The organism is Brevundimonas sp. LF-1 (genome assembly GCF_037055305.1).
Classification (GTDB): domain Bacteria; phylum Pseudomonadota; class Alphaproteobacteria; order Caulobacterales; family Caulobacteraceae; genus Brevundimonas; species Brevundimonas sanguinis.
The window spans coordinates 1067501-1179302 of the sequence record NZ_CP146349.1 but is presented as its reverse complement, the minus strand read 5'-3'; the positions used below and the strand labels follow the sequence as shown (position 1 = coordinate 1179302).

The 111802-nt window shown below is 68.6% G+C and carries 102 protein-coding genes, 2 tRNA genes, 2 rRNA genes and 15 pseudogenes (2 of these 121 cut by a window edge); 44 read left to right on the top strand and 77 right to left on the bottom strand.

Annotation, left to right across the window (positions count from 1 at the left end; translation table 11 throughout):
- Positions 1-52: the final stretch of a hypothetical protein gene (locus V8F63_RS06270; protein ID WP_025976100.1), read on the top strand. Its footprint begins 290 nt before the window's first position; 52 of the gene's 342 nt are visible here — the last part of the coding sequence; its start codon lies beyond the left edge, outside the window; the stop codon is at positions 50-52.
- On the opposite strand, the gene V8F63_RS06265 is transcribed toward V8F63_RS06270, so the two are convergent.
- Both V8F63_RS06265 and V8F63_RS06260 read right to left on the bottom strand, forming a co-directional pair.
- Positions 49-654 carry a cob(I)yrinic acid a,c-diamide adenosyltransferase gene (locus V8F63_RS06265; protein WP_392354802.1) on the bottom strand — a complete coding sequence of 202 codons (606 nt, stop codon included), beginning with the start codon at positions 652-654 and terminating at the stop codon, positions 49-51. The two genes, V8F63_RS06270 and V8F63_RS06265, sit on opposite strands and share 4 nt — an antisense overlap.
- A 34-nt stretch (positions 655-688) precedes the next feature.
- Positions 689-892, bottom strand: a complete 204-nt coding sequence (locus tag V8F63_RS06260) for a twin transmembrane helix small protein (protein ID WP_025976098.1) — start codon at positions 890-892, stop codon at positions 689-691.
- Between the two features lie 142 nt (positions 893-1034).
- Here V8F63_RS06260 and V8F63_RS06255 point away from each other — a divergent pair, with 142 nt between their 5' ends.
- Together V8F63_RS06255 and V8F63_RS06250 are read left to right on the top strand one after the other, a co-directional pair.
- Complete coding sequence (locus V8F63_RS06255; RefSeq protein WP_392354801.1) at positions 1035-3191, top strand: TonB-dependent receptor; 2157 nt, start codon at positions 1035-1037, stop codon at positions 3189-3191.
- A gap of 113 nt (positions 3192-3304) precedes the next feature.
- Positions 3305-4429, top strand: a complete 1125-nt coding sequence (locus V8F63_RS06250) for a hypothetical protein (RefSeq protein WP_392354800.1) — start codon at positions 3305-3307, stop codon at positions 4427-4429.
- A 218-nt stretch (positions 4430-4647) separates the two neighbouring features.
- Here the strand turns inward: V8F63_RS06250 and ahcY are convergent, their stop codons facing one another.
- Positions 4648-6039, bottom strand: a complete 1392-nt coding sequence (ahcY, locus tag V8F63_RS06245; protein WP_313634112.1) for an adenosylhomocysteinase — start codon at positions 6037-6039, stop codon at positions 4648-4650.
- A gap of 253 nt (positions 6040-6292) precedes the next feature.
- Between ahcY and V8F63_RS06240 the strand changes: the two genes are divergently transcribed.
- Entirely contained in the window at positions 6293-7777 is a 1485-nt protein-coding gene (locus V8F63_RS06240; protein ID WP_025976094.1) for a globin-coupled sensor protein, read from the top strand.
- Positions 7778-7852: 75 nt separating this feature from the next.
- On the top strand, positions 7853-8869 hold the full coding sequence (bioB, locus tag V8F63_RS06235; RefSeq protein ID WP_253122895.1) for a biotin synthase BioB: 1017 nt from the start codon (positions 7853-7855) through the stop codon (positions 8867-8869).
- A gap of 51 nt (positions 8870-8920) precedes the next feature.
- Here bioB and V8F63_RS06230 read toward each other — a convergent pair whose 3' ends face one another.
- From V8F63_RS06230 to V8F63_RS06170, 13 genes are all read right to left on the bottom strand, one after another.
- A complete protein-coding gene (locus tag V8F63_RS06230) occupies positions 8921-9118 on the bottom strand; it encodes a hypothetical protein (protein ID WP_025976092.1) in 198 nt (65 codons plus the stop codon).
- A 51-nt stretch (positions 9119-9169) separates the two neighbouring features.
- Positions 9170-9619 carry a hypothetical protein gene (locus V8F63_RS06225; protein ID WP_392354799.1) on the bottom strand — a complete coding sequence of 150 codons (450 nt, stop codon included), beginning with the start codon at positions 9617-9619 and terminating at the stop codon, positions 9170-9172.
- A 41-nt stretch (positions 9620-9660) separates the two neighbouring features.
- Positions 9661-10143 carry a hypothetical protein gene (locus tag V8F63_RS06220; protein ID WP_392354798.1) on the bottom strand — a complete coding sequence of 161 codons (483 nt, stop codon included), beginning with the start codon at positions 10141-10143 and terminating at the stop codon, positions 9661-9663.
- A gap of 82 nt (positions 10144-10225) precedes the next feature.
- Positions 10226-11431 (bottom strand): divergent polysaccharide deacetylase family protein, encoded by a 1206-nt coding sequence (locus V8F63_RS06215; RefSeq protein ID WP_392355049.1) that lies wholly within the window; start codon positions 11429-11431, stop codon positions 10226-10228.
- Between the two features lie 60 nt (positions 11432-11491).
- Positions 11492-12991, bottom strand: a complete 1500-nt coding sequence (locus V8F63_RS06210) for a S41 family peptidase (RefSeq protein ID WP_392354797.1) — start codon at positions 12989-12991, stop codon at positions 11492-11494.
- 362 nt (positions 12992-13353) lie between these two features.
- Positions 13354-14448 (bottom strand): peptidoglycan DD-metalloendopeptidase family protein, encoded by a 1095-nt coding sequence (locus V8F63_RS06205; RefSeq protein ID WP_392354796.1) that lies wholly within the window; start codon positions 14446-14448, stop codon positions 13354-13356.
- Positions 14448-14912, bottom strand: coding sequence for a 23S rRNA (pseudouridine(1915)-N(3))-methyltransferase RlmH (gene rlmH, locus V8F63_RS06200; protein WP_025976872.1), 465 nt, complete (start codon positions 14910-14912; stop codon positions 14448-14450). Before rlmH ends, V8F63_RS06205 begins: the two co-directional genes overlap by 1 nt.
- A 24-nt stretch (positions 14913-14936) precedes the next feature.
- Positions 14937-15383 (bottom strand): ribosome silencing factor, encoded by a 447-nt coding sequence (gene rsfS, locus V8F63_RS06195; protein WP_134582192.1) that lies wholly within the window; start codon positions 15381-15383, stop codon positions 14937-14939.
- Between the two features lie 114 nt (positions 15384-15497).
- Complete coding sequence (locus V8F63_RS06190; protein ID WP_227157874.1) at positions 15498-16184, bottom strand: nicotinate-nucleotide adenylyltransferase; 687 nt, start codon at positions 16182-16184, stop codon at positions 15498-15500.
- A gap of 136 nt (positions 16185-16320) precedes the next feature.
- Positions 16321-16938, bottom strand: coding sequence for a DUF6655 family protein (locus tag V8F63_RS06185; RefSeq protein WP_035302177.1), 618 nt, complete (start codon positions 16936-16938; stop codon positions 16321-16323).
- Positions 16935-17375, bottom strand: coding sequence for a lactoylglutathione lyase (locus V8F63_RS06180; protein ID WP_392354795.1), 441 nt, complete (start codon positions 17373-17375; stop codon positions 16935-16937). Before V8F63_RS06180 ends, V8F63_RS06185 begins: the two co-directional genes overlap by 4 nt.
- 9 nt (positions 17376-17384) lie before the next feature.
- Positions 17385-17519 (bottom strand): zinc-finger domain-containing protein, encoded by a 135-nt coding sequence (locus V8F63_RS06175; protein WP_392355048.1) that lies wholly within the window; start codon positions 17517-17519, stop codon positions 17385-17387.
- 161 nt (positions 17520-17680) lie between these two features.
- Positions 17681-17971 carry a hypothetical protein gene (locus V8F63_RS06170; RefSeq protein ID WP_253122881.1) on the bottom strand — a complete coding sequence of 97 codons (291 nt, stop codon included), beginning with the start codon at positions 17969-17971 and terminating at the stop codon, positions 17681-17683.
- A 189-nt stretch (positions 17972-18160) separates the two neighbouring features.
- On the opposite strand from V8F63_RS06170, the pseudogene V8F63_RS06165 reads away from it, so the two are divergent.
- A pseudogene (locus tag V8F63_RS06165) lies at positions 18161-19133 on the top strand (ABC transporter ATP-binding protein).
- A gap of 49 nt (positions 19134-19182) precedes the next feature.
- Here V8F63_RS06165 and V8F63_RS06160 read toward each other — a convergent pair.
- Entirely contained in the window at positions 19183-19578 is a 396-nt protein-coding gene (locus V8F63_RS06160) for a hypothetical protein (RefSeq protein WP_227157878.1), read from the bottom strand.
- Between the two features lie 77 nt (positions 19579-19655).
- On the opposite strand from V8F63_RS06160, the gene V8F63_RS06155 reads away from it, so the two are divergent.
- Positions 19656-20132: an RNA pyrophosphohydrolase gene (locus tag V8F63_RS06155; protein ID WP_392354794.1), complete on the top strand. Its 477-nt coding sequence runs from the start codon at positions 19656-19658 to the stop codon at positions 20130-20132.
- Between the two features lie 239 nt (positions 20133-20371).
- On the opposite strand, the gene V8F63_RS06150 is transcribed toward V8F63_RS06155, so the two are convergent.
- The 5 genes from V8F63_RS06150 to V8F63_RS06130 form a co-directional block, all read right to left on the bottom strand.
- Positions 20372-20641, bottom strand: a complete 270-nt coding sequence (locus V8F63_RS06150; RefSeq protein WP_003167474.1) for an ATP synthase F1 subunit epsilon — start codon at positions 20639-20641, stop codon at positions 20372-20374.
- 3 nt (positions 20642-20644) lie between these two features.
- Positions 20645-22162, bottom strand: coding sequence for a F0F1 ATP synthase subunit beta (gene atpD, locus V8F63_RS06145; RefSeq protein ID WP_392354793.1), 1518 nt, complete (start codon positions 22160-22162; stop codon positions 20645-20647).
- Positions 22163-22199: 37 nt separating this feature from the next.
- Complete coding sequence (locus tag V8F63_RS06140) at positions 22200-23069, bottom strand: F0F1 ATP synthase subunit gamma (protein ID WP_134582187.1); 870 nt, start codon at positions 23067-23069, stop codon at positions 22200-22202.
- A gap of 37 nt (positions 23070-23106) precedes the next feature.
- Positions 23107-24639, bottom strand: coding sequence for a F0F1 ATP synthase subunit alpha (gene atpA / locus V8F63_RS06135; RefSeq protein ID WP_392354792.1), 1533 nt, complete (start codon positions 24637-24639; stop codon positions 23107-23109).
- Between the two features lie 67 nt (positions 24640-24706).
- The gene (locus V8F63_RS06130) at positions 24707-25261 is read right to left on the bottom strand and encodes a F0F1 ATP synthase subunit delta (RefSeq protein ID WP_392354791.1); all 555 of its coding nucleotides are present in this window, start codon (positions 25259-25261) and stop codon (positions 24707-24709) included.
- Positions 25262-25487: 226 nt separating this feature from the next.
- Between V8F63_RS06130 and V8F63_RS06125 the strand changes: the two genes are divergently transcribed.
- Genes V8F63_RS06125 through V8F63_RS06115 form a run of 3 tightly spaced genes read left to right on the top strand, consistent with a single transcriptional unit; the run spans position 25488 to position 28191 of the window.
- A complete protein-coding gene (locus V8F63_RS06125) occupies positions 25488-26567 on the top strand; it encodes a cation diffusion facilitator family transporter (RefSeq protein WP_392354790.1) in 1080 nt (359 codons plus the stop codon).
- Entirely contained in the window at positions 26552-27379 is an 828-nt protein-coding gene (locus V8F63_RS06120; protein ID WP_134582184.1) for a TerC family protein, read from the top strand. Before V8F63_RS06125 ends, V8F63_RS06120 begins: the two co-directional genes overlap by 16 nt.
- A gap of 44 nt (positions 27380-27423) precedes the next feature.
- Positions 27424-28191, top strand: a complete 768-nt coding sequence (locus tag V8F63_RS06115) for a glutaminyl-peptide cyclotransferase (protein WP_392354789.1) — start codon at positions 27424-27426, stop codon at positions 28189-28191.
- 158 nt (positions 28192-28349) lie between these two features.
- Here V8F63_RS06115 and V8F63_RS06110 read toward each other — a convergent pair whose 3' ends face one another.
- The gene (locus V8F63_RS06110) at positions 28350-30512 is read right to left on the bottom strand and encodes a primosomal protein N' (RefSeq protein ID WP_392354788.1); all 2163 of its coding nucleotides are present in this window, start codon (positions 30510-30512) and stop codon (positions 28350-28352) included.
- 169 nt (positions 30513-30681) lie between these two features.
- On the opposite strand from V8F63_RS06110, the gene fsa reads away from it, so the two are divergent.
- The 3 genes and pseudogenes from fsa to V8F63_RS06095 all read left to right on the top strand — a co-directional run bounded on the left by fsa (position 30682) and on the right by V8F63_RS06095 (position 32985).
- The gene (gene fsa / locus V8F63_RS06105) at positions 30682-31335 is read left to right on the top strand and encodes a fructose-6-phosphate aldolase (RefSeq protein WP_392354787.1); all 654 of its coding nucleotides are present in this window, start codon (positions 30682-30684) and stop codon (positions 31333-31335) included.
- Positions 31336-31358: 23 nt separating this feature from the next.
- On the top strand, positions 31359-32060 hold the full coding sequence (locus tag V8F63_RS06100) for a DUF484 family protein (RefSeq protein ID WP_392354786.1): 702 nt from the start codon (positions 31359-31361) through the stop codon (positions 32058-32060).
- An 11-nt stretch (positions 32061-32071) separates the two neighbouring features.
- Positions 32072-32985, top strand: a pseudogene (locus tag V8F63_RS06095) (tyrosine recombinase XerC).
- 107 nt (positions 32986-33092) lie between these two features.
- On the opposite strand, the pseudogene lpdA reads toward V8F63_RS06095, so the two are convergent.
- The 3 genes and pseudogenes from lpdA to V8F63_RS06080 form a co-directional block, all read right to left on the bottom strand.
- A pseudogene (lpdA, locus tag V8F63_RS06090) lies at positions 33093-34502 on the bottom strand (dihydrolipoyl dehydrogenase).
- A gap of 205 nt (positions 34503-34707) precedes the next feature.
- Positions 34708-34782 (bottom strand) — tRNA-Gly (locus tag V8F63_RS06085).
- A gap of 265 nt (positions 34783-35047) precedes the next feature.
- A complete protein-coding gene (locus tag V8F63_RS06080) occupies positions 35048-35830 on the bottom strand; it encodes an SDR family oxidoreductase (protein ID WP_392354785.1) in 783 nt (260 codons plus the stop codon).
- Between the two features lie 54 nt (positions 35831-35884).
- Here V8F63_RS06080 and V8F63_RS06075 point away from each other — a divergent pair, with 54 nt between their 5' ends.
- Positions 35885-36289 (top strand): YkvA family protein, encoded by a 405-nt coding sequence (locus tag V8F63_RS06075; protein ID WP_392354784.1) that lies wholly within the window; start codon positions 35885-35887, stop codon positions 36287-36289.
- Positions 36290-36455: 166 nt separating this feature from the next.
- Here V8F63_RS06075 and V8F63_RS06070 read toward each other — a convergent pair.
- Positions 36456-37455 (bottom strand): annotated as a pseudogene (locus tag V8F63_RS06070) (NADPH:quinone oxidoreductase family protein).
- A 109-nt stretch (positions 37456-37564) separates the two neighbouring features.
- On the opposite strand from V8F63_RS06070, the pseudogene V8F63_RS06065 reads away from it, so the two are divergent.
- The 4 genes and pseudogenes from V8F63_RS06065 to V8F63_RS06050 all read left to right on the top strand — a co-directional run bounded on the left by V8F63_RS06065 (position 37565) and on the right by V8F63_RS06050 (position 42246).
- Positions 37565-38439, top strand: a pseudogene (locus V8F63_RS06065) (isoaspartyl peptidase/L-asparaginase).
- A gap of 253 nt (positions 38440-38692) precedes the next feature.
- Positions 38693-40525: a BCCT family transporter gene (locus tag V8F63_RS06060; RefSeq protein WP_392354783.1), complete on the top strand. Its 1833-nt coding sequence runs from the start codon at positions 38693-38695 to the stop codon at positions 40523-40525.
- 69 nt (positions 40526-40594) lie between these two features.
- Positions 40595-41701: pseudogene (locus V8F63_RS06055) on the top strand (serine hydrolase domain-containing protein); the annotation flags it as partial.
- A gap of 122 nt (positions 41702-41823) precedes the next feature.
- On the top strand, positions 41824-42246 hold the full coding sequence (locus tag V8F63_RS06050) for a DUF3471 domain-containing protein (RefSeq protein WP_392355047.1): 423 nt from the start codon (positions 41824-41826) through the stop codon (positions 42244-42246).
- 176 nt (positions 42247-42422) lie between these two features.
- Here the strand turns inward: V8F63_RS06050 and V8F63_RS06045 are convergent, their stop codons facing one another.
- The 5 genes from V8F63_RS06045 to prmC all read right to left on the bottom strand — a co-directional run bounded on the left by V8F63_RS06045 (position 42423) and on the right by prmC (position 47241).
- The gene (locus tag V8F63_RS06045; RefSeq protein WP_025976900.1) at positions 42423-42824 is read right to left on the bottom strand and encodes a hypothetical protein; all 402 of its coding nucleotides are present in this window, start codon (positions 42822-42824) and stop codon (positions 42423-42425) included.
- An 84-nt stretch (positions 42825-42908) separates the two neighbouring features.
- Positions 42909-43643: a DUF4893 domain-containing protein gene (locus tag V8F63_RS06040; RefSeq protein WP_392354782.1), complete on the bottom strand. Its 735-nt coding sequence runs from the start codon at positions 43641-43643 to the stop codon at positions 42909-42911.
- 85 nt (positions 43644-43728) lie between these two features.
- Positions 43729-45075, bottom strand: coding sequence for a HAMP domain-containing sensor histidine kinase (locus V8F63_RS06035; RefSeq protein ID WP_392354781.1), 1347 nt, complete (start codon positions 45073-45075; stop codon positions 43729-43731).
- 82 nt (positions 45076-45157) lie between these two features.
- The gene (locus V8F63_RS06030) at positions 45158-46075 is read right to left on the bottom strand and encodes a DUF4167 domain-containing protein (RefSeq protein WP_392354780.1); all 918 of its coding nucleotides are present in this window, start codon (positions 46073-46075) and stop codon (positions 45158-45160) included.
- A gap of 137 nt (positions 46076-46212) precedes the next feature.
- Positions 46213-47241: a peptide chain release factor N(5)-glutamine methyltransferase gene (gene prmC / locus V8F63_RS06025; RefSeq protein WP_392354779.1), complete on the bottom strand. Its 1029-nt coding sequence runs from the start codon at positions 47239-47241 to the stop codon at positions 46213-46215.
- A 72-nt stretch (positions 47242-47313) separates the two neighbouring features.
- On the opposite strand from prmC, the gene V8F63_RS06020 reads away from it, so the two are divergent.
- Positions 47314-48573, top strand: a complete 1260-nt coding sequence (locus tag V8F63_RS06020) for a YihY/virulence factor BrkB family protein (RefSeq protein ID WP_392354778.1) — start codon at positions 47314-47316, stop codon at positions 48571-48573.
- A gap of 213 nt (positions 48574-48786) precedes the next feature.
- On the opposite strand, the gene prfA is transcribed toward V8F63_RS06020, so the two are convergent.
- Positions 48787-49854 (bottom strand): peptide chain release factor 1, encoded by a 1068-nt coding sequence (gene prfA, locus V8F63_RS06015; protein ID WP_025976906.1) that lies wholly within the window; start codon positions 49852-49854, stop codon positions 48787-48789.
- 198 nt (positions 49855-50052) lie between these two features.
- Here prfA and V8F63_RS06010 point away from each other — a divergent pair, with 198 nt between their 5' ends.
- From V8F63_RS06010 to V8F63_RS06000, 3 genes are all read left to right on the top strand, one after another.
- On the top strand, positions 50053-50670 hold the full coding sequence (locus V8F63_RS06010) for a response regulator (protein ID WP_392354777.1): 618 nt from the start codon (positions 50053-50055) through the stop codon (positions 50668-50670).
- 86 nt (positions 50671-50756) lie between these two features.
- Positions 50757-51527 (top strand): sulfite exporter TauE/SafE family protein, encoded by a 771-nt coding sequence (locus tag V8F63_RS06005; protein ID WP_025976908.1) that lies wholly within the window; start codon positions 50757-50759, stop codon positions 51525-51527.
- Between the two features lie 65 nt (positions 51528-51592).
- Complete coding sequence (locus V8F63_RS06000; protein ID WP_392354776.1) at positions 51593-52285, top strand: hypothetical protein; 693 nt, start codon at positions 51593-51595, stop codon at positions 52283-52285.
- Positions 52286-52288: 3 nt separating this feature from the next.
- Here V8F63_RS06000 and V8F63_RS05995 read toward each other — a convergent pair whose 3' ends face one another.
- The 5 genes and pseudogenes from V8F63_RS05995 to V8F63_RS05975 all read right to left on the bottom strand — a co-directional run bounded on the left by V8F63_RS05995 (position 52289) and on the right by V8F63_RS05975 (position 58968).
- On the bottom strand, positions 52289-52885 hold the full coding sequence (locus V8F63_RS05995; protein WP_392354775.1) for a glutathione S-transferase N-terminal domain-containing protein: 597 nt from the start codon (positions 52883-52885) through the stop codon (positions 52289-52291).
- Between the two features lie 2 nt (positions 52886-52887).
- A pseudogene (gene ispG / locus V8F63_RS05990) lies at positions 52888-54039 on the bottom strand (flavodoxin-dependent (E)-4-hydroxy-3-methylbut-2-enyl-diphosphate synthase).
- An 80-nt stretch (positions 54040-54119) separates the two neighbouring features.
- Positions 54120-54647 (bottom strand): hypothetical protein, encoded by a 528-nt coding sequence (locus V8F63_RS05985; protein ID WP_392354774.1) that lies wholly within the window; start codon positions 54645-54647, stop codon positions 54120-54122.
- Positions 54648-55344: 697 nt separating this feature from the next.
- A pseudogene (gene ptsP / locus V8F63_RS05980) lies at positions 55345-57623 on the bottom strand (phosphoenolpyruvate--protein phosphotransferase).
- Between the two features lie 55 nt (positions 57624-57678).
- Positions 57679-58968: an aspartate kinase gene (locus V8F63_RS05975; RefSeq protein WP_392354773.1), complete on the bottom strand. Its 1290-nt coding sequence runs from the start codon at positions 58966-58968 to the stop codon at positions 57679-57681.
- A 57-nt stretch (positions 58969-59025) separates the two neighbouring features.
- On the opposite strand from V8F63_RS05975, the gene ubiG reads away from it, so the two are divergent.
- A complete protein-coding gene (gene ubiG, locus V8F63_RS05970) occupies positions 59026-59844 on the top strand; it encodes a bifunctional 2-polyprenyl-6-hydroxyphenol methylase/3-demethylubiquinol 3-O-methyltransferase UbiG (RefSeq protein ID WP_392354772.1) in 819 nt (272 codons plus the stop codon).
- 4 nt (positions 59845-59848) lie between these two features.
- Here the strand turns inward: ubiG and V8F63_RS05965 are convergent, their stop codons facing one another.
- The 5 genes and pseudogenes from V8F63_RS05965 to V8F63_RS05945 form a co-directional block, all read right to left on the bottom strand.
- On the bottom strand, positions 59849-60382 hold the full coding sequence (locus V8F63_RS05965) for a GNAT family N-acetyltransferase (RefSeq protein WP_392354771.1): 534 nt from the start codon (positions 60380-60382) through the stop codon (positions 59849-59851).
- A pseudogene (locus V8F63_RS05960) lies at positions 60337-60917 on the bottom strand (DUF1178 family protein). Before V8F63_RS05960 ends, V8F63_RS05965 begins: the two are co-directional and overlap by 46 nt.
- Positions 60914-61753, bottom strand: coding sequence for a carbon-nitrogen hydrolase family protein (locus V8F63_RS05955; RefSeq protein ID WP_392354770.1), 840 nt, complete (start codon positions 61751-61753; stop codon positions 60914-60916). The pseudogene V8F63_RS05960 and the gene V8F63_RS05955 overlap by 4 nt, the downstream one beginning before the upstream one ends.
- A complete protein-coding gene (grxC, locus tag V8F63_RS05950; RefSeq protein WP_025976919.1) occupies positions 61754-62011 on the bottom strand; it encodes a glutaredoxin 3 in 258 nt (85 codons plus the stop codon).
- Between the two features lie 35 nt (positions 62012-62046).
- Positions 62047-62852, bottom strand: a pseudogene (locus tag V8F63_RS05945) (ComF family protein).
- Between V8F63_RS05945 and V8F63_RS05940 the strand changes: the two are divergent.
- On the top strand, positions 62851-63747 hold the full coding sequence (locus V8F63_RS05940; protein ID WP_392354769.1) for a methyltransferase domain-containing protein: 897 nt from the start codon (positions 62851-62853) through the stop codon (positions 63745-63747). The pseudogene V8F63_RS05945 and the gene V8F63_RS05940 sit on opposite strands and share 2 nt — an antisense overlap.
- Positions 63748-63750: 3 nt before the next feature.
- On the opposite strand, the gene V8F63_RS05935 is transcribed toward V8F63_RS05940, so the two are convergent.
- The 4 genes and pseudogenes from V8F63_RS05935 to V8F63_RS05920 all read right to left on the bottom strand — a co-directional run bounded on the left by V8F63_RS05935 (position 63751) and on the right by V8F63_RS05920 (position 66674).
- Positions 63751-63927 (bottom strand): Flp family type IVb pilin, encoded by a 177-nt coding sequence (locus tag V8F63_RS05935; RefSeq protein ID WP_125901940.1) that lies wholly within the window; start codon positions 63925-63927, stop codon positions 63751-63753.
- A 26-nt stretch (positions 63928-63953) separates the two neighbouring features.
- Positions 63954-64370, bottom strand: coding sequence for a (deoxy)nucleoside triphosphate pyrophosphohydrolase (locus tag V8F63_RS05930; protein ID WP_087139129.1), 417 nt, complete (start codon positions 64368-64370; stop codon positions 63954-63956).
- Positions 64367-65751 (bottom strand): annotated as a pseudogene (argJ, locus tag V8F63_RS05925) (bifunctional glutamate N-acetyltransferase/amino-acid acetyltransferase ArgJ). Before argJ ends, V8F63_RS05930 begins: the two are co-directional and overlap by 4 nt.
- A complete protein-coding gene (locus V8F63_RS05920; protein WP_134582156.1) occupies positions 65748-66674 on the bottom strand; it encodes a peptidylprolyl isomerase in 927 nt (308 codons plus the stop codon). Before V8F63_RS05920 ends, argJ begins: the two are co-directional and overlap by 4 nt.
- A 275-nt stretch (positions 66675-66949) precedes the next feature.
- Between V8F63_RS05920 and secA the strand changes: the two genes are divergently transcribed.
- Entirely contained in the window at positions 66950-69802 is a 2853-nt protein-coding gene (gene secA / locus V8F63_RS05915) for a preprotein translocase subunit SecA (RefSeq protein ID WP_392354768.1), read from the top strand.
- A 150-nt stretch (positions 69803-69952) separates the two neighbouring features.
- The gene (locus tag V8F63_RS05910; protein ID WP_313634161.1) at positions 69953-71116 is read left to right on the top strand and encodes a class V aminotransferase; all 1164 of its coding nucleotides are present in this window, start codon (positions 69953-69955) and stop codon (positions 71114-71116) included.
- 4 nt (positions 71117-71120) lie between these two features.
- Here V8F63_RS05910 and V8F63_RS05905 read toward each other — a convergent pair whose 3' ends face one another.
- Genes V8F63_RS05905 through V8F63_RS05895 form a run of 3 tightly spaced genes read right to left on the bottom strand, consistent with a single transcriptional unit; the run spans position 71121 to position 73352 of the window.
- A complete protein-coding gene (locus tag V8F63_RS05905) occupies positions 71121-71930 on the bottom strand; it encodes a hypothetical protein (protein WP_392354767.1) in 810 nt (269 codons plus the stop codon).
- 34 nt (positions 71931-71964) lie between these two features.
- Positions 71965-72852 (bottom strand): alpha/beta fold hydrolase, encoded by an 888-nt coding sequence (locus tag V8F63_RS05900; RefSeq protein WP_025976928.1) that lies wholly within the window; start codon positions 72850-72852, stop codon positions 71965-71967.
- 5 nt (positions 72853-72857) lie between these two features.
- Positions 72858-73352: a Fur family transcriptional regulator gene (locus V8F63_RS05895; protein WP_025976929.1), complete on the bottom strand. Its 495-nt coding sequence runs from the start codon at positions 73350-73352 to the stop codon at positions 72858-72860.
- Positions 73353-73501: 149 nt separating this feature from the next.
- Between V8F63_RS05895 and V8F63_RS05890 the strand changes: the two genes are divergently transcribed.
- Entirely contained in the window at positions 73502-74290 is a 789-nt protein-coding gene (locus V8F63_RS05890) for a SapC family protein (protein WP_278070238.1), read from the top strand.
- 101 nt (positions 74291-74391) lie between these two features.
- Here V8F63_RS05890 and V8F63_RS05885 read toward each other — a convergent pair whose 3' ends face one another.
- The 3 genes and pseudogenes from V8F63_RS05885 to V8F63_RS05875 all read right to left on the bottom strand — a co-directional run.
- A complete protein-coding gene (locus V8F63_RS05885) occupies positions 74392-74799 on the bottom strand; it encodes an acyl dehydratase (protein ID WP_025976931.1) in 408 nt (135 codons plus the stop codon).
- 17 nt (positions 74800-74816) lie between these two features.
- Positions 74817-75212 (bottom strand): zinc-binding dehydrogenase, encoded by a 396-nt coding sequence (locus tag V8F63_RS05880; protein ID WP_392355046.1) that lies wholly within the window; start codon positions 75210-75212, stop codon positions 74817-74819.
- 346 nt (positions 75213-75558) lie between these two features.
- Positions 75559-75840, bottom strand: a pseudogene (locus V8F63_RS05875) (NADP-dependent oxidoreductase); the annotation flags it as partial.
- A gap of 324 nt (positions 75841-76164) precedes the next feature.
- Here V8F63_RS05875 and V8F63_RS05870 point away from each other — a divergent pair.
- Positions 76165-76470 (top strand): hypothetical protein, encoded by a 306-nt coding sequence (locus V8F63_RS05870; RefSeq protein ID WP_025976933.1) that lies wholly within the window; start codon positions 76165-76167, stop codon positions 76468-76470.
- Between the two features lie 69 nt (positions 76471-76539).
- Here V8F63_RS05870 and V8F63_RS05865 read toward each other — a convergent pair whose 3' ends face one another.
- The gene (locus tag V8F63_RS05865; RefSeq protein ID WP_134582151.1) at positions 76540-77331 is read right to left on the bottom strand and encodes a response regulator; all 792 of its coding nucleotides are present in this window, start codon (positions 77329-77331) and stop codon (positions 76540-76542) included.
- Between the two features lie 198 nt (positions 77332-77529).
- Here V8F63_RS05865 and V8F63_RS05860 point away from each other — a divergent pair, with 198 nt between their 5' ends.
- From V8F63_RS05860 to V8F63_RS05815, 10 genes are all read left to right on the top strand, one after another.
- Positions 77530-77736 carry a NepR family anti-sigma factor gene (locus V8F63_RS05860; protein WP_025976935.1) on the top strand — a complete coding sequence of 69 codons (207 nt, stop codon included), beginning with the start codon at positions 77530-77532 and terminating at the stop codon, positions 77734-77736.
- Positions 77733-78341 carry a sigma-70 family RNA polymerase sigma factor gene (locus V8F63_RS05855; protein WP_003169827.1) on the top strand — a complete coding sequence of 203 codons (609 nt, stop codon included), beginning with the start codon at positions 77733-77735 and terminating at the stop codon, positions 78339-78341. The genes V8F63_RS05860 and V8F63_RS05855 overlap by 4 nt, the downstream gene beginning before the upstream one ends.
- 80 nt (positions 78342-78421) lie before the next feature.
- The gene (locus tag V8F63_RS05850) at positions 78422-80107 is read left to right on the top strand and encodes a sensor histidine kinase (RefSeq protein WP_262922611.1); all 1686 of its coding nucleotides are present in this window, start codon (positions 78422-78424) and stop codon (positions 80105-80107) included.
- A gap of 47 nt (positions 80108-80154) precedes the next feature.
- Positions 80155-80292, top strand: coding sequence for an entericidin A/B family lipoprotein (locus V8F63_RS05845; RefSeq protein ID WP_025976938.1), 138 nt, complete (start codon positions 80155-80157; stop codon positions 80290-80292).
- Positions 80293-80481: 189 nt separating this feature from the next.
- Positions 80482-81549, top strand: a complete 1068-nt coding sequence (gene ald / locus V8F63_RS05840; protein ID WP_392355045.1) for an alanine dehydrogenase — start codon at positions 80482-80484, stop codon at positions 81547-81549.
- Positions 81550-81596: 47 nt separating this feature from the next.
- Complete coding sequence (gene obgE, locus V8F63_RS05835) at positions 81597-82652, top strand: GTPase ObgE (RefSeq protein ID WP_134582148.1); 1056 nt, start codon at positions 81597-81599, stop codon at positions 82650-82652.
- A gap of 184 nt (positions 82653-82836) precedes the next feature.
- Entirely contained in the window at positions 82837-85731 is a 2895-nt protein-coding gene (polA, locus tag V8F63_RS05830; protein WP_392354766.1) for a DNA polymerase I, read from the top strand.
- 31 nt (positions 85732-85762) lie between these two features.
- Positions 85763-86071: a GNAT family N-acetyltransferase gene (locus V8F63_RS05825; protein WP_253122811.1), complete on the top strand. Its 309-nt coding sequence runs from the start codon at positions 85763-85765 to the stop codon at positions 86069-86071.
- Between the two features lie 38 nt (positions 86072-86109).
- Complete coding sequence (locus V8F63_RS05820) at positions 86110-87333, top strand: NAD(P)/FAD-dependent oxidoreductase (protein WP_392354765.1); 1224 nt, start codon at positions 86110-86112, stop codon at positions 87331-87333.
- Between the two features lie 145 nt (positions 87334-87478).
- Positions 87479-87829, top strand: coding sequence for a zf-TFIIB domain-containing protein (locus V8F63_RS05815; RefSeq protein ID WP_253122807.1), 351 nt, complete (start codon positions 87479-87481; stop codon positions 87827-87829).
- A 9-nt stretch (positions 87830-87838) separates the two neighbouring features.
- On the opposite strand, the gene V8F63_RS05810 is transcribed toward V8F63_RS05815, so the two are convergent.
- On the bottom strand, positions 87839-89245 hold the full coding sequence (locus tag V8F63_RS05810) for a hypothetical protein (RefSeq protein WP_392354764.1): 1407 nt from the start codon (positions 89243-89245) through the stop codon (positions 87839-87841).
- Positions 89227-89562 carry a hypothetical protein gene (locus V8F63_RS05805; RefSeq protein WP_392354763.1) on the bottom strand — a complete coding sequence of 112 codons (336 nt, stop codon included), beginning with the start codon at positions 89560-89562 and terminating at the stop codon, positions 89227-89229. The genes V8F63_RS05810 and V8F63_RS05805 overlap by 19 nt, the downstream gene beginning before the upstream one ends.
- 209 nt (positions 89563-89771) lie before the next feature.
- Between V8F63_RS05805 and V8F63_RS05800 the strand changes: the two genes are divergently transcribed.
- From V8F63_RS05800 to V8F63_RS05780, 5 genes are all read left to right on the top strand, one after another.
- Entirely contained in the window at positions 89772-90479 is a 708-nt protein-coding gene (locus V8F63_RS05800; RefSeq protein ID WP_134582144.1) for a response regulator transcription factor, read from the top strand.
- On the top strand, positions 90448-92058 hold the full coding sequence (locus tag V8F63_RS05795; protein ID WP_392354762.1) for an ATP-binding protein: 1611 nt from the start codon (positions 90448-90450) through the stop codon (positions 92056-92058). Before V8F63_RS05800 ends, V8F63_RS05795 begins: the two co-directional genes overlap by 32 nt.
- On the top strand, positions 92055-92510 hold the full coding sequence (locus tag V8F63_RS05790; protein WP_392354761.1) for an HPr kinase/phosphatase C-terminal domain-containing protein: 456 nt from the start codon (positions 92055-92057) through the stop codon (positions 92508-92510). The genes V8F63_RS05795 and V8F63_RS05790 overlap by 4 nt, the downstream gene beginning before the upstream one ends.
- A 77-nt stretch (positions 92511-92587) precedes the next feature.
- A complete protein-coding gene (locus V8F63_RS05785) occupies positions 92588-92992 on the top strand; it encodes a PTS sugar transporter subunit IIA (protein WP_025976949.1) in 405 nt (134 codons plus the stop codon).
- The gene (locus tag V8F63_RS05780) at positions 92989-93285 is read left to right on the top strand and encodes an HPr family phosphocarrier protein (protein WP_029972442.1); all 297 of its coding nucleotides are present in this window, start codon (positions 92989-92991) and stop codon (positions 93283-93285) included. Before V8F63_RS05785 ends, V8F63_RS05780 begins: the two co-directional genes overlap by 4 nt.
- Here V8F63_RS05780 and mnhG read toward each other — a convergent pair.
- The 10 genes and pseudogenes from mnhG to V8F63_RS05730 all read right to left on the bottom strand — a co-directional run bounded on the left by mnhG (position 93245) and on the right by V8F63_RS05730 (position 102050).
- Positions 93245-93676 carry a monovalent cation/H(+) antiporter subunit G gene (gene mnhG / locus V8F63_RS05775; RefSeq protein ID WP_392354760.1) on the bottom strand — a complete coding sequence of 144 codons (432 nt, stop codon included), beginning with the start codon at positions 93674-93676 and terminating at the stop codon, positions 93245-93247. The genes V8F63_RS05780 and mnhG overlap by 41 nt on opposite strands.
- A 19-nt stretch (positions 93677-93695) precedes the next feature.
- Positions 93696-93953 (bottom strand): monovalent cation/H+ antiporter complex subunit F, encoded by a 258-nt coding sequence (locus V8F63_RS05770; RefSeq protein WP_392354759.1) that lies wholly within the window; start codon positions 93951-93953, stop codon positions 93696-93698.
- Positions 93950-94447, bottom strand: a complete 498-nt coding sequence (locus V8F63_RS05765) for a Na+/H+ antiporter subunit E (protein ID WP_392354758.1) — start codon at positions 94445-94447, stop codon at positions 93950-93952. Before V8F63_RS05765 ends, V8F63_RS05770 begins: the two co-directional genes overlap by 4 nt.
- A pseudogene (locus V8F63_RS05760) lies at positions 94444-95973 on the bottom strand (monovalent cation/H+ antiporter subunit D); the annotation flags it as partial. The pseudogene V8F63_RS05760 and the gene V8F63_RS05765, both read right to left, overlap by 4 nt.
- Before the next feature lie 62 nt (positions 95974-96035).
- Positions 96036-96380 (bottom strand): Na+/H+ antiporter subunit C, encoded by a 345-nt coding sequence (locus V8F63_RS05755; RefSeq protein WP_025976955.1) that lies wholly within the window; start codon positions 96378-96380, stop codon positions 96036-96038.
- 154 nt (positions 96381-96534) lie between these two features.
- Positions 96535-97389: pseudogene (gene mbhE, locus V8F63_RS05750) on the bottom strand (hydrogen gas-evolving membrane-bound hydrogenase subunit E); the annotation flags it as partial.
- Positions 97389-98819, bottom strand: coding sequence for a proton-conducting transporter membrane subunit (locus V8F63_RS05745; protein ID WP_392354757.1), 1431 nt, complete (start codon positions 98817-98819; stop codon positions 97389-97391). The gene V8F63_RS05745 and the pseudogene mbhE, both read right to left, overlap by 1 nt.
- Positions 98810-99328: a hypothetical protein gene (locus V8F63_RS05740; RefSeq protein ID WP_392354756.1), complete on the bottom strand. Its 519-nt coding sequence runs from the start codon at positions 99326-99328 to the stop codon at positions 98810-98812. The genes V8F63_RS05745 and V8F63_RS05740 overlap by 10 nt, the downstream gene beginning before the upstream one ends.
- 295 nt (positions 99329-99623) lie before the next feature.
- Positions 99624-100844 carry an FAD-binding oxidoreductase gene (locus V8F63_RS05735; RefSeq protein WP_392354755.1) on the bottom strand — a complete coding sequence of 407 codons (1221 nt, stop codon included), beginning with the start codon at positions 100842-100844 and terminating at the stop codon, positions 99624-99626.
- A gap of 37 nt (positions 100845-100881) precedes the next feature.
- A pseudogene (locus tag V8F63_RS05730) lies at positions 100882-102050 on the bottom strand (Xaa-Pro peptidase family protein).
- Between the two features lie 97 nt (positions 102051-102147).
- Here V8F63_RS05730 and V8F63_RS05725 point away from each other — a divergent pair.
- The gene (locus V8F63_RS05725) at positions 102148-103026 is read left to right on the top strand and encodes a sulfite exporter TauE/SafE family protein (protein WP_392354754.1); all 879 of its coding nucleotides are present in this window, start codon (positions 102148-102150) and stop codon (positions 103024-103026) included.
- 24 nt (positions 103027-103050) lie between these two features.
- On the opposite strand, the gene V8F63_RS05720 is transcribed toward V8F63_RS05725, so the two are convergent.
- The 11 genes from V8F63_RS05720 to V8F63_RS05670 all read right to left on the bottom strand — a co-directional run.
- Positions 103051-103344 (bottom strand): FCD domain-containing protein, encoded by a 294-nt coding sequence (locus tag V8F63_RS05720; protein WP_392354753.1) that lies wholly within the window; start codon positions 103342-103344, stop codon positions 103051-103053.
- Positions 103323-103493 (bottom strand): hypothetical protein, encoded by a 171-nt coding sequence (locus V8F63_RS05715; protein ID WP_392354752.1) that lies wholly within the window; start codon positions 103491-103493, stop codon positions 103323-103325. Before V8F63_RS05715 ends, V8F63_RS05720 begins: the two co-directional genes overlap by 22 nt.
- Complete coding sequence (locus V8F63_RS05710; RefSeq protein ID WP_392354751.1) at positions 103490-103717, bottom strand: GntR family transcriptional regulator; 228 nt, start codon at positions 103715-103717, stop codon at positions 103490-103492. The genes V8F63_RS05715 and V8F63_RS05710 overlap by 4 nt, the downstream gene beginning before the upstream one ends.
- Before the next feature lie 84 nt (positions 103718-103801).
- Entirely contained in the window at positions 103802-104707 is a 906-nt protein-coding gene (locus V8F63_RS05705; protein WP_392354750.1) for a 4-hydroxyproline epimerase, read from the bottom strand.
- 104 nt (positions 104708-104811) lie between these two features.
- The gene (locus tag V8F63_RS05700) at positions 104812-105741 is read right to left on the bottom strand and encodes a dihydrodipicolinate synthase family protein (protein ID WP_303705540.1); all 930 of its coding nucleotides are present in this window, start codon (positions 105739-105741) and stop codon (positions 104812-104814) included.
- Between the two features lie 132 nt (positions 105742-105873).
- Positions 105874-106902, bottom strand: coding sequence for an Ldh family oxidoreductase (locus V8F63_RS05695; protein ID WP_392354749.1), 1029 nt, complete (start codon positions 106900-106902; stop codon positions 105874-105876).
- 50 nt (positions 106903-106952) lie between these two features.
- Positions 106953-108404: a UdgX family uracil-DNA binding protein gene (locus V8F63_RS05690; RefSeq protein WP_392354748.1), complete on the bottom strand. Its 1452-nt coding sequence runs from the start codon at positions 108402-108404 to the stop codon at positions 106953-106955.
- Positions 108404-109645, bottom strand: a complete 1242-nt coding sequence (locus tag V8F63_RS05685; protein ID WP_278070216.1) for a putative DNA modification/repair radical SAM protein — start codon at positions 109643-109645, stop codon at positions 108404-108406. The genes V8F63_RS05690 and V8F63_RS05685 overlap by 1 nt, the downstream gene beginning before the upstream one ends.
- Positions 109646-110130: 485 nt before the next feature.
- Positions 110131-110207, bottom strand: a tRNA-Met gene (locus V8F63_RS05680).
- Positions 110208-110264: 57 nt separating this feature from the next.
- A 5S ribosomal RNA gene (gene rrf / locus V8F63_RS05675) occupies positions 110265-110379 on the bottom strand.
- Positions 110380-110461: 82 nt separating this feature from the next.
- Positions 110462-111802, bottom strand: a 23S ribosomal RNA gene (locus tag V8F63_RS05670); it runs 1439 nt beyond the window's last position.

The following is a 111802-nucleotide window of genomic DNA, read 5'->3' as shown; positions in this document are numbered from 1 at the left end:
CGCCGCCACCGAAGCCGAGCGCGAACGGGTCAAGGCGCTTCAGGGGCGCTAAGGCCTGCGGCTTTTCAGTCTGTGCTCAGCCTCAGCGCGTCGCGCCGGGCGCCACAGCACGTCGCCCGCGCCGTTGGCGTTGGCGCGGCGGGCGGCGACGAAGAGGTGGTCCGACAGGCGGTTCAGATAGCGGACCGCCTCGGGGTTCACCGTCTCGCCGCTTTCCACCAGGCGCACGGCGTCGCGCTCGGCCCGACGGCACACGGTGCGCGCCAGATGCAGATGCGCCGACAGCGGCGAACCGCCTGACAGGATGAAGCTGTCCAGCGGCTTGAGACAGCCGTTCATCCAGTCGATCTCGCTTTCCAGACGCTCGACCTGAGAGGCGATGATGCGCAGGGCCTCCCACTTGGGCGCAGGCTCCAGCGGGGTGGCCAGGTCGGCGCCCAGGTCAAACAGCTCGTTCTGGATGCGGCCCAGCATGGCGTCGATGCGGTCGTTCTGGCCGCTGTTCAGGCGCGCCACGCCGATGACGGCGTTGAGTTCGTCCACCGTCCCATAGGCCTCGACCCGCAGATCAGTCTTGGACACCGGCGCGCCCGAGGCCAGTCGCGTCTGACCGGCGTCGCCGGTGCGGGTGTAAATCTTGTTCAGCGTCACCATGGCGCGCCCTCCCCTGTTTTCGTCGGCGCCGGCCTCAGCCCGCGTGCGTGCGTTTCAGCCACATTCCGATCATCAGCAGCAGCACCGCCACCGCCTGCAGGGCCACGCGCCACCGCATCAGCTTGTTGGACCGGACGCCGGCGCCCTCGCCCCCGCGCTGCAGGTTGTACAGGCCCAGGCCAAGGGTGATCGCGACGGCGGCCACGGCGATGAGGATCAGGATGTCGATGATGTCCATGACCGCCTCTTTAGGCCCACCCGCATTGGCGCGCCAGTCGGGTCCGAAACAAGCGCAAATGCGACCTATTCGCACACCCCGGTTGCCAGACAGATGCGAACGCTGTTGAGAAGCGTTCTCATTTCTTAAGGCCCTTCCCACCATGTCCTGCTTCCGCATCTCCCGCTGCTCGTCCCTGCTGACCGCCGCCGCCCTGATGACCGTCGCGGGTCCCGCGCCGGCCCTGGCCAGGGACAGCGGCGACGGGATGGATCAGGCGCACAAGGTCGCCGATGTCGTCGTCACCGCATCCGGCTTCGAACAGAGGATCACTCAGGCGCCCGCTTCGATCAGCGTGCTGCCGCGCCAGGAGATCGAAGAGATTCGCGCAACATCGATCGCCGAAATCCTCAACAACATCGAGGGCGTGGACACCGGCTCGGGCGTCGGCAAGTCGGGCGGCCAGACCATCAACATCCGCGGCATGGGCCCGGACTACACCCTGATCCTGATCGACGGCCGCCGCCAGAACACCGCCGGCAGCGTCACGCCCAACGGCTTCAACGAAACCGCCAACAGCTTCCTGCCGCCGGTGTCGGCCATCGAGCGGGTCGAGGTGGTGCGCGGGCCGGTCGCCACCCTCTATGGTTCCGACGCCATGGGCGGCGTCATCAATCTGATCACCCGCAAGGTCGGGCAGGTTTGGACCGGCTCGGCCTCGGCCAACTATACGCTGCAGGGCGACAGCGAGTTCGGCGACTTCTGGGGTGTGAACGGCTACGCCTCGGGTCCGCTGATCGCCGACCGCCTCGGCCTGGCCTTGCGCGGCTCCTGGGCCGAGCGCGAGCAGTCCAACCTGAAGTACCGCGACGTGAACGGCGACGAGGTCGAGGTCGCCGGCTTCGGCCGCAGCGCCACCGCCTATGAGATCTGGACCTTGGGCGCCCGCCTCAGCCTGACGCCGAACACAGACCACGACCTGTGGCTGGACGTCGACGCCGCCAGCCAGTGGTACGACAACGCCAGGGGTCAGATGGGGACCAACACCGTCGCCGGCGGCTACAAGGACTTCCTGGAGTTCAACCGCGAGCAATACCTGCTGGCCCACAACTGGCGCTTCAGCTTCGGCACGCTGGAATCCACCCTGTCGCACAACAAGACCGAGACGCTGGGCCGTCTGATCCCGCGCGGCGTTTCCGGCGCCGGCGGCGACCGCACGCTGGAGACGACGACCACCCTGTTCGACACCAAGCTGAACAGCCAGTGGCGCAACCACACCTTCACCGTCGGCGGTCAATATATGGACGCTGAAATGACCGACGGCGTGGCCAGCGGCAATTTCGTCTTCGAGCAGTGGGCCCTGTTCGCCGAGGACGAATGGCGGCTGCGCGATGATCTGGCCCTGACCGTCGGCCTTCGTTACGACGACCACTCCAGCTTCGGCGACCACGTCAGCCCGCGCGCGTATCTGGTGTGGAACGCCAATGAGCAGTGGACGCTGAAGGGCGGCGTCAGCGGCGGCTACAAGACCCCGCGCCTGGAGCAGCTGACCCCCGGCATCAACGGGTTCGGCCGCCAGGGCGCCCTGCCGTTGATCGGCAGCCCGGGACTGAAGCCCGAGACCAGCACCGCCTATGAGTTCGGCGTCTATTTCGACAACGCCTCGACCTTCCGCGCCAACGCCACGATCTTCCGCAACGACTTCGAGGACAAGATCGCCTCGGGCCAACCGATCGCCAACTGCACCTTCGGCCTGACCCAGGCCCAGTATGACGCCGGGACCTATTCCAAGACGGGCTGCGCCGACGTGGGCTTTTGGTCCGCCATCAAGGAGTTCGGCCAGAGCGTCAACATCGACGAGGCCGTGACCCAGGGGCTGGAAGTCGCCGCCCGCTGGCGCTTCGCTGAAGCCTGGAGCCTGCACGGCAACTACACCTACACCGACAGCGAGCAGAAGTCCGGCGCCCGGGCGGGCCAGCGCCTGACCGACACGCCCGAACACATGGTCAACGCCCAGCTGCGCTGGCGGCCCACCGACCGCCTGTCGACCTGGGTGCGCGGCGAATACCGCTCCGAGCGCTGGCGCGGCGAAGGCGCCGCCCGCGACGCCCTGGGCGACTTCAAGGCCTATGAGCTGTTCCACATCGGCGGCTCGTACGAAGTCAACGACCGGGTGACGCTGAATGCGGCGGTCTACAACCTGTTCGACAAGGACTTCGTGCGCCTGGCTCCCTATGGGACGCCGGTCGCCTATTCGCCGGAATACGCCAACAATCAGGAACCGCGCCGCCTCTGGGTATCGGTGACGACGACCTTCTAAACCCGCTTCAGTTTCCTCCCCGACTGACCGGGCCGCCTCCTGCGGGAAGCGGCCCGTTTTTTTGACGTCTGCAAACTAAGCCGTTGGTCACCTTTGGCGAGCACAATGGCGGCATGACCGATCGCGCCATCCGCAATCTCGAACACCTGCGCCGCACCGCCTCGACGGCGCGGGTGCTGAACCTGCTCAAGGTCTACGACGAACACGGCGACACCGAGAACTGGGCCGAGCGGCCGATGTTCCGCACGCCTGCGCTGAACCGCGCCCTGATCATCAAGCACCGCCTGCGCCGCAACGAGACGGACGCCTTCCCCGGCCGGCGGCAGGTGGCGACCAAGATCGTGGTGCCGATCGACAGCACCGACCTGAAGACCGGCGGCCGCTTCATCTTCGTCAATCAGATCGGCTTTGAACGCGCCATGCATGAAGCGTTCGGCGTCGACGCCGATCATCCGGACCTGAAGACCCTGCGGCTGATGGACCGGCTGCCTTCGCTGGACCCCTTCCTGCTGCGCGAGCAACTGAGACGCGGCAATGTCGACGCCGCGCCCTGCTACTTCGCCCTCAGCGACGCCGACCTGGAGCGGATGCTGGAGTTCGTCCAACTCGAAATCGAGCCCCTGGTGACCCTCAGCATCGGCGACGGGGTCGTGGCCGCCGGCTCGACCGCCCGCATGGCCGCGAAGATCCTGTCCAACGCGCCCGGCGACCGGCTGGAGGCCCTGCGCCTGACGCTGAAGCTGGAGCCTGAGCAGTATCAGGAGGGCGTCTTCTGCTGGAAGGGCTTCCTCTATTACAAATGGGCGCTCAGCAGCCTGATGGCCGACATCGTCAATGTCGCCGACGAGGTAGTGACGGTGCAGCCCGTCGGCCCCAGCGACCGGGCCGCCGCCGAATATATTCAACGCGGACGCGGCGTCCTGCGCGCGCGCATCATGAAGACCTGCGACGAGGTCAGCCGGACGCTGCGCTATTACGACGACGCCTATGCGGCCCTGACGCGCGAGGGCAATCCGGTGGCGTTCCGCGACTTTCTTCTGGAGGCGCCGGCCCTGTTCACCCGGCTGGGGGATCAGCTGGGCGCGGTGCAGCACATCGTCAGCTTCTGGCGCTTCCGTTTCAACCCCAAGGCGCCGCCGGTCGGGGTGGACGAGCTGATCGACATCTTCATGGACTTCGAGACCGGCCTGATGGGCCGCGGGCCGGACGAGTTCGACCCGCGCGACATCGCGGCGTGAACTGAGCGCCGCTTTCCTCCCCATGAAATGGGGAGGGGGACCCCGAAGGGGTGGAGGGGCTTGAACAGCGGGACGGAAAAGAAGGCCGAGGCGAAACCAAGCGGCCCCTCCGTCTCGTCGGCTACGCCGCCGATCCACCTCCCCATTGCATGGGGAGGAAAGAAAACCCCGCGCTGTCGCCAGCGCGGGGTTCTATCGTCCCAGACCTTCCGCAGGCCTTAGTAGCGGTAGTGTTCCGGCTTGAACGGGCCTTGGACCGGCACGTTGATGTAGTCGGCCTGGTCCTGGTTCAGCGTCGTCAGCTTGGCGCCCAGCTTGGCCAGGTGCAGGAAGGCGACCTTCTCGTCCAGGTGCTTGGGCAGGGTGTAGACCTTGTTCTCGTACTTGGCGGCGTTGGTCCACAGTTCGATCTGGGCCAGGGTCTGATTGGTGAAGGACGCCGACATCACGAACGACGGGTGGCCCGTGGCGTTGCCCAGGTTCACCAGACGGCCTTCCGACAGCAGGATGATCTTCTTACCGTCTGGGAACTCGACGTGGTGGACCTGATCCTTGATCTTGTCCCACTTGAAGTTCTTCAGGCCCGCGACCTGAATTTCGCTGTCGAAGTGGCCGATGTTGCAGACGATGGCGTTGTTGCGCATGGCGCGCATGTGCTCGACGCGGATGACATCCTTGTTGCCCGTCGTCGTGACGAAGATGTCGGCCTTGTCGGCGACGTCTTCCAGAGTCTGGACCTCATAACCTTCCATCGCCGCCTGCAGGGCGCAGATCGGGTCGATTTCGGTGACGATCACGCGGGCGCCGCCGTTGCGCAGAGAAGCGGCCGAGCCCTTGCCCACGTCGCCGTAGCCGCAGACCACCGCCACCTTGCCCGACAGCATGACGTCGGTGCCGCGACGGATGGCGTCGACCAGGGATTCACGGCAGCCGTACAGGTTGTCGAACTTCGACTTGGTGACGCTGTCGTTGACGTTGATGGCGGGGAAGGGCAACTCGCCGCGCTCGGCCATCTGATACAGGCGGTGGACGCCCGTGGTGGTCTCTTCCGACACGCCGCCGATGGCGTCGCGGATGGCCGAGTAGAAGCCCGGCTTCTCCTTCAGATAGCGCTTCATGACCGAGAAGAGGGCTTCCTCTTCCTCGTTCTGCGGATTGTCGAGGACCGACGCGTCCTTCTCGGCCTTCGGACCCAGCACGCACAGCAGGGTGGCGTCGCCGCCGTCGTCCAGGATCAGGTTCGGATAGCCGCCGTCGGCCCATTCAAAGATCTTGTGGGCGTATTCCCAGTATTCGACCAGGTTCTCGCCCTTGAAGGCGAAGACCGGCGTGCCCGACGCGGCGATGGCGGCGGCGGCGTGGTCCTGGGTCGAGAAGATGTTGCACGAGGCCCAGCGCACTTCCGCGCCCAGGGCTTCCAGCGTCTGGATCAGCACGGCCGTCTGGATGGTCATGTGCAGGGAGCCGGCGATGCGGGCGCCCTTCAGCGGCTGGGACGCGCCGTATTCGTCGCGCAGCGCCATCAGGCCCGGCATCTCGGTTTCGGCGATGGCGATTTCCTTGTTGCCGAAATCGGCCAGGGAGATGTCGCGGACGATGTAGTCGGTCATGCTGGAATGTCTTTCGGCCACTATCAGGGGATTGTCGCCGCTATAGCGCGACGCGGCGGGTGGAGCAATCAAGACATAAGGATGTCTTTATATGAATCGGGCCAGGGCGCTGACCACCTCGGCCTCCCACAGCGATTTGAGCCCGCTCATTAAGGGAATCTACGCATCCCCGGCTTAACCCGGCCAATACCCTCTTGATGACAAGGGGTATTAAGGGCTCTCCCCGCCCTGCCGTTGCAGTGAGTATTGCGTCATGGCTTCCCACGAGATCGACCGCCGCATGAACTTCATGGGTCTGGGTCGGCCGTCCGCCGGTTACAGCGCCGTTTCCGGCGTGCTGCGCAAGAACGCGCCTCTGGCCCTGGCCGCCTTCTACGACAAGGTGCGCGCCGAGCCTGAGATGCGCCGCTTCTTCCGCGACGAAGGCCACATCAGCGCCGCCAGCAACGCCCAGCAACGCCACTGGGACGCCATCATCGACGGCCGGGCCGACGAGGACTACGCCGCCTCGGTGCGCACCATCGGCCGGGTTCACGCCCGCATCGGTCTGGAGCCCCGCTGGTACATCGGCGGCTACAGCGTGATCCTGGCCCACCTGACCCGCGCCATCGTCGAGCGGCCGAAAAAGCTGTTCGCCAATCGCCGCGAACATGACCGCATCACCGCCGAGGCCGTCGCCGAACTGACCCAGCGGGTCATGCTGGACATGGACCTGGCCATCTCCATCTATCTGGACGCCCTGCAGGAAGAGCGCGACCGCGTTCAGGCCGAACATGACGCCGCCGAGGCGCGACAGGCCGAGGTGGTGCGGGCGCTGGGCGCCGCCCTGCACAGCCTGGCCGACAACGACCTGTCGGTGACCATCCCCCAAACCTTCCCCGAGCAGTATCGCTCGCTGCAGAACGACTTCCACGCCGCGACCCGCGCCCTGCGCACCGCCGTGCGCGCCGTGGCCGACAGCGTCGAGAGCCTGAGCGCCGGCTCCAGCCAACTGGCCGTCGCCTCCGAGGATCTGGCCAGCCGCACCGAGCGTCAGGCCGCCAATCTGGAGCGGACCGTCAACGAAGCCGACGCCATCGCCCGCGAAGTGGCCGCCACCGCCGACGGCGCGCGCCAGACCGCGGAGGCCCTGGCCGCCGCCCGCGCCGATGTCGAACACACGACGCAGGTGGTCGGCGACGCGGTGTCCGCCATCCACGCCATCGCTGAATCCTCGGCCGAGATCGCCCGCTTCACCAGCCTGATCGACGAGATCGCCTTCCAGACCAATCTGCTGGCGCTGAACGCCGGGGTCGAGGCCGCCCGCGCGGGCGACGCCGGCCGCGGCTTCGCCGTGGTGGCCCAGGAAGTGCGCGCCCTGGCCCAGCGCTCGTCCGAAGCCTCGGGCGAGATCCGCACCCTGATCTCCACCTCCTCGGCACAGGTGGCGCGCGGGGTCGATCTGGTCGAGCGCACCGGCGCGGCGCTGGAGCGCATCGGCGCCAAGGTCACCGCCGTCGACGGCCTGGCGGGCGGCATCGCCGGCTCGGCTCAGGAACAGGCGGAAGGCCTGGCCCGCGTCCGCCGCGCCATGGGCGAGATGGACGACATCACCCAGCAGAACGCCGCCATGACCGAGGAGGCCACCGCCGCCGCCCGCCAGCTGGCCAATGAGGCTGTCAGCCTGAACCAACAGGTCGGCCGCTTCCGCCTGGACCGTCCGGTCGCCAGCGCGGCGGGGCCGCGCCTGGTCGCCTGACGGGCGCCTCGCGCAACATCGTGCGGCCAAGACAGGCTTGGCGGATCGGCCGCAAGTCGTCTAAGCCGTCGCCCCATGGCTGACGACGCTTCGATCCGACCCGCCCGCGATCTCTCGATCCCCCGTCACGACTGGACTTTGGAGGAGGTCGAGGCCCTGTTCGCCCGCCCCTTCATGGAGCTGGTGTTCGAGGCGGCGAGCGTGCACCGCCGCTGGTTCGACCCGAACGAGGTCCAGAAATCCCAACTGCTGTCGGTCAAGACCGGCGGCTGCGCCGAAAACTGCGGCTACTGCTCGCAGTCGGCCAGCTTCAAGACCGGGCTGAAGGCTGAAAAGCTGATGGAGCCCACCGCCGTCATCGCCGAGGCCATGGCGGCCAAGGCGGGCGGGGCCAGCCGCTTCTGCATGGGCGCCGCCTGGCGCGAGCTGAAGGACCGCGACACGCCCAAGCTGGCGGCCATGATCTCGGGCGTGAAGGCGTTGGGGCTGGAGACCTGCGCCACCCTGGGCATGCTGAACGCCGACCAGGCGAAACAGCTGAAGGACGCGGGCCTCGACTACTACAACCACAACCTCGACACCGGGCCGGAGTATTACGCCGAGGTGGTGACGACCCGCTCCTATCAGGACCGGTTGGAGACGCTGCAGCACGTCCGCGACGCAGGTATGTCGACCTGCTGCGGCGGCATCGTCGGCATGGGCGAGAAGCGCCGCGACCGCGCGGGCCTGCTGCACGCCCTGGCCACCCTGCCCGTCCACCCCGACAGCCTGCCGGTCAACGCCCTGGTCCCCGTCGGCGGCACGCCGCTGGGCGAGCGGGTGCTGAAGGAAGGCGAGATCGACCCGATCGAGTTCGTCCGCACCGTCGCCGTCGCCCGTCTGGTCTGCCCCAAGTCGATGGTGCGCCTGTCGGCCGGCCGCGAAGGCATGACGCCGGAAATGCAGGCCCTGTGCTTCCTGGCCGGCGCCAACTCCATCTTCGTCGGCGGCAAGCTGCTGACCACGCCGAACCCGGAAGAGGACGACGACGCCAAACTGTTCGCCCTGCTGGACCTGAAGCCCATGCCGCTGAAGATCGAGGCGCGGGCTTAGGGCTCGCCGCCCCCTCCTCCTCAGCCATCCTCGGCCGGGAGGGCGGAGCCGCTATTTGCTCATCCAGGGCCGCGCCGCCCCGCTCTTGATGCGGGCGGCCTGCTCACGCTGGAAACGCCCGCCGCGCGGCGGCTTCGGCCGCGCCTCGAGCGCCGCCTTCTTGAGCCGCAGAGCCCGCTGAACAGGCGTCTCGCCGGCAACAGCGTCCGCGGGTTCGGCGGCGGGGGTGTGATCGTCGTCAGTGCTCATGCTCGATCTGTAACACGGCGACGCGTTCAGGGCCGAGATTTTGCGCCGTCTTCAGGGCTGGCGTCGCGCAGTCAGTTCGCTTCGCGTCATCACTTCAGCGACCGCTTCAGCTTGCGCCGACACCGAGCGCCTCCGCGCGCGAGGCGCATATAGAGCCGCAAGATAGGATCTGTCCCATTCGGTCAGTCCGGCAGGAAGGCTCCCGGAGAAGAGGTTCAGGACCGTATCAAACCCTGTCGTGTCGGCGCTGGCGTCGATCTGCGCCAAGGCGATCATAGAAACGTAATCGGCAAGCTGCGTCGTATTGACGGAGCCGATCAAATCCATGTCAACGATGACAATCACCTTGAAAAGCGTCTCCACCACGGCCGCGTCAAGCCGCGTATTGCCCTGGCGGCGCTTTATGATGGGTGCAGCGCCAATGGCGCAGTCGTGCTGGTTGCAGTTCAGGATTCCGGCGATTTCTCCGTCAACAACTACGCCGCCTCTCTCGCCGGGCATCCGCACCCCGCGCTGCCCCGTATCTGGATCTGTAGGGATGCTCAGAGACCACCAGCGCACAGGCCGTTCGTCCGCCAGAAAGGCGCGGAACGCCCCCGGCCCGCATCCCAACCGGTGACATTCTGTCGGAACAGTTGGGGGTTCGCCTGGTTCAAACTCTGAGCCGTCGCGCGGCCGTCTTCGGCGAAAACCACGACCAGATTGCTTTCGCAGCCCGGTTTGCCTGTATGAAGCCCCAGGCCTGCCGCAGTCCGGCTCACGCGATCAATGATCGCCTGGGCGGGCTCGCGTTCCAGGTTGACCACCCCAGGGCAGATCGGCCCGCGCCATTGCGCGAGCGGGCGGCCCGGAGACGGCGCCGCCACTCGACCGACGAAGTCACGCACAGCCTCAGGCGTCGCCCGGCCCTGCACAGCGACTTCAGGCAGGACCGTGACGTCAGGCTGCGCCTGCGCCAAAGCCGTTGAGGCCAGCCCCGTTAACGCCAGCGCGGCCCAGAGGGCGCCCATACGAAAGCTGCTCACTTCCCAGACCTCCTGCCGACACGAACATCGATACCCTAGTCGACATCACGCCGTTCGCCTAGCCGAAGAAGCAGCCCCTGCCTTAGCGCCCCGGCCGCCGGGTCATCGCAGAGGCGGGCGCCAGTTGCAGGCCGCGCGCCTCAAGCCCCGACGTCCAGCGGGCGGCCGCCTCGACGGTCACGGGGTAGGAGAAGCCGGTTCCCAGCGCCGCGCCGTTGGTCTTGGCGGCGGCCTCTAGCGCGTTGAACTGGCGCAGGATGGCGGCGGGGCTCTGTTCCTCGTCGATGATGCGGTCGGCGCTGGCGCGGGCGAAGGCGCCGGGGCGGCGGCGCATGGAACCGTCGTCGAGGAAGGCCAGGCCGCGCTGGCGCAGATGGGTCATCAGCGCGCCCATGCTCTCGTCCGAGGTCGCGAACCGGTCGCCCAGATAGTTGGTCACGCCGAAATAGCCCGTGGCGCGCGCCAGCAGCCAGTCCAGCTTGACCGCCACGTCGTCGCCGCCGCCGCTGGACAGAAGCGTGTAGGGGCCGGGGTCGTTGTCGGGATAGCCGGTGGGCTCCATCGGCAGTTCGATCATCACCTCATGGCCGTGGGCGCGGGCCATGTCGATCCAGGTCTGAAGGCCTTCAGCATAGGGCACGAAGGACAGGGTCACCTCGGCGGGCAGACGTTCGATCGCCGCGCGGGTGGTGGCGCTGTTCAGACCCAGACCGCCGACTACGAGGGCCACCATGGGCTTCCCGTTCGAGCGGAAGGGCCGAGCGTAGGCCTGGGCCGGCACGCGGCCGTCGGCGGCGATGCGCGGCAGGGGGCCGTTCGGTCCGGGCTGGAACAGGCCGGCGATCGGCGCCTTGGGCAAGGGATTGGACGGGGCGCGCACCGGGGCGCTGAAGCCCTGGCCCGAGGCCACGCTGGCGCCGTCGGGCAGGGTGATGAGGGCCTCGCCCCCCATAGCGCCGCCCTCTTCGCCCATCAGGGCCGGGTCGATGGGACCAAGGTCCTGATAGATGTCCAGACCGCTGAAGCCGAAGGCCTCGGCGCCGGTCGGGGCCGTGTCGGCGGCGGCGGGACGCTCAAGGCGCGCGCTGGCCGTCGGCGCGCCGGCGCGCGGATCGCCCAGAACGGCGACGAACAGGGCGGCCGCGCCGATGACGAAGACCCCGGCCGCGCCCGCCGCGACGGGCGGCTTCTTCAGGGCGTTGAGGACCGGCTCCATGGCGACGCGCGACCGGGGCTCCGGCGGCGCGCCTGCGGCGGCGGCTAGGGCGGACTGGCGCTTGGCGAACATGGTCAGGATGGCGGCTCGAACTTGCAGGCGCCGCACAGGCGCGGCGCCCTTCAGCCTCAGTTAAGCCCTGCGCCGGTTAAGAAACCCTAACGGCGCGTTCACCACGTTCGAGGGCCGCGCCTCAGTCGCTCTTCGGCTTGTTCCCCGGCGTGATTTCCGGGGCGCGCGGCGCCGGGGGTCTTTCGGCGCGACCGTGACCTTGGGCGTGTCGGTCTCGGCCGTCTCGACCTTGTCCTGTCCCGGTTCGGTGATGACGATCCCTTCGGGCGCGGCGGCCAGTTTGGTCAGGTCGCCGCCGGCGCGCAGCACGTCCAGCGCCCGCTCCAGCTGATAGTCCTTGTCCTTGGCGTAGTCGGCGCCCGGCGCCTCGCGCGGGGTGTGCGGCCCCTTGCGCTCGGCCCCGATGGAGGAGTCCAGCGCCGTCGAATAGGCCGCCTCGGAATAGATGAAGCTGGAGCGCGAGACGATGCGCGCCTCGGCCTCGGAACGGGCCACCTCCAGGTCCGGCTCGATGCCGATCTTCTGGATCGAGCGGCCCGACGGCGTGTAGTAGCGCGCCGTGGTGATCGACAGAGCGCCGTCGCGGCCGCCGCGCAGCGGGATCACCGTCTGCACCGACCCCTTGCCGAAGCTGGTCAGGCCGACGACCGTCGCCCGCTCCTGATCCTTCAGGGCGCCCGCCACGATCTCGGACGCCGAGGCCGAGCCGTAGTTGATCAGCACCACCACCGGCAGGCCGCCGGTCAGGTCGCCCGGCTTGGCGGCGTAGCGTTCGATATCCTCAGGCTTGCGGCCGCGCTGGCTGACGATCTCGCCGCGCTCCAGGAAAGCGTCGGACACGTCGATGGCCGCCGTCAGCAACCCGCCGCCGTTGTTGCGCAGGTCCAGCACATAGCCCTTCAGGCCAGGTTTCTCGCGCTTCAGCCGCTCGATGGTCTCGGTCAGCTCGCGGCCGGTGTTCTCGTTGAAGGTGGAGACGCGCAGGTAGCCGAAGTCGCCTTCCAGACGGCCAGTGACGGATTCGACCTTGATGACCTCGCGGGTCAGCACGACCTCGCGCGGCTCCTCGCCGTCGCGCAGGAAGGTCACGGTGACGCTGGTGCCGGTGGCGCCGCGCAGCTTGTCAGAGACCTCGGAGACGCTGAGGCCCGCCGCGTTCTGGCCGTTGACGGCGCTGATGACGTCGCCCGCCTGAACCCCGGCGCGCCCGGCCGGGCTGTCGTCCATCGGCGAGATGACCTTCACCAGCCCGCCTTCGGAAGTGATGGTCAGGCCGACGCCCGAATACTCGCCCGAGGTCCGTTCGCGCAGGTCGTCGAACCCCTTGGCGGGCAGGTAGTTGGAATGCGGATCGAGCGCCGTCATCATCCCCTGCAGGGCGGCCTCGATCAGCTTCTTGTTATCGACCGGAACGACATAGGCCTGCTCGACGATGCCCAGCACGTCGCCGAACATCTCGAGCATCCGGAAGGTCTCGTTGCGCGGAGTCTGGCTGGCGACAGCCGCCGCCGATCCGCCCAGCGCCAGGGCGGCGGCGCCCACGAGAAGCAGTTTACGCATTCGGTCTCTTTCCATCGGATCCGCTCTCGGCTCCGGTCGTCCAGGGCGGCGCGGACGCCGCAAACGGCGCGCGCGACAGTTCGGCCGATACAATCAGCGTCCGCGCCGATTTGAAAGGAATTTCGCGCGGTTGGATGGGAGAGAGCTTGCCGCACGACGCCCCCTGCCGCCTGCTTCGCCCTGCGACTGCCTTTCTCCTAGCCGTCATCCTCGAGCTTGACCCGAGGATCGAGTGCAGGACGCGCCTGACCTGGCTTGGGTCGCGCAGACGGAAGGCCCGATCCTCGGGTCAAGCTCGAGGATGACGGCAGGATGGGTGGATGCAGGCGGGATAGACGGATGACGGCGGCAGACAGGCCCCCTTACTGGAGCCACGGCGCCGGATCGATGGGCCGTTCCTGGCGGCGCAGTTCGAAATAGGCCTCGCCGTCTTCGCCGGTGCGGCCCAGGGTCTGGCCGTCGCCGACGCGTTGGCCCGTCTCGACCTCCAGCCGGTCCAGGCCCGCGATCACGGCGCGCCAGCCGGGGCCCAGGTCCAGGATCACCACCTCGCCCCACTCCTTCAGCGGCCCGGCGTAGGCGACGCGGCCCGCCGCGGGCGCGCCGACCGCCTCATGGCTGGAGCGCCAGCTCCAACCGGCCGAACGGCCGCCGAAGCGTTGCGAGGGCGTCCCCGCGATCGGCGGGGTCAGGCGGCTGCGGCCCGCAGGCAGGCGGGCGGCGGGCGCCGCTTCGGGCGCCTCGGCCACCTGCGGCGTCTGCCCGCCCAGTTCGAGGATGCGGGCTTCCAGCGCCCGTGTCGCGCGCTCGGCCCGCGCCGCCTCGGCCCGCAGGACCGAGCGCAGGGCGGTCTTGCGCGCCGTCAGGCCCTCGATTTCGGCGCGGCGGTCGTTCTGGGCGCTCTCGACGGTGAACAGGCGCTCGCTGGACAGGGCGGCCAGGCGGCGGATGCGGCCGATCTCGACCTGGCGCTCGACCAGGGTTTCGGCGCGTTTCTGCAGGTCGGGCGTGATAGCCCGGATCAGGATGGAGGCGCGCACCGTATCCACGGCCTGATCGGCCGGGATCAGCAGAGTCGGCGGCGGCTTGCGGCTCATCATCTGCAGGGCCGACAGCAGCCGTCCCTGCGCCGCGCGCTCGCGCGACAGGGCGGCGACCAGGGCGGCCTCACGCTCGGCCAGCTCCTTCAGCCGGGCGCGCTGGGCCTCCAGCTGCACGTCGTCCTCGGCCTCGGCCCGGCGCAGGTCGCGCAGCTGGCGGTCCAGGTCGACGATCTCCTCGGCGGCGGCGGCGGCCTCGGCGCGCAGACGGCGGGCGCGGGCGGTCTCGTCGCGATACTCGGCCTGAAGCCGGGTCAGCTCGGCGTTGGCCTGGCCCGCGCGCTGGCTGGCCGCCGGCCCAGCCAGGGCCAGCAGCAGGCTGCAGGAGGTCAGAAGAAGAGCGGCCCCGCGTCGCATCAGTCGCGATGATAGGGCGAACCGGCCAGGATCGTCACGGCCCGATACAGCTGTTCGGCCAGCATGGCGCGGGCCAGGGCGTGGGGCCAGGTCTGCGGCCCGAAGGCGAGGGTCGAACGCGCGGCGCGGCGCACGCTTTCGTCCAGACCGTCGGCGCCGCCGATGACGAAGACCAGGCGCCGTTCGCCCTGGTCGCGCAGGGCCGCCACATGGTCGGCGAAGGCGCGCGAGGAATAGGTCCGCCCCCGCTCGTCGCAGGCGATCAGGTGCGCGCCTTCGGCGGCGGCGAGCAGCAGCTCGGCCTCCGGCGCCTTGCCGGGCTTCTTCGGCTCTAGGTCGATGAGTTCGAGAGGCCCCAGGCCCAGCGCCCGCCCCGACAGGGTGGCGCGCCGGGCGTAGTCCTCGGCGAGTGTCGCCTCGGGACCGCGGCCCGGCTTGCCGATGGCCGCGATCGCCAGCTTCATGAGGTCAGCCCGCCGTCAGGTGGTTCAGCCGCGGACGGGGCCGCCGCGGTGGGCGCTGTCGACAGCCCAGATCTTCTCGATGTTGTAGAAGGTGCGCACTTCGGGACGGAACAGGTGGACGATGACGTCGCCCGCATCCAGCAGCACCCAGTCGCAGTGCGGCAGGCCCTCGACCTTCACCTTGCCGAGCCCCTGCTCCTTGAACAGGCGCAGCAGGTGGTCGGCGATGGCGCCGACGTGGCGGTGCGAACGACCCGAAGCCACGATCATGGCGTCGGTCATCGGGCTCTTGCCGCGCAGGTCGATCAGGACGATGTCCTGAGACTTGTCTTCGTCGAGTTTGGCGAGGATGGCCTGTTCCAGCTCGGTCGCGCCGACCGGCAGAGGCTGGCGCCCATCGCCGGACTCGTCGCTACTGGGGCCGTCCTCGGCCTGACCGTCTTCGGAATGGACGGAATCCATCAGGTCCATTTCGTGCGCCGCATTGGAAACGGCGTCTTGCGCATCGTGCGCGGTCGAGGGGGTCAGCGGAGGGCTCCAAGGCGATTTACTAAAAGCCCACTATAGCACGCCCGGCGCGAAAGGTCACCCGGCTGGCGGCGACTCTTCGCTTCGCGCCGCCCGCGCGGCCCGAATAGCGGTCGAGGAACGATGATTCAGGGGCGCCGACAGATAGGTCCAGGCCGGCGCCTCAAGGCTGGGCAGCAGGCCGGCCTGGGCCATCGGCACGCGATACCGCGCGAAACGCACGGCCGCCGGCGCCGTGCGGCTGTCCAGCAGGCTGCCGGGCCGGGCGATCACCGCCACGGGCATCAGCCGCATGATGTCGGTCCAGCCGCGCCAGCGATGGAAATCCGCCAGATTGTCAGACCCCATCAGCCAGACGAACTGCACCCCCGGATGGCGCGCGACGATGGCGCGCAGGGTGTCCACGGTCCAGCGCGTACCCGCCCGCGTCTCGAAATCCGAGATGATCATGGCCGGGCCGACCGTCGCCGCGGCCGCCCGCGCCGAGGCCATCCGCTCGGCCAAGGGGGCGGTCTCATGGGCGGACTTCAGCGGGTTCTGCGGCGAGACCAGCCAGACCACCCGGTCCAGCCCCAGTCGTTGCATGGCGGTGGCCGCCACATGGGCGTGGCCGTCGTGGGCCGGATTGAACGAGCCGCCGAACAGGCCGACCTTCATCCCCGGCGCCAGGTCCAGCCCGTCGCGCAGGGCGCCTCGGCGAAGACCGGAGCCTTTCGGCGCAGGACCGGCGTGGAAGAAGGACAAGGGCGTCTCTTGCGGCGGGCGGCGAACAATGAGCGCGGCCGGAACGCCTTATGCTCACTTGCGCCCTAACACGGCCGAACGCGCCTGTCTCGCTCCGCGAACGGACCGAACGGCGCAAGGGCGATTTGGCCCCGCCCTAGAATTCCTTCCAGCTCGATCCCGGATCGCGCTCGCCCGGCTGGGCCAGCTGCTGGCCCCAGGTCAGCATCATGAAGGCCTTGTGGCTGCGGATCTTGTACTGGCCGATCATGGGCGTGACGGCGCCCAGGGGCATGCCGGTGCGCGCGTCGTAGAGGAAGCCCGAGAACTCGGCCACGCCCATGCGGTCGCGGTTGGAGTAGAGCGACACCTCGGGGATGGAGACGACGTTCAGGCTCTCATTGATCGGCACCCGCATGTCGGGGATGCCGACCACCCGGCGCAACTGATCCAGCGACAGGGCGCCGGCGCGCACCTCGAAGATGGCGTCGGCCTCGCCCCGCTCGCGCACGATGGCGTAGCCGGCTTCCGACAGGGCGGCGCGGATGGCGCTCAGCGCATAGCGGGCGTTCTCGGCCTGGAAATAGGTCTCGTCGACGAAGACGCGCGCGCCCTGGGGGATGGGCAGGGTCAGGCCCTCGACCGCGCGGTCGGCCGCCCGGTTGACCAGCAGCATGTCGGTGGCCGTCCGCGCCGGATTGGTCTCGGTCACCATGGCGCAGGCGCCCAGGGTCAGGACCAAGGCGGCGGGCAGGAGACGGAGAGCAGTCCTCACCAGGCGCCCACGTTCGGCATGGAGGCCCACGGCTCGGCCGGAGACAGACGCTCGCCCGCCTGCAGCAGTTCGATCGAGATGCCGTCCGGCGAGCGGACGAAGGCCATGTGGCCGTCGCGCGGCGGGCGGTTGATGACTACGCCGCCGTCCATCAGGCGCTGGCAGGCGGCGTAGATGTCGTCGACCTGGAACGCCAGGTGGCCGAAGTTGCGGCCGCCGTCGTAATCCTGATCGTCCCAGTTGTAGGTCAGTTCGACTTCCGGCGACTTCTCGGCCTCGGCGCGCGCCTTGTCCGCAGGGGCCGCCAGATAGACCAGGGTGAAACGCCCGGCCTCATAGTCGGCGCGGCGCGTCTCCTGCAGACCCAGCAGGTCGCAGTAGAAACGCATCGAGGCGTCCAGATCCTTCACCCGGACCATGGTGTGCAGAAAACGCATCGTCCCGCCTCAGTGCGCCTCGGGCGGGCGGGCCGCCGGGTCGAGGTATTCGTTCTCCGGCTGCGGGTGCGCCGACAGCACGAAGCGGCGGTCGCAATAGCCGCACTCGATGAAGTCGTCCTCGCCCATGTCCATATAGACCAGCGGGTGGCCCAGGGCGCCGCCGCCGCCGTCGCAGGCGACGCGCTTGGTCGAGACGACGATCTCTTCGGGGGAGGAATGACGGCTTCGAGATGACGGGGAGGCATGATCCGGTCCGGTCTGGAGAGGCTTTGCGCCGTTCCTAGGCGGACCGGAACCTCAGGTCAAACGTCCGACGCGGCGGGCTTGCGGCCCATCACCTTGTCGAACAGCGCCTTGCGCTTCTTGAACAGGGTCAACCCCAGGCAGCCGGCGCCGACCCACAGGCCGACCTCGCCGACCACGGCGGCGACGGCGGCGATGATCGCCGCCTGGGTCATCGGCAGGTATTCCATCTTGCCGGCGCCCAGCGCCAGGGCGAAGCCGACGTAGCCGACGGCGCAGAAACCCATGGCGATAAAGCCGATCAGGCGGGTGCGCGTCAGCGTTTTGCGCGAGGCGATGGCGGTGGTCATGGCGTTTCCTTATCTAAGCGAAGTTGTCTTTCTGACAAGCAAGCTAGACACGCCTGGAGGTGACGTCAAGCGACTTTTACATATCGTCTCGCAGCCTTGTCTTCACCTTCGCAACGACGCCTTGGCGAACGGCGCCGCGCCCCCTACCTATGCCGTCCGCCCCTCCCTGCCCGAGTCGAAGTCCGCGCCATGACCCAAGCCCCCGCCCTGCCCGTCAACGCCATCGAGGTCAGGGGGCTGAAGAAGACCTACAAGGGCTCGCGCAAGTCGCCGCCGAAGACGGCCCTGCGCGGGGTCGACCTGACAGTGCCGCGCGGCTCGATGTTCGGGCTTCTGGGGCCCAACGGCGCGGGCAAGTCGACCCTGATCAACATCATCGCGGGCGTGGTGAACAAGTCCGAGGGCACGGTCCGGATCTGGGACCGCGACATCGACCATGAGGCGCGCGACGCCCGCTCGGCCCTGGGGGTGGTGCCGCAGGAAATCGTCGCCGACGTCTTCTTCACCCCGCGCGAGGCGCTGGAGGTCCAGGCCGGCTTTTACGGCGTGCCCGCGAACGAGCGCCGCTCGGACGAGCTGCTGGCGGCCCTGGGCCTGTCGGACAAGGCCAACGCCTATGTCCGCGCCCTGTCCGGCGGCATGAAGCGGCGCCTGATGGTGGCCAAGGCCCTGGTGCACAATCCGCCCGTGCTGATCCTGGACGAGCCGACGGCGGGCGTGGACGTCGAGCTGCGCCGCCAGCTGTGGGACTATGTCCGCAAGATCAACGAGGAGGGTGACGGTGATCCTGACCACCCACTACCTCGAAGAGGCGCAGGAGCTGTGCGACACCATCGCCATCATCAACCGCGGCGAGGTCGTGGCCTGCGAGCCGACCGAGCAGCTGCTGAAGCGGCTGGACACCCGCAACGTGGTGGTGACGCCCGAGACGGCGCCCGAGACCCTGCCGGTCCTGAACGGCTTCCACGTCGCCCCGCGCGCCAACGGCGCCTTCGTGGTCACCTACCGCACGGGCGAGTCCAGCGTCGAACAGGTGCTGGCGGCGGTGCGCGCTGCGGGCGTGACCATCAAGGACATCGCCACCGAGGACCCGGATCTCGAAGACGTCTTCCTGGCCATGACCTACGGCGACGCCAGCCGCCCGGATCCGACGCAGGACTGACGACCCGGCCTCAAGCAGCCCGCAGGGCGATAGGCCCCTGAAGAACGCGTCAGCCCACCATCACCGTGCCGAGCAGCAGCTTGGCCCCCGGCTTGCCCAGGATCGCGTCCGTCGCGTGCTGCAACGCCACCACCAGCCATTCGACATTCGGCGGCGCGTCCGGCAGCAGCCGCTCGGCGGCGATGCGGACGATCTCGTTATAGGCGGCGCTGAGGCGCGGCTGCGACAGGCGCGCCCGCTCCATCAGGGCGCCGTCGGCGATGTCCAGCCCGGTCTCGACCGTCATGACCCCGCGCCGCCCGTCGCGGCGCAGAACCGTGGCCGTGGCGGTGGGCAAGGACAGATAGCCGCCCTTGCCGCCGCCGCTCTTCTCAGGCGAAGCCTGCGCCGCGCCCGCCAGCGTCAAGGCGCTCAAAGTCAGGCCGATCAGATGACGTCTGTCCATGCGGCGACCTTAGTCGCGGCGCCTTTCCCGGACGTTGACGCCTAGCCCGCATCGAGACGGCGGCGTATGCGAACAGCATGAGCATCGATCTGTCCCTCTATCGCCCCAATGTCGGGGTCGTCCTGTTCAACCCGGCCGGCCAGGTCTGGTTCGGCCGCCGCGCCGACACGCCTGAGCCGTGGAACTGGCAGTTCCCGCAAGGCGGCGTGGACGACGGCGAGGACCTGGAGGCCGCCGCCCGGCGCGAACTGCATGAAGAGACCGGCGTGCGCTCCATCGCCCTTCTGGGGCGCACGAGGGATTGGATCCCCTATGACTTCCCCGAAGGCCTGCCGAGCCCGAAGAACTGGAAGGGGCTGAAGGGCCAGCGCCAGCAGTGGTTCGCCTTCCGCCTGACCGGCGCCGAAGACGAGATCGACCTGAACGCCCACGGCGAGCCGGAATTCGACGCCTGGCGCTGGGGGCGGCTGGACGAGGCCCCCAGCCTGATCGTGCCGTTCAAGCGGCCGGTCTATGAGCAGGTGGTGCAGGCGTTCGGAGAGTGGGCCGCCTAGGCGCGCGCCCCCAACCCCTCGGCCCTTCACTTCCGTCATCCTCGGGCTTGACCCGAGGATCGAGCGCAGGGCGCGCCCGCCCCTTTGCAACGTCGCGGCGGCGGACCGTCCGATCCTCGGGTCAAGCCCGAGGATGACGAGGATTGGGCGCCCTTCCGCCAATGCAAAAAAGCCATCGCCCAAAACAAAAGGCCCCCGCCAGAGCGAGGGGCCTTTGATCGTTTCAGCCGCGCGACGCCTTAGTTCGCGGTCAGCTCCGAGGCCTCTTCGGCCAAGATGGTCAGGCCTTCGCCGTTGACGTCGGCGAAGCCGCCCTTGACCTCGAAGCGGCGACGCTGGGCGCCGTCATAGACGGTCACCACGCCTTCGCGCAGGGTGGTCATGAAGGGCGCGTGGCCCGGCAGGACGCCGAAGTCGCCCTCGACGCCCGGCGCATCGACCTGATCGACCGAACCGGCGAAGACTTCGCGTTCCGGGGCGACGAGGGAGAAGTTCAGCTTACCGGCCATGACTTAGGCTTCCGCAGCCATCTTGGCGGCCTTCTCGACGGCCTCTTCGATGGCGCCGACCATGTAGAAGGCGGCTTCCGGCAGGTGGTCGTATTCGCCGTCGCAGATGGCCTTGAACGAGCGGATGGTGTCGGCCAGCTCGACGAACTTGCCCGGCGAGCCGGTGAACTGTTCGGCCACGAAGAAGGGCTGCGACAGGAAGCGCTGGATCTTGCGGGCGCGCGACACGACCAGCTTGTCGTCTTCCGACAGCTCGTCCATGCCCAGGATGGCGATGATGTCCTTCAGCGCCTTGTACTGCTGCAGGATTTCCTGAACGCGGCGGGCGACCGTGTAGTGCTCTTCGCCAATCACCAGCGGGTCCATGATCCGCGAGGTGGAGTCCAGCGGGTCCACGGCCGGGAAGATGGCCTGGGCGGCGATGTCGCGGTTCAGAACCGTCGTCGCGTCCAAGTGAGCGAACGAGGCGGCGGGCGCCGGGTCGGTCAGGTCGTCAGCCGGGACGTAGATGGCCTGGATCGAGGTGATCGAGCCCTTTTTCGTCGAGGTGATGCGCTCCTGCAGGTTGCCCATCTCGGTGGCCAGCGTCGGCTGATAGCCCACGGCCGAGGGGATGCGGCCCAGCAGAGCCGACATTTCCGAACCAGCTTGCGTGAAGCGGAAGATGTTGTCGATGAACAGCAGGACGTCCTTGCCCTCTTCATCGCGGAAGTATTCGGCCTGGGCCAGGCCGGTCAGGGCCACGCGGGCGCGGGCCGGGGGCTCGTTCATCTGGCCGTAGACCAGGGCGCACTTGGAGCCTTCGCCGCCGCCGGCGACGTTCACATTCGACTCGATCATCTCGTGATACAGGTCGTTGCCTTCGCGGGTGCGTTCGCCCACGCCGGCCAGAACCGAATAACCGCCGTACGCCTTGGCGATGTTGTTGATCAGTTCCTGCATGGTCACGGTCTTGCCGACGCCGGCGCCGCCGAACAGGCCGGTCTTGCCGCCCTTGGTGTAGGGGCAGATCAGGTCGATGACCTTGATGCCCGTGACCAGGATTTCCGACGAGGTCGACTGCTCTTCGAACGAAGGCGCCTCGCGGTGGATCGGGCGGAACTCGGTGGTCTTGATCGGACCGGCTTCGTCGATCGGCTGGCCGACGACGTTCATGATGCGGCCGAGCGTGCCCGGGCCGACCGGGGCCATGATCGACTTACCGGTGTCGACGACGGCCTGGCCGCGCGTCAGACCTTCGGTCGTGTCCATGGCGATGGTGCGGACCATGTTCTCACCCAGGTGCTGGGCGACTTCCAGGACCAGGGTGAAGGGCTCGCCCGTCTTCTGGTCGACGTTCTGGGTTTCCAGAGCGTTCAGAATGCCCGGCAGGTGGCCGGTGAACTCAACGTCGACGACGGCGCCGATGACCTGGGCGATCTTGCCCTGGCCCGCGACAGCGACGGGAGCGGCGGCCGGAGCGGCCTTCTTGGCGGCCGGCTTCTTGGCGGCGGGTTTCTTGGGGGCGGTGGTGTCGGTCATCGGGGTTTATCCGTGTCGAATGTCGGCTGTGTCGGGATCAGAGCGCTTCAGCGCCGGCGATGATCTCGATCAGCTCGGTGGTGATCTGGGCCTGGCGGGAACGGTTGTACTGCAGCGTCAAGGCGCTGATGAGGTCGCCGGCGTTGCGCGTGGCGTTGTCCATCGCAGCCATCTGGGCGCCGAAGAAGCCGGCCTGGTTTTCCAGAAGGGCGGCCAGGATCTGCGTCGTCAGGTTGCGCGGCAGCAGGGTCTCGAGGATGTCCTCTTCCGACGGCTCGTACTCATAGAGCGCGCCGGCGTCGGCCGAGGCGTCGGCGTCGACTTCGGCCGGGGCCAGCTGACGCGACGACGGGACCTGAGAGATCACCGACTTGAACTGGCTGTAGAAGAGCGTGACCTTGTCGGCCTCGTCCGCCTCGAACTTTTCAGCCAGCAGTTCGGCGATCGGCTGGGCCGAATGCAGGCCCACCGTCTTGTGCTCGCTCAGTTCAAAAGTCTTGACGACCCGGTCGCCGAACAGGCGGGTCAGCTGGTCGCGCGACTTGCGGCCGACAGCGACGATCTCGACGTCCTTGCCGTTGGCGATCAGGCTGTTGATGTGATCGCGCGCAGCGCGGATGACGTTGGTCGAGAACCCGCCCGCCAGACCCTTGTCGGCCGTGGCGACGACGACCAGGTGCTTCTGGTCGGCGCCGGTTCCGGTCATCAGGCGCGGGCCGTCGTCGCCGACGCCCGCCGCCAGGTTGGCGATGACCGAGGCCATCCGCGACGCATAGGGGCGGGCGTTCTCCGCCTGCTCCTGGGCGCGCTTCAGCTTGGCCGCGGCGACCATCTGCATGGCTTTCGTGATCTTCTGCGTCGCTTTGACGCTTCCGATCCGATCGCGCATTTCCTTGAGGCTAGCCATCCGGCTCTGCTCTTCCTTTGACTACAGGGCCGAACGATCAGGCGAAGGTTTTGGCGAAGGCCGCCAGGATGTCCTTCAGCTCGGCTTCCAGCTCGGGCGTCAGGGCCTTCTTGGTGCGGATGCCTTCCAGCAGCGAGGCGTGGTTGGCGTGAACGCGGGCCAGCAGTTCGCTCTCGAAGCGGCCGACGTCCGAAACGGCGATGCCGTCCAGATAGCCGCGCGTGCCGGCGTAGATCGACACGACCTGCTCCTCGACGGCCAGCGGCGAGTACTGCGGCTGCTTCAGCAGCTCGGTCAGGCGGGCGCCGCGGGCCAGCAGGCGCTGGGTCGAGACGTCCAGGTCCGAGCCGAACTTCGCGAAGGCGGCCATTTCACGATACTGGGCCAGTTCGCCCTTAATCGAACCGGCGACCTGCTTCATGGCCTTGATCTGGGCCGAAGAGCCCACGCGCGACACCGAGATGCCGACGTTCACGGCCGGACGGATGCCCTGATAGAACAGGTCCGATTCCAGGAAGATCTGGCCGTCGGTGATCGAAATCACGTTGGTCGGGATGTAGGCCGACACGTCGTTGGCCTGGGTTTCGATGATCGGCAGGGCGGTCAGCGAGCCCGAGCCGTAGTCCTCGTTCAGCTTGGCCGAACGCTCCAGCAGGCGGCTGTGCAGGTAGAAGACGTCGCCCGGGTAGGCTTCGCGGCCCGGCGGACGGCGCAGCAGCAGCGACATCTGGCGGTAGGCCACGGCCTGCTTGGACAGGTCGTCATAGATGATCAGGCCGTGCATGCCGTTGTCGCGGAAATACTCGCCCATGGCGGTGCCGGCGAACGGAGCCAGGAACTGCAGCGGGGCCGGTTCCGACGCCGTGGCGGCCACGACGATGGTGTATTCCAGCGCGCCCGACTCTTCGAGGGTCTTGACGATCTGGGCCACGGTCGAGCGCTTCTGGCCGATGGCGACGTAGATGCAGTACAGCTTGGCCGACTCGTCGTCCGACCTGTTGACCGTCTTCTGGTTCAGGATGGTGTCGATGGCGACGGCGGTCTTGCCGACCTGACGGTCGCCAATGATCAGCTCGCGCTGGCCGCGGCCGACCGGGATCAGGGTGTCGATCGCCTTCATGCCCGTCTGCATCGGCTCGTGAACCGACTTGCGCGGGATGATGCCAGGGGCCTTCACGTCGACGCGGCGACGCTCGGTGAACTGGATCGGGCCCTTGCCGTCGATCGGTTCGCCCAGCGGGTTGACGACACGGCCCAGCAGGCCCTTGCCGACCGGCACGTCCACGATTTCGCCCAGGCGGCGCACGTCGTCGCCCTCGGCGATGGCGGCGTCCGCGCCGAAGATCACGGCGCCGACGTTGTCGCGTTCCAGGTTCAGGGCCATGCCCTTCACGCCGGCCTTGGTGAACTCGACCATTTCACCCGCCTGGACGTTGTCCAGGCCGTGGATGCGCGCGATGCCGTCGCCGACCGACAGCACCTGGCCGACGTCGGAAACGTCGGCTTCTACGCCGAAGTTGGCGATCTGCGACTTGAGGATGGCCGAGATTTCGGCGGCGCGGATATCCATGATTGGCTCTTTCGGCTTTCGTCTTCGGTGCGGGCCCGCTGGCCCGGCTTGAACTGGAATTCGGGGTTTAGGCGCGCTTCAGCGCAAAGGTCATCTGGTCGAGCTTGGTCTTCAGCGAGGCGTCGAACAGCTTCGAGCCCACCTTGACCTTCAGGCCGCCCAGGATCGACGGATCGACGCGGGCGGTCAGTTCGGGGTCGCGACCCAGGGCGGCGCGCAGCTCGTTCTGGATCGTCTTGGTCTGAGCGGCGCTGAGCGCCACGGCCGAAGTCACCTCGGCGGCCACCACGCCCGTCTTCTTGGCGTACAGCGCCTCGAAGGCGGCGATCACGCCCGGCAGGTCCGCCGCGCGGCCGTTCTGGCCCAGCAGGCCCAGGAAGTTGCGCGTCGTGGCCGTGAACTGCGCCTTGTCGGCGATGGCCGCCAGACCCTTGACCTGATCATCCGAAGAGATCAGCGGCGAGGTCGCCAGACGGCGCAGGTCGGCGCTGTCGATCCAGGCCGCCTTCAGCGAAGCCAGATCGGCGCGCACGGCGTCCAGCGCCCCCGTCTCATCCGCCAGGTCGAACAGCGCCTGTGCATACCGTCCGCCGACTTCCGTCGTCCTGAAATCGTCCGCCACTTATATTGGTCCGCGTCTGAAGCGATTGTCGCAAGACCGGCCGCAGTCGCCTGCGCCAGTCAAGGGCCTGATATGCTTTGAGAAAGCACGCTGGGGACGCATCTTTCGATACGCCCTTCGCTAAAGCCGCGCGGCTGATACCATGCAAGGCCGCAAGCCGCAACCAAGGGGCGCGGAACGATAACGCCGCACCCGCGCTCCTTTGGTCGAACCGAAGCGGGATGTCATGGCCGCCTCTACATCCAAGCAGGTGATCTTCGCGGCCCTGGCGGGCAACGCCGCCATCGCCATCACGAAATTCGCCGCCGCCCTGTTCACCGGCTCGGCCGCCATGATGAGCGAGGCGATCCACTCGGCCGTGGACACCGGCAATCAGGTCCTGCTGCTGATCGGCCTGCGCCGCGCCGCGCGGCCGGCCAGCGAGAGCCATCCCTTCGGTCACGGGCTTCAGCTCTATTTCTACACCTTCGTCGTCGCCATCCTGATCTTCGGCCTGGGGGCGGTCATCTCGATCCTGCACGGGCTCGAGCGCATCCGCGCGCCCGAGCCGATCCAGAACCCCTGGGTCAACTATCTGGTGCTGGGGCTGGCGGTGCTGTTCGAGGGCGGCTCCTGGTGGGTGGCGTTGAGGGCCTTCAACGGCCAGCGCGGCGGCCGCCCGTGGCTGGCCGCCGTGCGCGACAGCAAGGACCCCACCGTCTTCACCGTCCTGTTCGAGGACACCGCCGCCCTGACCGGCCTGGTCATCGCCCTGATCGGGGTGGTCGCCAGCCACGTCTTCGGCCTGCCCGTCATCGACGGGGTCGCCTCCGTAGCCATCGGGATCGTGCTGGCCCTGACCGCCGGCTTCCTGGCCTTCGAGAGCCAGAGCCTGCTGACCGGCGAGGCCGCCGATCCGGCCACGCGGGCCGGCATCGCCGCCATCGCCCGCTCCGAGCCGGGCGTCGAGGGTCTGAACGACCTGCGCACCATGCATTTCGGCCCCAACGAGATTCTGGTCGCCCTCAGCCTCGATTTCGACGACCGGCTCAGCGCCGCCGATGTCGAGGCTGCCGTGGCGCGGCTGGAGCAGCGCATCCGCGCCGACCACCCCCAGGCAGGCCGCATCTATGTCGAGGCCCAGAGCCTGGCCAGCCACGCGGCGGTCCGCGCGGCCGTCATGGCGGGGGCGGGCCGGGCGCCCTGGTGTCCGATGTGCCGGGGGTGCGACCACGACGCCGCGCACGACCGCTTGATGCAACCTCACGGCCCCGTTACCGCTTATGCTCACCATCACATCCTGGAAACCCGATGCTTGAAAGCATAACCCCGCTCCTCAGCGACCCCGCCGCCTGGGCGGCCCTCGTGACTCTGGTGGTCATGGAGGTCGTGCTGGGGATCGACAACCTGATCTTCATCTCGATCCTCTCCAACAAGCTCCCGCCCGAGCATCGCCAACGCACGCGCCGCATCGGCATCGGCCTGGCCCTGATCATGCGTCTGGGCCTGCTGGCCACCATCGGCTGGATCGTCGGCCTGACCCAGCCCGTGTTCGACCTGGGCTTCCACGGCGAGACCTTCGACACCGCCTTCTCGTGGCGCGATCTGATCCTGATCGCCGGCGGCCTGTTCCTGCTGTGGAAGGCCACGAAGGAAATCCACCACTCGGTCGACACCACCCCGTCGAACGATCTGCTGGAGAAGGACAAGAAGGACGTCGTCCTCAACAACGTCGGCGCGGCCATCTTCCAGATCATCCTGCTGGACCTGGTCTTCTCGGTCGATTCGATCCTGACCGCCGTCGGCATGACCGAACACGTGCCCATCATGATGGTGGCCGTCATCGCCGCCGTGACCGTCATGCTGCTGGCCGCCGATCCGCTGGCCAACTTCATCGACAAGAACCCGACCGTGGTCATGCTGGCCCTGGGCTTCCTGCTGATGATCGGCGCCGTGCTGATCGCCGACGGCTTCGGCGTCCATGTGCCCAAGGGCTATATCTACGCCGCCATGGCCTTCTCGGCTCTGGTGGAAGGCCTGAACATGTGGTCGCGCAACGCCCAGATCAGAAAGGCCCAGGCCCAGGAAGCCGCGCGGGCCGCCCTCAACAAAGCCGAAACCGCCGAGCCCGGCGTCTAAGACATGGGCGCGGGGCCGGTCCTGGCGATGCTTCTGCTGGCGCTTTGCGCGCCGGCGGCGGCGCAAGCGCCAGGGCCGGCCCCCGCATCTTCCCCGCCCGCCCAGCGCCCGCGCCGATTGCGGTCTACGGCTATGAGGTGGTGCGGGCCTTTCCCCACGATCCGGCCGCCTTCACCCAGGGGCTGGTCATCCGCGACGGCGTGCTGATCGAGAGCACCGGCCGCAACCCCTCCAGCGTCCGCCGCGTGCGGCTGGAGGACGGCGTCGTGCTTCAGAGCCATGAACTCGACCCCGAATATTTCGGCGAGGGCCTGACCGAGAAGGACGGGCGCGTCTTCTCCCTGTCCTGGATCAACGGCGTCGGCTTCATCTGGGACGCCAAGGACCTGAGCCCCCTGTCGCGCTTCGCCTATGCGGGCGAAGGCTGGGGGCTGACCCACGATGGGTCGCGCCTGATCCTGTCCGATGGATCGGCGACCCTGCGCTTTCTCGACCTCGACAGCCAGGCCGAGACCGGCCGCGTCGCCGTCACCCTGAACGGCCGCCCGCTGGGCCGACTGAACGAGCTGGAATGGATCGACGGCGAGGTCTGGGCCAACGTCTGGCAGACCGACTTCATCGTCCGCATCGACCCGGCGTCCGGCCAGGTGGTCGGGGTCATCGACCTGACCGGCCTGCTCAAGGATCCGGTGCAGGATCCGGCCGACGACGTGCTGAACGGCATCGCCTGGGACGCCAAGAGCCGCCGCCTGTTCGTCACCGGCAAGGACTGGCCCGCCCTGTTCGAGATCCGGCTCACCGGGCCGCGATAAGCCCCTTCTTCCCGCTCGTCCCGGCGGACGCCGGGATCCAGTCCTTTGGCTGCAAACGACCGCGTCTGAGGCTCTCACTGGGCCCCGGCGTCCGCCGGGGTGAGCGGATGTAAGGGACGCGCTCAAGCAGCGAGCCGCCGGCGGCGAGCGATAGCGCCCTACAAGAAACTATAAGGATCCACGTCCACGGTCAGTCTGACGGACGCCGGGACCTTCACCCGCGCCAGCCAGGCGCGCAGGAAGGCCTGCAGGTTCACGTCGCGATCCGCCCGCACCAACAGCCGCTTGCGCCGCCGCCCGCGCACCAGGGCCAGGGGCGCGTCGGCGGGACCATAGACCTCCAGCCGCTCGGCGTTGGGGATGGCCTCGGCCAGGTCGCGGGCGACCTTCTCGACCGCCATGGCGTTCTCGCTGGACAGGATCAGCGCCGCCAGACGACCGTGCGGCGGCAGGGAGGCCGCCTCGCGCTCGGCCATCTCGGCCTCGACGAAGGCGTCGCGGTCGCCCGCCGCCAGGGCCTGCAGCACCGGATGCTCGGGCGTCCAGGTCTGCAGCAGGGCGCGGCCCGGCTTGTCCGCCCGCCCCGCCCGCCCCGTGGCCTGGGCCAGCAGCTGATAGGTGCGCTCGGCCGCGCGCAGGTCGCCGCCGCGCAGGCCCAGATCCGCGTCCACCACGCCCACGAGCGTCAGGCGCGGGAAGTTGTGGCCTTTCGCCGCAGCCTGGGTGGCGACCAGAATGTCGATCTCGCCGTCGGCCATGGATTGGATCAGGGCGCGGGCCGACTTGCCGTCCGGCACGGTGTCCGAACTGAACACGGCGGTGCGCGCCTGGGGGAGTAGCTGGCGCACCTCTTCCTCGACCCGCTCGACGCCCGGCCCCACGGGAACCAGCGAGTCCTCGGCCCCGCATGACGGGCAGGCCTTGGGCTTGGGCATGGAGAAGCCGGTCAGGTGGCAGACCAGCCGCCCGGTGTAGCGATGCTCGACCAGCCAGGAGTCCGTGTCCGGCGCCGTCAGCCGATGCCCGCACGACCGGCACAGCACCACCGGGGCGTAGCCGCGCCGGTTGAGGAACAGCAGGCTCTGCTCGCCGCGCGTCAGCGTCTCGCCGATGGCTTCGCGTAAAGGTGCGGACAGCCAGGTCTGCGGGTCCGGCGGACAGTCGCGCAGATCGATCAGGCCGATCTCGGGCAGGACCGCCGCCCCGTGTCGCGCCGCCAGCTTCAGCCAGCGATACCGCCCCTGATGGGCGTTCCACAGCGTCTCCAGCGACGGGGTGGCCGAGGCGAGGACGACCGTCGCCCCCTCGATCCGCGCCCGCGCCACGGCCAGGTCGCGGCCGTGATAGACTAGCCCTTCCTCCTGTTTGAACGAGCCGTCGTGCTCTTCGTCCACCACGATCAGCTTCAGGTTGGCGTAGGGCAGGAACAGGGCCGAGCGCGCGCCGACGACGATGTTGCAGCGGCCGGAGACCACCGCCTCCCACGCCTGTCGCCGGCGCGGCGGGGCGACGCCGGAATGCCATTCGGCCGGGGCGACGCCGAAGCGGGCGGTGATGCGCTCGATCACCGCCTGGGTCAGGGCGATCTCGGGCAGCAGGATCAGCACCTGCGCCGTCGGATCGGCCCGCAGCGCCCGCGCCGCCGCCTCCAGATAGGCCTCGGTCTTGCCCGAGCCCGTCACCCCGTCCAGCAGGAAGGGGGCGAAGCCGCCCGCCGCCACAGCGTCCGCAATGGCCGCCGCCGAGGCCGCCTGATCCGGGTTCAGGGTCGCGGGCGCATGGTCGGGATCGGGCGGGTCGAAGGCGGCGACCGCCTCGACCTCGAACGGCTCCAGCACCCCTTCATCGACCAGGCCCTTGACCACCCCGGACGAGACGCCCGCCGCCCGCGCCAGATCGGGGCCGGGCATGGATCGTTGGCCCAGGGCCTCCAGCACCGCCGTGCGCGCCGCCGTCGGACGGGCGGGACTGCGGCCCTCGACACGCCGCACCCGCCGCTCGGGCCGGGGCCGCGGCGCGCGCAGCCCCTTCAGCGCCGTGGCCGCCACCTCCCCAGGCGGGCTGAGCGTCCAGCGCGCCGCCCATTCGACGAAGTCCAGCGTGCGTTCCGGCAGGCGCGGATCGTCCAGCACCTGCTCGACCGCCTTGAGCTTGCGGTTGGAGCCGGTCGTCTCGAACACTTCGGCCACTACGCCCCGGATCAGGCGCGGCCCCAGCGGCACGGCGACCTGATCGCCGCGCATGACCGTCAATTCCTCAGGCACTTCGTAGTCAAAGGCTTCCGGCACCGGCAGGGGGATGAGGACGGAGGCGACCTTCACGCGGCTTCTCCTCCCCACTGTGTGGGGAGGTGGCGCGGCGCGCAGCGCCGTGACGGAGGGGCTGCTTCAAACCGGGCATGCCCCTCCACCACGACGTGGTCCCCCTCCCCATGAAATGGGGAGGAAAAGGAGTCGCCCTTCGCGTTGGTCAGGGTTAGAACTCATCCCCATGAAACTCTTTCTCGACACCGCCGACGTCGCCGTCATCAAGGACCTGCTGCCCACCGGGATGGTGGACGGCGTCACCACCAATCCTAGCCTGATCGCCAAGTCGGGTCGCAACATCGCCGAGGTCATCGCCGAAATCTGCGCCCTGGTCGAGGGGCCGATCTCGGCCGAGGCCGTGGCCACCGACTTCGAGACCATGGTCAAGGAGGGCGACAAGCTGGCCTCCATCGCCCCCAACGTCGTGGTCAAGCTGCCGCTGACGTGGGACGGCCTGCGCGCCACCCGCGCCTTCGCCGACAAGGGGATCAAGACCAACGTCACCCTGTGTTTCTCGGCCGCCCAGGCCATGCTGGCCGCCAAGGCCGGCGCGACCTTCATCTCGCCCTTCGTCGGCCGTCTGGACGATGTCGGCGCCGACGGCGTGGGCCTGCTGGAAGACATCCGCACCCTGTACGACATCCACGACTTCAGCACGGAAATCCTGGCCGCCTCGGTGCGCAATGCGGATCATGTGACCGCCGCCGCCCTGGCCGGCGCAGACGCCTCGACCATTCCGGCCGAGGTTTTCAAGGCCTTGGTCAAGCACCCGTTAACCGACAAGGGATTGGATGCGTTTCTGGCGGACTGGGGCAAGACCGGTCAGTCCATTTTGTAATTTGACCCGAAGAGAGGTCCCGCTTGAGCACTTCCCTGGACCTCTCTGCCGACCCGGCCGCGGGCCTTCATTGGCCGCAGGTGCGCGCCTGGCTGGAAGATCACGCCGAACACCTGCTGTACGACCGGGCCCTGCTGGAAGAACTGGGCCTGGCCGCTACCGGCCGCAACGTCGTCGACTTCGGCCGCGCCGCCCTGGCGCGGCTGGAGGCCGTGGCCCAGCGCGAGGCCGGCGCGCGCAAGCTGATCGAAGAGATCGCCCGCGCCAACTTCGCCGCCCAGACCCAAACCCATGTCGCCGCCCTGGACCTGATGGAGGCGCGCACCCACGTTGAACTGGCGCGCCATCTGGACGCCGTCGCGCAGGGCCGGTTCGGCCTGGCCGGCGCCGCCGTGGCGATCGAGAAGCCGGGCGCCGTCCCCTTCGGCTGGAAGGCGCTGGAGCCGGGCCGCGTCGACGCCCTGCTGGGCGAGGACGGCCTGCACTGGCTCGGTCCCAACTTCACCGGCCTCAGCCTGTTCGGCCCTTCGGAGGGCGAAGTCGCCTCGGTCGCCCTGGTGCGGATGAGCCTGAGCGCGCCCGGCGAAAGCCTGCCCCGACCGGCCCTGTGCGCCTTCGGCTCGGCCGAGGACGACGGCTTCACCCCCGCCATGGGCTGCGAACTGGTGGCCTTCGTCGCCCGCGTCGTCGAACGCATGGCCGAGCGATGGCCGCTGGAAGCCTGACCGCCCCCTCCATGACTTCGCAGGACGCTCTGGCCGCCTGGCTGGAGCATCTCGCCCACGAACGCCGCCTGTCGCCGCGCACGCTCGAGGCCTATGGCCATATCGGGCGGCTGTATCTGGCCTTTCTGGAGCGCCATCGCGGCGGGCCGCAAAGCGCGGCCGAGCTCGGCTCGGTCACGGCGGCCGAGGCCCGCGCCCACCTAGCCGAGCGCCGCAGCGGCGAGCGCCCGCTGAGCGCCCGCTCACTCAGCCAGACCCTGGCCGCCATCCGGGGCTTTCACGCCTTCCTCGACCGACGGCTGGGCGTGGCGACCCCGCAGCTGACCCTGGTGCGCGGGCCCAAGGTCAAGCCCTCCCTGCCCCGCCCGGTCAGCGAGGATCAGGCGAAAGGGCTGCTGCACGAACCCGAGGCCGACCCCGACATGGAGCCGTGGGAGGCGGCGCGCGACCGCGCCGTCCTGACCCTGCTCTACGGCTGCGGCCTGCGGATTTCGGAGGCCCTGTCGCTGACGCGGTCGGACGCCCCCTGCCGGACAGCCTTCGCATCACCGGCAAGGGCGGCAAGACGCGCATGGTGCCCGTCCTGCCGCAGGTGCGCGAGGCGATCGACGCCTATCTTGCGCTCCAGCCCTTCGTCATCGACGCCGATCAGGCCCTGTTCCGAGCGCGGCGCGGCGGCCCCTTGAGCGCCCGCCATGTGCAGGCGACGGTGCAGCGCCTGCGCGGACGGCTCGGCCTGCCCGCCTCCGCGACGCCCCACGCGCTGAGGCACAGCTTCGCCACCCACCTGCTGGGGGCGGGAGCCGATCTGCGTTCGATCCAGGAACTGCTGGGCCACGCCAGCCTGTCGACGACGCAGAAATACACCCAGGTCGACGCCGCCCGCCTGCTGGCCGCCTATTCGCAGGCGCACCCGCGCGGCTGACCCCGGGGCGCCAGGGCGCCATGATCGCGCTTCCTGACGCCGTTCCAAACAAAACGGCGCGCCCCATGCGGAGCGCGCCGTTCTGACTTCAAACGGAAGCCGGAGGCTTACGCCTGCATGGTCCAGCCTTCGACGCCCATGGCCGCCTGGCGGACGGCTTCGGAGCGGGTCGGGTGCGGGTGGCAGGTGCGGGCGATGTCCTCGGACGATCCGCCGAAGGCCATGGTCATGCAGGCCTCGCCGATCAGTTCGCCGGCCTGCGGGCCGTAGATGTGGACGCCCAGGACCTTGTCGGTCGCGGCGTCGGCCAGGACCTTCACGAAGCCCTCGGTCTCGTGGTTGATCTTGGCGCGGCTGTTGGCGGCGAAGGGGAACTTGCCCTTCTTGTAGTTGACGCCCGCGGCCTTCAGCGCCTCTTCGGTCTTGCCGACCCAGGCCACTTCCGGGCCGGTGTAGATGACCGACGGCACCAAATCATAGTCGACGTGGCCCGGCTTGCCCGCGATCAGTTCGATCACGGCCACGGCGTCTTCCTCGGCCTTGTGGGCCAGCATCGGGCCGTGCGTCACGTCGCCGATGACCCAGACGCCCGGCGCCGAGGTCTTGAAGTGGTCGTTGGCGATGAAGCCGCGCTGATCCGGCGTGACGCCGACCGTCTCCAGCCCCAGGCCTTGCGTGTAGGGGCGGCGGCCGATGGCGACCAGCACCACGTCGCCCTTCAGCGTCTCCGCCGCGCCGCCCTTGGCCGGTTCGAGGGTCAGTTCAACGCCGTCCTTGGAGGTCTGGGCGCCGGTGACCTTGGTCCCCATGCGGAAGGTCATGCCCTGCTTGGTCAGGCCGCGCTGGAAGGCGGTGGCGACTTCGCCGTCCATGCCCGCGCCGACCTTGTCGAGGAACTCCACGACCGTGACCTGGGCGCCCAGGCGGCGCCAGACCGAGCCCAACTCAAGGCCGATCACGCCCGCGCCGATGACGATCAGGTGCTTGGGCACCTTGGGCAGGAACAGGGCGCCGGTCGAGTCGATGACCTTGCCGTCCTCGAAGGCGACGCCCGGCAGGGGGTCGGCTCGGAGCCGGTGGCGATGATGATGTTCTTGGTCTCCAGCGTGGTCTTGGCGCCGCCCTCGGCTTCGACCTCGACCTTGCCCTGACCCGCGATGCGGCCGAAGCCCTTCACCACGTCGACCTTGTTCTTCTTCATCAGGAATTCGATGCCCTTGGTCAGGGCTTCGACGCTGTCGTCCTTGGCCTTGTGCATCTGGGCCAGGTTCAGCTTGGGCTTCACCTCGATGCCGATGCCGGCGAACTCGACGTTGGCGGCCTCATAGAGCCGAGGCGTGCAGCAGGGCCTTGGAGGGCATGCAGCCGACGTTCAGGCAGGTGCCGCCCAGCGTGGCGCGCTTCTCGACCAGGGCGGCCTTGAGGCCCAGTTGGCCGGCGCGGATGGCGGCGTTGTAGCCGCCCGGCCCGCCCCCGATGATCACCACGTCATAGGTCTGGGAAGCGGCGTCGGCCATGAGGTCCTCTGATCGGTCTGGCGCTGGATACGAAATGCGCTGGGAAGGAAGCGGCGCGGACACTAGCGCCGCTCCCGGCGGGGTCAACCGCCAGGCTCCATATAGGCCGCGATCGCGCGCGGGGCCATGCGGACGGAGACACAATGGGCGGAAAAGCGAAACGGGGCCCGATCTTGCGACCGGACCCCGTTTTCCACGGTTCGACTGGAGCGGGCGAGGCGATTCGAACGCCCGACCCTCACCTTGGCAAGGTGATGCTCTACCCCTGAGCTACGCCCGCACTCCGTTGGGAGCGATGTGCTGCTCCCCGTCGAGGAAGGGGCGTATAGCGGACCCGCTTCGGATCGCGCAAGCCCCTTTTTCGATTTTCGTCCAATCCGTCGATTTTTTTCGAACAGCCCTGAAACTTCACACGAAAACGGCCCCCGAAACGTCCGCAAGGACGCCCCGGAGGCCGCTTCAAAGCGCCGCCGCCTGCCGTTACGCGCCCTGCCCGCTCAAGCAGCAAGCCGCCGCGCGGCGAGCGTTAGCGGCCTTCCCTCGCGTCAGCGAGGGGCGAGGCGAATAGCCCCGTCCAGACGGATGCACTCGCCGTTGATGTAGGTGTTCTCGGCCAGATGCAGGGCCAGGGCGGCGTAGTCGGCCGGCGTGCCCAGGCGCTTGGGGAAGGGGATCATGGCGGCCAGGGCGTCCTGCACCTTCTGATCCATGCCCGCCATCATCGGCGTCCACATGATGCCCGGCAGGATGGTGTTGACCCGCACGCCCTCGTTCATCAGGTCGCGCGCGATCGGCAGGGTCATGGCGTAGACGCCGCCCTTGGACGCCGAATAGGCCGCCTGGCCGATCTGGCCGTCCTGCGCCGCGACCGAGGCGGTGTTGACGATCAGGCCGCGCTCGCCGTCTTCCATCGGCTCCAGCGTGACCATGCCCGCCGCCGACTGCGACAGGACTCGGAAGGTGCCGAACAGGTTGATCGAGACCGTGCGCTCGAACTGGGCCATGTCGTGGGCGCGGATCTCGCCGGTGTCGCGCTTGCGGCTGACGGTCTTCTGGCCGGTGGCGATGCCGGCGCAGTTGACGGTCAGACGCTCCTGGCCATGGGCGGCGCGGGCCTTGGCGAAGCCGGCGGCGACGCTGTCGTCCGACGTCACGTCGACCTTGCAGAAGACGCCGCCGATCTCCTGGGCGATGACCTCGCCGCGCTCCTCGTTCAGGTCGAACAGGGCGACCTTGACGCCCTTGGCCGCCAGGGCGCGCGCCGTGCCTTCGCCAAGGCCCGAAGCCCCGCCCGTCACCACCGCCGCGATCGAAGCGTCGAGTTTCATGGAAGTCGTCCTATATTCGATTGAACCGAGTGCTCGTGCGAGGATTTAGCGGCCATGACCGCAAAGACCAACGGAATGTCGCCTGATGACGCCATCAATCCTGACAAGGCCCTGGTTCCCGCCGTGCAGAAGGTGAACGAGTTGCGCGTGCGCAAGGGCTTCTGGCCCAAGATGCGGCGCACCGCCGCCCGCATCCCCTTCGCCCAGCAGGCGGTCGCCGCCTGGTACGCGGCCCAGGACCCCAAGACTCCGCTGGCGGCAAAGGGCCTGATCCTGGGGGCGCTGGCCTATTTCGTCATGCCGGTGGACGCCATTCCCGACGTCTTCGTCGGCATCGGCTTCACCGACGACGCGGCGGTGATCGCCGCCGTGCTGGCCACCCTGGGCGCGCACCTGAAGCCCCGCCACCATGACCAGGCGGCGCAGGCGCTGAAACGTCTGCGGGAGGATGAGAAATAGACCCTTCTCCCCTTGCGGGAGAAGGTGGGCGCCGGAGGCGCTCGGATGAGGGGTGTCGGCGCATGGTCTGAAACCCTGTCGCGTCCCTCTGTATCAATCACCTGAAGGTCGCGCTCACACCCCTCATCCGGCCCTGACGGGCCACCTTCTCCCACGGATGCTCCGATCAATCCTCGACCTTCACCACGATCTTGCCGACAGCCGTGCGGTCGCTGAGCGCCTGAATGGCCTCATGGGCGCGCTCCAGGGGGAAGGTGCGGCTGACGCGCGGCTTGATCTTTCCGTCGGCGTAGAGCTGCATCAGCTCGGCCATGTTGGCGGCGTGAGCCTTGGGATCGCGGGCGACGGCGGCGCCCCAGAAGACGCCGATGACCGACACCGACTTCAGCAGCGTCAGGTTCAGCGGCAGGGAGGAATCCCCGCCGGGAAACCCACCACCAGATAGCGGCCGTTCCAGTCCATCGCGCGTAGCGCCGGTTCGGCGTAGTCGCCGCCGACGCCGTCGAAAACCACATCGGCGCCGTCGCGGCCGGTCGACAGCTTGAACTCGCCCGACAGCGCCTTCTGGGCCGCCTTGTCCATCGGGCCGGAGGGGTAGATCAGGCCGTTGTCGGCGCCCAACTCCAGCGCGAACTCCACCTTGTCGTTGGTTGAGGCGGCGGCGACCACGCGCGCCCCCATCGCCTTGCCCAGCTCGACGGCGGCGGCGCCGACGCCCCCGCCGCGCCCAGCACCAGCAGGGTCTCGCCCGGCTGCAGCTTCGCCCGGTCTTTGAGTGCGTAATAGCTGGTGCCGTAGGTCATGATGAAGGCGGCGGCGGTCTCATAATCCATGCCGTCGGGGATCGGGATCAGGGTCTCGGCCCTGACCTTCAGCCGCTCGACCATGCCGCCCCAGCCGGGCACGGCGACGACGCGGTCGCCCCGGAAAACGCCCTTCACCCCTTCGCCGACGGCGTCGACCACGCCCGCGACCTCGGCCCCCGGCGCGAAAGGGCGCTCGGGCTTGAACTGGTATTTGTCGGCGATGATCAGGGCGTCGGGATAGTTGACGCCCACGGCCTTGACCTCGATCACCACCTCGCCCGGTCCGGGCGTGGGGTCCATGACCTCCTCGACGACAAGCGATTCCGGGCCGCCAGGAGCCTTGGACAGGACTGCGCGCATTAGGAACTCTCTTCAGCCACCCCCGCCGGCCATGGCGCCGACACGCCAGCGACGCTAATCAGCCTGCGGCCCGATGCAAAGAGGCCGAACAGGTTCTGAGGAGACGATCATGGCGAAACCCGCCCTCATCCTTCACGGCGGCGCCGGGGCCCGGCGCGAGCGCAACTACGACGCCGAGGTCGCCAACATGCGCCAGGTGGTCGAGGCGATGAAGGCGCGGCTGGACGCCGGCGCCTCGGCGCTGGACGTGGCTGTCGAGGCCGTCGTCATGCTCGAAGACTCCGGCCTCTACGTCGCCGGGCGCGGCGCCTCGCCCAACCTGGCGGGCGAGTATGAGCTGGACGCCAGCCTGATGGACGGCGCGACCGGCAAGGCCGGGGCCGTGGCCGCCCTGCAGGGGTTCCGCAACCCGGTCGTCGCCGCCCGCGCGGTGATGGACCGCACCCCCACGTCATGCTGGCCGGAAGCGGCGCCGCCCGCTTCGCCGCCGAACAGGGCCTGACGCGCGTGGAGGACCCCGCCGCCTGGTTCACCGGCGCCGGCAAGGGCGAGGACAACCACCCGCCCAGCATGCTGAGCCACGGCACCGTCGGCTGCTGCGTGCTGGACAGCCAAGGCCGCCTGGCCGCCGCCACCTCGACGGCGGGCGTGTTCGGCAAGATGCCGGGCCGCGTCGGCGACACCCCCATCCCCGCCGCCGGAACCTGGGCCGACGAGCACGCCGCCGTCTCCTGCACCGGACAGGGCGAGTATTTCATCCGCGTCGCCGCCGCCGCCCGCACCGCCTTCGGCGTCGCCGCCGGTCATTCGCTGGCCGAGGCCTCTCAGAGCGTGGTCGACCGCATCGGCGCCCTGGGCGGCGACGGCGGCCTGATCGCCCTGGACCGGGAGGGGAACATCGCCGCCCCCTACAACAGCCAGGGCATGAAGCGCGCCTGGCTGGCGACCGACGGCCTGATCGGGGTCGAAGTGTTCGAGCGGTGAACCGTCGCGAGGGCGGCGCCGCCCTCGCCTCCTGCCCATCTGCGCCGCGCCCGACCGGTCCTGCGCCCGTCCTCAACCGTGACCCGGGGCCTCACCTCGGGCCTGACCTGGGGCCTGATCTGCAGCAGGGTCGGCGAAGGGCTGGAACAATAAGCTTCGCCGGACGCTTGGCCCCCATGCTGACGACCAAGATGAACCCCCGCGTCTTCTGGGGGCCAGCGCGATTGCGGGCGGGCTGCTGCTGCTCGCCCTGATGGCGCCCGCTACGTCCGACCTCCTGTTCGGGCGCGCCCAGGCCTGGGTCATCGACACGTTCGGCTGGTTCTACGTGGCCTCAGTGGCCGGCTTCCTGCTGTTTGTGACGGTGGTGGCGGTCGGGCCGACCGGACGGCTGAAGCTGGGGCCGGACGACGCCGAGCCGGACTTTCCCTATGTCTCCTGGCTGGCCATGCTGTTCGCGGCGGGCATGGGCATCGGCCTGATGTATTTCGCCGTGGCCGAGCCGGTTCAGCACTACATCGCCCCGCCCGAGGCCCAGCCCGGCACGCTGAACGCCGCGCGCGAGGCCATGGTCATCACCTATACCCACTGGGGCGTGCATGCGTGGGCCATCTACGCCGTGGTCGGCCTCAGCCTGGGCTATTTCGCGCACAGGAAGGGTCTGCCCCTGACCATGCGGTCAAGTCTCTATCCCCTACTGGGCAAGCGGGTGAATGGTTGGCTGGGCGATGCGGTCGACATCTTCGCCATCTGCGGCACGCTGTTCGGCATCGCCACCTCCCTGGGGCTGGGCGTCGCCCAGATGAACTCAGGTCTCAACTACGTCTTCGGGGTGTCCAACAGTGTGGCGATGCAGGTCTCCCTGATCGCAGTGGTCATGGGCGCAGCGACGATTTCAGTGCTGACAGGCGTGGACAAGGGCGTGCGGCGCCTGTCGGAGTTGAACCTGGTGCTGGCCGTCTGCCTGATGTTGTTCGTGCTGGTCACGGGGCCGACGCTGTTCCTCCTGCGGGCCTATGTGCAGAATTTCGGGCTTTATCTGGATCACTTCTTCGTCCGCACCTTCACCCTGTACGCCTATGAGCCGCGCGCCTGGATGGCGGACTGGACGTTGTTCTACTGGGCCTGGTGGATCGCCTGGTCGCCGTTCGTGGGCATGTTCATCGCCCGCATCTCACGCGGGCGGACGGTTCGCGAATTCCTGATCGGCGTGCTGCTGGTGCCGTCGGCCTTCACCTTCCTGTGGATGACGGTTTTCGGCAACACCGCCATGAGCCTGGATCTGGGCGGAGCGGCGGGGGCGATCTCGGAGGCCGTTCAGGCGGACCTGTCGACGGCCCTGTTCCGCTTCCTGGAGTATCTGCCGGGGACGGCGATCACCTCGGTCCTGGCCATCGCCCTGGTGGCGGTCTTCTTTGTCACCTCGGCGGATTCAGGCTCTCTGGTGATCGACACCTTGGCCTCGGGCGGCGCCGAGGACACGCCGCGTTGGCAGCGCATCTACTGGTGCCTGGTGCAGGGGCTGGCGGCGGCCCTGCTGCTGCTGGCCGGCGGGCTCGGCGCCCTGCAGGCGGCGACACTGGTGGCGGCCCTGCCCTTCGCCGTCATCATGATCCTGGCCTGTTTCGGCTTGGCGCGGCAGATGAACGCCGACCTGAAGGGCGAGGCCGTCGAGACCGACGCGGCGCCGCTGCGCGAACAGCTCAAGCGCATCCTAGCCCCCGCCAGCCGCCGCGATATTGATCGCCAGATCGCACGCCACGGCGCCCCGGCGCTGGAAGAGGTGCGCGCCGCCGTGGCCGCCGAGGGGCTGGAGAACAGCGAAGTGCAGAGCGACGAGAACGGCGTCTGGCTGAGGGTCGAGCACGCCAACGGACGGGACTTCCTCTATCGACTGGGCGCCCGGTCGCGACCTCGCCCCGCCCTCACCGCGCTGGAAGCGCCCGAAAGCCGCCGGGCGCTGGAGTGGCGGCTCAGCGCCGTGACCGGCGACGGCGCCCGCCCGCGCGACGTCACCGGCTTCACCCGCGCCCAGATCGTCGCCGACGTGCTGGAGCACCTGCAACGCTGGCGGCTGGCCGCCTAGGTCAGACTCCCCTTGGCCGCGGAGACGGGCGGCGGTAGCGTCGCCGCTCAGTCTTCGGGAGCGTTCTTGATGTCCATCCGCCTGTCGCGCCGTGCGGCGCTGATTTCGTCCGCCGTCGCCGCCACGGGCGCGGCCCTGCCGACGACCGGCTGGGCCCAGACCAGCGCCGATACACGCTCCGACGAGGAGATCGCCGCCGCCGCCGACGCCTGGGTGCAGCGCTGCATGGCCGCCTGGCCGGAGCAGCCCGCCGTGTCCCTGGCCCTGGTGCGCGACGGCAGGACGGTGCTGGCCAAGGGTTACGGCGTGCGCCGCCAGGGCAAGGCCGAGCCGGTCGATGAGCACACCCTGTTCGCCATCGCGTCGAACTCCAAGAACGTCACCGCCGCCTGCCTGGCCATCCTGGTCGACGAGGGCAAGGTGAAGTGGGACGAGCCGATCAAGACCTATCTGCCCGGCTTCACCCTGTCGGACCCGATGGTCGGCGAGCGCATCACCGTGCGCGATACGCTGAGCCACCGCGCCGGCTTCGGCCTGGGCGCCGGCGACCTGCTGTTCTGGCCCAATAGCGACCGGACCCGCGCCGAGGTCCTGGCCCAGGCCGCCTTCGTGCCGATCAAGGACGGCTTTCGCGAAGGCTACAACTACTGCAACCTGATGTTCGTGGTCGCGGGCGCCGTGATCGAGAAGGTGTCGGGCCTGTCGTGGGAGGATTTCGTCCAGACCCGCATCTTCGACAAGGTCGGCATGAGCGAGAGCGTGCCCCTGGCCCGCCTGGCCGATCCGAAGAAGAGCGCCCTGCCCCACGGCCGCGTCGGGCCGCCCCTGCGCTATCAGGGGCCGATGACCCAGATCGCCGACTCCATCGTCGAGGTGTGGAACTGGGATTCGGCGGCGGCGGCGGGCGGCATCTGCGCCAGCGCCCACGACTGGGCCAAGTGGATCGCCGTGCGCCTGAACGACGGCAAGCTGGTCGACGGGTCGCGCCTGTTCTCCGAAGCCGCCGCGCGCGAGATGGTCAAGCCGAACATCGTCGTCTCCTCGTCCAACGGACCGACGGCTGAGCTGCCCAACCGGGCCGTGGCCTCGACCTACGCCATGGGGCTGCAGGTGCAGGACTATCGCGGCGAGCGGCTGGCGACGCACGGCGGCGGCTCGCCGGGCGGCATCTCGGCCACGGTGCTGATCCCCGGCCGCAAGATCGGTTTTTCCGTCTTCACCAACGCCGAGGAGAGCTTCCTCTTGCGCGCCCTGCGCTCGGGCCTTTCGGACATCGCCATGAACAAGGTCGACGTCGACTGGATCGCCGACTCCAAGAAGCGCGAGGCCGAGGGAACCGAGAAGTCGCTGAAGGCCGCCGTCGAGGCTCGACGCCAAACAGGCGGCGGGCGCGGCCCTCCCTGCCGCTGGAGGCCTACGCCGGAACCTGGCGCGATCCCTGGTACGGCGACATCGTCATCGAGCCGAAGACCGAAGGTCGCGGCCGCAACCGCAAGTCCGGCCTGTGGCTGCGCTTCACCCACACCCCTGCGCTGCAGGGCTGGCTGGAGCCTTATGACGGCGAGACCTTCCGCACCCGCTTCCCCGACAAGCGCGAGGAGGACGCCTTCATCACCTTTGCGATCGCCACGGCCAAGCCCGCGACCGCCACGGTCAAGGGCGTCTCGCCCGACATCGACTTCAGCTACGACTATCAAGACCTGCGGCTGACGCGGGTCTGAAAAAAGTCCCTTCTCCCCTTGTGGGAGAAGGTGGCCCGTCAGGGCCGGATGAGGTGTGGGGGCCTCGCCTAAGATGTGGGGCGACGACACGTTTGAACCTTGAAGCCGCCCGCCATCACCCCTCATCCGTCATGCTGCGCATGCCACCTTCTCCCACAAGGGAAGAAGGGCCTCGGTCAGCGCGCCGGGCGCTGCCCCGCCTCGAGAATCGGCATGCCCGCCTCTGTCGGAATGTAGATGGTCTGGCGACCGTCCTTACCGGCCGTCTCCTGCAGCATGTTGATGTAGGACCAGCGCAGATAGGCCTCCGGGCCGCCCAGGGCCTCAGCCATGATGCGGTTGGCCTCATTGGCGCCCTTGGCGCGCTCGATCTCGGCGGCGGCGGTCAGCTTGGCCGAGTCCAGGGCGGCCTGGGCCTCCAGCACGCGGATGCGGCGGTTCTGCACCGCCTCTTCATAGGCGGCGCGGCCGGCCATCTGCTTGGAGTAGACGTTGTAGGTCGGAAATCCGATCAGCACGATCGCCAGGACGGCGACGACGCCGACGATGGATCCAACGGTGAGGCCGACGCCGCGCATGGGCTTGTCCTGAAAAGCTAAAGCAAAGAGACGCGCAAGGTGGCGGCGAGAGCCGCCTGCGGTCAAGCATCATGACGACGCCGATCAGCGTCGGCGCTTCAGCGTCGCGGCCGGAGCAGGAACCAGCTCCAGGATATCGAGGTTGGACTCATTAGCCGGCCAGGGCGTCACCAGCCGCCAGCGGCTTTCGCCGATCCGCTCCAGCACCGAGACCATGTCGCGCTCGGGCCGCTGGCCATAGGCGCGGGCGGCTGGCTCTGACGCCAGCGCCATCGAGCCGAGGAAGACCATTTCACGATCATTCTCGGGGAACAGCAGACCCGCCTGACGTTGCGAGCCGCTGAGCTTGGTCAGCTTCAGCCCCAGGGCGGTGTTCTCGATGCGGCAGGCGAACCAGCCGTAGACGACATAGCCCAGACCGCCCTCGCCGCCCTGAGAGCCCAGCTTGACCGTCCGGCAGCGATAGGCGCCCTCAGGCGGCGTCACGCCCGCCCGCGTCGCGGCCGGGTCGATCAGGTCGCCCAGCGACGCCAGGTCGCCCGAACCTGTCTGACGCCTGGACTGTTCCAGAGCCAGCGACCAGGCGGCGGCCCGGCGCTGATAACGATCACGATCGGCGGCGGTGATGACGCCGCGCCAATCCGCCAGAACGGCGCCCGTCGGCGCGTCCGGCGCGGCCGGAATGGAAGGCGGCGGCGGAGGCGGAGGGGGCGGCGGCGGGGTCGTGGCGCACGCCGCCAGCAGGGCGGACAGCGACAGCGCCGCCAGACCGGTGCGGACAACGGTTGGTCGAAAGAAGTCAACGGGCGCGCGCTGCATATCGGGTTTCCCTGACGAACGGGATCGAAAGCCCCATTTCTCTAGGAAGCCGTCGCAGCCCTCCGCGTCAACCCTGAGCCGCGACTTATGACGCGGCGCGCATCGCGGGCGGTCCGCTGAGGGCGCGCGTCAACGCCTGCGCCAACCCCGTCACGGAGACCGGGCGGTGCAGCACCTCGGCCACGTCCGCGACCCTGGAAACCTCAAGATCCGAACTGACGCCCAGCACGGGGGTGGAGCGCATCGCCGGGTCCGTCCGCAGGTCCTTCAGGAAGGCCGCGCCGCTGTCCGCCGCCAGATCCAGATCGATCACCACTGCGTCCGGCCGCAGGTCGCGCGCCATCGCTGCGGCCTTGGCCGCGCAGTCCGCGACATGAAGCTGCAAGCCGCCGAAGTCCTGCGCCAGGCGGCGCATCAGGGCGACGGCGGCCTTGTCCCTGGCGACATACAGGACCACGCCGTGCGGCAGCCGCGACAGCTCCGGCAACAGGCGATCCGCATTCGGCGCCTCATCCGTCGAAGCCGCGTCGGCGGCAGGCAGGCTGATGATGAAGGCGGCGCCCCGCCCCTCGGCGCTGACGCCTTCGAGACGCCCTTGCATGGCTTGCAACTGGGTCCTGGCGGCGGCCAGTCCCGGCCAGGATGAGCGAGCGCCCTCTTCGCCGACAGCGGCGATAGCGTGGGCGGCGAGCGGCTGGAACAGGGTTTCAAGCTGCGCCGACGACAGGCCCGGACCGTTGTCGCGAACCGTCACCTGGACCTCGCCGCCAAGACGGCGCGCCTGAATCTCCACAGAGCCGCCGGGGTCGCTGCGCCGTACCGCACCCGCGATCACATCGGCGAACACGCGCATCAGGCGTTCGGGATCCGCCATCGCGGTCAGCCCGGCCTGAGGCTCGGGCAGAGCCAGCGACACCTTGGCCGCTTCGGCCTCCTGAAGCAGGGGCAGGCAGGCGCGGTGCGCCAGCAACAGGGGATCGACGCGTTGAAGCCGGCCCGTCGCCGGTCGTTCGGCCTCGGCCAGGGCGCTCAAGCCCTCCACCAGCGTCAGCAGGCGCGTCGCCGCGTCGCCGATGCGTTCGGCCGCCTGCCGTTGGCGATGGCTGAGCGGCTCGCCCCCTGCGTTCAGCCGCAGCAGATCCGAAAAGCCCAGCACGCCCTCCAGCGGCGTGCGCATCTGGCGACTGACGACGCGGATCAGATCGGCATGGCGACGACGGCCCTGAAAGGCGTCTTCTTCGGCGCGCAGGCGCGCCGCATCGGACTGCGTAAGCGCGGCCTCGAGCTGGGCGACGCGGCGACGGGCGCCTTCCAGCTGGCCGTCATGAAGACGCTGGACCGCGCCGATGCGTCGATGCGCTCGGAAAGACAGCCGGACCCCGGCGACGCCTGTCGCCAGACAGAGAGCGACTACAAAGACGAGCAATTCCATCAGCCTTCCTCCCATATAGAGGAGGATGACGACGAAAGGTTGTATTTGTCTTTAGGCGCAACCTTTACGGGTTAAGCGGGTCTCAGCCTTCTTCGTCCGTGGCGACCGCATCGGCCTTGCGGCGAGTGCGACGCTTGGGCGCAGGGGCCGGTTCATCCTCGGCGGAGGCCGCTTCTTCGGCCGCGATCGGCCGCGTCAGAAAGCCCGGCAGGGCGGCGGCGTCATCGGTCGGTTGAGCCGCATCGTCCTCGGCCGCCGCACGCGCACGTCGCGGAGCGCGAGGCGCGCGGGGCGTACGCTCGACCGGGGCTTCTCCAACCACGGCCGGCGCCTCGGCGCTCTGAATCGGCTGGTCCTCGCCCGGGGCCGAATCTTCGCCAGAGGCGGCAGCGTCGCCTTCGCCTTCATTGTTCTCGAAGCGGCGGTTGCGCTCCTCACGCCGGCGCTCCCAGCGCTCCCGGCGCGTTTCGCGGCGGCCGCCCTCGCGGCCTTCGGCGTCGGCGCCGTTGTCCGATCCCTCGCGGTCACGGTCACGGTCGCGATCGCGCTCACGGTCGCGGTTGGCCTCGCGGTCGGCGCGCTCGGCCTGGCGGCGCGCCTCGTCTTCTACACGGCGCTCCTCGGCTTGCTGAGCGGCGATGATCGCGGCGGCCTGAGCGCCCGATTCGTCCTCGAAATCGATGTCGAAGCCTTGGCCCGCCAGTTCGCGCTGGGCGATCTCGCTGACCGGGCGTTGCGGCTGAAGCGCGCGCAGGACGCGGAAATAGTGTTCGGCGTGCTGGGTGTAGTTCTCCGCCAGGACGCGGTCGCCAGCGGCTGCGGCGTCGCGCGCCAGCTGCATATAGCGTTCATAGACGGTCTGGGCGTTGCCCCGGACCTTGATGTTCTCAGGACCTTGCGAGTCCCACGAGCGGTTCGGATTTGTGGCGTTGGCGTTGTTGCCGCCGCCGGGCTTCCGGTTGCGTCCGCGCTGACGCTTCATGCCCTTGAAATCTCTCATCGGAGCTTACCGTGCTGGTGCGGGCCGCCGTCGAAGAAGACGGGCGGGACCCTGTTCGTCGTTCCGTTCGTTCGGGGCCTATCCCCGGTGCGAGCTTTTCGGAAAACCGTGCGTTCCCCGTGGTCCGCCGCGTCCGTCTAAGGGGCGCGACCGTCACTGGACCCGGACGCGCTTAAGCGAGCAAACCTGCCCGAAAAGGATGCGTTGGGATGGGAACAACACGGACTTAGCGCGCGGCGCGCCGCTTTCCAAGGGTTTTTATTGCAGCGGCGTTTCGACCTCGGGGATGGGGCCCACGCGGGGTCCGGACCGTTGGTCACGACGCGGTCGCGATCCGCCAGGTCCTTGACGACCTTGACGTCGGTGAAGCCGGCCGCCTCGAACAGGGCCTTGACCGCCTCGCCCTGGTCCCAGCCGATCTCGACGGCGAAGACGCCTTCGGGGCGCAGGATGCGGGCGATCTCGGGCGCCAGGTCGCGATAGGGCTGCAGCCCGTCCGGCCCGCCGTCCAAAGCCAGATGAGGGTCGTGCTCGCGCACCTCGGGGTCCAGGCCGGCGATGTCGCCGGTCGGAATATAGGGCGGGTTGGACACCACCAGATCGAAGCTGGCGTCGGCGAAACCCGCCGCCCAGTCCGTTCGCATGAAGGTGCAGCGGTTGTTCAGGTCCAGATTGGCCGCGTTCTCGCGCGCCACTGCGATGGCCTCGGTCGAGATGTCGGTGCCGACGCCGCGCGCGCCGCGCCGCTCGGCCAGGGCGGCCAGCAGAATCGCGCCCGACCCGGTGCCCAGATCAGCCATCTCGAAGGTCGAGTGCGGCGGAAAGGCGCGCACGATGACGTCCACCACCGTCTCGGTGTCCGGGCGCGGGCTCAGCACGTCGGGGGTGACGTTCAGCATGATCTTCCAGAAGCCCTTGCGGCCCAGGATGCGCGACACCGGCTCGCGGCGCAGGCGGCGATCGACCATGGCGTCCAGCGCGCGGGTTTGCTCTTCGCTGAGAGCGCGATAGGGATCGGTCAGGATGTCGACGCGCCCCGCCCCGGTCGCCGCCTCAAGCAGCAGGCGGGCGTCGATGGAGGGGCTGTCGATGCCGGCGGCCTTCAGGCGGGCCTGCGCGCCTTTCCAGGCGGTCAGCAGGGTCGGTTGGGTGTTCTGATCGGGCATTCCCGGTGATTGGGGTCTGCGGCGCGCGATTTCAAGACGGAACGGCATCGCAGCGTAGCCGTTGAGGGGCGAATGGGGATTCACGACCTGCTCAAATCGAACCGTCGCCGTTCAAGGCGTCGCCCGTCTCGTTCCTCGACGAGAGGCGGCGGCGGCCTGGTGCGTTATCTGGCGGCTGCGGCCGGCGGGCTGGCGACCGGAGCCACCGCCGCCCACCTGCTCTATACGCAAGGCCATCGCTTCGGCCTTGAGCTGCGGCCGGCGCGCCCCGACGTCCTTCCGCCGCGCGATCCGACGCCCGAGGATTATGACGCCAAGGAGCCGGGACGCGGTCGCCTGGCCCAGCGACCGTTGCAAATCCCGCACAAGGGCTGGGTCGATATCCTGTGGCGCACGGTGATGGGCTATTTCGGCGACCGGGTCGGCTTCGTGGCGGGAGGCGTGACCTTCTTCATGCTGCTGGCGCTGTTCCCGACGCTGGGCGCCTTCGTCACTATCTACGGCCTGTTCGCCGATCCGACCGACGCCTGGGGCCAGCTCAGCTTCCTCTATGAGATTCTGCCCTCGAACGTGGCGCAGTTCCTGGGGGCTGAGATGACGCGGCTGGCGGGCAATTCCACCGGTCAGCTGACCTTCACCCTGGTGTGGACCCTGCTGCTGACGCTGTTGGCGGCGAACGGGGGCATCAAGACGCTCTTCTACGGCTTGAATCTCGCCTATCATGAGGTCGAGCGGCGCAACATCGTGGTCTACAACCTGATGTGCATGGCCTTCACCGTCTCGGCGATGGCGGCGGTGCTGCTGAGTTCGGCCCTGGTGGTCGGCGTGCCCTTGGTGCTGGCGGTGTTCGGGCTTCAGGACGAATGGGCCTATCTGGCCCCCTTGCGCTGGCCCCTGCTGTTCTTCGGCTATGTCGGCGCGCTGGCCCTGATCTACCGGCTGGGGCCGAGCCGGGCGCGGGCGCGGTGGCGCTGGCTGACGCCGGGCGCCCTGTTCGCAGCGACGATGAGCCTGCTGGTGTCCTTCCTGTTCAGCTGGTTCCTGACCAACTTCGTGCGCACCGATTCCTACGGCCCGCTGGCGGCGGCCATGGGTTTCCTGTTGTGGACCTGGTTCTCGGTGCAGGTGATCCTGATGGGCGCGCGCCTGAACGCCGAGATCGAACACCAGACGGCCCAGGATACGACCATCGGCCCGCCCCTGCCCATCGGCGAGCGGGGCGCGGTGATGGCCGATTCCGTCGGGGCCCGTCGCGGCAACCCCGCCGCCCTCGCCTATACGCTGAAATACGCCGAGAGCCTGGGCGACCGGGTACTGAAGCGGCGGCGCTGACGTCACGTCGCGCCTCTCCCTCCCCGTCCCGGGGAGGGTGGCTGAGCCTGTCAGGGCGAAGCCGGGTGGGGGCGGCTAGGCTATTCAGGCGCCGGGCGATCAAGGTGCATAGGCTGTTCGTGGCGCCCGGATCGCCCAGCCCTCCCCACCCGGTCTCCGCTTCGCTCGGACCACCCTCCCCGGGACGGGGAGGGAGAGGCGTGGCTCCTGGTCCTAAGCGAACTCAGCTTCCAGATCGGCCAGGCGAGCGGCCTGATCCTCGGCGATCAGCGCGTCGAGCAAAGGGGCCAGGTCGCCTTCCAGAATCTGCGGCAGGCTGTGCAGGGTCAGGCCGATGCGGTGATCGGTCACGCGCCCTTGCGGGAAGTTGTAGGTGCGAATGCGCTCGGACCGGTCGCCCGAGCCGACCTGAGACTTGCGCGCGTCGGAACGAGCGGCGTCCTTGGCCTGGCGCTGCATGTCGTACAGGCGGATGCGCAGGTTCTTCATCGCCTTGTCGCGGTTCACATGCTGCGACTTCTCCGACGAAGTGGCGACGATGCCGGTGGGCAGGTGGGTGATGCGCACCGCCGAATCGGTTTTGTTGACGTGCTGGCCGCCCGAGCCGGAGGCGCGGAAGGTGTCGATGCGGATGTCCTTGTCCAGGATCTCGATCTCGACGTCCTCGACCTCGGGCAGGACGGCGACCGTGGCCGCCGAGGTGTGGATGCGCCCGCCCGCCTCGGTGGTCGGCACACGCTGGACGCGGTGGACGCCGCTTTCAAACTTCAGGCGACCGAACACGCCTTCGCCGCTGACGGTGGCGATGATTTCCTTGAAGCCGCCCGCATCGCCCTCGGTGGCGCTGTCGATCTCGACCCGCCAGCCGCGCGTGGAGGCGTAGCGGGAATACATGCGGAACAGGTCGCCCGCGAACAGCGCCGCCTCGTCCCCGCCGGTGCCGGCGCGCACTTCCAGCACGGCCGAGGCGTTTTCATCGGCGTCGCGCGGCGCCAGCAGCAGGGCGACCTCGCGCTCCAGTTCCGGCAGGCGTGCGGTCAGGGCGTCCAGTTCATCGGCGGCCAGGGCGGCCATTTCCGGGTCGGCGGCCATGGCTTTCAGGTCTTCGATCTCGGCGCGGGCGCGCGCCAGAGCCTGAACCGCATCGGCCACGGGCTTGAGCTCGGCGTGCTCTTTCGACAGGCGCACGATCTCGGCGCCGTCCGTGGCGGCGCCCATCCGGGCCTCCACCTGATGGAAGCGGTCGAGCACCTGATCGAGCCGGGCCTGGGGCAGTCGCAACGGCGTGTCCTTGCAGAGGAAAACGAGGGCGGAGCCTTACCCGCGCCGCCGCGCCGTGTCGATAAAAACGCCTCTACACGCGATCATGGAGCGATTGTGAACCGCCGTCACAAACCCGTCAGCTCGGTTTCTTCGCACCTGCAAGCGCCCTAGCTCCACCTCGACTTTAACGGGCTGGAACGGAAGTGGAGACAGGGCATGACACATCAGAACCCTCCTGAAGGGGCGCCGGCGGGCATCACGCCGGGCGCCGATGTCGCGCGCCTGTGCGCGCTCTACGACGGCCTGCTGACGCCGGACCCACCTTCCATAAGTCCCGCCGCCGAAAAGGAATTGAAGGCGCTGGCCAAGATCTTCGACCTGGACGCCGAGCGGCCCGCCGCTGAACTGTGGCCCTATGTCCGCGCGGTCCTGGTGCGGCAGGCGCCGCCGGAACCGACGGCGGCCTCCACGCCGGTCGAGCCCCGGACCGTCCTGCTGGTCGAGGACGACGCCGACGCCGCCGCCGACCTGACCGAGGCGCTGGACGCCGCCGGACATCGCGTGATCGGCCCCTTCCACAGCGCCGAAGCGGCCGAGGCGGCGACCGCCCTGCACGCCATCGACCTGGCCCTGCTGGACATCAATCTGTCGGGCGAGGCGACCGGCGTCGACCTAGCGCGCAAGCTGAAATCGCGCTGGGGCATGCCCGTCATCTTCCTGTCGGGCGACGTCACGGCGGCGGCGCACAACGCCGAGTTGGCCGCCGCCATGGTGATCAAACCCTACAGCGGGCGCGACGTGCTGGACGCCATCGCCCGGCTGGAGGGGGCCTGACGCACAGCAGGGGCCCTCGCGCAGGCCATTGCCAGACCGGCTGCGACCTGCGCCTGATGGTCCGTGATCCCCGGCTGAGGCGCTGAATGGAAACCTTCTTCCTGTTTCTGCTGGTCGGCGTCCTGGCCCAGGCGGTCGATGGGGCGCTCGGCATGGCCTATGGAGTCATCTCGTCGTCCGTCCTTCTGGCGCTGGGGGTGCCCCCGGCCACGGCGTCGGCCAGCGTTCACGCCGCCGAAGTCTTCACCACCGCCGCCTCGGCGGGCAGCCACGCCTGGCACAAAAACGTCGAATGGCGGCTGATGGCGCCGCTGGCCGTCGCCGGGGTGATCGGCGGGGTGCTGGGCGCCTATGTGCTGACCGGGCTGGAAGCGGCGGTGATCAAGCCCTTCATCGTCGCCTATCTGGCCCTGATCGGGGTGTGGATTCTGTGGCGGGCCGGGCACGATATTCCGCACCGCCGCCTGCCGGCCTGGATCACCGGGCCGCTGGGACTGGTCGGCGGCTTTCTGGACGCGATCGGCGGCGGAGGCTGGGGGCCGACCGTCTCCTCGACCCTGGTCGGCGCCGGGCACGAGCCGCGCAAGGCCATCGGCACGGTCAACACGGCCGAGTTCTTCCTGACCGTCGCCGTCTCGGCCACTTTCGTCTGGGCCCTGGTCACCGGCCACTGGGAAGAAGCCGGGGCCCTTCAGAATCACGCCGCCGCTGTGGGCGGACTGGTCGTCGGCGGGCTGATCGCCGCCCCCTTCGCGGGCCTGATCGTCAAGAAGGTGCCGCGCAAGGTGCTGACCTATGCCGTCGGCGGGCTCTTGATCGTGCTGGCGGCGTTCCAGGGCTATCAGCTCCTGACCTAACGCGGGTCATTGACAGCCGATCGCGCGGCTGGCCGACTGTCCCTACACTAGGCCGGGGGCGACGAATGCGCGTATGGATGATCGGCGTCATGGTCGGGGGACTAGTGTCCGGCTGCGCCTCGACACAGACGATCCCGCCGCAGATCGAACAGATCGATCAGCCCGCTCTCGGCGCCGTCGCCGCCATCGAAGTGGGCGAGGCGGCGGTCGCGACAGGACGGGGCCGAAGCCTGCCGGGTCTAGCCCTGGCCAATGAGCTGAGCTGGGGCGACGGGGTGCTGAGAAAACGCTTCACCGTCGCGCCGGGCCGACTGGCGGCGCGCCAGAGCGACGCCCGCCACATCTATTATTTCTCCGACAGGATGACCGCCCGCGATCCGCTGTTCGGAATGGCGCCCTACGCCTCCGGCGGGCTGTGCCGCGCCAAGGACGGCTCAGGCCCGGTGCGCGGCTTCATCACGCCGGGCCAGTGCGTCCTGACCTGGAACGCGACGCCCCAGGTGCGCGATATCCGAATCGAAGAGGCCGACGAGGGCGCGCGACGACGCGAGCTGATTTACCACGGCCGGGCCGACGGCAAGGTGCGCTTCCTCTATCGCGAGACGATGGGCGACAGCGCGCCCCAGACCCAAAGCCTCGACTACGACCTGGCCCACAGCGCGGTGATCGGCTTTCGCGGCGCCCGGCTGGAGGTTCTGGAGGCGGACAACACCCGTCTGCGTTACCGCCTTCTCGCCCCGTTCGACGGGGACGACTGAGCCTCAGACCGGAGAGGTGTCGATGAAGCTGGGCCGCTGCTCCAGCGCCGTCTGCAGGGCGACCAGGTTCGGGCGCCCGGTCTTCCAGTCGTAGTCCGGGTGGCGGAAGCCGATCCAGGTGACGGCGACGCCCGCCGTCAGCACGCCCATGTCCAGCGCCTGGGCGTCCGGCGCGGCGGCTTCCAGCGCGTCCAGGGCGCGGCCCATATTGACGGTCCAGCGCTCGATCCAGGACGCCGAGCGCTCCTGCTCCGGGCGGCGCTTCTCCAGCACCAGTTTGACGCCCATCTCCAGCGCGGCGTTGCCGAGCGTCTCCAGCCGTTTCACGCGCAGACGCTCTGCGCCTTCCGGCGGCAGCAGGCGCGGGCCGGCGCCCAGGGCGTCCAGGTATTCAGCGATCACCGGGCTGTCGTTCAGCGGCAGGCCGTCCTCGGCGATCAGGGTCGGCACCTGCACCACCGGATTGGTCGACAGCAGCTCCGGCGCATTGCCGTAGGGATCGACGACGATCTCCTCGATACGGTCGGCCAGACCCTTTTCACGGGCGACGATGCGCACCTTGCGCGCGAAGGGCGACGGGGTGGTGATGTAGAGTTTCATGATTACTCGGCGGCGTTGAGGGCGGCGGGAGCCGCGCGGGCGGCGTCCAGTTCGGCGGCCTTAGCTTCGACCTGGGCGACGATCTCCTCGATCATGCCGTCGTTGGCCTGTTTGTGGGCGATCTTGCCGTTCAGATAGACCATGCCCGCCCCTTGCCGCCGCCGGTGAAACCGACGTCGGTATAGAGGGCCTCGCCCGGCCCGTTGACGACGCAGCCGATGATCGACAGCGACATGGCCGTCGAGATGTGCGCCAGCCGCTCTTCCAGAATCCCCACGGTCTCGATCACGTTGAAGCCCTGACGGGCGCACGACGGGCAGGCGATGATGTTCACCCCGGTGACGCAGGCCCAGCGACTTGAGGATGTCGAAGCCGACCTTGATCTCTTCGACCGGATCGGCGGCCAGGGACACGCGGATGGTGTCGCCGATGCCCGACCACAGCATATTGCCCATGCCGATGGCCGATTTGATCGTACCGGTGCGCAGCGGCCCCGCCTCGGTCACGCCCAGGTGCAGGGGGCAGTCGATGGCGTCGGCCAGCTGCTGATAGGCGGCGACCGTCAGGAAGGGGTCGGACGCCTTCACCGAAATCTTGAACTCGTGGAAGTCCAGGTCCTGCAGGATGCGGGCGTGGTTCAGGGCGCTTTCGACCATCGCGTCGGGGCAGGGCTCGCCGTATTTCTCCAGCAACTCCTTCTCCAGCGACCCGGCGTTGACGCCGATGCGCATGGAGCAGCCGTGGTCGCGGGCGGCCTGGACGACCTCCTTGACCCGCTCGATCGAGCCGATGTTGCCGGGGTTGATGCGCAGGCAGGCGGCGCCCGCCTGGGCCGCCTCGATGCCTCGGCGGTAATGGAAATGGATGTCGGCCACCAGCGGCACGCGGGCCTCGCGCGCAATGGTGCTGAAGGCCGCCGTCGACTCTTCGTCCGGGCAGGAGACGCGGACGATGTCGGCCCCGGCCTCTTCCAGCTGGCGGATCTGCTCCAGCGTCGCCGCCGCGTCGGCGGTCGGCGTATTGGTCATCGACTGGACGCTGATCGGCGCGCCCCCGCCGACGGGAACGGAGCCGACCATGATCTGGCGGCTCTTGCGGCGCTCGATGTGGCGCCAGGGGCGGACGTGGCCGAGTTCGGAACTTTGGTCGCTCATGACCCCCTACACATAGGACAGGACGGACGGCAAAACCACGACAGACGACGAAAGATCGTCGTCGCAGCCAAAGGATCAGATCAGGCGGCGGGCGGCTGGGCGACCGGGGCAGCGGCAGGCTGATACGGCTGCGGTCCCGGCGCAGCGGCGGCGGCGGCAGCAGCGGCCTGGGCGGCGCGGGCGCGGGCCTCGACGGCGGCGGCGGCGCGCGCCTCGGATTCACGCGCGGCGGCCTGGGCGCGATTGTTCAGCGCGCCCAGCGGCGACTGAGGCGCGGGCAGGACGCCGCTGTGCTCGCCGTTCAGATAGACGTCGAACGCCTCCGGATCGGGCGTGTCGATGGTCGCCGACAGGCCGGGCGGCGCGCGCCAGGCTTCGCCCGCCGCCAGTTGGCGCGCGAACAGGATGCGGCCGTCGCCCTGACGGATAACCAGAATGGCGGGTTTGCGGGCCTGAAGCGTGACCTGCGACACCGTGGCCGAGGCGCCGTAGATGGCGCCGCGCGGGTTGAAGGCGGCCTGCACCGGCGGGGCGGGCGGCGGGGCGGCGTTGGGGTCGTCCGGGTCGATGCCGGTAAGCTGCGCCTCCAGGCCCGGCGTGATGTACATGGCCGGCGTGGTCTGATCCGGCGGGGCGGCCCGGGGGCGCCGAGGTAGAGGGCGCGGTCGCGCTGGCGGTCGGCCTGCTCGGCCCAGTCCTTCGGCACGGCGACCAGATCCGACGGATGCGGCGCCTCGATGCGGTTCAGACGCTGAAACACGTTCCAGCCGACCACCACCGCCAGAAAGGCGCCGATGACGCCCAGGATCTTGGGCGAGTTCTGGCGCATCTGCTGCAGGGCGGCGCCCGTCGGCGGCTGCAGCGGCACGGCCGCATCGGGATATTCCTGCTTGAACCGCTCGACCGCGTTCAGCTCGTCCAGCCCCAGGGCGCCCGCATAGGCGCGCACATAGCCCATCGAGAAGATGCGCGACGGCAGGGCGGCGTATTCGGCCTGCTCCAGCGCCGTCAGGAAGCGCGGATGCACCCGCGTCATGGTCGAAAGCTGGGCCATCGACAGGCCCGAGGCCAGACGCGCGGCGCGCAAAGTCGCGCCCAGGGAATCATCCGAGGGATCTTCCGGCGCCGGCTGGGGCGTCGGCTCAGGGGTCTGATCCAGCGTCGCGTCGGCGTCGAAGTCGAACGCGGCTTGCCGATCCTGGTCCATAGGGTCGGGGTTCCGTCACGCCGGGCGGCCGTGCGCCCGTCATCCCCGCTTAGACGAGGCGAGGAGCGCGGGCAACGCGGGAAAGCGGCGCAGCTTTCCTAGACTTCCACGTTCAGCTTACGCGCCAGCGACTCGATCTCGCCGCGCACCGACCCGGCCGAGGAGCCGAGCAGGACGTTCATCCCCCGTCGCGCCGCGTTGAGATCCGCCGACAGGATCATGCGCTTGACCGGCCCCACCCCGCCCGCCGGGGCGGACAGGCGGCTGTAGCCCAGGGTGATCAGGGCGAAGGCCTCCAGCGGGCGGCCCGCCAGTTCGCCGCAGACGGAGACGGGCGTGGCGCTGTCGGCGCACTTCTGCTGGATCTCGGCCAGGGCGCGCAGGAAGGGCGGCGACAGGGCGTCATAACGCTCGGACACCCGCGGGTTCGTGCGGTCGGAGGCAAACATATACTGCATCAGGTCGTTGGTGCCGATCGAGACGAAGTCGGTCAGCGGCAGCAGGGCGTCCAGATGCCACAGCAGGCTGGGGCACTCGATCATGGCCCCGACGCGCAGCAGGGACGGCAGCGGGCGGCCCCGGCGCCGCGCCCAGTCGCATTCGATGTCGACCAGTTCGCGCGCGGCCCTGAACTCGTCCACCGTGGCGATCATCGGGAACATGACGCGCAGTTCGCGCCCGGCGGCGGCGGTCAGCAGGGCGCGCAGCTGCATCCTCAGCAGGGCCGGACGATCCAGGCCCAGACGGATGGCGCGCCGACCCAGCGCCGGGTTCTCCTCGCGCTCATTGTCCAGATAGGGCAACACCTTGTCGCCGCCGATATCCAGCGTGCGGAAGGTGACCGGCCGATCGCCCGCCGCATCCAGCACCAGCTTGTAGAGCGCCGTCTGCGAGTCCAGGCGCGGCAGTTCGTCCGAGACCATGAACTGGAACTCTGTGCGGAACAGGCCGATGCCCTCGGCGCCCGTAGCGTCCAGATTCTCCAGATCCACCGCCAGACCGGCGTTGGTCAGCAGCACGATGCGTTTGCCGTCCTTGGTGACGGCGGGGGTGTCGCGCAGTTGGTCGAACTCCGCGCGTTGCTGGGCGCGCACGGCCATGCGGCTCTCGACCGCCGCCAGCATGTCCGGACGGGGCCGCAGATAGGCCTCGCCCGTTTCGCCGTCGACGATCACCTGATCGCCCTCGGTCAGGCGGTCGCGCAGGCCCTGCAGGCGGCCGACGCAGGGGATCTGCAGGGCGCGCGCGACAATGGCCGCGTGGGCGGCGGCGGAGCCCTCTTCCAGCAGCAGGCCGCGCAGCTTGTGGCGCGGATATTCCAGCAGGTCCGCCGGACCCAGATTCTTGGCCACCAGGATCGCGTCGTCGGGCAGGTCGCGCTGGCCCGGATGGTCGCCCGCCATCAGCCGCAGCAGGCGGTTGGCCAGGTCCTCGAAGTCGTGCAGCCGCTCGCGGATGTAGGGGTCGCGCGCGTTGGCGAAGCGGGCGCGGTGCTCGTTGCGGACGCGGTCGACGGCGGCCTCGGCCGTCAGGCCAGAGCGCACCGCCTCCTCCAGCGACCGGTTCCAGCCCCGGTCGTCGGCGAACATGCGATAGGTCTCCAGCACCTCATAGGGGGTGCCGCCCAGCTTGCCCTGACTGCCCTCCAGCAGGGCGTCGATGCTGGTGCGCAGACCGTCCAGCGCCGCCTTCAGCCGGACCTCCTCGGCGACGGGGTCGTCGGCCAGAAGCTGTTCGGGCGCGATCGGCGCCTCGTGCAGCACCGCCCGACCGAAGGACAGGCCTTCGGCGAACTTCTGTCCCCGCAGCCGTTCGGGCCGATGAGGCGCCACCTCGACGTCGCGCAGCTCCTCCAGCGCCAGCAGCTCGCCCGAGGCCACCGTCTCGGCCAGGACCATGGCGATGGTCTGGATGTCCTCGATCTCTTCCTCGTCATAGCGACGAGCGGCGCGGTTCTGGACGACCAGAACGCCGATGGCCCGGCCGCCGCGCAGCAGGGGCGCGCCGAGGAAGGCGTGATAGGGGTCTTCGCCCGTTTCCGGCCGGTAGGAGAAGCTGGGGTGCGACTGGGCGTCCGACAGGCTGAGCGGCTCGGCCGTGCGGGCCACCTCGCCGACCAGCCCCTCGCCGGGGCGCAGCCGGGTGTTATGGACGGCCTCGGGGTTCAGCCCCTCGGTGGCGAACAGCTCCAGCTCGCCCGAGGCGCGCCGCAGATAGATGGAGCAGACCTCGGCCACCATGGAGCGGGCGATGATCCGCACCACCATGTTCAGCCGGGTCTGGGCCGGCGCGCCGCCCCCGGCCCGGCCAGGGCCTCGCGGATCTGGCGCAACAGGAGGCGTGGCCCCCTCGCCGTCACTGCTGCGCCCTTTACCATGGTCTCTCCCGCCTAACCGTCCGATCCGTTCAGATAGGGCGGCGCGTCCGTTATCCTAGCTTTCCGCGTCCAGTCCGTAGGCTGCGTGCAGCGCACGCACCGCCAACTCTGCATAATCCGAATCGATCAGAACGCTGATCTTGATTTCAGAGGTCGAGATAGCCTGGAACTTCACGCCCTTGTCGGCCAGGGCGCGGAACATGGTCTGGGCCACGCCCGCGTGGCTTCTCATGCCGACGCCGATCACCGACACCTTGGCCACGTCGTCGTCGACCCGCAGCTCCTCGAAGCCGATCTCGGCCTTGGCCGCCATCATCAGCTCGGCGGCGCGGCGCGCGTCGCGGCGGCCGGTCGTGAAGGTCAGGTTGACCGCGCCTTCGGTGCGGGCCTGGCTCTGCACGATCATGTCGACATTGACCTCGGCCTCGGCCAGGCGGGTGAAGACGTCGGCCGGGGCGTCCGTCCGGTCCGACAGGCCCAAAAGCGTGATCCGGGCTTCGTCCCGGCTCATGGTCACGCCGGAAACGATGCGCTTTTCCACGATCTCATCCTCGTCGCAAATCAGGGTGCCGGCGTGTTGCGGCAGGTTTCCGTTTTCATCCGGTTCGATGAAGCTGGACAGGACGCGCACCGGCACGCGCTTGTGCATGGCCAGCTCGACCGAGCGGGTCTGCAGCACCTTGGCGCCCAGCGACGCCATCTCCAGCATCTCCTCGTAGGAGACCTTCTCCAGACGCCGCGCGCGGCTCTGGATGCGCGGGTCGGTCGTATAGACGCCGTCCACGTCGGTGTAGATGTCGCACGGCGCGCCCAGGGCCGCCGCCACCGCCACCGCCGAGGTGTCAGAGCCGCCCCGACCCAGGGTGGTGATGCGCCCGTCGCGGGTCACGCCCTGAAAGCCCGGCACGATGGCGATCTCGCCCGCGTCGACGGCGGCGCCCAGCACCTCGCCCGACACGTCCTCGATGCGGGCGCGGCCGTGGGCGTCGTCGGTCAGGATCGGAATCTGCCAGCCCATCCAGCTGCGGGCCTTGAAGCCCATGTTGCGCAGGGTCAGGGCCAGAAGGCCCGAGGTCACCTGCTCGCCCGAGGCGACCACCACGTCGTATTCGTCGTCCGACAGGGCGCTGTCGGCGTACAGGCCCGGCGCGGCGGCGCCGACGCCGTCGGTCCAGGCCACCAGCTCATTGGTCTTGCCCGCCATGGCCGAGACGACCACGGCCACGCCCTTGCCTCTGGAGGCTTCGGCGGCGACGATGCGCGCCGCGCGACGGATGCGTTCCAGGTCGGCCATGGAGGTGCCGCCGAACTTCATCACCAACCGGTTCGTGTCGGCCCGCGTCATCCCTGCGCCTGATCCCCCTGCTTGCATGGCGGGCGAAGGCGGTCCATGCCTGAGCCCATGCCCGCTTCTAACGACAGCCTTGATCCGCGCAAACCCCAAAGCGATGAGGGTTTTTCACCCTTTGCTACCGATCGTGCCGAAGGGCCGAGCATCGATCCTGCCGATGTGGCGCGCTTTTCGGCCCAGGCGGCGCAGTGGTGGGACCCCAAAGGCCCCTTCGCTCCCCTGCATCGCTTCAATCCGGCGCGGCTGAAATTCGTGCGTGACCGGGCGGCGGAGCATTTCCAGCGCGACGTAAAAGCGCGCGCGCCGTTCGACGGCCTCAGCCTGATCGACATCGGCTGCGGCGGCGGGCTGATCGCCGAGCCGATGCGGCGCATGGGCTTTGACGTCACCGCCATCGACGCCTCGTCCGAGAACATCGGCACCGCCCGCGCCCACGCCGAACAGGTCGGGCTGGACATCGCCTATCGCGCCGCCACGGTGGAGCAGATGGTGGAAGCGGGGGCCGGGCCGTTCGACGTGGTGCTGACGATGGAGGTCATCGAGCACGTCGCCGACCCGGAAAGCTTCATCCGCGCCTGCTCCAGGCTGATCAAGCCCGGCGGCCTGATGATCGTCGCCACCCTGAACCGCACGCTGAAGGGCCTGCTGCTGGGCAAGGTCGCGGCGGAATATGTGCTGCGCTGGGTCCCGGCGGGCACCCACGACTGGCGCCAGTTCCTCAAGCCCGAGGAACTGCGCGCCATGCTGGACGGGGAGCCCCTGCGCGTCACCGGCCCCTACGGCCTGGCCTACGACCCGCTGAACGACCGCTGGAGCGAGGGCGACGACGTCGGCGTCAACTATATGATGATGGCGACGCGGGACGCCTGACCGCTCAGAGCGGCCGGACCATGTAGCGGGCGTCGTCGCCGTAGCTGGCCAGCTTCGCGGCCATGCCGGGCGGGTTCTGGATCTCGAAACCGTTGCGCGACCAGAAGCTTGATGCGTCGTTGACCGCGACCAGCGCCACCGACGGCCAGCCGTCCGCCCGGGCCTGATCAGCCAGACGCTCGATGATGGGGCGGGTGTGGCCGCCGCCGCGCGTATCGGGGTGCAGGGCCAGGTCGTGCAGATAGACCACCTCGGCGTCGGTCGGGATGGCGTCGATCAGCACGTTCAGCGCCGGGGCCGCATTCACCTTCCACGGATAGGCGACCAGATAGCCCATGATCGCTCCGTCCGGCGCCGCCAGAACGAAGCAGCCCTGAGGATAGAGCTCCAGCCTGTTGGCGAAACAGGCGCGCTCTTCGGGATGATCGGGGAAGGACAGTTGGGCCACCGCGACCACGCCGTCGAGGTCGTCCGGCGTCATGGCCCGCCAGTTCAGTTCGGACAGCGGGCGTTCAGCTTCGCCCTGTTGAATCGCCATTGCACGCTCCATTCATCCGTTGGCGTCAAACCCTCCGCGCCCGACATAGGCGACCGCGCACCGTGCGTCGCCAGCGAAAGACTGCGACTAATTCGCCTTCTTGGGGTCGGGCGGCAAGCTGGGCAGGGGGCGCAGGGCACGCCGTCGTCCCTCAGCTTCTTGACCTCGGCGGGGGTGGCCTCGCCGTAAATCTCGCGTTTTTCGCTGCGGCCTTCGTGGATGTCGCGGGCCTCGCGGGCGAAGGCGTCGCCGACGTAGTCGAAGTTCTGCTCGACGTGGGCGCGCACCTGCTGCGCCGCCTGCATCATCATCGACTGCATCTGCTTCAGAGCTTCAGGTTTCAGGGCGTCGGTCGACGGCGCGGTCTTCTTCGTGCCCGAGACGGCCGGGGCCATCACCTGCTTCCTCACGGCCGTCGAACCGCAAAGGGGCATTCGACCAGGCCGCGCGCCGCCTGATCGTCATAATCGGACGAGGAGCCGAACCAGGCCTCGAAGCCGTGGTCGTGGTCGCAGGACAGGGCGTAACGGATCATAGGGGCAGGTCGAAGTCGCGGTCGTGGCGCAGGGCCGGCACGGAGGCGCGCGCCCGCTCCACAGCAGAAAGGTCCAACCGAGCGTGAAGCACGGCCGGCTCATCATGGTCGAGCCGGGCGATGATTTCGCCCCACGGGCCGACGACCAGGGAGCGGCCCCAGGTCTGGCGGCCGTCCTCATGCGCGCCGCCCTGGGCCGGTGCCAGGATGAAGGCCCCTGTCTCGATCGCGCGGGCGCGCAGCAGCGTCTCCCAGTGCGCCTCGCCGGTCGGACGGGTGAAGGCGGCGGGAACGGCGATCAGGCTCGCGCCCGCCTTGGCCAGGGCGCGGTGCAGATGCGGAAACCGCAGGTCGTAACAGATGGTCAGGCCCAGACCGCCCCAGGGCGTATCGGCGACCGCCGCCGCCTCGCCGGGCCGCACCGAGGCGCTTTCGCGATAGGTCTCGCCGTTCGGCAGGTCGACATCGAAGACGTGCAGCTTGTCATAGCGCGCCGTGATCGTCCCGCCGGGGTCGATCAGCAGCGAGCGATTGGCGGCGCGCGGGTCGTCCGCCACGCCCGAACGGACAATGGCCGAGCCGACCAGAAGCCAGACGCCCAGTTCGGCGGCCAGGGCCTGCAGCCCCAGCACAGCCGGATCGGCGCCTTCGTCCGACAGGGCGGCGTCGCGGAAGGCCCGGCGCTGTTCGAGGAAATTGGTCCCCTCAGGCGTCAGGATCAGCTGCGCGCCCCCGGCCGCCGCCTGACGGATCAGGGGCTCGACATGCGCCAGCCCTGCGGCCGCCGTCGCCGGCGTCCGCGTCTGGATCAGCGCAATGTCGAGCGTGTCGGTCACCTAGGCCGCCAGCAAGGCGTCCAGCTCGCCCTTGCGGTCCAGGGCGTGGATGTCGTCCGAGCCGCCGACGTGTTTCCCGTCGATGAAGATCTGCGGGAAGGTGGCGGCGCCGCCCGAGCGCTGGACCATCTCGGCCTTCTTCTCAGGGTCGTTGGAGGCGACGATGTTGGTGTAGGCCGCGCCCTTGCTGTCCAGCAGGGCCATGGCGCGGATGCAGTAGGGGCAGCCGGGTTTGGTGTAGAGAACGACTTCGGCCAAGGGAGACTCCTAAAGGCTGAGGGGAAGGTTCTCTTTCATTTAGGCGGTTCTCGCGCGTTTTTCACCCTCGCGATGACGGCCAGGTCGACGGCGCGCGCTCCGGCCTCCATCAGGACCCGCGCGCAGGCCTCTGCGGTGGCCCCCGTCGTCAGCACGTCGTCGACCAGGAGCAGGCGCCGTCCCTTGATGCGTCGCCGCCCGGCCTCGGTCACAGCGAAGGCCGCCTTGACGTTCAGCCGCCGCCCGCGCGCGGACTTGCCGCCCTGGCTGGCGGTAGGCAGGGCGCGGATCAGGGCGTCGGGCAGGTAGTCGAGCCGCGCCGCGCGGGCCAGCGGTCGGGCGATCTCGGCGGCCTGATTGAAGCGACGCGACAGCAGGCGGGCGCGGTGCAGGGGCACAGGGACCACGGCGTCCACCGTCTCGATCAGGGGCGCGGCCGAGCGGCTGATCCAGCGGGCGAACAGGGTGGCGAACTGCTGCTGGTCGCCGTGCTTGAACTTCAGGATGATCCCGCGCGAAGCCTCGTCATAGACGCAGGCCGCCCGCGCCCGATTGAAGGCGTAGGGGCTGGCGATGCAGGCTGCGCACCGATCCGCCGCGAAGTCGCCGCCGTCGCATTCAAACGCGGCGCCGCAGCCGTCGCACACCGGCGCCTCCAAAAGGCGACCCGGCTCCAGGCGTCGGGAGAAAGGCCGGCCGACGCCGCCGCCTCGCGGCTGTCGTGAGCGAGCGGCGGCAACAAAATATCCAGCAGGCCCCGCCCCGCATCGCGCGCGCCGGATGCTAAAGGCCCCCCGACGCCTTTCAATCGACCTCGCCAGCCCCCATCCTGAACCGACATGAGCGCCCCCTCCCCTTCCTCCGGTCCCCCGATCATCTTCGACGCCGCCCGCCGCGCCGCGCGCCTGACCCGCGCCGCCCGACGTTTCGGGGGCGCCGACTTCCTGCACCTGCGCGCCGCCGACAATGCGGTGAACAGCCTAGAGGTGATCCTGCGCGAGTTTCAAACGCCCGTCGACCTGTCGCCCCACCCCGGCGTCTTCGCCCGCTCGCTGGCCGAGAGTCCGGCGCGCGAACGGGTGGCTGAGGTCCGCGCCGTCGGCTCGACGGCCGAGCGCGCCGCGCCGGGGGCCGGGCCTCTGGGGCTGGAGGACGGCTCAGCCGACCTGATCGTCAACCTGCTGGGCCTGCACTGGGCCAACGACCTGCCCGGCGCCCTGAGCCAGATCCGCCGCGCGCTGAAACCGGATGGCCTGTTCGTCGCCAGCCTGTTCGGCGCGGCGACGCTGAAGGAGTTGCGCGGCGTGCTGACCGAAGCGGAGCTGGAGGTCAACGGCGGAGCGCAGGCCCGCGTATCGCCCTTCGCCGACGGCTTCGACGGGGCGGCGCTGCTGCAACGGGCCGGGTTCGCCCTGCCGGTGACCGATGTGGACCGGGTGACGGTGCGTTACGGCGACCCCTTCGCCCTGATGCGCGACCTGCGGGCGATGGGCGAGACCAATGTGCTGGCCGGGCCGATCCGGCCGCTGAGCCGCGCCGTTCTGGCCCGCGCGGCCCAGCTCTACGCCGAGCGCCACGCCGAGGCCGACGGCCGCATCCCCGCCACCTTCGAGATGGTGCATCTGGCCGGATGGGCGCCGCACGAGAGCCAGCAGAAGCCCGCCAAGCGCGGCTCGGCCAAGACCCGGCTGGCCGATGCGCTGGGCGTCAGGGAGCAGACCGGCGAGGAAGGCTGAGCGTCAGCCTCCGGCGGCGAGCACGAACTGGCTGACCTTGCCGTAGACCGCCTCCATCCGCCCGGAGAAGGCGCCCAGCGCGGCCAGGACCACGATGCCGATCAGGCCGCAGATCAGCCCGTATTCGATGGCGGTGGCGCCGCCTTCATCGCGGAGCAGCCGGTGGATGAAACCCTTCACGCCCGGCCTCCCCTGTCGTCGGCCCGTCAGAGCAGATCGCGCAGCCAGGCGATCAGCGGTTCATCGGCCGGAGGCATGGGATAGGCCGACAGCTTGTCCGGCTTCACCCAGGCCAGGCCCGCATGCTCGCGCGCCTCGACCACGCCGGACCAGCGCCGGCACAGATACAGTGGCATCAACAGGTGAAACGATTCGTAAGCGTGACTGGTAAACACGAAGGGGGCCAGGCAGGCCTCCTTCACGTCGATGCCCAGTTCTTCCTTCAGCTCGCGGATCAGGGCGGCTTCGGGCCGCTCGCCCGGCTCGACCTTGCCGCCGGGGAATTCCCACAGGCCCGCCAACTGCTTGCCCTCGGGGCGTTTGGCGATCAGCACCCGGCCGTCCGGATCGATCAGGGCGACAGCGACGACCAGGACGGTGGGAACGGCAGGCGTCTCGCTCACGAGCGATAGTCCCCGTTGATCTCGATGTAGCGTTTGGTCAGGTCGCAGGTCCAGACGGTGGCGGAGGCGCGCCCTGAGCCGACATGGACGGTGATGTCGATCTCGTCGTTCTTCATATAGGCGCTCATGACCGCCTCGTCGTAGTCGGGGGACGGGCGCCGTCGACGGCGGCGACATGGGGGCCGAAGCGGATGGCCAGACGGTCGCGATCGACGGCCTCCTCGGTCTTGCCCACCGCCATGACGATGCGGCCCCAGTTGGCGTCCTCGCCGGCGATGGCGGTCTTGACCAGGGGGCTGTCGGCGATCGACTTGGCCAGTTTGCGCGCCGAGGCGGGGCTGGCGGCGCCGTCCACCGTCACCTTGACGAACTTGGTCGCGCCTTCGCCGTCCTTGACCAGCTGGTGAGCCAGATCGAGCATGACGGCGTCCAGCGCCGCCGAGAACTCCTTCAGGCGGCGGTCGCCGACGCGGCCGATGCGCGGCGCGCCGGACGCGCCCGTGGCGAACAGCAGGGCCGTGTCGTTGGTCGAGGTGTCGCCGTCCACCGTCACCGAGTTGAAGGTGGTGCGGACGTGCAGGTTCAGCAGGGCCTTCAGCACCGGCGGGGCGATGTCGGCGTCGGTGACGATGAAGGCCAGCATGGTCGCCATGTCCGGCGCGATCATGCCCGAGCCCTTGGCGATGCCGGCGATCTTCACCTTGACGCCCTCGATCTCGCACTCGGCGTAGGAGCCCTTGGGGAAGGTGTCCGTGGTCATGATGCCCAGGCCGGCCCCGGCCCAGTTGTCGGCCTTCAGACCGGCCTGAACCTCGGGCAGGCGGGCGGTGATCTTCTTGTCGTCCAGCACCACGCCGATCACCCCGGTCGAGGCCAGCATGACGTCGCGCTGGCGGCAACCGAAGCGCTTGGCGAACTCCGAGGCCGTGCGACGCGCGGCATCGGCGCCCGCCTTGCCGGTGAAGGCGTTGGCGCAACCGGCGTTGACGATCAGCGCCCGAACCTCTTCGCCGCCCTTGTCGGCGTCCAGCTGGCGCTTGCACCAGTCGACCGGCGCCGAGCCGACCTTGTGCCGGGTGAAGACGCCCGCGCACGACGCGCCTTCGGGAAAGTGAAAGACCACCAGATCGTCGCGCTCATGCTTGTAGAAGCCCGCGCGCGCGGTCGCGATCTCGACCCCGCCGATCGGCGCGATGGCCGGAAAGGGCACGGCCAGCGGCGAGATCATCAGTCCCGGCTTGCCGGGCGCAGAGGCCTTGGTCGGCGTCGACCCGGCCGACTGGGCCGCGCGTTTCAGGGCCGAGGCCAAGGGGTCCAGCGCCTTCTCGATGACGGCTTCGATCTTCTTGCCGGTCGAGGCGGACTTGGGCGGCTGGCTCATGTGGCGTTTCCGGCGGCGGGAGGAACGGTGACTTTATCGGCGGGCGCGGAGGCGGCGGGCGGCGGCTTCTTTGCGTCGTTCAGGGTGATTTCCACCTCGGCCTTGCCGCGCAGCTGCTCGAGCAATTGGCGCACGCCTTCATAGGTCAGATAGCGGACGATCTGGGGCCGGGCCTGCTCCAGCGTCGGCGGCGTCTCGACGCGGCGGTCCTCGACCTTCAGCACGGCCCAGCCGGTCTCGGTCTGGATCGGGCCGACGACCTGCCCCGGCGTCTTGCCCTGCAGGGCCGTCGCATAGGCCCCCGGCAGAACGTCGAGCGTCGAATAGCCCAGATCGCCGCCGGAATAGCGGGTGGCGTCGTCGATGGAGCGTTGAGCGGCCACGGCCTCGAACGCCGCACCCTGCCCCAGCACGCCCAGAACGGCGTCGGCCTGCTCCCTGGTGGGCGCCAGGATCAGACGCACGCGGACCTCTTCGGTGGCGCGCGCCAGCCGCTGCTGCTCGGCGTAGAGGCGTTCGACCGCCTGTTCCGAAACAGCGCCGGAGACCACCTTTTCCACCAGCATGTCGCCCAGGATGCGTTCGCGCACGGCCTGCAGGCGACGCTGGGCGGCCGGGCTGGAATCCAGGCCGCGACGCTCGGCCTCGGCCGCCAGCAGCTTCTGATCCACCACCTCGTCCATCACCCGGCGAAACAGTTCGGAGGAGACATCCAGCGGGTCGTCCTCGCCGATCAGCCCTTGCGCCACCGCCTCGCGCCGCACGTCCGAGGCCCAGACGGCGCGGTCATTGACCCTGGCCACCACCCGGTCGTTCTTTTCCGGCGCAGCCTCGTCGCCGCCGCGCCCGCAGGCGGCCACGCCCATCGCCAGCCCGACGGCGGCGACCAGAAACAGGCTGGTGAGGGGACGCCGCGCTCGCATCGGACGCTCCGGGCAAGGGTCTGGGGACAGGTCGCCGGGGCGACCGTTCGCGCCTGCGCGGCGCCGCCTTAAAAGGCCCTCGCGTTGACAGGGGTAAGGGCGGTGCTTAAGTCCCGCCTGCGCCCAAGTCGAGGGATTTTCGATCGTATGCGCGGCCCTTCGCGCGCCCTGACTGCAGGGAAGGCCTGGGGCTGGCGTGATCGCGGCCTCCCGACCGGGCGAAACCTGTCTTTCTCAGAGCCTTCAGCCGCTCGACCGCCTGACCCGGATCGCCCATGCTCGGCTTCGCCAAGAAACTTCTCGGTTCCTCCAACGACCGCAAGGTCAAGGCCTTCCAGGCCCAGGTCCAGAAGATCAACGCCCTAGAACCTAAGTTCGAGGCCTTCTCTGACGACGAGCTGCGCATGATGACGCAGACTTTCCGGGATCGCATCGAGGCCGGCGAGAGCCTGGACAAGCTGCAGAACGAGGCCTTCGCCGTCGTGCGCGAAGCCTCCAAGCGCGTGCTGGGCCAGCGTCAGTACGACGTGCAGATGGCCGGCGGCATGATCCTGCACGAAGGCGGCATCGCCGAGATGCGGACCGGCGAAGGCAAGACCCTGGTGGCCGTGGCCCCGGTCTACCTGAACGCCCTGGCGGGCAAGGGCGTCCACGTCGTCACCGTCAACGACTACCTGGCCCGCCGCGACGCGGAGCAGATGGGCAAGGTCTATCGCTTCCTGGGCCTGGAGGTCGGCGTCATCGTCAACGGCCTGTCGCAGGGTCAGCGCCAGATGGCCTATCAGGCCGACATCACCTACGGCACCAACAACGAGTTCGGCTTCGACTATCTGCGCGACAACCTAGTCTACGACCGACGCGAGATGGTGCAGCGCGGCCACCACTTCGCCATCGTCGACGAAGTGGACTCCATCCTGATCGACGAGGCGCGCACGCCGCTGATCATCTCGGGCCCGACCGAGGACCGCTCGGACCTGTACAAGATCGTCGACGCCCTGGTGAAGGAACTGGTCAAGGACAAGGCCACCTACGACCTCGACGAGAAGCAGCGTCAGGCCCTGCTGACCGAGCTGGGCTCGGAGCGTATGGAGCAGATGCTGGAACAGGGCGGCCACTTCGCCGAGGACACCGTCGATCTGTATGATCCGGCCAACGTCAGCCTGGTCCACCACACCAACCAGGCCCTGCGCGCCAACACCCTTTACCAGCGCGACAAGGACTACATCATCAAGGACGGCGAGATCGTCCTGATCGACGAGTTCACCGGCCGCATGATGACCGGCCGTCGCCTGTCCGAAGGTCTTCACCAGGCCATCGAGGCCAAGGAAGACGTTAAGATCATGCCCGAGAACCAGACCCTGGCCTCGGTGACGATCCAGAACTACTTCCGCCTGTACGAAAAGCTGTCCGGCATGACCGGCACGGCGGCGACCGAGGCGCAGGAGTTCCTCGACATCTACAAGATGGACGTCCTGGAAGTGCCGACCAACCGTCCGATCCTGCGCAAGGATTACGACGACGAGGTCTACCGCACCTTCGCCGAGAAGAACCGCGCCATCGCCGCTCAGATCGCCGACTGCTATGTGCGCGGCCAGCCGATCCTGGTCGGCACGGTGTCGATCGAGAAGTCCGAAGAACTGTCCGACCTGCTGAAGGACTACGACTATCAGGTCGAGGTTTCGCGCAAGCTGAAGCCCGAATACGAAGGCCGTGAGAAGGAAGCCCAGAAGGTCGGCGACCTGGCCTATGACATCGAGTACGTCACCGGCCGCGGCATCCCGCACAATGTCCTGAACGCGCGCCAGCACGAACAGGAAGCCTATATCGTCGCCGAGGCGGGCCTGCCCCACGCGGTGACCATCGCCACCAACATGGCCGGCCGCGGCACCGACATCCAGCTGGGCGGCAACCTGGACATGCGCATCCAGCGCTGGGTCCAGGAACAGCGCAACATGGCGATGGAGGTCCCGCCCGAGGCGCTGGCCGCCAAGGAAACCGAGTTCAAGGCCGAGATCGCTGTCGCCAGGGAGAAGGCTCTGTCCGCCGGCGGCCTGTTCGTCCTGGGCACCGAGCGCCACGAAAGCCGCCGGATCGACAACCAGCTGCGCGGCCGGACCGGCCGTCAGGGCGACCCCGGCACCTCCAAATTCTACCTGTCGTGTGAAGACGACCTGCTGCGCATCTTCGCCGGCGACCGCCTGGACGCCATCATGCGCCAGTTCGGCGTGGCCGAAGGCGAGGCCATCAGCCACCCCTGGCTGAACCGCGCCGTCGAAACGGCCCAGAAGCGCGTCGAAGCCCGCAACTACGACATGCGTAAGAACGTGCTGAAGTACGACGACGTCGTGAACGATCAGCGCAAGGCCGTGTTCGAACAGCGCCAGGAGTTCATGGACTCCACCGACCTGTCGGAACTGGTCGCCGACTTCCGCAGCGACGTGATCAACGACCTGGTCGAACGCTATATGCCGCCCAAGGCCTATGCCGAGCAGTGGGATATCGACGGCCTGGACGAGAAGGTCCGCTCAACGCTGGGCCTGGAACTGCCGCTGCATGACTGGGCGGCCGAAGAAGGCGTCTCGAACGAAGAGATCGAAGAGCGCATCACCGTCGCCGCCGACGCCCGCGCCGCCGAACGTCTAGAGCTGATCGGCGCCGATCAGACGCGCGGCCTCGAAAAGCAGTTCATGCTGCAGATGATCGACATGCAGTGGCGCGAGCATCTGGTCCACCTGGACCACCTGCGCGGCGTCATCGGCCTGCGCGGCTACGGCCAGCGGGACCCGTTGAACGAGTACAAGACCGAAGCCTTCAACCTGTTCGAGACGCTGCTGCACGACCTGCGCCACAACGTCACGCGCTGGCTGATGACGGTCGAGTTCCAGTTCCAGGCGCCGCCGCCGATGGAAATGCCCGAGTTCCAGGAAATTCACCTGAACCCCGGCACCGGCGAGAACGAAATGGCCAACCCGATGGCCCAGAACCCGGAAGGCATGCTGACCGGCGATGATCGTTCGAAACTGCCGGTCGAGGCCCTGCCCGCCGACTGGGAACGCACCAGCCGCAACGCCGACTGCCCCTGCGGCTCGGGCCGCAAGTTCAAGCACTGCCACGGTAGTTTGGTTTAAAGGCGCGCTAAGGCGCGCGGCGCTACGCTCGCGACGCGGTCGCTCGCTGGCTGAGCGCCGAAGACTGAGTTGAGAGAGGCGGGTTCGCGCAGGCGGCCCGCCTTTTCTTTGCCCGGTGACGCCGGCCGCCATGCGGGTTAGCGTACCCTCATGAACTACAAGCCCCTGTTCTCTCGCGCGCTCGGCCTCGACCCCGAACGCCTGCATTTCGCCGCCCACAGCCACCACCTGTGGCCCGACGCCAGCTTCGACGGCCAGGTCCGCGCCTGGGCCGAGGCCAACCGTTTCGCTGATCGCAAATGGGACCTGATCTTCGGCGAGGTCATCCCCGAGGCTCAAGGCCACGTCGCGCGCGAGCTGGGCCTGCCCTCGCCCGACAGCCTGATCTTCGCGCCGAACACCCATGACATCCTGCTGCGCATCGTCTCGGCGGTCGACACGGCGCCGGTGCGCATCCTGGCCACCGACGGCGAGTTCCACTCCTTCCGCCGCCAGTCGGAACGCTGGGAAGAGGCCGGTCAGGCCGTCGTCACCCGCGTGCCCCTGGCCCCGTTCGAGACCTTCGCCGAGCGGTTCGTCGCGGCGGCGCGGGCGGGCGGGCACGACCTGATCTTCGTCAGCCAGGTCTTCTTCCGTACCGGCGGCCTGTTCGAGCGCATCGCCGAACTGGCGGACCTGGCCGCCCCGGCCGGACCGTGGGTCGTGGTGGACGGCTATCACGGCTTCATGGCCACGCCAACCGACCTTTCGGCCGTGGCGGACAAGATCTTCTATCTGGCGGGCGGCTATAAGTACGCCATGGCGGGCGAAGGCGCCTGCTTCCTGCACGCCCCGCCCGGCTTCGGGCCGCGCCCCGTCGTGACCGGCTGGTTCGCCGAGTTCGGCCATCTGGAAGGCCCGCCCGGCGGGGTTCAGTACCGCACCGACGGCGGCCGCTTCTGGGGCGCCACCTTCGACGCCAGCGCCCTTTACCGCTTCAATGCCGTGCGCACGATGCTGGACCAGCACGGCCTGACCACCGCGATGATCGCCGACCACGCGCGCGGCCTGCAGGCGCGGTTCCAGGCGGCGATTGAAGGCGCAGAAGCGGGCGGCCTGTCACAGGCCGAGATCCTGAATCCGGTCCACGGCGAGGCTCCCCGCGCCCGCTTCCTGGCCCTGCGCCACGCCGACGCGCCGCGCTGGAAGGCGGCCCTGCAGGAGATGAACGTGATCGCCGATGTGCGCGACGACGTCATCCGCTTCGGCTTCAGCCTGTATCAGAGCCAGGAAGACGTCGAGCGGCTGATCCACGCCTGCGCCCGGCTGGACTAAACCTTTAGAAGAACAGGCTGTCGGCGTCCCGGCGGGCCTCAGGCGGATCGGTGCGGCGCGGCTGACGCTCGCGGCGCGGCGCCGGGGCTGAGGCAGGCGGCGTCGCCCGCGCGGCCGGTGCGGAAGTTGCCGGGGCCGGATCGCCCGGCAGCCGCGGCGTCGGGGTCGCGCGCGGTGCTGGAGCGGCGGCTGCTGGCGGCGGCGGCGCGCTCGCCTCGACTTTCGGCGGCGGGCCCAGCGTCGGATATTTCGGCGTCGCCTGCACGGGCGGTCGGCGCGCGGTCGGCGGCGCAGCCGGGGCGGTCAGCTCGGGTTCTGCGTCAGATGACGACGCCTCTAGCGCCTGACGCGCCTGGGTTCGCGCGCGGGGGCTGTCGCAACGACACAGAACCAGATCCTCGCCGTCGCGCCACAGGATCAAGGGCCTGCGCGGCGGCTCGGCCCAGCGATGGGCCAGGCGGGCCAAATCCGTCTCCAGCGCCTCATCGGCGCCGACGGGGATGGCGCGGACCTCATGCCCCTGCGCCTCCCACAGCGGAGCCGTCTGCGCCAGCCAGTCGCGCCCCGCGCCGTCCGGGTCGTAGACATAGACGGGTGTGAGGCCGAAGGCCGCGGGACCCGCCGCCTGCTCCAGCCGCGCCTCCAACCCCTGAGACGCGGTCAGGCGCTGCAGATCGTGCCGCGCCACGCCCAGCCACCAGGCCGCCACAACCACGCCGAGCAACAGCAGACCCAGCACGGCGCCGATCAGCGTCCCCAGCAGCAGGCGCGGCCAGTCCGTGTCGGAGGATGAGGTCAGGGCGGCGGAGGTCATCGCCGCCAAGGCCTAGCACCAAATGGCGCGGCTGTCAGACCGCCAGGTCCAGCAGAGCGTCGCGCGTCAGCTCGGCATGGGTCATGGGGAACAGGTGACCGCCCCCCGCCACGGTCTCGGCCTCGACATTCGGCCGGCGCGACGACGGGGCGACGGCGCACAGGGCGCCTGTCTCCGCCTTGAGGATTCTCACAGCACCTGGATAGCTCGCCAGGGCCCGCCAGGGGTCGTGCGCCTGGGCGGCGTAGTTGGAGGCCTCCCACGCCGGGGCGCAGGCCAGCTCCAGCCCGCAATCGGTCTCGACCAGACCATCAGCCAGATAGTCGGCCAGCATCATGTCCGGCCAGCCCTTGAAGGCGCCGCGTCCGCGATAGGCGCCCATCGCCTGTTCACGACTGTCGAACAGGGCGCGGCGGCGCAGGGTGTTGGCGACGATGGGAAAGCGCTGGGACAGCAGGCCCGCGAGCGGCAGGTTCATCGCCCACACCATCTCGCGGCGCCAGACGACAGGGTCCAGCAGCAACAGACGCGAGACCCGATCCGGGCGCTCGGCGGCGGCCATCAGGCCGCTGGTCCCGCCGATGGAATGGCCGGCCAGGGCGACAGGAGGGCCGTCGATCGCCTCCAGAAGACAGATCAGGTCGTCGCGATGATCCTTCCAGCTGCGGCGGCCGTCGGGAACGGCGGGCAGGCGCGTGCGGCCGTGCCCCCGCAGATCCGGTGCCCAGATGCGCAGCGCGCCCGACAGGGGCTGCAGCACGGAGCGATAGGTCAGGGCGTTGAAGCCGTTGGCGTGGACGAAGATCAGGTCGACCGGCCGCTTGGGATCGCCGAAGTCCAGCACGGCCATGTCGCCCGCGCCCCAGCGATTGTCGATCGGCACGCTGATCCGGCGCGGGGCCGACAGGGCCAGGGCGTCCATCCGGATCAGGCCGCGATGCGGCAGGCGCCGCACCGGCCATGGCCCTCGATCGTGGTGCGGTCGATGGCGTAGCCCGCGTTCGCGGCCGCCTGGGCGATCACATCGGCGCCGGGGACCGCCACCTCTTCGGTCGCGCCGCAGCAGTCGCAGATCAGGAAGGCCGCCGCATGGCCGCCCGGCGCGCAGGCGTCCGCCGTGCAGGCGACATAGGCGCTGATGGAAGCGATGCGGTGGGCCAGACCGCGCTTCTCAAGGAACTCGAGGGCGCGATAGACGGTCGGCGGCTTGGCGGCCTGACCATCGAGGCCATAACGGGCGATCAGGTCATAGGCCTTGACCGGCTCGGCGGCCGACAGCAGCAGTTCAAGCACGCGGCGGCGCGGAGCGGTCATGCGGTCGCCGTCGGCCGAAAACCGCGCCTCGACGGCGGCGATCGCCCGTTCGACCTCGGCGGCGCCGGGTCGGCTGTCGATATGATCATGATCGCAGGCGTCGCCCATGAGCTAGAGCTAGGGGTCCTGAGCCGCGCCGCAACCGGGACCGCGCGCCGCAGGCCGATCAGGCCCCATTGTGGCCAAACCGCGGCGTTTGCGGCGGCCTCGGGCATGGGCTAGAAGAGCCGTCCTTTCTGTTCAGAAGACCCTATTTCATGACCGACGCCACCCAAGCGAACAGCCCCCTGTCGGGCACTGTCCTGTTCTATTCCCAGCCGGAGCCGCTGTCGGCCGACGTGCACGGCAAGCTGGGCGTGACGCCCGCGGACAAACCCTACGCCTTCGTGGCCCAGACCCACGTCGTGCCGCTGACGGTGACGGAGTTCGCCCCGGCCGCCCTGTCCTATCCGGTCATCTTCGTCGGCGACGCCAAGCAGCCCGTCGCCGCCATGGGCCTGAACCAGGGCGAGAACCTGTTCATCGAGAACGGCGACTTCCGGCCCGACGCCTATATCCCGGCCTATGTCCGCCGCTATCCCTTCGTCTTCGCCAATGACGAAGAGCAGAAGCGCATGGTGCTGTGCATCGACCGCGCCGCTCCCTTCGTGGTCGAAGGCGGCGAGACGCCGCTGTTCGAAAACGGCCAGCCCAGCGGCTACGTCAACTTCGGCATGGAGTTCTGCAACAACTTCGAGCAGGAGCGCGTGCGCACCGAGTCCTTCATCAACCTGCTGACGGAACTGGACCTGTTCGAGGTGCGTGAAGCCACCTTCACCCCGCGCAACGCCGACGGCACCGCCGGCGCGCCGCAAAAGATCGCCGAATATTTCGCCGTATCGGAAGACAAGCTGAAGGCCCTGCCGGTCGAGAAGCTGGCCGAACTGCGCGACAACGGCGCCCTGGGCCAGATCTACGCCCACCTGGTGTCGCTGCTGGGCTGGGACCGCCTGATCGCCATGGCCCTGACCCGCGCCGCCCAGCAACCGGTCGCCGCCAACGCTTGATTAAATCGGGCCGACGCGCGTTCGCGCGACGGCCCGATGAACAATGAAATGAAGACGCCCCGTCAGATTGCTGGCGGGGCGTTTTTTGTCAGGAGATGGGTTTAGCGGCGGGCCACGAGGGCGCGGGTCAGGCAGGAGAAGACCAGCCGTCCGGCCTCGTCCAGCATGTCCTGCTGGGCGATGACCACGCCCTTCTCGTCGCCGACCGGATCCTTGCCCATCACCGTCAGCCGGCCGCGCAGCAGTTCGCCCGCCGGGGGATTGCGCAGGAAGCGCAGCCCGTCGACCGCGAGGGTCTTGGACCCCGCCCAGCCGCCCATGCGATCGGCGGACAGACGGCTCCACAGGGCGTAGACCATCGCTTCAGGCGCGCCATAGGCGACGTCCCACCCCGGCAGGAAGCGTTCGGCGAACAGGTCCAGCGCCGCCGCATCCACGGCGCAGGCGCCCAGAGGAATGACCTGGCCGATCTCAAGATCCTCGAAATGGACGTGCAGAGGTTCGGTCATGCGCGGTCGTTCCTCGCTCAGGCCGCCGGCTCCTCCGACACCCGGACCATCAGCTTGCCGTCATGGTCGCCGGTGAACAAGCGATTCAGCGAGCCGACCGCCCCTTCCAGACCGTCATCGACGTGGACCTTCCACTGAATTTTCCCGTCGGCCAGCCAAGGCCCCATTTCGGCGATCATCTCCTTGGCGCGGTGCGCGTAGTCGAGGACCAGGAAGCCCTGCACGTTCAGACGGTGGGTGATGATGCGCGAGAAATTGGGCGAAGGCGGCATCCGCGTGGCGTTATAGGCCGAGATCAGGCCGCAGACGGCCATGCGGCCGTGCACCTTGAGCCGGTTCCACACGGCGATCATGATGTCGCCGCCGACGTTCTCGAAATTGAGGTCGATGCCGTCGGGAGCCAGCCGGTCCAGGGCGTCGCCGACATCCTCGTTCTTGTAGTCGACGGCGCCGTCGAAACCGAGGCTCCTCGGTCAGCCAGCGGCATTTCTCGGCGCCGCCGGCGATGCCGATGACGCGGCAGCCGCGCTGCTTGGCCACCTGGCCGGCGATGGAGCCGACCGCCCCGGCCGCCGCCGAGATCACCAGGGTCTCGCCCGCCTTGGCCTTCAGCACGTCGGTGACGCCGAAATAGGCCGTCATCCCGGTCATGCCCAGCACGGACAGGTTGGCGGTCAGCGGCAGGCCCGGCGCGCGATGGACCGGCCGCAGCCCCGCCTCGGGCACGACAGCGTAGTCGGCCCAGGCGCCGGACAGAGGCGTGACCAGATCGCCTTCCTTGAACCGCTCGCCGCGCGACTGCTCGACCACCCCCAGCGTCAGCCCGCGCATGACGTCGCCCAGACCCACCGGCGGCAGATAGCCTTCGGAATCGTTCATCCACGTGCGGTTCGTCGGGTCGATCGAAAGATAGATCGTGCGGACCAGGACCTCTCCGTCCTTCAGATCAGGCACGACGCTTTCGACCAGTTCCAGATCCCCATCCTGAATCAGCCCCTGCGGGCGGCGACGCAGGATCCACTGCCGGTTGCGCAAGCTCATCAGTCTGTCTCCCATCAGGGTTTTCTTTCAGGACCCATAGTGGCGCCTCCCGCGGGCAGAGCAAGCCGCCGAACGCAGACGCGTGACCGCCCAGCAAAAGAAGGCGGACCCTTTTGAGGATCCGCCAGGAGTCGCATCATCGAGAATGAGGCGAGGGCGAAGACCGACGGTCAGGTCGGCCCGGGGAATAGCCCTCGGCGACCGAATAACGACGGACTTGCGACTCGGTTCCCGACCCGGGCGACGGGCTAGCGTCGAAGGAACGGCCGAGCGACGGCGACGTTGGCCCTACAGGTTCTCAAACCGCGACAAGGAGGCGAGCCCATGACCCATCAAGACCCGCATTCGCACTCGGCCGACGCCGTAGAGACTCACCACCCCGTGGAGGCCCAATATGTGCGCCAGGGCCGCGGCGGGCGTCGCATCCTGATGCTGCTGATCGTATCGGCGGGGGCGGCCGCCGTGTTGCTGTTGGGCATATGGGCCGTCAACAACGCCGGCCTGCGTCGAACCTCCGAGGAGGCCAGCATGACGCCTGAACCGCCGCCGGTCGTGGATGCCGACCGCACCGCCCGCAGCGCCGGCCCGGAAGCGGCGCCGCCGCCGGTCGACGCTTCTCCCGCCACCTGATCTTGCACCAGCAAAAGGGGCTCCGCAGCAGCGGAGCCCCTGAAAAGGCGTCGGGGGCGCCGCCGTGGATCAGGCGGCCGCCTTCTGGCGCGAGGGATGGAAGAACAGCGCCTGGCTGATCGCCGCCTTCACCGTTTCCGGCTGGAAGGGCTTGGTGATCAGGAAGGTAGGCTCGGGCCGTTCCCCGGTCAGCAGCCGCTCCGGGAAGGCGGTGATGAAGATGACCGGAACATCGAACTTGCGCAGGATGTCCTTGACCGCATCGATGCCCGAAGAGCCGTCCGCGAGTTGGATATCCGCCAGAACCAGCCCCGGCGCGTGACGCGAAACGGCGTCCACGGCCTCGTCGTGGGTGGTGGCGGTGCCGGTGACGCGGTGGCCCAACTCCTTCACCAGGCTTTCGATGTCGGCCGAGATGATGGCCTCGTCCTCGATGATCAACACGTCGGTGGCCAACTCGGCGTCGATGTCGGACTGGGCCTCAGAGATCAGGCGCTCGACCGTGCGCGGGTCGACGGCCAAAATCTGGGCGGCCTCGGACGGCGTAAAGCCTTCCAGCGCGGTCAACAGGAACGCTTGTCGCGACTGGGGTGCGATGCGCATCAGCCGACGCGAAGCGTCGTCGGCTTCGGAGACGCCGCCGCTTTCCAGCTGGGCCCCGGTGCTCGACCAGATGGTATGGAACACGTGGTAGAGCGCCACCCGCGGCGTCATGTCGGCAGGCAGCTGACGCTCGCCCGCCGCCAGGGCTTCAAGCGCGACGCGGACATAGTTGTCGCCCGTGCTTTGATCGCCGGTAAGGGCGCGCGCGTAACGGCGAACATAGGGCAGATGCGGCGCAAGTCTGGCCAAAAGGCTCATATGTAGATCCCCGACTGCGCCCGCCTCCACTGACGAGACGGGCTTAGACGGACCTTAACGTATCAGAGACGCCACGGTTCCGTGGGCTTCGTCCAGCTTGAGCATAAAATAGCAACGGCGTAGGAACTCTATTGGAGAGGCGGCGTTTTGCGTCTCTATGAACGACTTCACAAGGCTTGGGCGGCGGCCGGAAACTCCATGATTGAACCTAAGGACACCCCCGCGCGTATCAGCGGGTCCAACTCGGACGAACGCGATCTCGAAGAGGTCCGTCTGCGTCAACAGGCCATCGGCGTTAAGCTGCGCCATATGTTCGACGAAGTCGTCAACGAGCCCGTGCCGGACGAATTTCTGGAAATCCTTCGCCGCGCCGATCAGGGCGCATCCGCCAAGGAGGGGCAGTGACCACCACGACCCCCGCCGCCCGACCCTCGTCATCAGACGACAACGCGTTCAAGGCTGAACTCGTCACCCTGATCCCTCACCTGCGGGCCTTCGCCCGGACCTTGACCGGCGACCCGACGGCCGCCGACGATCTGGCTCAGGAAGCCATGATGAAAGCGTGGGACGCCCGCGCCAGCTATCAGATGGGCACCAACATGAAGGCCTGGACCTTCATGATCCTGCGCAACCAGTTCTATTCTGAAAAGCGCCGCTCATGGCGTCAGACCCAGCTGGACCAGGAAGCCGCCGAACGCACCTTGATCGCCGTAGACGACCCCGAGGCGCCGGTGGCGCTGGACGAACTGCGTCAGGCGCTGAAGTCGCTGCCGGAAGAGCAGCGCGAGGCCCTGATCCTGGTGGGCGCGGGCGGCTTCGCCTATGAAGAAGCCGCGGAAATCTGCCAATGCGCCGTCGGCACAGTGAAGAGCCGGGTGTCGCGCGCGCGCAAGGCCCTGCAGGCCACGCTGGAGCGCGGCGGTTATGCGCGCGACGGCCAATCGGCGGGCGACGCCATGCGCTCGATCCTGGCCGACGCGGACAGATTAAGCGGCGCCGGGCGCAAATAGCGGTGCGTGTCGGCCGGGTTCTGGGCCGCAAGCTCGGGCGCCGTCGCGTCCAGGGCATCCGATTCCGCCTGGGCTTGGCCATGGCCCTGGGCCTGCTGCCCATACTGCTGCTCGGCGTGATCCAGACCGAGGCCGAGTTCCGCAAGCAGGAGCAGGAGCGCCGGCTCGACCTGCAGCTGGCGGCCGAACGCAGCGCCTCGGACGCCAAGGCCCGGATCAGCTCGACCGTGGTGCTGCTGCAGGCTCTGACGCCGGAAGGGGGCGGCTTCTTTTGCGAGGCTCGCCTTACCGCCCTCGCTGCGCGGATGGAGGGGATCACCAGCCTGGCGCGCTACAGCGCCACGGGCGCGCCGGTCTGCGCCTCGCGCAGCGAGAGCGAGGCGCAGACGAAACAAAACGTGTCGGCGGATACCTGGCACCAGCGCCTGAAGCGCGGCGAAGACGTGGTGATGCAGCGTTCGGCCGACGGCGAATCCCTGATCGTCGCCGTCCGTTGGGAACGCCCGATGGGCGCCTTTCAAGGCGCGATGGCGGCCACGGTGCCGCTGAGCGTGCTCCAGCCGGACATCCGCGATCCCGCCTTGCCCGCCGGGTCGGAGGCGGCGCTGACGGATGGCGCCGGAAACATTCTGATCGCCACTGATCCGCGGCCGTTCGCGCTGAAACGCGCGGCCGAGGCGAACGGCTGGACGGACCGGGCGCGCGCCGACGCCGTCGTCATGTTCGAAGCGCGCGACGCCCAGGGACGACGCCATGTCTATGGAGGCGCGCCTCTGGCTGGGCAGGATGTCTTCGTCCTGCTGTCGGCGCCGGCGCCGGGACTGCTGTCCTGGGCGCGGCTGAACCCGTTCGGCACCCTGTTGCTGCCGCTGGCGGCGTGGCTGACCGCCTTTGCCGCCGTCATGCTGCTGTCCGAGCGGATCGTGGTGCGCTGGCTGGATTATCTGGAACGGGTGGCCGCCATCTATGCGCGAGGACGTTTCTCCATTCGCCCGGTTCAGGCCGAGCACGCCCCGGCCGAAATCCGCACCCTGGCCCGCACCCTGGGCCAGCTGGGCGAGACCATCACCCGTCGCGACAGGGATATTCTGGATGCGCTGGAGGAGAAGGACGCCCTGCTGCGCGAAATCCACCACCGGGTGAAAAACAATCTGCAGATCATCTCGTCCCTGCTGTCCATGCAGCAACGGGCGGTGACCGATCTGGGCGCGCGGGCGGCGCTGGGCGACACGCGACAGCGCATCACCGCCCTGGCCCAGATCTATCGCGTCCTCTACCAGAGCGAGGACATTCGCGAGGCCGACGCCGACACCTTCCTGCGCGAACTGGTCGGCCAGCTCATCGCCGGGGAAGCGGTGCGCGGCCCCCTGGTGACGACGTCCATCGAAGCCGACCCGCTGATCATCGACCCGGACAAGTTGGCGCCCCTGGCCCTGTGGCTGGTCGAAGCCGTGTCCAACGCCCAGAAACACGCCTTCGCTGGCCGCGGCGGCGAGCTGAAGGTGCGCTTCAAGGTCGATGGCGACACCAGTGTGCTGGAGGTCGAGGACGACGGCCCCGGACTGGACGACGCCGTCGAGGCGGGCGTCGGCCGCACTCTGATGATGGCCTTCGCCAAGCAACTACGCGGCGAGGCCCGGATCATTCCCGCGCCGGGCGGCGGCTCAATCGCGCGGCTGACCTTCGTCACGCCCGAAGCCCGCGACGCAGCCCAGGTGCGAGAGGTCGCAGCCTTTCGTCTCAGCGGAACCCCGCCCCAAGCGTAGCGTTGTATGGAGGACGGGCGCGGAGCCCGAACCAACAGGAGCCTCCTATGCGCAAGATCATCATTCTGGCCGTCGCCGCCGCCGCTTTGACCACCGCCGCCTGCAACACCATTCAGGGCGTCGGCAAGGACACCCAGGCCGCTGGCCAGGCGGTCGAAGGCGCCGCTCGCGACGCCAAGAACTAAGCGCTTCAGTCCTCATCGGGCCGGAGTTTTCACCCCGCGGACATTTGTGTCCGCGGGGTTTTATTTTTCGCTGGCGCCGCATGGCCTGCTTGTTTAGCGTCCGCGCGCCCCACGCAGGGGTCAGGACAGTGAAAGAAAAATGCGCGTCGGCTCCCCCGAGAAACCAAGACCAATGAACATCGCGTCGGCCTGACGCCGGCCGCCGCCGGCGAATACGTCGCCCATGGCCATACCGTCCTGCTGGAGACCGGAGCCGGTCTGGGCGCGGGCTTTACCGACGCCGACTACGAGAAGGCGGGCGCGCGCATCGCCCCCGACGCCGCCGCCGTCTTCGCCGACAGCGACATGATCGTGAAGGTCAAGGAGCTTCAGCCCGCCGAGTTCGCCCTGCTGAAGCCGGAACACATCCTGTTCACCTATCTGCACCTGGCGCCCGATCCCGAGCAGACGAAGGCCCTGCTGGCCTCGGGCTGCGCCGCCATCGCCTATGAGACGGTGACCGACCGCAACGGCGGCCTGCCTCTGCTGGCGCCCATGTCCGAGGTGGCGGGCCGCATCGGCGTCTTCTCGGCGGCCGAGACCCTGTTGAAGCACAAGGGCGGCATGGGGCTGCTGTTCTGCGGCGTGCCGGGCGTGGCGCCCGCGCGGGTGCTGGTGCTGGGCGGCGGCGTCGTGGGGCTGAACGCAGCTCGCATGGCCGTGGGTCTGGGCGCCGAGGTGGTTGTGCTGGAACGCTCCATCCCCCGGATGCGCCACATCGACGAAGTGACCGGCGGGCGCGTCATCACCCGCTATTCCTCGCTGCACGCCATCGAGGAAGAACTGCCCAAGGCCGATGTGGTGATCGGCGCCGTCCTGACGCCGGGCGCCGAGGCCCCGACCCTGGTGCGCCGCGACCAGCTGTCTTCGATGAAGAAGGACAGCGTGCTGATCGACGTCGCCATCGACCAGGGCGGCTGTTTCGAGACCTCGCGCCCGACGACCCACGATGATCCGACCTATGTGGTCGACGGCGTCATCCACTACTGCGTCGGCAACATGCCCGGCGCCGTGCCGCGCACCAGCTCCGAAGCCCTGAACAACGCTACCCTGCCCTATGGCCTGGCCCTGGCGGACCGGGGATTGGAGGCCTTACGCGCCGATCCGCACCTGGCTCGCGGTCTGAACGTGCTGAAGGGCGAGATCACCCATCCGGCCGTCGGCAAGGCGCTGGGCCTGTCGTGGCGCGACCCCTTCGGCGTCTGGGCGCGCGGCTAAGATCGCACCCGCCTGTAATCGCCGCGCTTCTGGGCCATAAGGCGCCCATGAAGTTCCTCGACCAGGCCAAGATCTATATTCGCTCCGGCAACGGCGGCGCGGGCTCCGTCTCGTTCCGTCGTGAAAAGTTCATTCCCAACGGCGGCCCGGACGGCGGCGACGGCGGCAAGGGCGGCGACGTCTGGGTCGAGGCGGCCGATGGGCTGAACACCCTGATCGACTTCCGCTACCAGCAGCATTTCAAGGCCCAGACCGGCCACCACGGCCAGGGCCGCCAGATGCACGGCGCCAAGGGCGAGGACGTGGTCCTGCGCGTCCCCGTCGGCACCCAGGTGCTGGACGAGGACAAGGAGACCGTGCTCGTCGACCTGGACGAGCCGGGCATGAAGGTGAAGCTGCTGTCCGGCGGCAACGGCGGCTGGGGCAACACCCGCTTCAAGGGGCCGGTCAACCAGGCGCCGCGCCACGCCAACCCCGGCCAGGAAGGCCAGGAGCGCTGGATCTGGCTGCGGCTGAAGCTGATCGCTGACATCGGCCTGGCCGGCCTGCCCAACGCCGGCAAGTCGACCTTCCTGTCGGCCGTCTCGGCGGCGCGCCCGAAGGTGGCGGACTACCCCTTCACCACCCTGACGCCGAACCTGGGCATGGTGGACCTGAGCCCGTCGGAACGCTTCGTCATCGCAGACATCCCCGGCCTGATCGAAGGCGCCAGCGAGGGCGCAGGCCTGGGCACCCGCTTCCTGGGCCACGTCGAGCGCTCGGCCAGCCTGATCCACCTGATCGACGGCACGCAGGACGATGTGGTCGAGGCTTACCGCATCATCCGCGGCGAGCTGGAGGCCTATGGCGAAGGCCTGGCCGACAAGACCGAGATCCTGGCCCTGAACAAGATCGACGCCCTGACGCCCGAGGCTCGTGAGGAGAAGGCGGCGGCTCTGGAGGCGGTCGCGGGCCGTCGCCCGATGCTGGTGTCCGGCGTCTCAGGCGAGGGCGTGACCGAACTGCTGCGCGCCGCCTGGGCCGAGGTCAAACTGACCCGCGGCGAGGTCACCGACGAGGGCGCGGACGTCATTCCCGAAACGCCGGGCGGCTGGCAGCCGTAAGCGCGGGAGCTCTCCTCCCCATGCAAATGGGGAGGTGGCGCGGACGCGATAGCGTCCGTGACGGAGGGGCTGCTTGGTTCGGCTGTGGCAAAGCCCCTCCACCGCTCCGCGGTCCCCCTCCCCACGGCGTGGGGAGGAAAGAAGCGCGGATGACGCCGCGCCTTCCGCCCCCTATGTTCGCGCCATGACCGACGCGACCGCCGAAATCCCCGCCCGCCCCCTCACTCAAGACGGGCCGCCCTTGCGGCTGTGGATGATCGACGCCTCGGCATACATCTTCCGCGCCTACCACGCCCTGCCGCCGCTGACCCGCAAGTCGGACGGCCTGCCCGTGGGGGCGGTGCAGGGCTACTGCAACATGCTGTGGAAGCTGATCCGCGACATGAAGGGCGAGGACGGGCCGACGCACCTGGTCGCCGTCTTCGACCATTCGGAGAAGACCTTCCGCAACGATCTCTATGACCAGTACAAGGCCCACCGTCCCCCGGCGCCCGAGGATCTGGTGCCGCAGTTCCCGCTAGTGCGCGAGGCGACCAAGGCGTTCGGCGTCCACGGCGTCGAACTGGCCGGTTATGAGGCCGACGACCTGATCGCCGCCTATGCCTGCAAGGTGCGCGACATGGGGGGCGAGGCGGTCATCGTCTCGTCCGACAAGGACCTGATGCAGCTGATCGGCGGCGGCGTGGTCATGTATGACCCGATGAAGGACCGTCGTCTCGAAGAAGACGCCGTGTTCGAGAAGTTCGGCGTCACCCCGGACAAGGTCGTCGAGGTGCAGGCCCTGATCGGCGACAGCGTCGACAACGTGCCTGGCGCGCCCGGCATCGGCCCCAAGACGGCGGCCCAGCTGATCGCCGAATACGGCGACCTCGACACGCTCCTGGCCCGGGCCGGCGAGATCAAGCAGCCCAAGCGCCGCGAGACCCTGATCAACTTCGCCGATCAGATCCGCCTGTCGCGCCAGTTGGTGCAGCTGGACTGCGACACGCCGATGCCCGAGCCGATCGACGACTTCGTCATCCGCGATCCGGATCCCGCGGTCCTGTCCGACTTCCTTGAGAAGATGGAGTTCCGCTCGCTGGCCCGGCGCGTCGGCGACGGCAAGGCCCCGCAGAAGGAAGGCTCGGCCTTCGCCCGCCAGCCCAGCGCGCCCGTGGCCACGCCCCGCTATGGCCCGACCGAAGTCGCCGTGCCGGCCGAGCCCCAGGCGATCGATCATGATCGCTATGAGTGCGTGCAGACGCTGGAAGACCTCGACCGCTGGATCGCGCGGGCCAAGGCGGCGGGCGTGGTCGGCTTCGACACCGAGACGGACGCCCTGTCCTCGACCCACGCCGGGCTGTGCGGGGTGTCTCTGGCCGTGGGGCCCAACGACGCCTGCTACATCCCCCTGACGCACGAACATGAGCCGACCGGCGACGGCGGGCTGGACTTCGGCGACGGCGGCGACGCGCGCCCGCCCCTGCAGCAGATCGACAAGCCGACCGCCCTGTCCCGGCTGAAGGCGCTGCTGGAAGACCCGTCGGTGCTGAAGGTCGGCCAGAACATCAAATACGACCTCGCCGTCATGGCCCGGCGCGGCGTGCGCGTCGCCCCGATCGACGACGTGATGCTGATCTCCTACGTGCTGGAGGGCGGTCTGCACGGCCACGGCATGGACGAGCTGGCGCGGCTGCACCTCGGCCACGAGCCGATGACCTTCAAGAGCGTGGCGGGGACCGGCAAGAGCCAGAAGAGCTTCAAGCACGTGGAGATGAAGTCGGCCGTCTGTTACGCCGCCGAGGACGCCGACGTGACCCTGCGCCTGCATCGCCTGCTGAAGCCGCGCCTGGCGGCCGAGGGGCTGTCCAGCGTCTATGAGACGCTGGAGCGCGGCATGCCCGCCGTTCTGGCCGACATGGAGCGGGCCGGCGTTCGCGTCGATCCGGATCGTCTGCGCTCCCTGTCCTCGACCTTCGGCCAGCGCATGGCCGAGCTGGAGGAAGAGGCGCACAAGCTGGCCGGCCGTCCGTTCAACGTCGGCAGCCCGCGCCAGATCGGCGAGATCCTGTTCGGCGAGATGAACCTGCCCGGCGGCAAGAAGACCGCCAGCGGCCAGTGGGGCACCGACGCCAGCGTGCTGGAGGAGCTGGCTCAGACGCAGGCCCTGCCCCGCACCATCCTGGACTGGCGCCAGTTGTCCAAGCTGAAGGGCACCTATACCGACGCTCTGGTGGCGGCGATGGACCCGCAGACGAACCGGGTCCACACCTCCTATCAGTTGGCGGCGGCGACGACGGGGCGCCTGGCCTCGTCCGATCCCAACCTGCAAAACATCCCGATCCGCACCGAGACCGGCCGGCAGATCCGCCAGGCCTTCATCGCCTCGCCGGGCAATGTGCTGATCAGCGCCGACTACAGCCAGATCGAGCTGCGCCTTCTGGCCCACATCGGCGACATCCCCGAGCTGAAGCGCGCCTTCAAGAGCGGCCTCGACATCCATGCGGCGACCGCGTCCGAGATGTTCGGCGTGCCGGTCGAGGGCATGCCCAGCGAGACGCGCCGCCGCGCCAAGGCCATCAACTTCGGCATCATCTACGGCATCAGCGCCTTCGGCCTGGCCGCCCAGCTGGGCATCGACCAGGGCGAGGCCGGCGCCTACATCAAGACCTATTTCGAGCGCTTCCCCGGCATCCGCGCCTACATGGACAGGACCAAGGCGCTGGTGAAGGCGCAGGGCTTCGTCACCACCGTCTTCGGGCGGCGCATCCACATCCCGGCCATCCACTCCAAGTCCGGCGCCGAGCGCCAGTTCGGCGAGCGCGCGGCCATCAACGCCCCGATCCAGGGCGCCGCCGCCGACATCATCCGCCGCGCCATGATCCGCATGCCCGGCGCCCTGGCCGAGGCGGGTCTGCAAACCCGCATGCTGCTGCAGGTCCACGACGAACTGGTGTTCGAAGCCCCCGAGGCCGAGGCCGACCGCGCCATCGCCGTCATCCGCCGCATCATGGAAGGCGCCGCCCTGCCTGTCGTCGATCTGAGCGTGCCGCTGGACGTCGAGGCCAAGGCGGCCCTGAACTGGGACGGCGCGCACTAAAGAACATTGGCTTTCAAGCAAGGATCACGACATGAGCCTGGACCCCGAAATCCGCGATAACGAAGACGCCAAGCGTTACGAGCTGGACGTCGACGGCGAGACCGCCGTGGTCATCTACAACCCGGTCGCGGGCGGGCGGCTGATCACCGAGACCCTCGTGCCGGTCCCGCTGGAAGGGCGCGGCATCGCCAGCCGCATGGCCAAACACGTCCTGGCCGATCTGAAGGACAAGGGCCTGCTGATCCTGCCGACGTGCACCTTCTTCTCCAGCTATCTGAAGAAGCACCCGGAATACGCCGATCAGGTGCATCCGACCTATCGAGCCATGCTGGGCCTCTGACGGTCGCTTCGCGCGCGATCCCCTGCTAGGGCGGGGCGATGAAGTCTTCAGACATAGACGTCCTGATCGTCGGCGCCGGAGCGGCCGGCATGATGTGCGCCATCGAGGCAGGCAAGCGCGGCCGTCGCGTGCGCGTGATCGACCACGCCCGCGCCCCGGGCGAAAAGATCCGCATCTCGGGCGGCGGCCGCTGCAACTTCACCAATCTGGGGACGAGCGGCGCCAACTTCCTGGGCGAGAACCCGCGCTTCGCCCTGTCGGCCCTGCGGCGCTTCACCCAGCACGACTTCATCAAGATGGTCGACCGCCACGGCATCGCCTGGCACGAGAAGACCCTGGGCCAGCTGTTCTGCGACGACAGCGCCAAGCAGATCATCCGCATGCTGACGGACGAGATGAAGGCGGCGGGCGTCACAATGTCGCTGGGCGTCGGCGTCAGAATGGTGGAGCGCGCGGGCGAGCGGTTTCAGGTCGATCTGGACGACGGATCGCGCGTGACGGCGGCGTCTCTGGTCGTGGCCAGCGGCGGCAAGTCCATTCCCAAGATGGGGGCCACCGGCTGGGGCTATGAGGTCGCACGGCGCTTCGGCCTGCGCGTCACCGACACCCGGCCCGCGCTCGTTCCCCTGACGTTCGAGCCGGGACTGCTGGAGCAGCTCAAGCCGCTGGCCGGCGTGTCGGTGGACGCGGTGGTGCGCCACAAGGCGCCCAAGGATGCGGGCGCGGGCCGTCCGGCCAAGGAGACCGTCTTCCGCGAAGGCCTGCTGTTCACCCATCGCGGCCTGTCGGGGCCGTCGATCCTGCAGATCAGCTCCTACTGGCGCGAGGGCGAGGCGATCACCGTCGACCTGGCCCCCGACCGCGACGCGGCGGCCGAAATTCTGGCCGCCAAGACCGAGAACGGCAAGCAGGCGGTCCACACGGCCGTCGGCCACGTCGTGCCGCGCCGTCTGGCCGAGGCCCTGTGTGCGCGCGAAAACCTGTCGGGCAAACTGGCGGAAGTCGGCGACAAGAAGCTGCGGGCCCTGGCCGAGGCGGTCAACGCCTGGACGGTCAAGCCGGTCGGATCCGAAGGCTATCGCACCGCCGAAGTGACGCTGGGCGGGGTCGACGCCGCCGCCCTGGACCAGCAGACGATGGAGGCCAAGACCGTCCCCGGCCTGTTCTTCATCGGCGAAGTGGCGGACGTGACCGGCTGGCTGGGCGGCTACAACTTCCAGTGGGCCTGGTCGTCGGGCTGGGCCGCGGGTCAGAGCTGCTGAGCCGGTGAAACAGAGCCTGCGGCGACGCGGCGCGTTGTCGCGCGCGCGGACGCGCCCTACCTCTTTCACGTAGCGGGACGGGCCCCTCTGGCGGCGCTTCGGCGGCGTGATGTCGGACCGCCTTCAACGACGAAAGAGGATGACGATGCCCCTGCTGATGTGCCCCAACGATAATGCGCCCATGCAGACGCTGGATCGCCACGGCGTCCAGTTCGACATGTGTCCGACCTGTCGCGGCGTCTGGCTGGATCGCGGCGAACTGGAGAAGCTGATGGCCGCCGCCGGCGACGAGGGCCGCGCCGCCGCGCCCGCGCCCGCGCCCCAGGCCTATGCGCCGCCGCCGCAACCGTCCCAACAACCCTGGGGCGGCCAGCCGACCTATCGCGAGCCGCCGCGTCAACGCGACGACCGATATGACCACGACCGCCGCCGCGACGACGACTATCAGTACCGCAAGAAGAAGAAGCGGCTGGATATCTTCGACATCTTCGACTGAGCCGTCGATTTAGGCCGCCAGCCCCGCCGCCTGCATCAGCGGGCGCAGAGCCTGAACCGCCTGCGGCTCGGCGCTGAGGGCGGCGCGCGCGTCGGGCGCGCGCATCAGGCGCACCGCCTCGGCGCGGGCGCGCTCGGCGACCGGTCCGCTGGGGCCCGTCTCGCCCGCCGCCAGACGCAGCAGCACCGCCAGCTTCTGCGGGACCGGGGCCGGCGCGCGGGCCAGTTGCGCCGTCAGCCGGGCGTCGGCCTCGATCGCGCCGCCAACGGCGCCGAGGGCTTCGACCACCCCTTGCGTCTCACGCTCGGACAATCCGGCTTTGCGCACGCCGCGCTGGAGCTCGGCCAGGGCCATCAGCCGCTGCCCGGGCGGCGTCGCGCCCGGCGTGCGGGCCCGCATTTCGGTCTCAAAGCGCAGGGAGACGACGCAGGCGTCCAGCCAGCGCGTGGCCGCCCGCTTATTGGCGCCGCCCGTGACGTTTTCGCATAGGCGCGTCAGCCGCTCCGCCTCGGACAGGACGCTGGCGCAATCCTTGACATAGGCGGCGACGAAGTCTGCCGCGACCAGCCCCTTGGACCGCTCGATAAAGGCGGTCTGCACCTCTTCCAGCGTCAGCAGACGCCCCGCCGTGGCCGTCAGCGCCATGGCCAGGACGCGCAGGATCTCGATCTCGCCGACCGCGTCGCCGGGGCGCAGGCGGCGCTGGCTCATCAGTTCGCGCAGCACCATGCGCGCCAGCGAGGCGGCCAGCAGGGGAAACTCGCCCGCCGCCAGCCGCTCGCCCAGACGCCGGACCGGCCCCTCGATCGGCGGGGCCAGCAGGCTGAGGCGCGCATCCTGCGCCAGGACGGCGTCCACCTCGCGCGGGGCGGCCATGCGCACCACCGCCGCCAGGCTGGCGCCCTGATCCAGCCCCGGACCCAGCACCTGGGCCAGGCCGTGACGCGACCCCAAAAGCTCGCAAAGAATCTGCTCCACCGGCACCAGAACGAGGGCGCGCGGCGCGCCTTCTGCCGGGGCCTGATCGCAGATGTCCATCAGCCGCTCGACCCGGGCCCGCGCGCCCGGCAGGCCGCGCAGGGCGCCCGCCACCGCCCCGCCCATGACGAAGGCTCGGTCCGCCGCGCCCTGAAGCGCCAGAGCCGTCGCCGCGACCGGCCGATCCTCGAAGCTGGGAAACTGCTTCTTGCGCCCGGCGGTCAGCAGCCGCTCGATAGCCTGTTCGGCCAGGCGCTGATAGTGGCGCATCAGGTCGTGCACCGACTGACCCGGGATGGCCTGCGCCTCGGGCACGGCGACCTTCTGGATCGCGTGCTGAAGTTCGACCCCAGAGGCCTCCAGCCGCTCGGCCAGGTCGGGCCGGTGCAGCAGTTCGAAGGCCGTCGCGCCCTGCCGGTTCAGCCAGTCCTCCAACACGCGGCCAAGGGTCTCGCGCGCATGGGGGCGTACAGGTCGCCGACGCCGCGACAGGCCGGGCCGCGCTGGTCGACGGCGGGCGGACGCTTGCGCGACAGTTCCGGCGCGCCGCGCGTCAGGATGATGACGCTGGCGAACTCCATCGTGTCGGGGTCCAGCGTCTCCTTGGTGACGCGCACGGCGACCGCCTCACGGTCGCGCAACAGCGCCTCGGCGGCGTCGACGGCCTGACGCCGGTCCTCCACCGCCTGATGCAGGGACCAGTCGGCCGGCGCCGTGCGGCGGATGTAGATTTCGTAATGAACAGGTCCGGCCATGACGCCCTTCGCAAGCACAGACGCTTATCCTGCGGCCCCAAGCTTAAGTTCGGGTTTCGCTTTCGCCTCCAGCGGTTGAAAGCCGCGACGACGCGCTCCATTTTGTGTGAACGTAAAGTCACCACGATCGAGTAGAACAGTTACGCTTGCCGTGCGTTGTGCAGACGACGGCGGACCGGACGTTCCCCGCCCGCACTAAGGAGAAGCCCTTGGCCAACATCACTCTGGTCGACGACGACGAGAATATCGTCGCCTCCGTCTCCCTGGCTCTGGAAAGCCATGGCCACACGGTGACCGCCTATCACGACGGCGCCTCGGGCCTGGAAGCGCTGGAGACCACCCCGCCGGACCTGGCGATCCTGGACGTGAAGATGCCGCGCATGGACGGCATGGAAGTGCTGCGCCGCCTGCGCCAGACCTCCAGCCTGCCGGTCATCATGCTGACGTCCAAGGACGAGGAGATCGACGAAATCCTCGGCTTCAACCTCGGCGCCGACGACTACATCCACAAGCCCTTCAGCCAGCGCCTGCTGATCGAGCGGGTGAAGGCCCTGCTGCGCCGCGCCGGCGTCGAAGGTCTGGACCCCATCGACCCGGCCGCCGCCGAAGCCGGCAAGGCGATCAAGCGCGGCAAGCTGTCGATGGACCCGGCGCGCCACGAATCGACCTGGGACGGCAAGCCGGTGAAGCTGACCGTCACCGAGTTCCTGCTGCTTCAGGCCCTGGCCCAGCGCCCCGGCTTCGTGAAGAGCCGCGACAACCTGATGGACGCCGCCTATGACGATCAGGTCTATGTCGACGACCGCACCATCGACAGTCATGTGAAACGGATGCGAAAGAAGTTCCGCATGGTCGACCCTGAGTTCGACGCTATCGAGACCCTGTATGGCGTCGGATACCGCTACCGCGAGAGCTGAACCTGAAACCGTCCGGGCGCGGCGCCGATTCCGCTTCGGCGGATCGCGCCTGGGCGGGTTCATCCTGGCTCTCAATCTTCTCAGCCTGCTGATCCTGTTCGGCGGCGCCTTGCTGCTGAACGAATGGCGGCGAGGGCTGATCGAGGCGCGTCAGGAATCCCTCGGCGTTCAGGCCGAGCTTCTGGCCAACGTTCTGGGCGAACTGGGCATCACCCAGGGCGACCCCTATCCCATGCTGGACGACCGCGCCGCCGCCCTGTGGTTGCGCGACAACTTCATTCCGGCCGGGCAGCGCGCCCGCCTGTTCGACATCGACGGGATCGAGGTGTCCGACTCCTTCCGGGTCAGCGACACCATTCCGGGCGCGCCCCTGCCGCCCGCCCACCCCGCGGGAACGGCTCTGGCCCCCGCCGAACCATCGCCGCGCGAAACCGCGCGTCTGGCCCGGGCCAACGCCGAGCTGTCGGCCGAAGTCGAGAGGGCTCTGACCGGCGCGCCCCAGGCCTCCCTGCGCCGAAACGAGGAAGGCGAGCGGGTCGTCTCCGTCTCCCTGCCCGTCCGCCATGTGCAACAGGTTCTGGGCGTGCTGACGCTGGAGGCCGGCGACGTCAACGCCACCCTGGACGCCCAGCGGCGGGCTCTGATGCCCTTCGCCCTGGTGGCCCTGGCGGTGAACCTGCTGGCGTCCCTGGTGCTGCACCTGTTCGTAGCCCGGCCGGTCATGCGGCTGTCGGCGGCGGCGGACCAGGTGCGCCTGCAACGCGCCCGCGCCATCTCCCTGCCCGATCTGGAAGACCGCAAGGACGAGATCGGCGATCTGGCCCGCGCCCTGGAGTCGATGACCGACACCCTGTCGACCCGGATGGACGCCATCGAACGCTTCGCCGCCGACGTCAGCCACGAGATCAAGAACCCGCTGACGTCGATCCGCTCGGCTCTGGAGACCCTGCCGCTGGTCAAGACGGACGAGCAGCGCGCGCGTCTGACCAATCTGCTGCAACAGGACGTGCGGCGTCTGGATCGGCTGATCACCGACATCTCCAACGCCTCGCGCCTGGACGCCGAACTGTCGCGCGACCGGCCGCGCACCATCGACCTGAACGATCTGCTGGGCGACATCATCGGCGTCTATGAGGCCGGTCGGAAGCCGGACGAACCGGCGGTTCGGCTCGTCACGGCGACCGACAACGCCCGCGTCATGGGCCGCGACGTGCCTCTGGGCCAGGTGTTCCGCAACCTGATCGACAACGCCCGCTCGTTCAGCCCCGCCGGCGGCGAGGTCCGTGTGAGCCTGTACCGCGACGACAGCCCGGCCGACGTGCCGCTGCGCATCCGCATCGACGACGACGGCCCGGGCATCCCGGCTGAAAACCTGGAGACGGTGTTCGAGCGCTTCTACACCTCGCGGCCCAAGGGCACGGCCTTCGGCGCCAACTCAGGCCTGGGCCTGTCTATCGTCCGCCAGATCGTCGACGCCCACGGCGGCCGGGTCCGCGCCGAGAACCGCAAGGGCGAAGACGGGTCCGTTCTGGGGGCCCGCTTTGAAGTCAGCCTGCCCGCCGTCGGCAAGCGCGCATGACCCCTGCCCGCCAGCCTGTCCACGCCAGCGTCGTCGCCGCCCGCACGTCGCATGGATGGCGCGGCGTGCTGATCCAGGGGCCGTCCGGCGCAGGCAAGAGCGACCTGGCGCTGCGGCTGATGCAGAACGGATGGCGGCTGGTCGGCGACGACTGGGTGGAGGTCTTCGCCTGTCGCGGCGCGCTTTACGCCTCTGTTCCCGACACCATCGCCGGGCGGATGGAGGTGCGCGGCGTCGGCATCGTCAGCCGGCCTTTTCGCCCTTCGACGCGGCTTGCCCTGGCCCTGCGCCTGACGCGCGAGCCGGTCGAGCGCCTGCCCCAGCCGACGTGGCGGGTCATCGAGGGCGTGCTCCTGCCTCAGCTCGATCTGGATCCGCGGCCGGCCTCGGCGGCGGCCGTCGCGGCGGCCGCCCTTAACGCTGTTTCGGAGATGGCGCCGCCCGCTCTTTGATCCGGGCCGCGATTGCCCTATGAAACAAGGCTTGTCGCTCGCGAAGGCGGGCTGGGGATGTCTTTGGTGAAGCCTATATGATCGGGCTGGTGATCGTCACCCACGGGGGCCTGGCCTCTGAATTCCTGTCGGCGATGGAGCATGTGGTGGGACCGCAACGCGGCGTCGCCGCCATCTGCATCGGCCCCGAGGACGACATGGAGCGGCGCCGCCGCGACATCGTCGACGCCGCCGCAGCCGTCAATGAGGGCGAGGGCGTCATCCTGCTGACCGACATGTTCGGCGGCACCCCGTCCAATCTGGCCATCTCGGTCATGGAACAGACCGGCGCCGAGGTGATCGCCGGGCTGAACCTGCCCATGCTGATCAAGCTGGCCAGCGTGCGCGGCCGCGAAAGCCTGGAGGCCTGCGTGGCCCATGCTCAGGACGCCGGGCGCAAATACATCTCGGTCGCTTCCTGGGTGCTGGCAGGCGAGAAATGAGCGACGCCGCCGATCCAGCCGCCATCGCCACGGCGACCCTGAACATCTGCAATCAGCGCGGCCTGCATGCTCGCGCCTCGGCCAAGTTCGTCAAACTGGCCTCGGAGTTCGAATCCGAGATTCACGTCACGCGCGACGGGGTTAGCGTGGACGCGCGCTCGATCATGGGCCTGCTGATGCTGGGCGCCGGGATCGGCTGCGATGTCGAGGTGAAGGCCGAAGGGCGCGACGCGCCCCAGGCCGTGGCGGCTCTCACCGATCTTGTGGCGCGTCGCTTCGACGAGGACCAGTAACCAGGTCAGGAGGCGTGCGGACGACGCCCGCGCACTCGCCCTCCAGCGGCACGCGCACGCCGTCGCCGGATCGATCCGTCCGGTCGCGGAACAGGGCGGCGCGCGCCAGGATGATCAGCGTCACCGGCGTCGTCGCCGTGAAGAAGACCGCCGCCAGCAGTTCGACGGGCATGAAGCGCCCCTCGGCCCCCGTGAAATAGATCACCGAGCCGCACAAGACCAGGAACATGCCCAGCGTCGCCCCCAAGGTCGGGGCGTGAACCCGCTCATAGAAGGTCTGCAGCCGCACAAGGCCAAGCGCGCCGATGAAGGTCAGGCCGGCGCCGAACAGCACCAGGCCCGCCGCCAGCAGGGCCGCCCAGGCCGGGACATTGGCCGGAAAGCCGATCATTCGATCACCTCGCCGCGCATCAGGAATTGGCCAGGGCGACCGAGGAGGTGAACCCCAGCATGCCGATGATCACCGCCGCATAGAAGTACTGCTGGGTGCCCGTCCGCACGCCGAAGGCGACGACCAACAACATGCCCGCCTGGTAAAGCGTGTCGAGACCCAGGATGCGGTCCTGGGCGCGCGGCCCCTTGGCGATGCGCCACACGCCGATCAGGCCGGCGGCCGCCAGGAACAACTGCGCCAGGACCAGCGCCCAGTAGAAGACGGCGCCGCTCATTCGAAGATCTCCATCAGGCGGCGCTCATAACGGTTCTTGATGCGCTCCGCCCAGTCGTCGCCGTCCTGCAGGTCGAGGATATGCAGCAGAAGCACGCCGGTCGCGTCCTCATATTCGACCCAGATCGTGCCCGGCGTGCTGGTGATGACCACCGCCAGGACCGCCAGGCCATAGCGGTCGCGCATCTCCAGCGGAATATGGACGAAGCCCGAGACGCGGCTGTCGCGCGAGGCGTTCAGCCCCAGCACCACCAGAGCCACCTCCCAGTTCGAGCGAACGATGTCCCAGGCGACGACTGCGGCGAAGCTCAGCAGGGTCAGCGGCTTTTTAAGTCGCACCGGCTCAACATCCAGAACGCGCATGATCTGCGGCGCCGCCAGAGCCATCAGCAGCGCCAGGGCGAGCGACGGCGGCGCCGTCGAGCCGCTGAGCAGCAGGGAGGCCCCGAACAGTCCCAGCGACAGTATGGGGTGAGGCAGAACCGCCCGGATCATGCGCCGCCTCCCAGCACTGCGCGGACATAGGCGTCAGGCCGCACCAGCCAGTCCGCCGTGTGGTCGGCATAGGCGAAGCCCGCCTCGCCGAAGATCGCCAGAAACAGGCAGGCCGCCAGCAGGCCCGCAATGGCCACGCCCTCGGCGGCGCCGACCACGATCGCCGGTTCGGCGTCGTCGTCTCGCGCCCACAGCGCCGCCATGCCCAGCCGCGTCAGACCGATCAGCGCGCCCAGCGAGGCGAGCGACAGGGCTATGATCACCCCATAGCCGGCCCAGCCGCCCAGGCCCGACAAGGCCTCCATCATGGCCAGTTTGCCGATGAAGCCCGCCAGCGGCGGCAGGCCCGCGATCATCAGGGTGGAGATCAGGAAGGCTCCGCCCAAAGCCGCCACCGCCGCGGGAATGACCAGACCCGGCTCATTGCGCTCTTCGTCGTCAAAGGGATCGAAATATTCGTCGTCGAAGACGGCGCGGCCCGAGCGGGCGCCCAGGTCCTGGCCCCTGTTCAGCACCTCGGCCAGCATGAAAAGGGCGCCGCAGGCCAGAGTCGAGCCGACGAGATAGAAGACCGCCCCGCCCAGGACATCGGCGTTGCCCGTCCCGACCGCCGCCAGCACCGTGCCCGAAGAGACGATGACAGCGTAGGCCGCCGCGATCGACAGGTCGCGCGCCGCGATCATGCCTGCCGTGCCGAAGCCGATGGTCGCCAGCCCGCCCAGCAGGATCCACAACTGGCCGAACCCGGCCGAGGCGCCGCTGTCGGGCGCGAACAGCAGGAAGCTGAGGCGGATGATCACATAGGCGCCGACCTTGGACAGGATGGCGAAGACGGCCGCCGCCGGCGCGCTGGCCGCCGAATAGGTGGTGGTCAGCCAGAAGCCGAGCGGCCACATGGCGCACTTGGTCAGGAAGGCCACGCCCAGGATCGCCGCCCCGACGTGGAACAGACCCCGGTCGGCCGCGGCGATCTGGGGAATGCGCACGGCCAGATCGGCCATGTTGAGGGTGCCGGTCACGCCGTAGATCAGGCTGACCCCGATCAGGAAGAGCATGGACGCCGTCAGGTTGACGGCGATGTAGGCCAGGCCCGCGCGGATCCGCGCCTCGCCCGAACCATGCAGGGCCAGGCCATAGGAGGCCGCCAGCATGATCTCGAAGAAGACAAACAGGTTGAACAGGTCGCCGGTCAGGAAGGCCCCGTTGACGCCCATGACCAGCAGCAGGAACAGGGCGTGGAAACGGGGCCCGGCCCGGTCCCACCGCGCCAGGGCGAAGATCATGGAGCAGGCGCCCAGCACGCTGGTCAGGGCCACCATCAGCGTCGACAGACGGTCCGCCACCAGGACGACGCCGAACGGCGCCGGCCAGTCGCCCAGTTGGTAGACGCGGGCGGTGTCGCCCCCGCCCGCCGCCCCGGTCGCGCTTTCGTGCAGCAGGGCCAGGGCCATGGCCAGGATGGCGGCCATGGCGAACAGGCTCAGGCCGCCCTTCAGCAGGCGGCGGCGCTCGTCGAACAGCAGCATGGCCGCCGCGATGACCATCGGCAGCACGATCGGCCCGATGATCAGATGTTCCTGCCAATCGGTCATTCGGGCGCCTCCTGGCCGTCGACATGGTCGCTGCCGGTCTCGCCGCGCGAGGCGAGCAGCACCACCAGGAACAGGGCCGTCAGGGCGAAGCTGATGACGATGGCCGTCAGCACCAGGGCCTGGGGCGTCGGATCGGCGTAGAGGGCCGGGTCCTCGGCGCCCTCGCGGGTGAAGGCCGCCGCGCCGGAACGCAGCCGCCCCATGGAGAAGATGAACAGATTGACCGCGTAGGAGACCAGCGACAGGCCGATGATCACCTGGAAGGTGCGCGGGCGCAGCATCAGCCACACGCCGGACGCGGTCAGCACGCCGATGGCCAGGGCCAGGACGATCTGGGTCATTGCACCCTCCCTTCTGCTCGGCGTCCGCTTCGGCCTCGGCCTCCTCAATGCGCGCGCGGCGCAGCGACTGGTGCGCCAGGGCGACCAGGATCAGCACGGTGGCGCCCACGACCAGGACCACGACGCCCAGATCGAACAGGACGGCGCTGGCCAGAGGGACGCGGCCCAGCAGCGGCAGGTCGGCGTATTGGAAATAGGAGGTCAGGAAGGGCTGGTCGAAGATCCATCCCACGGCGCCGCTGGCCGCCGCAATCAGCAGGCCGACGCCGATCCAGATGATCGGGCGGATCTCCAGCCGTTCCTCCACCCAGCGGGCGCCGGACGCCATATATTGCAGGATAAAGGCGATCGACAGCGCCACCCCCGCCGCGAAGCCCCCGCCCGGCAGGTCATGCCCGCGCAGGAACAGGTGCACCGCCAGAAGGATGATGAAGGGGAAGAGCCAGCGCATCACCACGCCGGGAATCATCATGGTGTCGCTGAGGGTGTCGCCCTCGCTGCGGCCCTCGCGAGCGCGGTCAGACGCATCCTGAACGCGCTTTTGTATCGGCTGGGACAGGCTGTCGCTGGCCGGCCGGAAGCGGCGCAGCAAGGCCAGCACCGTCAAGCCGACGACGCCCAGGACGGTGATCTCGCCGAAGGTGTCGAAGGCGCGGAAGTCGACCAGAATGACGTTGACGACGTTGCGGCCGCCGGCCTCCTCATAGGCCTTCTCGATAAAGAAGCGCGACACACCCTCGACCGGCGGGCGCACCATGACGGCCCAGGAGATCAGCGCCACGCCCGCCCCGGCGAAGATGGCGATGCCCCGGTCCAGACGACGGCGCCAAAGCGCACGGCGCCGCTCCGACTCAGGGACATGGATTTCGGCCAGCCGCTTGGGCAGCCAACGCAAGCCCAGCAGCAGCAGCACCGTCGTCACCACCTCGACCACCAGCTGCGTCAGGGCCAGATCCGGCGCCGACAGCCAGACGAAGGTCAGACAGCTGGCCAGCCCCGCCCCGCCCATCAGGATGACGGCCGCCAAGCGATGGTATTTGGCCTGCCAGGCGGCGGCCAGGGCGCAGGCGCCCCCGCCAGCCACAGGGCGGCGAAGGCCAGGTTGTGCGCCTGGGGCACGCGGAACTCGGGCCAGGTCAACACGAAGCCGCCCGCCGCCGCCACGGCCCCCGACAGCAAGGCCGTCAGCAGGATCAGGCGCAGCTGCGGCTGCAGGCGCTGCGCGCCCAGGTGGCGCACGATCCATTGCGACAGGTCCATCAACATGACCTGGGAGCGCTCGAACAGATAGCCGCCGTTCAGCCGCTTCATGCCCCAGGGACCGCCGCGCGGATTGGCGTTCAGCGCCTTGCCGAAGACGACATAGAGGCCGATGCCGCCCGCCATGGCGATGACGCTGAGCAGCAGCGGCAGGTTGAAGCCGTGCCACAGGGCCAGGCTGTAATAGGGCAGGTCGAAGCCGAGCATGGTCACGGCCGCGCTGCGCAGGAAGGGGCCGACGGTGACCGCCGGGAAGACCCCGACCAGCAGACACAGGGCCACCAGCACCTCGACCGGACGCCGCATCCAGCCGGGCGGCTCGTGCGGGACGCGGTCCAGCTCAGTCGACGGCGGCCCGAAGAAGGTCGTGTGGATGAAGCGCAGCGAATACAGGACGCTGAAGGCGCTCGCCAGGGTCGCCAGCACCGGCAGCGCCTGGTTCAGCGCCGAGGTCTGAGTGCTGGCCAGGGCTTCGGCCAGGAACATCTCCTTGGACAGGAAACCGTTCAGCAGGGGCACGCCCGCCATGGCGGCGGCGGCGACCATGGCCAGAGTGGCGGTGATCGGCATAAATCGGATCAAGCCGCTGAGCTTGCGCATGTCGCGCGACCCGGCCTCGTGGTCGATGATGCCCGCCGCCATGAACAGCGAGGCCTTGAAGGTGGCGTGGTTGATAGTGTGGAAGATGGCCGCGATGGCGCCCAGGTCAGACCCCAGCCCCAGCAGCAGGCAGATCAGGCCCAAATGGCTGATGGTCGAATAGGCCAGCAGGCCCTTCAGGTCGTGCTGGAAGATGGCGCACCAGGCGCCGACCAGCAGGGTCGTCAGCCCCAAGCCGCCGACCACGAAATACCACATCTCGGTCTCGCCGAAGACGGGCCAGAACCGCATCAGCAGGAAGACGCCCGCCTTCACCATCGTCGCCGAGTGCAGATAGGCGCTGACCGGCGTCGGGGCCGCCATCGCGCGCGGCAGCCAGATGTGGAACGGGAACTGGGCGCTCTTGGTCAGGGCCCCGATCAGGATCAGCCCCAGGGCGACCGGGTAGATCGGGCTGGCCAGGATGACGTCGCGCGCGGCGATGACGGCGTCCAGCTCATAGCTGCCGACGATGCGGCCGATCAGGATCATGCCGACCAGCAGGGCCACCCCGCCGGTGGCCGTGATGGTCAGCGCCATCCGGCGCCCTCGCGCGCCGAGGCGTTCTGGTGCCAATAACCGATCAACAGGAAGGAGAAGAGGCTGGTCAGCTCCCAGAAGACCACCAGCTGGATCAGATTGCCCGACAGCACCACGCCCTGCATCGCGCCCATGAAGGCCAGCAGGAAGGAGAAGAAGCGCGGCACCGGATCCTTCGGCGACATGTAGTAGCGCGCATAAAGCACCACGAGCGCGCCGATCCCCAGGATCAGGGCGCTGAACACCCATGACAGGCCGTCCAGGCGAATCGTGAGGTTCACCCCCAGGGACGGCAGCCACGCCAGCGTCAGCTTCAACACCTCCCCGTCCTGGAACCGCGGCCAGAGCACCGCCAGACACCCGACGCTGATCAGGGCGATGATCCACGACAGAATGGCCGCAGAGGTCCGCGCGTGACGCGGCAGCCCCGAGGCGATCATGGCCCCGATGAAGGGCAGGACAAGAATGACGAGCAGGAGGAAGCTGGCGGGCACGGGCGTGTCGATCATCTCCGATAGGTTGTGGGACGGCGCCCGAAAGACTGCGGATCGCGCCTCTTCGTTTTGCCAGACTTTTTCCTAAGGGAAATGACGCCCTTGCGTCAAAGCGACGAGTTGGCGCGATTGTGACCGTAGCAGGAGCGGTTCGGCCATCGCCTTGCCGCAGCGCCGCGACCTCACGGCCGGTTTAGCCGTGGATCGCCTCCACCAGGAACAGGCTCGAGCCAGGGCGACGAACGCCGGCGGGGCTGTACGCTACGGCCCGGCCTCGCCCCTTCGCCGCGCCATCGGCGCCCTCGGAATCTCAGCCGAAGCGCTCGATCTTAAGAGCCTCGGTCCAGGCAGGCGCGGGCCGGCCCAGCGCCATCTGCTCGATGATCTCCGCCGTTCGCGCCGCCGTCGTGAGGCCCAGATGCTGGTGACCGAAGGCGTAGTGCACCTGAGGGTGAGCGCTCAGCCGGCCGATGGCGGGCAGATAGTCCGGCAGGGTCGGCCGGGGGCCGCACCACCGGTCAGGCTCGGCCGAGAAGGCCACGCCCAGATCGCGCAGATGCGCCTCGATGCTGCGCCACTTGCGCGGATCGGGCCGGGCAGACGGGGCGCCGAACTCCACGTGGCTGGAGGCGCGCAGGCCCCCGTCGAAACGGGCGACCGCCAGGGCGCGGTCCTCGAACACGGTCAGAGGCAGGTCGTCGGGCCAGTCATGCTGGGCCGACTGCACCGAATAGCCCCGCTCGCCGATCAGAGGCGCGCGCACGCCCAAGGGCGCCGTGAGCGGCGCCATCAGACGCTCCGACCATGCACCCGCCGCCACGACGATACGATCGGCGTCGATCGCTGTTCCGTCCGACAGGGCGACCTCGGCGGCGTCGGCCACGGGCCGGATGGCGGCGGCATCGGCGTGGACCGTCTGCCCGCCTTTGGCGGCGAAGGCGGCCAATAGGGCGTCGCGCACCGCCTGCGGCTCGCTGACCTGACCCGTGCCGGTGAACCGGATTCCGCCCGCTGGACGCTGACGCAGGACGGCGTCATAGGCGGCGAGTTCCTCGGCCTCCATCACGCGGAAGCGCGCCCCGCCGGTGCGCGCGGCGCCCCAGCCGGCCAGCCCGCGCCGGGCCGCATCGGGCGTGGACCAGACCACCGAATGGCCCGTCGCCCGGATCAGGCTCTCGGGCGCCTGGGCCAGAGCGGCCAGACGCATCCAGGCGCCGACCGGATCGTCCAGCAGATGCGCCAGAACCTCGGCCCCGTGAGCGACCGCCGCCGGTCGAGACGCGGCCAGGAACCGCAGCGCCCAGGGTCCCCACAGCGACGCATCGCGCGCTCGAAAATCGAGCGGCCCGCCAAAAGCGAACAGCCGCCCCACGGCGCCCTTGAGGGTCGCAGGCGAGGGCATGGGCTCGCATTGCTCGGCGGCGATGTGGCCGATGTTGCCGAAGGAGGCGCCGCGTCGCGAGTCGCCCCGGTCGATCAGCGTCGTCTCAAAACCGGCCGCCTGAAGGCGAAGCGCCGTCGCCGCCCCCACCAGCCCCCGCCGACGACGGCCCAGCGCCGGGCTGTCGTCATGCCGCCGCGTCCTCTCCGAACGGGTCGTCCAGACTATGCGACGGCTCGGTGAACCAGACCGGCCCGGCCTCGGTCATGTAGAAATGGTCTTCGAGGCGCACGCCATACCGGCCGGGAATGACCAGCATCGGCTCGTTCGAGAAGCACATGCCGGGCGCCAGCGGCGTAACATCGCTGCGCACCAGATTGGGCGCTTCGTGAATGTCCAGACCGATGCCGTGGCCGGTGCGGTGCGGCAGGCCCGGCAGGCGGTAGTCGGGACCGTAGCCGAGACTGGTCAGATAGTCGCGCGCGGCGGCGTCCACGGCGGCGCAGGGGCGCCCAGGGCCGCGGCGGCGAAGGCGCGGGCCTGCGCTTCCTTCTCATGCGCCCAGACGCGGCGGAAGTCCTCCGTCGGCTGGCCGAAGACATAGGTGCGGGTGATGTCCGAGTGATAACCGTCCACCAGGGTCCCGGTGTCGATCAGCACCACATCATCCGCCGCCAGGGCGCGGTCGCCCTCGCCCCCGTGCGGCAGGCAGGTGTCGTCGTCGAAGGAGACCAGGCAGAACCAGGACCCGCCCTCGCCGCCAAGGGCGCGATGTTCGGCGTCGATGAAGGCCTTGACCTCGGAGGTGAGGACGCCCGCTTTCAGCCAGTGGCGGGTGCGGCGCTGGACCTCCAGAGTGATGGCCTTGGCGCGGGTCAGAAGGGCGATCTCGGCCGCCGATTTGATGCTGCGCTGGGCGACGATGAGCGGGCCGCCGTCCGTGACGCGCTCGGCCCCCAGAACGCGGCTGAGGCCAAGCCAGATGAAGGCCGCCGCCTGATCGTCGATCGCCAGCACGCCGCCCTCGGGAAGGCTGGCCGCCGCCAGGGCATAGGGGCTTTCTTCCTCTTCCCAGGTTAGGATGTCGCCCGCGACAGCCCCCGCCGTCAGCCCAGCCACCTTGTCCAGCTCAAACCGGGGACAGATGTACTGGACCCGGCCGTCGGCATGGATCAGCGCGCCGGTCAGCCGCTCGGACGGATGCCAGTCCAGTCCCGTATAATAACGCAGCGACGCCGTAGGTCCGACCAGCAGGGCCGCCAGCCCATCGGCTCTCAATCGCGCGGCCAGGGCGGCGACGCGGTCCTGTCGTTCCGCGACGGTGATGGGCGGGGCGCTGGGCGGAAGAAAGGTCATGGCTCGAATGTATATTGTATCTGATTTCTAGTCATGTTTTCTTTCATTCCTCGGATCGCTCGTAAAGGGCGGCGAGGACCTCGGGGAGGGAAACATCATGATTATAGCCGTTCTGTTGACGGCGCTGGCGCTGCTGGCCGCCTTTTACGCCGTCCAACTGGTCCGCACCGCCAAGGCGCGCGGAGCGTTGAAACCCAAGGCGGAAGGCATAGCCATAGGCGCGGTCGCCAACTTCTTCGATGCGCTGGGCATCGGCTCCTTTGCGCCGACCACGGCCTGGCTGCGGTTCCGCAAACTGGTGCCCGACAGCTTTCTTCCGGCGGTGCTGAACGCCGGTCACTGCCTGCCGACGGTCATGCAGGGGCTGGTCTTCATGAAGCTGATCCAGGTCGATCCGGTGCTGCTGATCGCCTGTATCGGCGCCTCCATCCTGGGGGCGGTCATCGGCGCGCCCATCGTGCTGCGTCTGCCGGTGCGCGCGGTTCAGATCGTGGTCGGCGCGGCCCTGCTGATCGCCGCCGCCCTTTACGCCATGACCAATCTGAACCTGATGCCTGCGGGCGGAGAGGCGGTCGCCCTGGAGGGCAACCTGTTCCTGATCGCCGTCCTGGCCCATGTGCTGATGGGCGCCCTGATGAGCTTCGGCATCGGCCTTTATGCGCCTTCGCTGATCATGCTCAGCCTGATGGGCATGAACCCCACGGCGGCCTTCCCGATCATGATGGGCGCCTGCGCCTTCCTGATGCCGGTGTCGAGCCTGCGTTTCATCAAGAGCCAGCGCATCGATCTGCGGCTGGTGCTGGGGATGGCCATCGGGGGGATACCCGCCGTGCTGCTGGCCGCCTTCGTCATCACCTCCCTGCCGCTGACGGTCCTGCGCTGGGGCGTGGTGGTGGTGGTGCTCTACGCGGCCGTCAATCTGTTGATGACCGCCCTGAAGGCCCGTCAGCAGCCCGTCCCGGCCGAACAGGGCTGAGGCTGCGCCGGGCAAGGTTGTCGATCAGCCTTGCCCGTCGCCCTGCGCGAACTCCTCGCGCAGGTCGGACAAGGTGTGCTGCAGGTGGTCGGCCACCAGACGGCGCACCTTATCGGCGTCGCGGGCCAGCCAGGCCTGAAGGATGTCCTGGTGCTCGGCTTCGGCCGTCAGATGGCGCCCCTTGTGCTCAAGATGCTTGCGCACATAGCGGTCGGCCATGACGTGGAGGCGGGTGGTGATTTCCGCGGTCAGGGCGCGCTTGCCCGGCTGCACCAGAGCCATGTGGAAGGCGCGGTTCAGAGGGCCGACCGTCGGCATCCCCCAGCCGCCGCCGCATTCAATTGCGCCAGCACCTGCAGAGCCTCGTCCTGCCGGGCCTCATCCGCGACGAGGCAGGCCTCGGCCGCCGCGTCCGGCTCCAGCTTGAGGCGAAGTTCGAAGATCTCCTCCACCTCGGCCGCGCTCATGCCGCGCGCGAAAAGCCCCGGTTGGGGTGCGACACCACAAGTCCGTCCTGCTCCAGCCGCACAAGCGCTTCGCGCAGGGGAATCTTTGAGACGTTCAGGTCGGCCGCCAGGGCGTCCTGCCGGATCGGCACGTCAGGCGCGATCGCCCCCGACAGGATCATGTCGCGCACGACCTCCATCAGGCGGTCGGACAGGGTGCGGACTTCAAACGGAGATGCGGCCATGCGGTTCATCGAGTCGAAAAAGGCTGGGCCGGTCGCCCGGCCCAGCCATAACGTGCGCCGTGCGCAATTACGACGGCCAGTCGCTCAGACGACCTGGAAGCCGGCCCAGAAGGGATCCGTGCGGTCGATCCAGATGGTGTTGAAGCCTGTGGCGACCGCCGAACCCTCGATCGAGGGCACGATGGCCTTGTGGTCGCCCACGGTCGTTTCAGCTTCGACCCGGCCGATGAACCGGCTGCAGATGTAGCTTTCGTGGACGAAGGCGTCGCCGACCTTCAGCCGTCCCTTGGCGTGCAGATGGGCCAGCCGCGCCGAGGTGCCGGTGCCGCAGGGGCTGCGGTCGATGGCCTTGTCGCCATAGAAGACGGCGTTGCGGCCGTCGGCGCCCTCGCCCTTCGGCTTGTCGGCCCACAGCACGTGGCTGACGCCGTTGATCGAAGGCTCGTCCGGGTGCACCGGATGGAAGGCCGCCCGCACCCGTTCGCGCACCAGACCGCTCAGTTCGATGATGCGGCTGGCGCCCAGGTCGTCCAGGCCGGTGTAGGCGCCCTGCGGTTCGACGATGGCGTAGTAGTTGCCGCCGTAAGACACATCGACGCTGAGCGGGCCGAGGCCCGGCACGTCGATCTCGATGCCTTGCGCCGCCAGATAGGCCGGCACGTTGCGGATGCGCACCGAGGTCACCTTATCGCCCTCAGTCTCATAGGCGATGTCCAGAACGCCCGCAGGGACCTCGATCTTCAGCCGGCCCGGCGTGCGCGGCCGGATCAGGCCATGCTCCAGCCCGAAGGTGATCATGCCGATCGTCCCGTGGCCGCACATGGGCAGGCAGCCGCTGGTCTCGATGAACAGGATGCCCGCGTCCGCATCCGGCAGGGTCGGCGGATACAGGAAGCCTCCGCTCATCATGTCGTGGCCGCGCGGCTCGAAACACAAGGAGGTGCGGATCCAGTCGTAGCGGCTCAGGAAGTCGAGCCGCCGCTCGGCCATGCTGGCCCCTGACAACAGGGCGCGCCGCCGGCGACCAGGCGAACCGGGTTGCCGGCGGTATGACCGTCGATGCAGAAAAAGACGTCGCGCATCTGGGCTCCCGATCAGGTGATCTTGGTGGCCTTGCCCGAGCCGATCGGGCGCGTTTCCGCCGCCTTTTCGACCATGGCGATGACCTCGGCGCGGCGGGCGCCGGCCAGCGGCATGCGCGGCATGCGGACCCGTTCGTGACCGCGACCCATGATCATCTCGGACAGTTTGATCGACTGGACCAGATCCGCAACCGAATCCAGGTGAAGCAGCGGCATGAACCAGCGATAGATCTCAAGGGCGCGGGCGATGTCGCCGACCTGAACCGCCTTGACCAGGGCCACCGACTCTTCGGGGAAGGCGTTGGTCAGGCCCGAGACCCAGCCCTTGGCGCCCAGGATCATGCCTTCCAGCGCCACGTCGTCCAGGCCGACCATGACCGAGTAGCGGTCGCCCAGCTCGTTGAAGATGTCGGTGATGCGGCGCGAGTCCGGGGCGCTTTCCTTCAGGGCGACGATGTTCGGCACGTCCGACAGGCGGCGCAGGTCGTCGTTGTTCAGCGTCTGACGATACATCAGCGGGTTGTTGTACAGCATGTTGGGCAGGCCGCTGGCGGCCGCCACGGCGCGGAAGTGCGCCTCGAGCTCCGCCGGCGTCGGCACATAGACCATGGCCGGCAGCACCATCAGGGCGTCCACCCCGATGTCTTCGGCGTCCTTGGCGTAGGCCTCGGCCCGCGCCGTGGTCAGTTCGCTGACCCCGGTGATGATCGGCACCCGGCCGTCCACGACCTCGACCGCCGCCTTCAGGACAGCGCGCTTTTCTTCAGGCTCCAGCGAGTTGTTCTCGCCCACGGTGCCCATGACGATGATGGCGTCGACGCCATCACGGATCAGGCCGTCCAGAACCTTTTGGGTGGAGTCGAAATCGACCCCCAGGGTCTCATTGAACTGCGTGGTGGCCGCCGGAATCACCCCGGTCCAATCCAACTTCATTCCCGCCATGTGCTGCTCCCTCCCGAGCTTGCTTATTTCGTATACAGTATATGATTAAGCCGGAAGCGGTGACCGATCAAGGCCCTGGAAGACCTTTAAAAATCCGCTCTCACGCCTGCTGGTCGGCTTGGCCGCCTCGGGTCAGAACCCAAGGGCCATGATCTGGTCGTACAGGACTTTGGGGGTGCGCACGCCGTTGGCCAGGCTGCGCGCGCGGGCCTCGTACCGGCGCTGCGACGGCAGGCGCGCGCCCTGGTCGGCGAAGGCCGCGAACAGGGCCTCGGCCCGCGCCGCGTTGGCTTCGGGATCTCCGCCGCCCATCAGGTCCGGATCAAACGCCAGGATCAGTTCGCCATGCATGGGCGCCGCCCTGGCGCCGTCGTCGAAGGCCATCGATTCGCGGCTGGTCAGGTCGCCGATCAACGGGCCCGCCATCAGCTCGATCATGGTCGACAGGGCCGAGCCCTTGTGCCCGCCGAAGGTCAGCATGGCGCCGTCCAAAGCCGCGCGCGCATCGGTCGTCGGCCGCCCCTCGGCGTCGACGCCCCAGCCCTCGGGGATCGACTTGCCGGCGATGTCGTGCAGCGCCATGTCGCCGCGCGCGATGGCGCTGGTGGCGAAGTCGAAGACATAGGGGTGCGGCCCCGGACGCGGCCAGCCGAAGGCGATCGGATTGGTGCCCAGAAGGCCGCGCTTGCCGCCCGCGGGCGCCACCCACGAATGGCTGGGGGTCATGGCCAGGGCCGCCACGCCCATGCCGGTCAGGTGTTCGATCTCGGGCCACAGGGCCGAGAAATGGAAGCAGTTGTTGATGACCAGCGCCGCCACCCCGACCTCCTTGGCCTTCTGCGCCAACAGCGGGGCGGCGCGTTCAAAGGCCAGCAGGGAATAGGCGTAACGGGCGTCGGCGCGCACCAGGGCGGGCGAGGCGTCGGTGATGACCGGCTCGGCGTCCAGCGACATCTTGCCCGAGCGGATCGTCATCACACAGCCGGGGAGACGATAAAGCCCGTGCGAGGCGCACTCGTCCCGCTCGCCCGCCGTGATGGCCCGCGCCACCGCCTCGGCGTGCGGAACCGACAGCCCCGCCCCCGTCAGCACCCGTCGCGATAGGGCGAACACCTCGTCAATCGACAAGGCGACCGTTTCCTGGGCCTCAAACACGCTCATATCGCTCTCCCGCAGCACAATCGTATACGATATGGGCGCGGGCAAAAACTTCAAGCCCGTTTGGCGTCCGTTCTCTTAAGCGCGTGCCTGGCGACGGCTAGGTCAGCCAGAAAACGCCTTCGTTCCTCGGCGCGCAACGCCGGATCGGGCAGGCGCAGCAGGTAGGACGGGTGCACCGTCAGCAGCACCCGCGCGCCGTCCTCGGTCGTGAGCACGCGGCCGCGTTCGGCCTGGACGGCGGGCTTTCTCCCCAGCACCGCCAGCCCCGCCGTCGCGCCCAGAGCCAGGATCAGCTCCGGCCTGACAAGGCGCCGTTCATGATCCAGCCACCAGCGGCAGACCTGTACCTCCCCCGCATTGGGCGTCTTGTGCAGCCGACGCTTGCCGCGCGGCTCATGCTTGAAATGCTTGACCGCATTGGTGAGGTAGAGCTCGCCGCGATCAAGTCCCGCCTCTTGGAACGCCGCATCCAGAAGACGCCCGGCGGGGCCGACGAAGGGCCGACCGGCCAGGTCCTCCTGATCGCCCGGCTGTTCTCCCACGACCATCAAGGCCGCACGCTTCGGTCCCTCCCCGCAAACGCCCTGGGTGGCGTCGCGCCACAGCGGACAGCGGCGGCAGCCCTGAACGCCGCGCGCCAGCTCGTCCAGACTGTCGGGGACCAGATCATCCGTCGCCGCGCGATCCACCGACGGCGCGCGAACGCGCTGGAACCGGTCATTGGGCGTGGGCGCGGGCTGGTTCACCATGGCCTCCGTGCGAACCGACGCGGCGGCGGTGAGTTCCGGGATCAACGCCGCCTCGGGCAGGTTCTTCCAGTAACGCTTGGGCATTTCCGACCGCATCGCCTGAGGCCGCAGCCGCGCCGGATTGAAGGTCGAGGCGTAGTAGGTGCGCCAGAAATCCTCCACCGCGTCCTCGGCGGGCGCCTGGGACTGATCGGCGGGCGGGCCGAAGGTCAGAAGCGTTCCGTCCCAGTGCGCCGCCCCGTCCGGCGTCAGGATCGACCACCGCATGGCGCTGTACCGGCGCGCGAAGAAGGGCGCCGTCGCCTGCAGCACCCGATGGGCGGGCTCGAACCACGCGACCCAGCGCTCGCCCGCCTCGTCTTGCGCCTGTCGAAAGCGCACGAAGGCCTTCATCTTGTGGGCGGCGCGGCGCACCGCCTTCACCCGATCCGCCGCCTCGGCCACGTCCCGGTCGGACAGGACGGCCATCAGGTTCGGCTGATCCTTCAGCCGCCACAGCAGGCGATACATCAGGTCGAAGCGATCCTCGGACCGATGCTGGATCAGTTGCGCCGCCGTTTCCAAGAACGCGCGCGGCGCGGTGAAAGCGCCTTCGACCTCAGGCAGGGTGCCGCCCTCGTCGAACAGGCCGCCCCCAGTCGCGCCCACGGCGAACTTCACCCGGCCCGGCTCGATGTCGGCCAGCCGCAGCCGCCGCGCCGCCTTGCGCCAGCCGTCGAAATCCAACGGATCGGCCAGGACCGCCGTGCGCATCAGAACAGGCTCAACTGCTCGGGCTTGCGCTGCGGCGCCAGGCGCGCGCGCAGGTCGGCCGCGTCCGTCAGACCGCCGGGCGTCCAATCCAGCGCCGTGATCCACGGCCGCACCGCCTCGATCGACCGCGTCAGCCGACCCACATCCTCCAGCCGCAAAGTGCGATGCCGCCGCACGGACAGGATGCGGTCCACCGCCTTCACCCCCAGGCCCGGCACTCGCAGCAGGGTTTCGCGCGCCGCCCGGTTCACGTCGACAGGGAAGGCTTCGCGGCGCCGCAGCGCCCAGGCCAGCTTGGGATCGACGGCCAGATCCAGCATGCCCTCGTCGGTCCCCTCCCCGATCTCGGGCGCAGTGAAGCCGTAGAAACGCATCAGCCAGTCGGCCTGATAGAGCCTGTGTTCACGCATCAGCGGCGGCTTGGTCGGGGGCAGCAGGCTCGAGCCGTCGGGAATGGGGCTGAAGGCCGAATAATAGACCCGGCGCAAGCCATAGCCGCCGTAAAGGGCGGCGCTGCGGGCCATGATCTCCGTGTCCGGCGCGCCGTCGGCGCCGACGATCAACTGGGTCGATTGACCGGCCGGGGCGAAGGCGGGCGGGCGCTTACGGTCCCGCTTTTCCGGCTTGGCCTCTTCCAGCTTCAGCCGCACCTGCCCCATCGCCTTGCGGATCGTCCGCGCGTCCTTCTCGGGGGCTAGACGGCCCAGGGCCTCGTCGCGTGGCAGCTCGATATTGGCGGACAGTCGGTCGGCATAGAGGCCCGCCAGCTCCACCAGCCGCGCGTCCGCCTCTGGGATCAGCTTCAGGTGGATATAGCCGCGAAAGTAATGATCCTCGCGCAGGCGCCGCGCGACCTCGACCAGCTGTTCCATCGTATAGTCGCCGTTGCGGATCACGCCGGACGACAGGAACAACCCTTCGATGTAGTTGCGCTTGTAGAAGGCCAAGGTCAGGTCGACGACCTCCTGCACCGTGAAGCGCGCCCGCTCGACATTCGACGACACCCGGTTGATGCAATAGGCGCAGTCGTAAATGCAGAAGTTGGTCAGCAGAATCTTCAACAGGCTGACGCACCGACCGTCGGGCGTATAGGCGTGACAAATGCCCATGCCCTCCGTCGAGCCGATCCCGCGCCCGCCAAGGGAGTTGCGCTTCGTGGTGCCGGACGAGGCGCAAGAGGCGTCGTATTTGGCGGCGTCCGCCAGAACCGCCAGCTTTCGTCGAAGATCGATCTGAGCCATGAGTTCATGATATGTTCCACATCAGATCAGGTCCAGCGTCACCGCAGCGCTTTTTTGGTCGAGCGCAAGACTCGTCGCAGCGCCGCCTCGCCAAGGAAAAGCGCCGCCTTGTCACAGGTGATTGAAAAAGTTTGGCCCCGCTCTGACTGACCGGCTTCGCCCGACGAGCCGTCGAACGCGGCAGGGCCCAAAGCTCGCTTGGCCGACCTCAGAGCCGAAATCGATCCAACCGCGGCCGTCAGAACTCAATCCGTCGCCACGCGGTCTCCGTGCAACACCGTCGCAGCGATCGCCTCCATGCCCGTCGCCAGAACGAATGATGCCACAGCGCCAGGAATGGTCGTTCTGCACTGCTAAACCAAGCCGACGTCCCACCGACGCCCAGATAGCCCTGCGGCGTTGCCCTGTGATCGAGCCTGTCGGGTCGAGAGAGGGCATGGATCAGCAAAAACCCCCGGAGCATCAGCTTCGGGGGCTTTTGTATTTGGGTGCGGGAGCAGGATTTGAACCTGCGACCTTCAGGTTATGAGCCTGACGAGCTACCGGGCTGCTCCATCCCGCGGCAAGGCGGTGAGTAAAGGAAGAAGGGTTCGAGATATCATTCATGTGTGTCGGGTAGACCCGGCGGCGACCTACTCTCCCGCGCCTTAAGACGAAGTACCATCGGCTCTGGAGGGCTTAACGACCGAGTTCGGAATGGGATCGGGTGGGGAACCTCCGACAGAGCCACCAGGTCAACCCGACACACACGAATGAAATGAGAAGATATCGTTTTTTGTTTTCGACAAGTAAAAATCGAATGAGTTTTGCTGAGAAACGATCAAGCCGATCGGATTATTAGTACCAGTAAGCTTCACACGTCACCGCGCTTCCACACCTGGCCTATCAACGTGGTAGTCTTCCACGATCCTCAGCGAAGCCTTGTTTTGAGGTTAGTTTCCCGCTTAGATGCTTTCAGCGGTTATCTATTCCATACTTAGCTACCCTGCTGCGCGGCTGGCGCCACGACAGGTCCACCAGAGGTATGTCCATCCCGGTCCTCTCGTACTAGGGACAGATCCTCTCAAGCTTCGAACACCCACGGCAGATAGGGACCAAACTGTCTCACGACGTTCTGAACCCAGCTCACGTACCACTTTAAACGGCGAACAGCCGTACCCTTGGGACCTGCTCCAGCCCCAGGATGTGATGAGCCGACATCGAGGTGCCAAACTTTGCCGTCGATATGGACTCTTGGGCAAAATCAGCCTGTTATCCCTAGAGTACCTTTTATCCGTTGAGCGATGGCCCTTCCACGCGGGACCACCGGATCACTATGGCCGACTTTCGTCTCTGCTCGACTTGTCAGTCTCGCAGTCAGGCTAGCTTATGCCATTGCACTCGACGACCGATTTCCGACCGGTCTGAGCTAACCATCGCGCGCCTCCGTTACACTTTGGGAGGCGACCGCCCCAGTCAAACTACCCACCACGCCATGTCCCGGGACCGGATAACGGCCCTCGGTTAGACGTCAACGACAGTAAGGGTGGTATTTCAAGGATGGCTCCACCAGAGCTGGCGCCCCGGCTTCATAGCCTCCCACCTATCCTACACATACGGTCGCTAACGCCAAGGCGAAGCTATAGTAAAGGTTCATAGGGTCTTTCCGTCTGACCGCGGGAACCCCGCATCTTCACGGGGAATTCAATTTCACTGAGCCTGTGCTGGAGACAGTGGGGAAGTCGTTACGCCATTCGTGCAGGTCGGAACTTACCCGACAAGGAATTTCGCTACCTTAGGACCGTTATAGTTACGGCCGCCGTTTACCTGGGCTTCAGTTCGGAGCTTTCACTCCTCCCTTTAACCTTCAGGCACCGGGCAGGCGTCAGACCCTATACGTCGCATTGATGCTTCGCAGAGCCCTATGTTTTTGCTAAACAGTCGCTACCCCCTGGCTTGTGCCACTCAGTCCTGGTTGCCCAGGGTGAGTCACGCTTATTCCGAAGTTACGCGTGCAATTTGCCGAGTTCCTTCAGCACAGTTCTCTCAAGCGCCTTGGTATGCTCTACCTGACCACCTGTGTCGGTTTCGGGTACGGTCTCTGCTGGAGTTATTTCCAGGGACGACGCCACCGCCGGGAACAATCCAATAAGCCCCGACGACTTATGCCATCCGTCA

Bases quoted from the DNA above. Each gene is read 5' to 3' on its own strand.
- V8F63_RS06265 (WP_392354802.1), bottom strand. From the start codon at position 654: ATGGTGACGCTGAACAAGATTTACACCCGCACCGGCGACGCCGGTCAG.
- V8F63_RS06260 (WP_025976098.1), bottom strand. From the start codon at position 892: ATGGACATCATCGACATCCTGATCCTCATCGCCGTGGCCGCCGTCGCG.
- V8F63_RS06255 (WP_392354801.1), top strand. From the start codon at position 1,035: ATGTCCTGCTTCCGCATCTCCCGCTGCTCGTCCCTGCTGACCGCCGCC.
- V8F63_RS06250 (WP_392354800.1), top strand. From the start codon at position 3,305: ATGACCGATCGCGCCATCCGCAATCTCGAACACCTGCGCCGCACCGCC.
- ahcY (WP_313634112.1), bottom strand. From the start codon at position 6,039: ATGACCGACTACATCGTCCGCGACATCTCCCTGGCCGATTTCGGCAAC.
- V8F63_RS06240 (WP_025976094.1), top strand. From the start codon at position 6,293: ATGGCTTCCCACGAGATCGACCGCCGCATGAACTTCATGGGTCTGGGT.
- bioB (WP_253122895.1), top strand. From the start codon at position 7,853: ATGGCTGACGACGCTTCGATCCGACCCGCCCGCGATCTCTCGATCCCC.
- V8F63_RS06230 (WP_025976092.1), bottom strand. From the start codon at position 9,118: ATGAGCACTGACGACGATCACACCCCCGCCGCCGAACCCGCGGACGCT.
- V8F63_RS06225 (WP_392354799.1), bottom strand. From the start codon at position 9,619: ATGCCCGGCGAGAGAGGCGGCGTAGTTGTTGACGGAGAAATCGCCGGA.
- V8F63_RS06215 (WP_392355049.1), bottom strand. From the start codon at position 11,431: ATGTTCGCCAAGCGCCAGTCCGCCCTAGCCGCCGCCGCAGGCGCGCCG.
- V8F63_RS06210 (WP_392354797.1), bottom strand. From the start codon at position 12,991: ATGCGTAAACTGCTTCTCGTGGGCGCCGCCGCCCTGGCGCTGGGCGGA.
- V8F63_RS06205 (WP_392354796.1), bottom strand. From the start codon at position 14,448: ATGCGACGCGGGGCCGCTCTTCTTCTGACCTCCTGCAGCCTGCTGCTG.
- rlmH (WP_025976872.1), bottom strand. From the start codon at position 14,912: ATGAAGCTGGCGATCGCGGCCATCGGCAAGCCGGGCCGCGGTCCCGAG.
- rsfS (WP_134582192.1), bottom strand. From the start codon at position 15,383: ATGGACCTGATGGATTCCGTCCATTCCGAAGACGGTCAGGCCGAGGAC.
- V8F63_RS06180 (WP_392354795.1), bottom strand. From the start codon at position 17,375: ATGCGTTTTCTGCACACCATGGTCCGGGTGAAGGATCTGGACGCCTCG.
- V8F63_RS06170 (WP_253122881.1), bottom strand. From the start codon at position 17,971: ATGACCACCGCCATCGCCTCGCGCAAAACGCTGACGCGCACCCGCCTG.
- V8F63_RS06160 (WP_227157878.1), bottom strand. From the start codon at position 19,578: ATGGACAGACGTCATCTGATCGGCCTGACTTTGAGCGCCTTGACGCTG.
- V8F63_RS06155 (WP_392354794.1), top strand. From the start codon at position 19,656: ATGAGCATCGATCTGTCCCTCTATCGCCCCAATGTCGGGGTCGTCCTG.
- V8F63_RS06150 (WP_003167474.1), bottom strand. From the start codon at position 20,641: ATGGCCGGTAAGCTGAACTTCTCCCTCGTCGCCCCGGAACGCGAAGTC.
- atpD (WP_392354793.1), bottom strand. From the start codon at position 22,162: ATGACCGACACCACCGCCCCCAAGAAACCCGCCGCCAAGAAGCCGGCC.
- V8F63_RS06140 (WP_134582187.1), bottom strand. From the start codon at position 23,069: ATGGCTAGCCTCAAGGAAATGCGCGATCGGATCGGAAGCGTCAAAGCG.
- atpA (WP_392354792.1), bottom strand. From the start codon at position 24,639: ATGGATATCCGCGCCGCCGAAATCTCGGCCATCCTCAAGTCGCAGATC.
- V8F63_RS06125 (WP_392354790.1), top strand. From the start codon at position 25,488: ATGGCCGCCTCTACATCCAAGCAGGTGATCTTCGCGGCCCTGGCGGGC.
- V8F63_RS06120 (WP_134582184.1), top strand. From the start codon at position 26,552: ATGCTTGAAAGCATAACCCCGCTCCTCAGCGACCCCGCCGCCTGGGCG.
- fsa (WP_392354787.1), top strand. From the start codon at position 30,682: ATGAAACTCTTTCTCGACACCGCCGACGTCGCCGTCATCAAGGACCTG.
- V8F63_RS06080 (WP_392354785.1), bottom strand. From the start codon at position 35,830: ATGAAACTCGACGCTTCGATCGCGGCGGTGGTGACGGGCGGGGCTTCG.
- V8F63_RS06075 (WP_392354784.1), top strand. From the start codon at position 35,885: ATGACCGCAAAGACCAACGGAATGTCGCCTGATGACGCCATCAATCCT.
- V8F63_RS06060 (WP_392354783.1), top strand. From the start codon at position 38,693: ATGGCGCCCGCTACGTCCGACCTCCTGTTCGGGCGCGCCCAGGCCTGG.
- V8F63_RS06045 (WP_025976900.1), bottom strand. From the start codon at position 42,824: ATGCGCGGCGTCGGCCTCACCGTTGGATCCATCGTCGGCGTCGTCGCC.
- V8F63_RS06040 (WP_392354782.1), bottom strand. From the start codon at position 43,643: ATGCAGCGCGCGCCCGTTGACTTCTTTCGACCAACCGTTGTCCGCACC.
- V8F63_RS06035 (WP_392354781.1), bottom strand. From the start codon at position 45,075: ATGGAATTGCTCGTCTTTGTAGTCGCTCTCTGTCTGGCGACAGGCGTC.
- V8F63_RS06030 (WP_392354780.1), bottom strand. From the start codon at position 46,075: ATGAGAGATTTCAAGGGCATGAAGCGTCAGCGCGGACGCAACCGGAAG.
- prmC (WP_392354779.1), bottom strand. From the start codon at position 47,241: ATGCCCGATCAGAACACCCAACCGACCCTGCTGACCGCCTGGAAAGGC.
- V8F63_RS06020 (WP_392354778.1), top strand. From the start codon at position 47,314: ATGGGGATTCACGACCTGCTCAAATCGAACCGTCGCCGTTCAAGGCGT.
- V8F63_RS06010 (WP_392354777.1), top strand. From the start codon at position 50,053: ATGACACATCAGAACCCTCCTGAAGGGGCGCCGGCGGGCATCACGCCG.
- V8F63_RS06005 (WP_025976908.1), top strand. From the start codon at position 50,757: ATGGAAACCTTCTTCCTGTTTCTGCTGGTCGGCGTCCTGGCCCAGGCG.
- V8F63_RS06000 (WP_392354776.1), top strand. From the start codon at position 51,593: ATGCGCGTATGGATGATCGGCGTCATGGTCGGGGGACTAGTGTCCGGC.
- V8F63_RS05995 (WP_392354775.1), bottom strand. From the start codon at position 52,885: ATGAAACTCTACATCACCACCCCGTCGCCCTTCGCGCGCAAGGTGCGC.
- V8F63_RS05985 (WP_392354774.1), bottom strand. From the start codon at position 54,647: ATGTACATCACGCCGGGCCTGGAGGCGCAGCTTACCGGCATCGACCCG.
- V8F63_RS05975 (WP_392354773.1), bottom strand. From the start codon at position 58,968: ATGACGCGGGCCGACACGAACCGGTTGGTGATGAAGTTCGGCGGCACC.
- ubiG (WP_392354772.1), top strand. From the start codon at position 59,026: ATGCCCGCTTCTAACGACAGCCTTGATCCGCGCAAACCCCAAAGCGAT.
- V8F63_RS05965 (WP_392354771.1), bottom strand. From the start codon at position 60,382: ATGGCGATTCAACAGGGCGAAGCTGAACGCCCGCTGTCCGAACTGAAC.
- V8F63_RS05940 (WP_392354769.1), top strand. From the start codon at position 62,851: ATGAGCGCCCCCTCCCCTTCCTCCGGTCCCCCGATCATCTTCGACGCC.
- V8F63_RS05920 (WP_134582156.1), bottom strand. From the start codon at position 66,674: ATGCGAGCGCGGCGTCCCCTCACCAGCCTGTTTCTGGTCGCCGCCGTC.
- secA (WP_392354768.1), top strand. From the start codon at position 66,950: ATGCTCGGCTTCGCCAAGAAACTTCTCGGTTCCTCCAACGACCGCAAG.
- V8F63_RS05910 (WP_313634161.1), top strand. From the start codon at position 69,953: ATGAACTACAAGCCCCTGTTCTCTCGCGCGCTCGGCCTCGACCCCGAA.
- V8F63_RS05905 (WP_392354767.1), bottom strand. From the start codon at position 71,930: ATGACCTCCGCCGCCCTGACCTCATCCTCCGACACGGACTGGCCGCGC.
- V8F63_RS05900 (WP_025976928.1), bottom strand. From the start codon at position 72,852: ATGGACGCCCTGGCCCTGTCGGCCCCGCGCCGGATCAGCGTGCCGATC.
- V8F63_RS05895 (WP_025976929.1), bottom strand. From the start codon at position 73,352: ATGGGCGACGCCTGCGATCATGATCATATCGACAGCCGACCCGGCGCC.
- V8F63_RS05890 (WP_278070238.1), top strand. From the start codon at position 73,502: ATGACCGACGCCACCCAAGCGAACAGCCCCCTGTCGGGCACTGTCCTG.
- V8F63_RS05885 (WP_025976931.1), bottom strand. From the start codon at position 74,799: ATGACCGAACCTCTGCACGTCCATTTCGAGGATCTTGAGATCGGCCAG.
- V8F63_RS05870 (WP_025976933.1), top strand. From the start codon at position 76,165: ATGACCCATCAAGACCCGCATTCGCACTCGGCCGACGCCGTAGAGACT.
- V8F63_RS05865 (WP_134582151.1), bottom strand. From the start codon at position 77,331: ATGAGCCTTTTGGCCAGACTTGCGCCGCATCTGCCCTATGTTCGCCGT.
- V8F63_RS05860 (WP_025976935.1), top strand. From the start codon at position 77,530: ATGATTGAACCTAAGGACACCCCCGCGCGTATCAGCGGGTCCAACTCG.
- V8F63_RS05850 (WP_262922611.1), top strand. From the start codon at position 78,422: ATGGCCCTGGGCCTGCTGCCCATACTGCTGCTCGGCGTGATCCAGACC.
- V8F63_RS05845 (WP_025976938.1), top strand. From the start codon at position 80,155: ATGCGCAAGATCATCATTCTGGCCGTCGCCGCCGCCGCTTTGACCACC.
- obgE (WP_134582148.1), top strand. From the start codon at position 81,597: ATGAAGTTCCTCGACCAGGCCAAGATCTATATTCGCTCCGGCAACGGC.
- polA (WP_392354766.1), top strand. From the start codon at position 82,837: ATGACCGACGCGACCGCCGAAATCCCCGCCCGCCCCCTCACTCAAGAC.
- V8F63_RS05825 (WP_253122811.1), top strand. From the start codon at position 85,763: ATGAGCCTGGACCCCGAAATCCGCGATAACGAAGACGCCAAGCGTTAC.
- V8F63_RS05820 (WP_392354765.1), top strand. From the start codon at position 86,110: ATGAAGTCTTCAGACATAGACGTCCTGATCGTCGGCGCCGGAGCGGCC.
- V8F63_RS05815 (WP_253122807.1), top strand. From the start codon at position 87,479: ATGCCCCTGCTGATGTGCCCCAACGATAATGCGCCCATGCAGACGCTG.
- V8F63_RS05805 (WP_392354763.1), bottom strand. From the start codon at position 89,562: ATGGCCGGACCTGTTCATTACGAAATCTACATCCGCCGCACGGCGCCG.
- V8F63_RS05795 (WP_392354762.1), top strand. From the start codon at position 90,448: ATGGCGTCGGATACCGCTACCGCGAGAGCTGAACCTGAAACCGTCCGG.
- V8F63_RS05790 (WP_392354761.1), top strand. From the start codon at position 92,055: ATGACCCCTGCCCGCCAGCCTGTCCACGCCAGCGTCGTCGCCGCCCGC.
- V8F63_RS05785 (WP_025976949.1), top strand. From the start codon at position 92,588: ATGATCGGGCTGGTGATCGTCACCCACGGGGGCCTGGCCTCTGAATTC.
- V8F63_RS05780 (WP_029972442.1), top strand. From the start codon at position 92,989: ATGAGCGACGCCGCCGATCCAGCCGCCATCGCCACGGCGACCCTGAAC.
- mnhG (WP_392354760.1), bottom strand. From the start codon at position 93,676: ATGATCGGCTTTCCGGCCAATGTCCCGGCCTGGGCGGCCCTGCTGGCG.
- V8F63_RS05770 (WP_392354759.1), bottom strand. From the start codon at position 93,953: ATGAGCGGCGCCGTCTTCTACTGGGCGCTGGTCCTGGCGCAGTTGTTC.
- V8F63_RS05765 (WP_392354758.1), bottom strand. From the start codon at position 94,447: ATGATCCGGGCGGTTCTGCCTCACCCCATACTGTCGCTGGGACTGTTC.
- V8F63_RS05755 (WP_025976955.1), bottom strand. From the start codon at position 96,380: ATGACCCAGATCGTCCTGGCCCTGGCCATCGGCGTGCTGACCGCGTCC.
- V8F63_RS05745 (WP_392354757.1), bottom strand. From the start codon at position 98,819: ATGGCGCTGACCATCACGGCCACCGGCGGGGTGGCCCTGCTGGTCGGC.
- V8F63_RS05740 (WP_392354756.1), bottom strand. From the start codon at position 99,328: ATGATCGACACGCCCGTGCCCGCCAGCTTCCTCCTGCTCGTCATTCTT.
- V8F63_RS05725 (WP_392354754.1), top strand. From the start codon at position 102,148: ATGATTATAGCCGTTCTGTTGACGGCGCTGGCGCTGCTGGCCGCCTTT.
- V8F63_RS05720 (WP_392354753.1), bottom strand. From the start codon at position 103,344: ATGCCGACGGTCGGCCCTCTGAACCGCGCCTTCCACATGGCTCTGGTG.
- V8F63_RS05715 (WP_392354752.1), bottom strand. From the start codon at position 103,493: ATGAGCGCGGCCGAGGTGGAGGAGATCTTCGAACTTCGCCTCAAGCTG.
- V8F63_RS05710 (WP_392354751.1), bottom strand. From the start codon at position 103,717: ATGGCCGCATCTCCGTTTGAAGTCCGCACCCTGTCCGACCGCCTGATG.
- V8F63_RS05705 (WP_392354750.1), bottom strand. From the start codon at position 104,707: ATGGCCGAGCGGCGGCTCGACTTCCTGAGCCGCTACGACTGGATCCGC.
- V8F63_RS05700 (WP_303705540.1), bottom strand. From the start codon at position 105,741: ATGGCGGGAATGAAGTTGGATTGGACCGGGGTGATTCCGGCGGCCACC.
- V8F63_RS05695 (WP_392354749.1), bottom strand. From the start codon at position 106,902: ATGAGCGTGTTTGAGGCCCAGGAAACGGTCGCCTTGTCGATTGACGAG.
- V8F63_RS05690 (WP_392354748.1), bottom strand. From the start codon at position 108,404: ATGCGCACGGCGGTCCTGGCCGATCCGTTGGATTTCGACGGCTGGCGC.
- V8F63_RS05685 (WP_278070216.1), bottom strand. From the start codon at position 109,645: ATGGCTCAGATCGATCTTCGACGAAAGCTGGCGGTTCTGGCGGACGCC.